At 67.7% G+C, this 112,084-nt stretch carries 100 protein-coding genes, 11 tRNA genes, 1 other RNA gene and 2 riboswitches (2 of these 114 only partly in view); of the genes, 64 read left to right on the top strand and 48 right to left on the bottom strand.

Annotated features, from left to right (window positions below; all coding sequences use genetic code 11):
- The 4 genes from N792_RS04020 to N792_RS04005 form a co-directional block, all read left to right on the top strand.
- Positions 1–403, top strand: partial view of a hypothetical protein gene (locus N792_RS04020; protein ID WP_156969286.1) — the 3' portion only. The gene continues 242 nt to the left of window position 1, outside the view; the window shows 403 of its 645 coding nt (coding positions 243–645); its start codon lies beyond the left edge, outside the window; it ends in the stop codon at positions 401–403.
- A 108-nt stretch (positions 404–511) separates the two neighbouring features.
- Positions 512–3,976 carry a DEAD/DEAH box helicase family protein gene (locus N792_RS04015; protein ID WP_036192737.1) on the top strand — a complete coding sequence of 1,155 codons (3,465 nt, stop codon included), beginning with the start codon at positions 512–514 and terminating at the stop codon, positions 3,974–3,976.
- Between the two features lie 20 nt (positions 3,977–3,996).
- Positions 3,997–5,793, top strand: a complete 1,797-nt coding sequence (locus tag N792_RS04010; protein ID WP_036192736.1) for a GmrSD restriction endonuclease domain-containing protein — start codon at positions 3,997–3,999, stop codon at positions 5,791–5,793.
- Between the two features lie 258 nt (positions 5,794–6,051).
- Positions 6,052–6,468: a VOC family protein gene (locus N792_RS04005; RefSeq protein WP_036192735.1), complete on the top strand. Its 417-nt coding sequence runs from the start codon at positions 6,052–6,054 to the stop codon at positions 6,466–6,468.
- A 33-nt stretch (positions 6,469–6,501) separates the two neighbouring features.
- On the opposite strand, the gene N792_RS04000 is transcribed toward N792_RS04005, so the two are convergent.
- The 3 genes from N792_RS04000 to N792_RS03990 form a co-directional block, all read right to left on the bottom strand.
- Positions 6,502–7,998, bottom strand: coding sequence for an ArnT family glycosyltransferase (locus N792_RS04000; protein ID WP_224743914.1), 1,497 nt, complete (start codon positions 7,996–7,998; stop codon positions 6,502–6,504).
- Between the two features lie 376 nt (positions 7,999–8,374).
- Entirely contained in the window at positions 8,375–11,284 is a 2,910-nt protein-coding gene (gene gcvP / locus N792_RS03995; protein ID WP_036192734.1) for an aminomethyl-transferring glycine dehydrogenase, read from the bottom strand.
- Between the two features lie 119 nt (positions 11,285–11,403).
- Positions 11,404–11,498: riboswitch (glycine riboswitch) on the bottom strand.
- Positions 11,499–11,598: riboswitch (glycine riboswitch) on the bottom strand.
- Between the two features lie 745 nt (positions 11,599–12,343).
- Positions 12,344–12,814, bottom strand: coding sequence for a YehS family protein (locus tag N792_RS03990; RefSeq protein ID WP_036192733.1), 471 nt, complete (start codon positions 12,812–12,814; stop codon positions 12,344–12,346).
- Between the two features lie 325 nt (positions 12,815–13,139).
- On the opposite strand from N792_RS03990, the gene N792_RS03985 reads away from it, so the two are divergent.
- Complete coding sequence (locus N792_RS03985) at positions 13,140–14,402, top strand: multidrug effflux MFS transporter (protein WP_052103420.1); 1,263 nt, start codon at positions 13,140–13,142, stop codon at positions 14,400–14,402.
- Positions 14,403–14,589: 187 nt separating this feature from the next.
- Here the strand turns inward: N792_RS03985 and N792_RS03980 are convergent, their stop codons facing one another.
- The 6 genes from N792_RS03980 to N792_RS03955 form a co-directional block, all read right to left on the bottom strand.
- Positions 14,590–16,623 carry a M2 family metallopeptidase gene (locus N792_RS03980; RefSeq protein WP_036192732.1) on the bottom strand — a complete coding sequence of 678 codons (2,034 nt, stop codon included), beginning with the start codon at positions 16,621–16,623 and terminating at the stop codon, positions 14,590–14,592.
- Positions 16,624–16,857: 234 nt separating this feature from the next.
- Positions 16,858–17,349, bottom strand: a complete 492-nt coding sequence (locus N792_RS03975) for a hypothetical protein (RefSeq protein ID WP_052103469.1) — start codon at positions 17,347–17,349, stop codon at positions 16,858–16,860.
- 133 nt (positions 17,350–17,482) lie between these two features.
- Complete coding sequence (gene minE / locus N792_RS03970) at positions 17,483–17,749, bottom strand: cell division topological specificity factor MinE (RefSeq protein WP_036192731.1); 267 nt, start codon at positions 17,747–17,749, stop codon at positions 17,483–17,485.
- Positions 17,750–17,751: 2 nt separating this feature from the next.
- Positions 17,752–18,561: a septum site-determining protein MinD gene (minD, locus tag N792_RS03965; RefSeq protein ID WP_036192995.1), complete on the bottom strand. Its 810-nt coding sequence runs from the start codon at positions 18,559–18,561 to the stop codon at positions 17,752–17,754.
- A gap of 156 nt (positions 18,562–18,717) precedes the next feature.
- Entirely contained in the window at positions 18,718–19,491 is a 774-nt protein-coding gene (gene minC / locus N792_RS03960) for a septum site-determining protein MinC (protein ID WP_036192730.1), read from the bottom strand.
- Between the two features lie 11 nt (positions 19,492–19,502).
- Entirely contained in the window at positions 19,503–20,108 is a 606-nt protein-coding gene (locus N792_RS03955; protein WP_036192729.1) for a GNAT family N-acetyltransferase, read from the bottom strand.
- A gap of 170 nt (positions 20,109–20,278) precedes the next feature.
- On the opposite strand from N792_RS03955, the gene N792_RS03950 reads away from it, so the two are divergent.
- The 5 genes from N792_RS03950 to N792_RS03930 all read left to right on the top strand — a co-directional run bounded on the left by N792_RS03950 (position 20,279) and on the right by N792_RS03930 (position 24,848).
- Positions 20,279–21,487, top strand: a complete 1,209-nt coding sequence (locus N792_RS03950; RefSeq protein ID WP_036192728.1) for a sensor histidine kinase — start codon at positions 20,279–20,281, stop codon at positions 21,485–21,487.
- A gap of 47 nt (positions 21,488–21,534) precedes the next feature.
- On the top strand, positions 21,535–22,173 hold the full coding sequence (locus N792_RS03945; RefSeq protein WP_036192993.1) for a response regulator: 639 nt from the start codon (positions 21,535–21,537) through the stop codon (positions 22,171–22,173).
- A gap of 271 nt (positions 22,174–22,444) precedes the next feature.
- Positions 22,445–23,605 (top strand): polyketide cyclase, encoded by a 1,161-nt coding sequence (locus N792_RS03940; RefSeq protein WP_036192727.1) that lies wholly within the window; start codon positions 22,445–22,447, stop codon positions 23,603–23,605.
- Between the two features lie 168 nt (positions 23,606–23,773).
- Positions 23,774–24,163, top strand: coding sequence for a DUF423 domain-containing protein (locus N792_RS03935; RefSeq protein WP_036192991.1), 390 nt, complete (start codon positions 23,774–23,776; stop codon positions 24,161–24,163).
- A 10-nt stretch (positions 24,164–24,173) separates the two neighbouring features.
- Positions 24,174–24,848: a DNA-3-methyladenine glycosylase family protein gene (locus tag N792_RS03930; protein ID WP_036192726.1), complete on the top strand. Its 675-nt coding sequence runs from the start codon at positions 24,174–24,176 to the stop codon at positions 24,846–24,848.
- Positions 24,849–25,059: 211 nt separating this feature from the next.
- Here the strand turns inward: N792_RS03930 and N792_RS03925 are convergent, their stop codons facing one another.
- From N792_RS03925 to N792_RS03895, 7 genes are all read right to left on the bottom strand, one after another.
- Positions 25,060–25,905, bottom strand: coding sequence for a M15 family metallopeptidase (locus N792_RS03925; RefSeq protein WP_036192725.1), 846 nt, complete (start codon positions 25,903–25,905; stop codon positions 25,060–25,062).
- Positions 25,906–25,914: 9 nt separating this feature from the next.
- Entirely contained in the window at positions 25,915–26,502 is a 588-nt protein-coding gene (locus N792_RS13385; RefSeq protein ID WP_052103418.1) for a PH domain-containing protein, read from the bottom strand.
- On the bottom strand, positions 26,487–27,830 hold the full coding sequence (locus tag N792_RS03915) for an alpha/beta hydrolase (protein WP_084105372.1): 1,344 nt from the start codon (positions 27,828–27,830) through the stop codon (positions 26,487–26,489). The genes N792_RS13385 and N792_RS03915 overlap by 16 nt, the downstream gene beginning before the upstream one ends.
- Position 27,831: 1 nt before the next feature.
- Positions 27,832–28,011 (bottom strand): DUF4177 domain-containing protein, encoded by a 180-nt coding sequence (locus N792_RS03910; RefSeq protein WP_036192724.1) that lies wholly within the window; start codon positions 28,009–28,011, stop codon positions 27,832–27,834.
- Positions 28,008–28,190, bottom strand: a complete 183-nt coding sequence (locus tag N792_RS03905) for a type II toxin-antitoxin system antitoxin (RefSeq protein WP_036192723.1) — start codon at positions 28,188–28,190, stop codon at positions 28,008–28,010. Before N792_RS03905 ends, N792_RS03910 begins: the two co-directional genes overlap by 4 nt.
- Before the next feature lie 7 nt (positions 28,191–28,197).
- A complete protein-coding gene (locus N792_RS03900; RefSeq protein WP_036192722.1) occupies positions 28,198–29,061 on the bottom strand; it encodes an SPFH domain-containing protein in 864 nt (287 codons plus the stop codon).
- Between the two features lie 350 nt (positions 29,062–29,411).
- A complete protein-coding gene (locus N792_RS03895; RefSeq protein WP_036192721.1) occupies positions 29,412–30,341 on the bottom strand; it encodes a hypothetical protein in 930 nt (309 codons plus the stop codon).
- 105 nt (positions 30,342–30,446) lie between these two features.
- Here N792_RS03895 and purT point away from each other — a divergent pair, with 105 nt between their 5' ends.
- A complete protein-coding gene (purT, locus tag N792_RS03890) occupies positions 30,447–31,676 on the top strand; it encodes a formate-dependent phosphoribosylglycinamide formyltransferase (RefSeq protein ID WP_052103416.1) in 1,230 nt (409 codons plus the stop codon).
- 57 nt (positions 31,677–31,733) lie between these two features.
- Positions 31,734–32,096: a hypothetical protein gene (locus N792_RS03885; protein ID WP_036192720.1), complete on the top strand. Its 363-nt coding sequence runs from the start codon at positions 31,734–31,736 to the stop codon at positions 32,094–32,096.
- Positions 32,097–32,103: 7 nt separating this feature from the next.
- Here the strand turns inward: N792_RS03885 and N792_RS03880 are convergent, their stop codons facing one another.
- Together N792_RS03880 and N792_RS03875 are read right to left on the bottom strand one after the other, a co-directional pair.
- On the bottom strand, positions 32,104–33,297 hold the full coding sequence (locus tag N792_RS03880; RefSeq protein ID WP_084105398.1) for an endonuclease/exonuclease/phosphatase family protein: 1,194 nt from the start codon (positions 33,295–33,297) through the stop codon (positions 32,104–32,106).
- 125 nt (positions 33,298–33,422) lie between these two features.
- On the bottom strand, positions 33,423–34,175 hold the full coding sequence (locus N792_RS03875; RefSeq protein WP_036192719.1) for an arginyltransferase: 753 nt from the start codon (positions 34,173–34,175) through the stop codon (positions 33,423–33,425).
- 175 nt (positions 34,176–34,350) lie between these two features.
- On the opposite strand from N792_RS03875, the gene N792_RS03870 reads away from it, so the two are divergent.
- Complete coding sequence (locus tag N792_RS03870; protein ID WP_224743916.1) at positions 34,351–35,076, top strand: EF-hand domain-containing protein; 726 nt, start codon at positions 34,351–34,353, stop codon at positions 35,074–35,076.
- Between the two features lie 93 nt (positions 35,077–35,169).
- Here the strand turns inward: N792_RS03870 and N792_RS13955 are convergent, their stop codons facing one another.
- The 3 genes from N792_RS13955 to N792_RS03855 form a co-directional block, all read right to left on the bottom strand.
- Entirely contained in the window at positions 35,170–36,030 is an 861-nt protein-coding gene (locus tag N792_RS13955) for a hypothetical protein (protein WP_052103413.1), read from the bottom strand.
- 10 nt (positions 36,031–36,040) lie between these two features.
- Positions 36,041–36,937 carry an acyl-CoA thioesterase II gene (tesB, locus tag N792_RS03860; protein ID WP_036192718.1) on the bottom strand — a complete coding sequence of 299 codons (897 nt, stop codon included), beginning with the start codon at positions 36,935–36,937 and terminating at the stop codon, positions 36,041–36,043.
- Positions 36,938–37,011: 74 nt separating this feature from the next.
- Positions 37,012–37,623, bottom strand: coding sequence for an N-acetylmuramoyl-L-alanine amidase (locus N792_RS03855; RefSeq protein WP_084105370.1), 612 nt, complete (start codon positions 37,621–37,623; stop codon positions 37,012–37,014).
- A 107-nt stretch (positions 37,624–37,730) separates the two neighbouring features.
- Here N792_RS03855 and N792_RS03850 point away from each other — a divergent pair, with 107 nt between their 5' ends.
- The 3 genes from N792_RS03850 (at position 37,731) to N792_RS03840 (ending at position 41,834) form a co-directional block, all read left to right on the top strand.
- Positions 37,731–38,288, top strand: a complete 558-nt coding sequence (locus tag N792_RS03850) for an alpha/beta hydrolase (RefSeq protein WP_052103411.1) — start codon at positions 37,731–37,733, stop codon at positions 38,286–38,288.
- Complete coding sequence (gene rlmKL, locus N792_RS03845) at positions 38,285–40,546, top strand: bifunctional 23S rRNA (guanine(2069)-N(7))-methyltransferase RlmK/23S rRNA (guanine(2445)-N(2))-methyltransferase RlmL (RefSeq protein ID WP_036192716.1); 2,262 nt, start codon at positions 38,285–38,287, stop codon at positions 40,544–40,546. Before N792_RS03850 ends, rlmKL begins: the two co-directional genes overlap by 4 nt.
- 436 nt (positions 40,547–40,982) lie before the next feature.
- Entirely contained in the window at positions 40,983–41,834 is an 852-nt protein-coding gene (locus N792_RS03840; protein ID WP_036192715.1) for a pirin family protein, read from the top strand.
- A gap of 89 nt (positions 41,835–41,923) precedes the next feature.
- Here the strand turns inward: N792_RS03840 and N792_RS03835 are convergent, their stop codons facing one another.
- The 6 genes from N792_RS03835 to N792_RS03810 all read right to left on the bottom strand — a co-directional run bounded on the left by N792_RS03835 (position 41,924) and on the right by N792_RS03810 (position 48,670).
- A complete protein-coding gene (locus N792_RS03835; protein ID WP_156969285.1) occupies positions 41,924–42,379 on the bottom strand; it encodes a hypothetical protein in 456 nt (151 codons plus the stop codon).
- A gap of 178 nt (positions 42,380–42,557) precedes the next feature.
- Positions 42,558–43,418 carry a pirin family protein gene (locus N792_RS03830; RefSeq protein WP_036192713.1) on the bottom strand — a complete coding sequence of 287 codons (861 nt, stop codon included), beginning with the start codon at positions 43,416–43,418 and terminating at the stop codon, positions 42,558–42,560.
- Positions 43,415–43,810 carry a hypothetical protein gene (locus N792_RS03825; RefSeq protein ID WP_036192712.1) on the bottom strand — a complete coding sequence of 132 codons (396 nt, stop codon included), beginning with the start codon at positions 43,808–43,810 and terminating at the stop codon, positions 43,415–43,417. Before N792_RS03825 ends, N792_RS03830 begins: the two co-directional genes overlap by 4 nt.
- An 84-nt stretch (positions 43,811–43,894) precedes the next feature.
- On the bottom strand, positions 43,895–44,440 hold the full coding sequence (locus N792_RS03820) for a histidine phosphatase family protein (protein ID WP_052103410.1): 546 nt from the start codon (positions 44,438–44,440) through the stop codon (positions 43,895–43,897).
- Positions 44,441–44,453: 13 nt separating this feature from the next.
- A complete protein-coding gene (gene mfd / locus N792_RS03815; RefSeq protein WP_036192711.1) occupies positions 44,454–48,005 on the bottom strand; it encodes a transcription-repair coupling factor in 3,552 nt (1,183 codons plus the stop codon).
- Between the two features lie 113 nt (positions 48,006–48,118).
- Positions 48,119–48,670 (bottom strand): GNAT family N-acetyltransferase, encoded by a 552-nt coding sequence (locus tag N792_RS03810; RefSeq protein ID WP_036192710.1) that lies wholly within the window; start codon positions 48,668–48,670, stop codon positions 48,119–48,121.
- A 152-nt stretch (positions 48,671–48,822) separates the two neighbouring features.
- On the opposite strand from N792_RS03810, the gene N792_RS03805 reads away from it, so the two are divergent.
- Positions 48,823–49,743, top strand: a complete 921-nt coding sequence (locus tag N792_RS03805) for a cation diffusion facilitator family transporter (protein ID WP_036192709.1) — start codon at positions 48,823–48,825, stop codon at positions 49,741–49,743.
- A 149-nt stretch (positions 49,744–49,892) separates the two neighbouring features.
- Here the strand turns inward: N792_RS03805 and N792_RS03800 are convergent, their stop codons facing one another.
- Positions 49,893–50,750 carry a 23S rRNA (adenine(2030)-N(6))-methyltransferase RlmJ gene (locus tag N792_RS03800; protein WP_036192708.1) on the bottom strand — a complete coding sequence of 286 codons (858 nt, stop codon included), beginning with the start codon at positions 50,748–50,750 and terminating at the stop codon, positions 49,893–49,895.
- A 102-nt stretch (positions 50,751–50,852) separates the two neighbouring features.
- On the opposite strand from N792_RS03800, the gene creB reads away from it, so the two are divergent.
- The 5 genes from creB (at position 50,853) to mdoH (ending at position 58,273) form a co-directional block, all read left to right on the top strand.
- Complete coding sequence (gene creB, locus N792_RS03795) at positions 50,853–51,527, top strand: two-component system response regulator CreB (protein ID WP_036192707.1); 675 nt, start codon at positions 50,853–50,855, stop codon at positions 51,525–51,527.
- 79 nt (positions 51,528–51,606) lie between these two features.
- Positions 51,607–53,034: a two-component system sensor histidine kinase CreC gene (gene creC / locus N792_RS03790; protein WP_036192706.1), complete on the top strand. Its 1,428-nt coding sequence runs from the start codon at positions 51,607–51,609 to the stop codon at positions 53,032–53,034.
- An 86-nt stretch (positions 53,035–53,120) separates the two neighbouring features.
- Positions 53,121–54,500: a cell envelope integrity protein CreD gene (gene creD, locus N792_RS03785; RefSeq protein WP_036192705.1), complete on the top strand. Its 1,380-nt coding sequence runs from the start codon at positions 53,121–53,123 to the stop codon at positions 54,498–54,500.
- A gap of 312 nt (positions 54,501–54,812) precedes the next feature.
- Positions 54,813–56,294 (top strand): OpgD/OpgG family glucan biosynthesis protein, encoded by a 1,482-nt coding sequence (locus tag N792_RS03780; protein ID WP_052103466.1) that lies wholly within the window; start codon positions 54,813–54,815, stop codon positions 56,292–56,294.
- Entirely contained in the window at positions 56,291–58,273 is a 1,983-nt protein-coding gene (gene mdoH, locus N792_RS03775; RefSeq protein WP_191150503.1) for a glucans biosynthesis glucosyltransferase MdoH, read from the top strand. The genes N792_RS03780 and mdoH overlap by 4 nt, the downstream gene beginning before the upstream one ends.
- Positions 58,274–58,315: 42 nt before the next feature.
- Here mdoH and ppx read toward each other — a convergent pair whose 3' ends face one another.
- From ppx to N792_RS03750, 5 genes are all read right to left on the bottom strand, one after another.
- The gene (gene ppx / locus N792_RS03770; protein ID WP_036192970.1) at positions 58,316–59,845 is read right to left on the bottom strand and encodes an exopolyphosphatase; all 1,530 of its coding nucleotides are present in this window, start codon (positions 59,843–59,845) and stop codon (positions 58,316–58,318) included.
- Between the two features lie 14 nt (positions 59,846–59,859).
- Positions 59,860–62,031, bottom strand: coding sequence for a polyphosphate kinase 1 (gene ppk1 / locus N792_RS03765; RefSeq protein ID WP_084105364.1), 2,172 nt, complete (start codon positions 62,029–62,031; stop codon positions 59,860–59,862).
- On the bottom strand, positions 62,028–63,407 hold the full coding sequence (phoR, locus tag N792_RS03760; protein WP_036192704.1) for a phosphate regulon sensor histidine kinase PhoR: 1,380 nt from the start codon (positions 63,405–63,407) through the stop codon (positions 62,028–62,030). The genes ppk1 and phoR overlap by 4 nt, the downstream gene beginning before the upstream one ends.
- Positions 63,408–63,441: 34 nt before the next feature.
- Positions 63,442–64,161, bottom strand: a complete 720-nt coding sequence (gene phoB / locus N792_RS03755; protein ID WP_036192703.1) for a phosphate regulon transcriptional regulator PhoB — start codon at positions 64,159–64,161, stop codon at positions 63,442–63,444.
- A 216-nt stretch (positions 64,162–64,377) separates the two neighbouring features.
- On the bottom strand, positions 64,378–65,952 hold the full coding sequence (locus N792_RS03750) for a M48 family metalloprotease (protein ID WP_036192966.1): 1,575 nt from the start codon (positions 65,950–65,952) through the stop codon (positions 64,378–64,380).
- 340 nt (positions 65,953–66,292) lie between these two features.
- On the opposite strand from N792_RS03750, the gene grxC reads away from it, so the two are divergent.
- From grxC to N792_RS03730, 4 genes are all read left to right on the top strand, one after another.
- Positions 66,293–66,538 (top strand): glutaredoxin 3, encoded by a 246-nt coding sequence (grxC, locus tag N792_RS03745; protein ID WP_052103464.1) that lies wholly within the window; start codon positions 66,293–66,295, stop codon positions 66,536–66,538.
- Complete coding sequence (locus N792_RS03740; RefSeq protein WP_036192701.1) at positions 66,535–66,933, top strand: carboxymuconolactone decarboxylase family protein; 399 nt, start codon at positions 66,535–66,537, stop codon at positions 66,931–66,933. Before grxC ends, N792_RS03740 begins: the two co-directional genes overlap by 4 nt.
- A gap of 190 nt (positions 66,934–67,123) precedes the next feature.
- Positions 67,124–68,131, top strand: coding sequence for an isocitrate dehydrogenase (locus tag N792_RS03735; protein WP_036192700.1), 1,008 nt, complete (start codon positions 67,124–67,126; stop codon positions 68,129–68,131).
- 286 nt (positions 68,132–68,417) lie between these two features.
- The gene (locus N792_RS03730) at positions 68,418–69,803 is read left to right on the top strand and encodes a Na+/H+ antiporter NhaC family protein (protein WP_052103406.1); all 1,386 of its coding nucleotides are present in this window, start codon (positions 68,418–68,420) and stop codon (positions 69,801–69,803) included.
- Between the two features lie 47 nt (positions 69,804–69,850).
- Here the strand turns inward: N792_RS03730 and N792_RS03725 are convergent, their stop codons facing one another.
- Complete coding sequence (locus N792_RS03725; protein ID WP_191150504.1) at positions 69,851–70,606, bottom strand: Bax inhibitor-1/YccA family protein; 756 nt, start codon at positions 70,604–70,606, stop codon at positions 69,851–69,853.
- Positions 70,607–70,747: 141 nt separating this feature from the next.
- Between N792_RS03725 and N792_RS03720 the strand changes: the two genes are divergently transcribed.
- From N792_RS03720 to N792_RS03650, 15 genes are all read left to right on the top strand, one after another.
- Positions 70,748–70,824: transfer RNA gene (locus N792_RS03720), tRNA-Pro, on the top strand.
- A gap of 32 nt (positions 70,825–70,856) precedes the next feature.
- Positions 70,857–70,933 (top strand) — tRNA-Arg (locus tag N792_RS03715).
- A gap of 45 nt (positions 70,934–70,978) precedes the next feature.
- Positions 70,979–71,055 (top strand) — tRNA-His (locus N792_RS03710).
- A 39-nt stretch (positions 71,056–71,094) separates the two neighbouring features.
- Positions 71,095–71,170, top strand: a tRNA-Lys gene (locus N792_RS03705).
- Between the two features lie 109 nt (positions 71,171–71,279).
- Positions 71,280–71,364, top strand: a tRNA-Leu gene (locus tag N792_RS03700).
- A gap of 165 nt (positions 71,365–71,529) precedes the next feature.
- Positions 71,530–72,828 (top strand): trigger factor, encoded by a 1,299-nt coding sequence (tig, locus tag N792_RS03695; RefSeq protein WP_036192699.1) that lies wholly within the window; start codon positions 71,530–71,532, stop codon positions 72,826–72,828.
- 132 nt (positions 72,829–72,960) lie between these two features.
- Positions 72,961–73,587, top strand: coding sequence for an ATP-dependent Clp endopeptidase proteolytic subunit ClpP (clpP, locus tag N792_RS03690; protein ID WP_036192698.1), 627 nt, complete (start codon positions 72,961–72,963; stop codon positions 73,585–73,587).
- A 187-nt stretch (positions 73,588–73,774) separates the two neighbouring features.
- The gene (clpX, locus tag N792_RS03685; RefSeq protein ID WP_036192697.1) at positions 73,775–75,067 is read left to right on the top strand and encodes an ATP-dependent Clp protease ATP-binding subunit ClpX; all 1,293 of its coding nucleotides are present in this window, start codon (positions 73,775–73,777) and stop codon (positions 75,065–75,067) included.
- Between the two features lie 217 nt (positions 75,068–75,284).
- Positions 75,285–77,741, top strand: coding sequence for an endopeptidase La (lon, locus tag N792_RS03680; protein WP_036192696.1), 2,457 nt, complete (start codon positions 75,285–75,287; stop codon positions 77,739–77,741).
- Positions 77,742–77,965: 224 nt separating this feature from the next.
- Complete coding sequence (locus N792_RS03675) at positions 77,966–78,238, top strand: HU family DNA-binding protein (protein ID WP_036192695.1); 273 nt, start codon at positions 77,966–77,968, stop codon at positions 78,236–78,238.
- Between the two features lie 47 nt (positions 78,239–78,285).
- Positions 78,286–78,360: transfer RNA gene (locus N792_RS03670), tRNA-Val, on the top strand.
- A 27-nt stretch (positions 78,361–78,387) separates the two neighbouring features.
- A tRNA-Asp gene (locus tag N792_RS03665) sits at positions 78,388–78,464 on the top strand.
- Positions 78,465–78,570: 106 nt separating this feature from the next.
- Positions 78,571–78,647 (top strand) — tRNA-Asp (locus N792_RS03660).
- Between the two features lie 106 nt (positions 78,648–78,753).
- Positions 78,754–78,830: transfer RNA gene (locus N792_RS03655), tRNA-Asp, on the top strand.
- A gap of 195 nt (positions 78,831–79,025) precedes the next feature.
- Entirely contained in the window at positions 79,026–81,011 is a 1,986-nt protein-coding gene (locus N792_RS03650) for a SurA N-terminal domain-containing protein (protein ID WP_036192694.1), read from the top strand.
- 111 nt (positions 81,012–81,122) lie between these two features.
- Here the strand turns inward: N792_RS03650 and N792_RS03645 are convergent, their stop codons facing one another.
- The 3 genes from N792_RS03645 to gloB all read right to left on the bottom strand — a co-directional run bounded on the left by N792_RS03645 (position 81,123) and on the right by gloB (position 83,767).
- Complete coding sequence (locus N792_RS03645; protein WP_036192693.1) at positions 81,123–81,917, bottom strand: enoyl-ACP reductase FabI; 795 nt, start codon at positions 81,915–81,917, stop codon at positions 81,123–81,125.
- 72 nt (positions 81,918–81,989) lie between these two features.
- Positions 81,990–82,994: a lytic transglycosylase domain-containing protein gene (locus N792_RS03640; protein ID WP_084105358.1), complete on the bottom strand. Its 1,005-nt coding sequence runs from the start codon at positions 82,992–82,994 to the stop codon at positions 81,990–81,992.
- A complete protein-coding gene (gloB, locus tag N792_RS03635) occupies positions 82,991–83,767 on the bottom strand; it encodes a hydroxyacylglutathione hydrolase (RefSeq protein WP_036192692.1) in 777 nt (258 codons plus the stop codon). The genes N792_RS03640 and gloB overlap by 4 nt, the downstream gene beginning before the upstream one ends.
- Positions 83,768–83,898: 131 nt before the next feature.
- On the opposite strand from gloB, the gene N792_RS03630 reads away from it, so the two are divergent.
- Genes N792_RS03630 through dnaQ form a run of 3 tightly spaced genes read left to right on the top strand, consistent with a single transcriptional unit; the run spans position 83,899 to position 85,829 of the window.
- Complete coding sequence (locus tag N792_RS03630) at positions 83,899–84,615, top strand: class I SAM-dependent methyltransferase (protein WP_052103403.1); 717 nt, start codon at positions 83,899–83,901, stop codon at positions 84,613–84,615.
- Between the two features lie 7 nt (positions 84,616–84,622).
- On the top strand, positions 84,623–85,111 hold the full coding sequence (rnhA, locus tag N792_RS03625; protein ID WP_036192691.1) for a ribonuclease HI: 489 nt from the start codon (positions 84,623–84,625) through the stop codon (positions 85,109–85,111).
- 7 nt (positions 85,112–85,118) lie between these two features.
- A complete protein-coding gene (dnaQ, locus tag N792_RS03620) occupies positions 85,119–85,829 on the top strand; it encodes a DNA polymerase III subunit epsilon (RefSeq protein WP_036192957.1) in 711 nt (236 codons plus the stop codon).
- A gap of 54 nt (positions 85,830–85,883) precedes the next feature.
- Here the strand turns inward: dnaQ and N792_RS03615 are convergent, their stop codons facing one another.
- Together N792_RS03615 and N792_RS03610 are read right to left on the bottom strand one after the other, a co-directional pair.
- Positions 85,884–86,588 (bottom strand): PP2C family protein-serine/threonine phosphatase, encoded by a 705-nt coding sequence (locus tag N792_RS03615; RefSeq protein ID WP_036192690.1) that lies wholly within the window; start codon positions 86,586–86,588, stop codon positions 85,884–85,886.
- Between the two features lie 211 nt (positions 86,589–86,799).
- Positions 86,800–86,890 (bottom strand) — tRNA-Ser (locus tag N792_RS03610).
- Between the two features lie 143 nt (positions 86,891–87,033).
- Here N792_RS03610 and N792_RS03605 point away from each other — a divergent pair.
- Entirely contained in the window at positions 87,034–87,441 is a 408-nt protein-coding gene (locus N792_RS03605; RefSeq protein ID WP_036192689.1) for a DUF6165 family protein, read from the top strand.
- Positions 87,442–87,486: 45 nt separating this feature from the next.
- Here the strand turns inward: N792_RS03605 and N792_RS03600 are convergent, their stop codons facing one another.
- Positions 87,487–88,548, bottom strand: a complete 1,062-nt coding sequence (locus N792_RS03600) for a glycosyltransferase family 9 protein (protein WP_036192688.1) — start codon at positions 88,546–88,548, stop codon at positions 87,487–87,489.
- A gap of 22 nt (positions 88,549–88,570) precedes the next feature.
- Here N792_RS03600 and N792_RS03595 point away from each other — a divergent pair, with 22 nt between their 5' ends.
- Both N792_RS03595 and N792_RS03590 read left to right on the top strand, forming a co-directional pair.
- Positions 88,571–89,320 (top strand): 3-deoxy-D-manno-octulosonic acid kinase, encoded by a 750-nt coding sequence (locus tag N792_RS03595; protein WP_036192687.1) that lies wholly within the window; start codon positions 88,571–88,573, stop codon positions 89,318–89,320.
- A 3-nt stretch (positions 89,321–89,323) separates the two neighbouring features.
- Positions 89,324–90,085 carry an MBL fold metallo-hydrolase gene (locus tag N792_RS03590; protein WP_036192686.1) on the top strand — a complete coding sequence of 254 codons (762 nt, stop codon included), beginning with the start codon at positions 89,324–89,326 and terminating at the stop codon, positions 90,083–90,085.
- 84 nt (positions 90,086–90,169) lie between these two features.
- On the opposite strand, the gene ffs is transcribed toward N792_RS03590, so the two are convergent.
- An RNA gene (gene ffs, locus N792_RS13685) (signal recognition particle sRNA small type) lies at positions 90,170–90,266 on the bottom strand.
- Positions 90,267–90,324: 58 nt separating this feature from the next.
- A tRNA-Ser gene (locus N792_RS03585) sits at positions 90,325–90,417 on the bottom strand.
- A 224-nt stretch (positions 90,418–90,641) separates the two neighbouring features.
- Here N792_RS03585 and dnaX point away from each other — a divergent pair.
- The 4 genes from dnaX (at position 90,642) to N792_RS03565 (ending at position 94,112) form a co-directional block, all read left to right on the top strand.
- Positions 90,642–92,663, top strand: coding sequence for a DNA polymerase III subunit gamma/tau (gene dnaX, locus N792_RS03580; RefSeq protein WP_036192685.1), 2,022 nt, complete (start codon positions 90,642–90,644; stop codon positions 92,661–92,663).
- Between the two features lie 100 nt (positions 92,664–92,763).
- Entirely contained in the window at positions 92,764–93,084 is a 321-nt protein-coding gene (locus N792_RS03575) for a YbaB/EbfC family nucleoid-associated protein (protein WP_036192684.1), read from the top strand.
- Positions 93,085–93,093: 9 nt separating this feature from the next.
- Positions 93,094–93,690: a recombination mediator RecR gene (gene recR / locus N792_RS03570; protein ID WP_036192683.1), complete on the top strand. Its 597-nt coding sequence runs from the start codon at positions 93,094–93,096 to the stop codon at positions 93,688–93,690.
- A gap of 68 nt (positions 93,691–93,758) precedes the next feature.
- Entirely contained in the window at positions 93,759–94,112 is a 354-nt protein-coding gene (locus tag N792_RS03565; protein ID WP_036192682.1) for a histidine triad nucleotide-binding protein, read from the top strand.
- A gap of 77 nt (positions 94,113–94,189) precedes the next feature.
- On the opposite strand, the gene N792_RS03560 is transcribed toward N792_RS03565, so the two are convergent.
- The 4 genes from N792_RS03560 to N792_RS03545 are packed head-to-tail and all read right to left on the bottom strand — an operon-like array spanning position 94,190 to position 98,616.
- Positions 94,190–94,675 carry a Slp family lipoprotein gene (locus N792_RS03560; protein WP_052103402.1) on the bottom strand — a complete coding sequence of 162 codons (486 nt, stop codon included), beginning with the start codon at positions 94,673–94,675 and terminating at the stop codon, positions 94,190–94,192.
- 49 nt (positions 94,676–94,724) lie between these two features.
- Complete coding sequence (locus tag N792_RS03555) at positions 94,725–96,725, bottom strand: transglutaminase TgpA family protein (protein WP_052103399.1); 2,001 nt, start codon at positions 96,723–96,725, stop codon at positions 94,725–94,727.
- Positions 96,718–97,683, bottom strand: a complete 966-nt coding sequence (locus N792_RS03550) for a DUF58 domain-containing protein (protein WP_036192681.1) — start codon at positions 97,681–97,683, stop codon at positions 96,718–96,720. Before N792_RS03550 ends, N792_RS03555 begins: the two co-directional genes overlap by 8 nt.
- Before the next feature lie 6 nt (positions 97,684–97,689).
- Positions 97,690–98,616: an AAA family ATPase gene (locus N792_RS03545; RefSeq protein WP_036192950.1), complete on the bottom strand. Its 927-nt coding sequence runs from the start codon at positions 98,614–98,616 to the stop codon at positions 97,690–97,692.
- Positions 98,617–98,794: 178 nt separating this feature from the next.
- On the opposite strand from N792_RS03545, the gene N792_RS03540 reads away from it, so the two are divergent.
- Positions 98,795–100,735: a glycosyltransferase family 39 protein gene (locus tag N792_RS03540; protein ID WP_084105354.1), complete on the top strand. Its 1,941-nt coding sequence runs from the start codon at positions 98,795–98,797 to the stop codon at positions 100,733–100,735.
- Between the two features lie 36 nt (positions 100,736–100,771).
- Here N792_RS03540 and N792_RS03535 read toward each other — a convergent pair whose 3' ends face one another.
- Positions 100,772–101,347, bottom strand: coding sequence for a Maf family protein (locus N792_RS03535; RefSeq protein ID WP_036192680.1), 576 nt, complete (start codon positions 101,345–101,347; stop codon positions 100,772–100,774).
- Positions 101,348–101,350: 3 nt separating this feature from the next.
- Positions 101,351–101,716 (bottom strand): hypothetical protein, encoded by a 366-nt coding sequence (locus N792_RS03530; RefSeq protein ID WP_036192679.1) that lies wholly within the window; start codon positions 101,714–101,716, stop codon positions 101,351–101,353.
- 201 nt (positions 101,717–101,917) lie between these two features.
- On the opposite strand from N792_RS03530, the gene N792_RS03525 reads away from it, so the two are divergent.
- From N792_RS03525 to N792_RS03470, 12 genes are all read left to right on the top strand, one after another.
- A complete protein-coding gene (locus N792_RS03525; protein ID WP_425478843.1) occupies positions 101,918–102,433 on the top strand; it encodes a YceD family protein in 516 nt (171 codons plus the stop codon).
- 88 nt (positions 102,434–102,521) lie between these two features.
- A complete protein-coding gene (gene rpmF, locus N792_RS03520) occupies positions 102,522–102,716 on the top strand; it encodes a 50S ribosomal protein L32 (protein ID WP_036192677.1) in 195 nt (64 codons plus the stop codon).
- A gap of 271 nt (positions 102,717–102,987) precedes the next feature.
- Positions 102,988–103,968 carry a beta-ketoacyl-ACP synthase III gene (locus N792_RS03515; protein WP_036192676.1) on the top strand — a complete coding sequence of 327 codons (981 nt, stop codon included), beginning with the start codon at positions 102,988–102,990 and terminating at the stop codon, positions 103,966–103,968.
- A 167-nt stretch (positions 103,969–104,135) separates the two neighbouring features.
- Positions 104,136–105,107: an ACP S-malonyltransferase gene (gene fabD, locus N792_RS03510; RefSeq protein WP_224743917.1), complete on the top strand. Its 972-nt coding sequence runs from the start codon at positions 104,136–104,138 to the stop codon at positions 105,105–105,107.
- A gap of 49 nt (positions 105,108–105,156) precedes the next feature.
- Positions 105,157–105,903, top strand: a complete 747-nt coding sequence (fabG, locus tag N792_RS03505; protein ID WP_036192675.1) for a 3-oxoacyl-ACP reductase FabG — start codon at positions 105,157–105,159, stop codon at positions 105,901–105,903.
- 135 nt (positions 105,904–106,038) lie between these two features.
- A complete protein-coding gene (acpP, locus tag N792_RS03500; RefSeq protein WP_036192674.1) occupies positions 106,039–106,278 on the top strand; it encodes an acyl carrier protein in 240 nt (79 codons plus the stop codon).
- 159 nt (positions 106,279–106,437) lie between these two features.
- Positions 106,438–107,691, top strand: coding sequence for a beta-ketoacyl-ACP synthase II (gene fabF / locus N792_RS03495; protein ID WP_036192944.1), 1,254 nt, complete (start codon positions 106,438–106,440; stop codon positions 107,689–107,691).
- A gap of 180 nt (positions 107,692–107,871) precedes the next feature.
- Complete coding sequence (locus tag N792_RS03490; protein ID WP_036192673.1) at positions 107,872–109,269, top strand: aminodeoxychorismate synthase component I; 1,398 nt, start codon at positions 107,872–107,874, stop codon at positions 109,267–109,269.
- Positions 109,270–109,291: 22 nt separating this feature from the next.
- Complete coding sequence (pabC, locus tag N792_RS03485; RefSeq protein ID WP_052103396.1) at positions 109,292–110,161, top strand: aminodeoxychorismate lyase; 870 nt, start codon at positions 109,292–109,294, stop codon at positions 110,159–110,161.
- A complete protein-coding gene (mltG, locus tag N792_RS03480) occupies positions 110,158–111,258 on the top strand; it encodes an endolytic transglycosylase MltG (protein WP_036192672.1) in 1,101 nt (366 codons plus the stop codon). Before pabC ends, mltG begins: the two co-directional genes overlap by 4 nt.
- Complete coding sequence (gene tmk, locus N792_RS03475) at positions 111,255–111,893, top strand: dTMP kinase (RefSeq protein WP_036192671.1); 639 nt, start codon at positions 111,255–111,257, stop codon at positions 111,891–111,893. The genes mltG and tmk overlap by 4 nt, the downstream gene beginning before the upstream one ends.
- Positions 111,890–112,084, top strand: partial view of a DNA polymerase III subunit delta' gene (locus N792_RS03470; RefSeq protein WP_036192670.1) — the start only. The gene runs 846 nt beyond the window's last position; the window shows 195 of its 1,041 coding nt (coding positions 1–195); the start codon lies at positions 111,890–111,892; its stop codon lies off the right edge, out of view. The genes tmk and N792_RS03470 overlap by 4 nt, the downstream gene beginning before the upstream one ends.

Below are 112,084 nucleotides of genomic sequence, written 5' to 3'. Positions count from 1 at the left end.
GGGCCAACTCGCGCTGGCGAAGATCTCCCCCGGTATCTCGCGTGCCGAGGCCGAAAATCTGCTGGCCCAGGTTGTCGAGAAGGCAAGCGAGATCAATGCTCGTTCGGACAGCTATGACCATCGTGTTACGTGTTTAGTGGTGTTCGGTTCATACCTGACGGACAAGCCTCACCTTGGTGACCTGGACATTGGTGCCGCTTTGGATGAATTGCCAGGTCGCGGTGACCGCCGCGAGGGCGAGGCTATCGACGCATGGCTGAGGCGTTGCGAGGCCGCGCGCAGTAGGGCTGCGCGTGCGCTGCGCCTTCGCCAGCCAAAGAAGATCAGCGTGCATGAGTGGGATGAGGTGATGCGACTACAGACGCCCTACGAACTGGTCTTCGGTGCACTGCCAGATCGGTAAGCCGCAGGGACAAGCCGCGCCCCTCTAGCAGCTTCGTCTTGTTCCACGGGACTCTGTTGCGGCCTACGGGACGTTCGTCGGTAATATGCCAGAGGATCCGGGGGTCCAATGTCCAACTTCAACTTCCTGCGAGCCGAGTTCAAGCCGATCTATGAGCCGGCGCGTGGGGCCGAGCAACTGGTGCATTCCGATCCGCGCGCCTGCTGCATGCGCACCCGCCATGCGCTCGAGCAGGCGGTGCATTGGCTGTACGCGCATGACCTTACGTTGCGGATGCCATACGACAACAGCCTCGGGGTGCTGCTGACCCAGCCGGCATTCGAGCAACTGCTGCCGCCGCACATCCACCAGAAGGCGCGGCTGATCCAGAAGCTCGGCAACCAAGCCGTGCACGGCAGCGGACGCATCGGCAGTGGCGATGCGATGCGGCTGGTGCGCGAGCTGTTCCACGTGCTGTTCTGGCTGGCGCGCACCTACACCCGCGCCAGCGATCCGAAGAGCATCGAGGCCAGTTTCGACGACAAGCAGGTGCCGCATCTGGTGCGCGCCGACGAGGCGGTCAGCTTCACCCGCGACGAGCTGGCGAAACAGGAAGCGCAGTTCCGCCAGCAGATCGAGACCAAGCACGCCGAGGTCGAAGCACGCGAGGCCCGCATTGCCGAGACCGCCGCGACCCTCGCCGAGCGCGAAGCCGCACTGGCGGAGGTCAACGCCCGGCTGGCGCAGGCGCGGGCTGAGCTGGCCCAGGCCAAGACCGCCAACATCGCGGTGCCGGATGGGCACGACTACCACGAGGCCGATACCCGCAAGTTCTTCATCGATGTGCTGTTGCGCGAGGCCGGCTGGATCGACGGCGACAACCTGTCGTTCGAGGTGCCGGTCACCGGCATGCCCAACCAGAAGGGCGAAGGTTTCGTCGATTACGTGCTGTGGGGCCGCGACGGCAAGCCGCTGGCGGTAGTGGAGGCCAAGCGCACGTTCACCGACCCGGATGTCGGCCGGCAGCAGGCCAAGCTGTACGCCGATTGCCTGGAGCGGATGAAGGGGCAGCGGCCGCTGATCTTCTACACCAACGGCCACAAGACCTGGCTGTGGGACGACCGCCGTGCGCCGCCGCGCGAAGTGCAGGGCTTCTACACCCGCGAGGAGCTGGAGTTGGCGATCCAGCGGCGCAGCCTGCAGCAGGATCTGCGCGGGCTGAAGGTCGACCGGGAGATCGCCGGCCGCGAGTACCAGCTCCGCGCGATCCGGGCGATGGCCGAATCACTTGCGTCCGGCCGCCGCGCCGGCCTGCTGACGATGGCGACGGGCACCGGCAAGACCCGCATGTCGATCGCGCTGGTCGAGCTGCTGATGCGCGCCAACTGGGTCAAGCGGGTGCTGTTCCTCGCCGACCGCGTGGCGCTGGTGAACCAGGCAGCCAAGGCGTTCAAGGAGCACCTGCCGCATTCCAGCCCGGTGAACCTGGTGACCGAGAAGGACGGGCAGGGGCGCGTCTACCTGTCCACCTACCCGACGATGATGGGCCTGATCGAACAGATGCAGGGTGACCGCCGGAAGTACGGCGTCGGCCACTTCGACCTGATCATCATCGACGAGGCGCACCGCAGCGTGTACCAGAAGTACGGCGCGATCTTCCGTTACTTCGACAGCTACCTGGTCGGCCTGACCGCGACACCGCGCGACGAGGTGGACCGCGACACCTACCACCTGTTCGGGCTGGAAACCGGCGTGCCGACCGATACCTACGGACTGGATGAGGCCGTCGCCGACGGCTATCTGGTACCGCCGAAGGCGCACTCGGTGCCGATCCGGTTCGTGCGCGAGGGCATCCGCTACGACGAACTGAGCGACGAGGAAAAGGAGCACTGGGAGTCGCTGGACTGGGGCGAGCACGACGAGTTGCCCGACGAGGTCCATGCCTCGCAGGTCAACAAGCAGCTGTTCAACGAAAGCACCGTCGACCTGATGCTCCAGCACCTGATGGAGCACGGGCTGAAAGTTGACGGCGGCGACACGCTCGGCAAGACCATCATCTTCGCGGTCAACCAGCGGCACGCCGAGTTCATCGCCCAGCGTTTCGACCACCATTACCCGCATTACAAGGGGGCGTTCGCGCGGGTGGTCACCCACTCGGTCACCTACGCGCAGAGCCTCATCGACGATTTCAGCCGGGTTGCCAGGCTGCCGCAGATCGCCATCTCGGTGGACATGCTGGACACCGGTATCGACGTGCCCGAGATCGTCAACCTGGTGTTCTTCAAGGCGGTGCGCTCGAAGGTGAAGTTCCTGCAGATGATCGGGCGGGGGACCCGGCTGTGCCCGGCGCTGTTCGGACCGGGGCAGGACAAGACCGAATTCCACATCTTCGATTTCTGCCAGAACTTCGAGTACTTCAACGAGCATCCGGCCGGTGCGGTGGCGCCGGTGAGTGAGCCCTTGGGCAAGCGCCTGTTCAAGCGCAGGCTCGAGCTGGTGGCCCTGCTGCCGACCGACCCGGACGAGAAGCCCAAGTGGGCAGCCGACGGCGTGCCCGATTATGGAAGCCTGCCCTTGCTGCGGCATGCCTTGGTCGATCAGTTGCACGGCGAGGTTGCGGCGATGAACCTCGACAACTTCATCGTGCGCACCGAACTGGAGCACGTCACCCGGTTTGCCGAACGCGGACAGTGGGACGCGCTCGACGACACCGCAATAGTGGAGCTGCGCGAACACGTGGCCGGCCTGCCCAGCGAGCAGGAGGCGGAACACATCACGGCGAAGCTGTTCGATCTGGTCTGCGTGAACCTGCAGGTGGCATTGATCAAGGCCACCGGGGATTTCATCACCTGGCGTGACAAGGTGATCGGGATTGCGAGCGATCTGGAAACCAAGGACACGATCCCGGCGGTGAAGGCGCAGCTCGCGTTGATCCAGGAGCTGCAGACCGAGGCGTTCTGGCAGGGCATCACGCTGCCGCTGATCGAGACGGTACGGCGGAAGATCCGGGAGCTGGTCAAGTTTGTCGACCAAAAGACGAGCACGCCGGTGTACACGGTGCTGACCGACGAGATCGGCGAGGCCAGCGAAGTCGGCCTGGACAGCTTCAGCACCGGCATCAACCTGGCCCAGTACAAGCGCAAGGTGGAGGCATACATCCGCGCCAACGACAGCCATATCGCCATCGCCAAGCTGCGCCACAACAAGCCGCTGACGCCCACCGACCTGGAGGAGCTGGAGCGGTTCGTGTACGGCGCAGAAGTCGTCGGTGGCCGCGCCGCGTTCGAGAAGCACTACGGCAGCGAGCGACCGCTGACGTTGTTCATCCGCTCGCTGGTCGGCCTGGACCGCAACGCCGCCAAGGAGGCGTTTGCCCACTTCCTCGACGAGAACCGCTACACCGTCCAGCAGATCCGTTTCGTGGAGATGGTCATCGACCGCCTGACCCACAGCGGCGTCATGGACCCGGGGCAACTGTACGAACCGCCGTTCACGGCCATCCACTACGAAGGCGTGGAAGGCGCGTTCGGGGATGCGGACGCGGATGCGATCTTCCAGATCGTGTCGGAGATCAATCAACGGGCAGCAGCCTGACGAAGTGCAAAGGGGAGCACATGCAAAAGCAGAAATACTCAGTCAACCAGTATCTGGTTGAGTCGCTGCTCAACTGGGTCAAGAGCGGTGAGATCGCTATCCCGGAAATCCAGCGCCCCTTCGTTTGGACTGCATCGCGCGTCCGCGACTTCATGGATTCGCTCTACAAGGGATATCCGGTCGGTTACGTCATTGCGTGGCGCAACCCAGATGTGCGCACGAAAGACGGAAAAACCGCCAGCGGCAAGAAGATTCTGATCGACGGCCAGCAACGGATTACCGCTTTGCGCGCCGCCATCCTCGGTGAGCCGGTGCTCAACAAGCACTACGAGAAAGGGCGAATCACCATTGCGTTCCACCCGTTACACGACAAGTTCGAGGTTTCGAACCCCGCCATTCGCGGTGACGCCCAGTGGATTCCGGATATCGCCCAGTTGGTCAGTGGGCACGAAGGGCTATTGCAGGCCCACCCACGCTATATGCAGCTCAATCCTTCCGCCGACCCGGACAAGGTCGGTGCGGCAATGACGAACCTCACCAACATCGCCAAGCGCCAGGTGGGAATGATCGAGCTGGAGCACGACCTCGACATCGAGGAGGTGACCGAGATCTTCATCCGTATCAACTCGAAGGGAGTGGTGCTGAGCCAGGCGGATTTCGCGATGTCCAAGATTGCCGCGGAAACCCGCTATGACGGTCCCAACCTGCGAAAGGCCATCGACTATTTCTGCCACATGGCGGTCTCTCCCGAGATCCACGACGTGGTGGTCAGCAATGATGCGGAGTTCGCCAACACCAACTACTACAACGCGATCCGCTGGATGAGGGAGGAGAATGACGACCTCTATGACCCGAGCTACGTGGACGTCATGCGGGTGGCGTTCACCTCGGAATTCAATCGTGGCCGCCTTGCAGATCTGGTGAGCCTGCTTTCGGGGCGTAATTTCGAGGCGCGGACCTACGAGGAGGAGATCGCCGCCGACTCGTTCAAGCGTCTCGGCAGCAGCTTCATGCGGTTGGCGAACGAAACCAACTTCAAACGGTTCCTGATGATCATCAGGTCCGCAGGTTTCATCCGCCCGCACATGATCCGCTCGCGCAACGCGATCAACTTCGCCTACATCGTTTTCCTGAAGCTGCGCGCGCTGGGCCACCGACCCGAGGACATTGAGCGTTTCGTCCGGCGCTGGTTCGTCATGGGTGTGCTGACAGAGCGCTCGTCAGGCGCTTTCGAGACCCGCTTCGAATCCGACATCAAGGCGATAGCCACCCGCGATTTCGCCGAGGTGCTGGCAACCGTGGAAGCGGGCAGCCTGTCCGATGCGTTCTGGGAAGTCTCTCTCGTGGAGAGTCTCAGCAAAAGCTCGACCAACAGCCCGATCTTCTGGGCATTTATCGCGTCACAGGTCAAGGCCGGAGATATGGGGTTCCTTTCTCGCGACATCCGCGTGTCTGATCTGGTCGAGCTGCGCGGGGATATCCATCACATCTTCCCGAAGGATTACCTGAAGAAGAATGGTTTCAAACGCGGGGACTACAACCAGCTCAGCAACTTTGTCTACATGCAGACCGAGATCAATATCGGGGTTGGCAACAAAGCGCCACGGCAATACTTCGGAGAGATTGTGGATCAGGCCAGCGGCGGCAAGCGTCGCTACGGAAACATCGCGTCTCGCGATGAGCTGACGGGCAACCTGGCGATGCACGCGATTCCAGAGTCGGTCGTGGAAATGGATATCTCCGACTATGCCGATTTCCTGTCGAAACGGCGGCGCATGATGTCAGCCAAGATGCGGGCCTACTACGAGAGTCTATGACGCTCCACACGGCGGGCATTTAGCGCCTAGTACAGAACGTCCATGGATTTTCCGCATTCGCGGGGCCGACGAAAAAAGCCGTTATGGGTCGCTGGCGCAATCTCGACGCTGCCTTTCCAACGTCGGCATTAGCCTCCGTTGACCACTTGCACGCGCAACACAGACGAGAGCCTGATGCGGGCGACTTGGGCGAAGAAACTCTAGGATCAGGTGAGTTGCCACCCACGCCGTCCGCCTCTCCTGTCGCTGGAGCTCCCCATGCCCATCCCCTTCACCCTCCAACGCCTCGACCACATCGTCCTGCGCGTGCGCGACATGGCGGCGATGCAGGCGTTCTATTGCGACGTGCTGGGCTGCACGGTGGAGAAACGCCAGTGCGACATCGGCCTGCTGCAGTTGCGCGCCGGGGATTCGTTGATCGACCTGGTGGATGTGGCGGGCGAGCTGGGACGCATGGGCGGGGCGGCGCCGGGGGCGGAGGGCCACAACATGGACCATCTGTGCGTGCAGGTGCTGCCGTTCGATCGCGACGCCATCGTTGCCCATCTGCAGGCGCATGGCGTGCGCGTGGGCGAGTTCGGTTCGCGCTACGGGGCGCTGGGGCAGGGGCCGTCGCAGTACCTGTTCGATCCGGAAGGCAACCGGGTCGAGCTCAAGGGGCCGCCGGCGGAGTGAGGGCGCGGGCGTTTGCGCCCGCAGTACCGGCGGTCACGGAGTCGCGGCGGGACGGGTGCGGAAGATCACCCGGCCGCGGTAGGGCGTCCCCAGTTTCTCGGCACGGTGTCCGTGATCGGCCACCCGCGCCTGCACCTGCGGCCACAACGCCTGTTTGCAGATCCAGATCGCGCCGGGATCGTCGGCGGCCTCGGCCAGTTCGGTCGCCAGGTCCTCGTCGTTGACCGGGTTGAAGCGTGTCTGCGTGCCGGGCGGGATCGGGTCCAGGCTGACCTTCTCGATCTCGGCATCCAGGTGCAGGCGCAGGCCGTAGCGGGCCATGTCGTCGACGAAGATCACCTCGTGCACCGGGTCCGGGGTGCGGGCCTGGATCTCGCGGGCCCAGGCGGACGCGTCCTTGTGGGTCGGCCAGATCGCGGTGCCGAACTGGAGGGCGATCAGCACCAGCGCCCAGGCCAGCATCTGCGGCCACGGCGGCAGCGGTCGTCCTTCCGTGTGGCGCTGGACGGCGACCAGCAGGGCCAGGGGCACGAACAGCGGCAGCAGGTACAGCGGCATCCGCGAGCGCGACAGGCAGAACACCAGCAGCGGCAGCAGCACCCAGGCGGTCAGGAACACGAGCGCCGCGTCGTCGTGGCGGGCGGCGGGATCGCGCCAGCGCCGCAGGCGGGCGGGCAGTCCCTTCGTCCAGCGCCACAGCGTGGGGGTCCACGGCAACGTGCCCAACACCAGGGTCGGCAGGTAGATCGTCGCCCAGCCGTACCACTGGCCGTGGCGCCCGAACTCGTTGGTGGTGACGCGGTTCACCACCTCGTCGCCGATGAGGTATTCAAACAGGCCGGGGTTGTCGAGCATCACCGCCACGTACCAGGGCAGTGCCAGCAAGGCGAACAGCGCGATGCCGGTCAGCTGGAAGGCGCGCCGGCGGCCCGGCATCAGGCCGTCGAACAGCAGCACCACCAGCAGCGGCAGCAATCCGGGCGGGCCCTTGGTCAGGAAGGCGAGGGCGAAGCCGGCCCACATCAGCGCGATCCACGGCTCCGGCCGGCCCGGACCGCGTCGGCCCTCGATGAAGGCCCAGACCGCGAGCGTCTCGCAGGCGACCAGGATGAAGTCGGTGGTGACCAGCTGCGCGGCGCCGAACGGCAGCAGCATGGTCGCGAACGCCATCGCCGCAGTGGCCTGGGTGCCGGGAGCCAGCCGCCGGGCGAGGCGCCAGGCCAGCCACACGCACAGCAGGTAGGACAGCGCCACCGGCAGTCGCGCCGCCCACGGGTTCAGCCCGAACGCGCCGATGCTGGCGGCCACGGCCCAGTAGGTCAGCGGCGGCTTGGTCCAGTGGCCGATATCCACGTTGCGGTGCGGGTTCAGCCAGTCGCCGCTTTCGAGCATGTTGACGGCGACGTTGGTGTAGCGGCCTTCGTCCGGGTCCCAGATGCCACGGCTGCCCAGGAACGCGAACGCCAGCACCAGCGCCAGCGCGGCGATCCACAGGCCGTTCCGGTTCCAGCGTGCGGTGTCGTGGCTCAAGGCCGGCTCCGGCGTGCGCGGTGCACGCGTTCATGGATGGGCACGTCGGAAGGAAGGGAAGCAGGCCATTGATGGCGCCCGGGTGAAACCGTGCGCGGCCGGTGGAGCCTGGTTGCGACGGCTGCGGTGCGGTGATTTTCAGCCTCGATCGCGGCCGTGGGAAGTGCCAGGCGCCGATCCGATGTCCGCGACGGGTCGCGCCGGATCGGAGAGGTCGCCGGCCACGAGAACGACAAAGCCCCGCACTGCGCGGGGCTTCGTCGTTCCAGTGTGACGCGTGGTTGCCGGCTTGCGGCAGCGCGGCGGTGATATCGCGGCTTAGGACATCACCGCTTACGACATCACCGCTTACGGCATCGCGGTCACGACATCGCGGTCACGACACCATCGGCTCGCTGAAGGCTTCGATCTCGCCTTCGTACTCGTTGATCGGCACGCAGCTGCAGAACACGTTCTTGTCGCCGTAGACGTTGTCCACGCGGGCGACCGGCGGCCAGTACTTCTGCTGCTTCAGCACCGCCAGCGGGAACGCGGCCAGCTCGCGCGGGTAGGCGTGGGTCCACTCGCTGGCGCTCACTTGCGCGGCGGTATGCGGGGCGTGCTTGAGCGGGTTGTCCTCGCGGTCCAGTTTGCCATCGGCGATCGCGCGGATCTCCTCGCGGATCTGGATCATCGCGTTGATGAAGCGGTCCAGCTCGTGCAGCGATTCGCTCTCGGTCGGCTCCACCATCAAGGTGCCGGCGACCGGGAAGCTCAGGGTCGGGGCGTGGAAGCCGAAGTCGACCAGTCGCTTGGCCACGTCCTCGGCGCTGACGCCGGTGTCCTTCTCCAGCGGGCGCAGGTCGAGGATGCACTCGTGCGCGACCAGCCCGTTGCGGCCGGTGTACAGGGTCGGGTAGTGCGGCTCCAGCCGCTTGGCGATGTAGTTCGCGTTGAGCATCGCGATCTGGGTCGCCTTGCGCAGGCCCTCGCGGCCCATCAGGGTGATGTACATCCAGCTGATCGGCAGGATCGAGGCGCTGCCGAAGCTGGCCGCCGACACCATCGCGCCGTCGCCGGTGCCCTGCGTGCGCATGCCGTCGCCGAACGCCTTGGGCAGGTACGGCGCCAGGTGCGACTTGACCGCGCACGGGCCGACGCCCGGGCCGCCGCCGCCGTGCGGGATGCAGAAGGTCTTGTGCAGGTTGAGGTGGGACACGTCCGAGCCCCACTTGCCGGGCTTGGCCAGCCCGACCAGGGCGTTCATGTTGGCGCCGTCGGTGTACACCTGGCCGCCGTGGGCGTGGACGATCTCGCAGATCTCGACCACGTCCTCCTCGAACACGCCGTGGGTGGACGGGTAGGTCATCATGATCGCGGCCAGGCGGTCGGAGTACTGCTCGGCCTTGGCGCGGATGTCCTCGACATCGACGTTGCCGTTGGCGTCGCAGCGGGTCACCACCACCTTCATCCCGCACAGCTGCGAGGACGCCGGGTTGGTGCCGTGGGCGGACTCGGGGATCAGGCAGATGTCGCGCTGGTGCTGGCCGTTGGCGTGGTGCCAGGCGCGGATCGCCAGCAGGCCGGCGTACTCGCCCTGCGCGCCGGAGTTGGGCTGCAGGCTGACCGCGTCGTAGCCGGTGATCTCCACCAGCATCGCTTCCAGCCCGTCGATCAGCTCCTTGTAGCCGGTGGCCTGCTCGGCCGGCGCCAGCGGATGGATGTTGGCGAACTCGGGCCAGGTGACCGGGATCATCTCGGCGGTCGCGTTGAGCTTCATCGTGCAGCTGCCCAGCGGGATCATGGTGCGATCCAGCGCCAGGTCCTTGTCGGACAGGCCGCGCATGTAGCGCAGCAGCTCGTGCTCGCTGTGGTGGGTGTTGAACACCGGGTGGGTCAGGAACTTCGACTCGCGCAGCAGGGCGGCCGGCAAGGCGTCCGCGGTGGCCGCGTCGAGGGCGTCGATGTCGTCGATCTCGATGCCGAACAGGCCGGCGACGGCGATCACGTCCGCGCGGGTGGTGGTCTCGTCGAAGCTGATGCCGATGCTGTCGGCGTCGATCGCGCGCAGGTTGATGCGGGCGTGATGGGCGCGCTGGTGCAGGGTGGCGGCGTCCACGCCGGTGACATGCAGGGTGTCGAAGAAGCCGTCGCTGACGGTGATGCCGGCCTTGCGCAGCTCGGCGGCCAGGATCGCGGTCAGGCGGTGGGTGCGGCGGGCGATGCGGATCAGGCCCTCGGGACCGTGGTAGACGGCGTACATCGACGCCATCACCGCCAGCAGCACCTGCGCGGTGCAGATGTTGCTGGTCGCCTTCTCGCGGCGGATGTGCTGCTCGCGGGTCTGCAGGGTCAGGCGGTAGGCGGGGTTGCCCTCGGCATCGACCGACACGCCGATCAGGCGGCCCGGCATCGAGCGCTTGTAGGCGTCGCGGCAGGCCATGAACGCGGCGTGCGGGCCGCCGAAGCCGAACGGCACGCCGAAACGCTGGGTGTTGCCGACCACGATGTCCGCGCCCCAGTCGCCCGGCGAGGCCAGCAGGGTCAGCGCCAGCAGGTCGACCGCCACGGTGACGATGCCGCCGCGCGCGTGCACGGTCTCGGCCAGCGCGGCGTAGTCGTTGGCGCGACCGAAGGTGTCGGGGTATTGCAGCAGCACGCCGAACGCATCGGTGTCGGCGGCCTGGGCGTCGTCGCCGATCACCAGCTCGATCTCGAGCGGCTCGGCGCGCGTGCGCAGCACTTCCAGGGTCTGCGGGTGCACGCCGCTGGAGACGAAGAACACGTTGCTCTTGGCGCGGCTGGAGCGGCGCGCCAGGGTCATCGCCTCGGCTGCCGCGGTGGCCTCGTCGAGCAGCGAGGCGTTGGCGATCTCCATGCCGGTCAGCTCGGCACACATGGTCTGGAAGTTGATCAGCGCTTCCATCCGGCCCTGCGAGATCTCGGCCTGGTAGGGCGTGTAGGCGGTGTACCAGCCCGGGTTCTCGAGGATGTTGCGCAGGATCACGTTGGGCGTGTGGGTGCCGTAATAGCCCTGGCCGATGAAGCTGCGGAAGACCTGGTTGCGGTCGGCGATCTCGCGGATCTGCGCCAGCGCATCGACCTCGGTGACCGCTTCGGGCAGTGTCAGCGGGTCATGGGTGCGGATCGACTCGGGCACGATCGCATCGGTGAAGGCTTCCAGCGACTCGTGGCCGACCACGCGCAGCATCTGCGCGACCTCGGCATCGTTGGGGCCGATATGGCGCTCGACGAACGCATCGTGGTGCTCAAGCGCGCGCAGGGAGGGGGAAGTGTGGTGGCTCATGGCAGGGGCGTCCGAAAGGCTGCGTGCGGTGCGTGACCGCGGAAAGGGCATTCCCGCCCGGCGGCCTCACGGCCGACGGGCGCTTGCGGGCTCGTGGCTTGCGCCACTGGAAATCCCCGCTCGCCCCTCTGTCCTTTTGCCTGAGAGTTTGAAGCGCGATGACTCGCGCTCCGTGCACCTTCGGCGCCGGTTTGAACCGGTCTCTCCAGAGTTGTCACATCCGGCGGTACGGGGGCCTGAGCGATTACGGGCGTTGCGCCTTCGGCAGCGGCCAGGCCTGTGGAGGCTTGGGCCGCTTCTCCCACCGGATGAATACAGCCGCGATTATAAGCGTTTGCGGGGTGGTGGCCCAATGGCCCCGCAGTCCCATCCGCCCGGCAGGGCCTCCATCGGCCTCCGTAGGAGCGGCGTCAGCCGCGAACGGACTATCGGGGCCAGCGTGGGGAAGCTGTGACCGCTGGCGCAGCAACAGCGGAATCGATCGTCATCGCAGTGTCATTTTCAACGCGTTCGCGGCTGACGCCGCTCCTACAGGAGCTCTTGGTAACGCCAATCCGCGTCCGTGGGAGCGGCGTCAGCCGCGAACGGACTATCGGGGCCAGCGTGGGGAAGCTGTGACCGCTGGCGCAGCAACAGCGGAATCGATCGTCATCGCAGTGTCATTTTCAACGCGTTCGCGGCTGACGCCGCTCCTACAGGAGCTCTTGGTAACGCCAATCCGCGTCCGTGGGAGCGGCGTCAGCCGCGAACGGACTATCGGGGCCAGCGTGGGGAAGCTGTGACCGCTGCCGCATCAACAGCGGAATCGATCGTCATCGCAGCGTCATTTCCAACGCGTTCGCGGCTGACGCCGCTCCTACAGGAGCTGTTCGTAATGCCAATCCGCCCGTAGGAGCGGCTTCAGCCGCGACCCGTCGAGTCCGGCCACGTTTACCGCGGGGTGGCAATTGACGTCTACCCAACGACGGATTTCATATTGCCGGCTGCCGGCTGCCGGCTGCCGGTTGCCGGTTGCCGTGGGAGTGGTCTGGCCCGGGGTGCGCCGGGGCCGGGCCATGCTCAGTCGCCGCGCAGGCGCAGGGTCAGGCCTTTCAGGAAGTTGCGCAGCAGCTGGTCGCCGCACAGCCGGAAATGCTTGTGGCCGGGCTGGCGGAACAGGGCGGTCAGTTCCGGTTTTGAGATCGGGAAGCCGGCCTCGGCGAACACCTGGTGCATGTCCACGTCCTTGAGCTGGAACGCGACGCGCAGCTTTTTGAGCACCACGTTGTTGGTGACGCGCTTTTCCACCGGCCGCGGCGGCAGGCTGTCGTCGCGGCCGCGGAAGTGGAGCACCAGCCCGTCCAGGAAACGCGCGAGTACGCGGTCGTTGCAAGCCACGAAGCCGGCTTCGTCCTCTTTCTTCAGGAAGGCGTCCATGTCGGCCTTCTCGATCGGGAAATCCGGATCGGCCAGTTGGACCAGTTCGATCATCTTGCCGTCGCTGAGGTCGAGCATGTAACGGATGCTGCGCAGTACATCGTTGTTGATCATGGGGGTCCAGTGCGGGGGTCAGTGCAGGTGGCAGTGCAGGTGGCAGTGCAGGGCTTCAGTGGGTGGGCCGAAAGCGGTCCCGTCCCGGTGTGGCCGGATCGGGCCGGTCAGTATCGGCGCGACGGGTGGTGGTCGGCTCGCGCGCATCTTGGCATTTTTGGCCGGCCGACCGAAAACGGCGGTCGGGTCGAGGCAGGAGATGGCCACGCGCCGATGCCGGGGCGTGCGGGGCGGAAACCGGACGTGCGTCGATGTCGATTTCCGGCGGTTGTTATCCTGTCCGCCGCGGTTCCCCGCTCCCGGAACCCGCCAGGGTTCCCGACCGATGTCCGCACGCACTGCCTCCGCCGCTTCGCCCTTGTCGTTTCGCCGCCTGGCCCTGTTGCTGGGCGGGCTGGCGATGTTCGGGCCGTTCGCGATCGACACGATGTTCCCGGCGTTCCCGGCGATGGGCGCGCAGCTGGGCGCGGACAAGCTGGCGATGCAGCAGACCATCAGCGTGTATCTGGCGGCGTATGCCCTGGCCAGCCTGCTGCACGGGCCGTTGTCGGATGCGCTGGGACGGCGCCGGATCATCCTCGGCGGGCTGACGGTGTTCACGCTGGCGTCGGTGGGCTGTGCGCTGTCGACCGACCTGACCACGCTGCTGGCATTCCGCGCGGTGCAGGGCCTGTCGTCGGGCGTGGGGCTGATCGTCGGACGCGCGGTGATCCGTGACGTGCTGCACGGCGACGATGCGCAGCGGCTGATGAGCCAGGTGTCGATGATCTTCGGCATCGCGCCGGCGATCGCGCCGATCATCGGCGGCTGGATCCTGGGCTGGGGCCGATGGCCGGGCATCTTCTGGTTCCTGGTGGGGTTTTCGCTGCTGCTGATGCTGGCGGTCTGGCGGGCGCTGCCGGAAACGCATCCGGTGGAGGCGCGCCTGACGCTGTCGCCGCGGCGGCTGGTACGCAATTACGTGGCGATCATGCGCAACCCGCGGTTCCAGCGGCTGGCGGCGTCGGCGACGTTCAACTTTGGCGCGCTGTTCCTGTACATCGCTTCAGCGCCCGCGTTCGTGCTGGACATGCTGCATCTGAATGAACGCCAGTTCGGCTGGTTCTTCGTGCCGACCATCAGCGGGATGGTGCTCGGGGCATGGGTGTCGGGGCGGTCCGCGGGCCGGATCCGCGGGGCCACGCTGGTGGCGATCGGGTTCGGGGTGTCGATGCTGGCGGCGGTCGTCAACGTGTCCTACAACCTGTGGACCGACGAGCTGCAACTGCCGTGGGCGGTGATCCCGATGAGCATGATGGCATTCGGCATCGCGCTGGTGTTTCCGATCCTGACCCTGGCGATCCTGGACATGTATCCGCGTCAGCGCGGCGGGGCGTCGTCGATGCAGGCGTTCACCACGCTGGTGAGCAACGCGCTGATCGCCGGCGTGGTCTCGCCCTGGCTGAGCGGCAGCGGGCTGTCGCTGGCGATCGCGGCCGGCTGCATGACCGTGCTGGGCTGGCTGTTCTGGCGCTGGGAGGCGCTGGCATCGCGGCCCTTGGCGGGCGCTGCTGGCGAGGTGGGGGTCGGTCCGGGCGAGTCACTCTAGACCGTCGCGGCGGTACCGCGCCAAGCCGCGCGTCGATACCGGCGACGAACGCCGCGAACGGCGGCGCGTAGGCCTCGGCCCGGCCGCGCCGGAAACCCGGGCCGCCGGAAAGGAAAAAGCCGGCTTGCGCCGGCTTTTCCGTGTGTGCTTCCCGCCCATGGTGCGAGGGCGGGCAGGTGGCCGTGGCTCAGGCGCCGGCGGCGGGTACTTCCGGTTTGGCCGGGGTGACGGTCGGGGCCGCGGCCGGGGTGGCCGCCGGCGTGGCCGCGCTCGCCTGCCAGCCGCAGGTCTGGCCTTCGTTCTGCTGCGTCAGCCATGTCTGCAACGACGCGAAGTATTCCAGCACCGCGCTGGCGTCCATCGTCTCGCCGCCGGTCAGCTCTTTCAGCGTCTGCTGCCAGGGCTGGCTGGCGCCCTTGCTCAGCATCGCCTGCAGTTTCTCGCCGGCCGCCTTGTTGCCGTAGAAGCTGCACTCGTTCAGCGGGCCGGTGTAACCGGCGGCATCGCACAGCGACTTGTAGAACTGGAACTGCAATACGTGCGACAGGAAGTAGCGGGTGTACGGGGTGTTGCCCGGCACGTGGTACTTCGCGCCCGGATCGAAGAACTCCTCGCCGCGCGTCTGCACCGGGGCCACGCCCTGGTACCTCGCCTTCAGCTCCCACCACGCCTTGTTGTACTCGTCGGGCTTGATCGAGCCGTCGAACACGCCCCAGCGCCAGCGGTCGATCATCAGCCCGAACGGCAGGAACGCGACCTTCGCCAACGCCATCCGCATCTGCGCGTTGATCAGCGCTTCCTCGTTTTGCTCCTGCGCGGCGACCAGGCCGATCGACTCCAGGTATCTGGGCGTCATCGCCAGCACGATGGTGTCGCCGATCGCTTCGTGGAAGCCGTCGTGCGCGCCGGTCTGGAACAGCGGCGGCAGGTCGTTGTAGGCCAGGTAGTAATACACGTGGCCGAGCTCGTGGTAGACCGTGGTGAAGTCTTCCTCGTTGGGCTTGATGCACATCTTGGTGCGCACGTCGCCTTCCATGTTCATGTCCCACGCGCTGGCGTGGCAGACCACGTCGCGGTCGCGCGGCTTGATGAACTGGGTCTTCTGCCAGTAGCTGTCCGGCAGCTTGGCCATGCCGAGCGAGACATAGAAGTCCTCGGCGCGCTTGGTCATCTGGCGTGCGGAGGCGTCCTTGGCGTCCTCTTCGAGCTGGGCCAGTGCCGCAGGGCTCCGGTCACCGGTGGACTGGGCCAGCTTCTGGGCGTGGATCTGCCGGTAGCGCGAGTCCAGCGTGGCGCTGATGTCCAGGCTGCCGGCATTCCGGTACGGCGCCAGGAGATCCCACAGGTTGCTCCAGTCCTGCTGCCACATGTTGCCCATCAGGTGGGCGGGCAGCATGCCGCCGGCGACCTCGCCCTTGTCCTTGCCGTACTTGGCGTCCAGGCGGGTGCGGGTGTAGCAGTGCAGCTGCTCGTAGAGCGGCTTGACCTGGCCCCACAGGCGGTCGGTTTCGGCAGCCAGTTCGACCGGGCTCATGTCGTAGCCCGAACGCCACATCTCGCCGGCATCGGCGAAGCCCATCTCGTCGGCGCCCTCGTTCACCAGTTCGACGAAACGGACGTAATCCTTGCGCATCGGCTGCGAGATCGTGTGCCAGCCGCGCCACGCATCCAGTTGCGCGTCGTAGTCGCGGCTGCTGCGCAGCACGTCCTCGAGCGCGCCCAGCTGGCGGCAGCTCTTGGCATCGCCTTCGCCCTTGCAGTACTCGCCGGCGCCATAGGCGCCTTCCATCTTGCTGGCGATCCGGGCCAGCTCGGCCAGCTTGGCCGGATCGGTCGGGGCGGGCATCGCGGTCGACAGCTTCAGCAGGTGGATCGCGCGCGCGGTGGCGGGCGTCATCGACTGGCCTTCAAAGCGCTTGGCCTGCTCGATCCACTGGTTGAGCTGGGACAGGTAGCGCTCGTTGGCCTTGGCGGCGAGGAATTCGGTGTCGTCGTTGATGTACGTCGATGACAGCCATTGCGGCTTGGTCAGCTCCGGGTACATCGCCTTCAGCTCGCTGTTGACCCGGGCGATGAACTGGTCGGCGGTCTCGTCGGCGGCAGCCGCCTGGGTGGCCGCGGGCGTGGCGGTGGGCGACGGACTGGGTGCCTTGTCGCAGGCGGCCAGGCCAAGTACGGCGGCGGCAACGCCCAACGCAAGCAATGCTCGGATCGGCTTCATGGGTGGACCCCTTCTGGAAATGGACAGGCGCGGTTGCGGCGCCAAGCCTCGAAGGCTAGAGGCCGCCCGGGTGCGGTGCAAGCGGCAGCGAAGCCCGCGTCCGTTGCAGGGAAGGGAGATGCCCGCACTGTCCGCACGGGGTGGGAGATGCGGCGCCCGCCATGTCGGGCCGGGCGGAGACGCCGGACCAAGGTACCGGGGCGGGCAATGGGCGAGCGCTGTCGACGGTCGTCGTCAGGCCGGTGCGGTGACTGGCGGCAGCAGGCAGCGCCGATCCGGGTCCACCAGCCCGCGGTCCGCCAGCCACTGCCAGGCGCTGCCCGCATCGTGGTCGAAGTAGGCCTGCGCGGAGCCGAGCCGGAAGGTGTAGCCCCAGGCATCCATGTCCGCCAGGATGCGCGCGCGGCCGACGCCGGGCAGGGCATCGCCCAGCAGGGCCTGCAGCACGCAGACCGCGTCTTCTTCCTCGATCGAGTCGGTGGCGTCGGTGTGCACGTCGGCGCGGTGTTCCGGCGGCAAAACGATCAGGTGGCCGGCTTCGTGCAACAACGAATGCACCGGCGTGTCGGCACGTGCGTAGACGGTTTCGCCGATCAGTCCGGCCTCGCATTCGCCCCAGTAGCTGCCGGGAATGGGCTCGCCATCGGCCACCCGGACCAGTTGCAGGCCGTAGCCGGCCAGCAGGCGCGTGGGCGATTCAAAGCCGATGTCGGACAGGGTCAGCATGCGGTCGTGCAGTGGCAGAAGCGGTGCGGGGTGCGCCGCTGGATGGGGGTCGGCGCTGACCTGCGTGACGGGTGGAAAGGATGGGCCGGCAATGCGGCCCATCCGGGATGCAGCGGGACGGACGACGGCCGGATCAGCCGTTGGCGACGACGCCGTTTTCCGGCAGCGAGACCGAGATGTCCAGCACCTTGTCGTCGCCGTCGTTGAGCAGGTCGACCTTGACCGCATCGACATCCACGTTGACGTATTTGCGGATCACCTCGAGCAGTTCACGCTGCAGCATCGGCAGGTAGTCCGGCCCTCCGCGGGTGGCGCGCTCGTGGGCGACGATGATCCGCAACCGGTCCTTGGCGACCGAGGCGGTCTGCTTCTTGACCAGCAGGAAATCGAACAGACCCATGGCTAACCTCCGAACATCTTGCTGAAGAAACCCTTTTTCTCAGGGGTCGTGAAGCGCATCGGGCGGGTGTCGCCCAACAGGCGGGCGACCGCGTCGTCGTAGGCCTGGGCGGCGTCGGACTCGGTATCGAGGATCACCGGCTCGCCCTTGTTGGAGGCGTTCAGCACGTCGGTCGATTCGGGGATGACGCCGATCGTCTTCAGGCCGAGGATCTCCTCCACGTCGCCGATGCTGAGCATCTCGCCGGTCTCGACCCGCTTCGGGCTGTAGCGGGTCAGCAGCAGGTGTTCCTTGACCCGTTCGCCGTTCTCGGCGCGGCGGGTCTTGGAGGCCAGCAGGCCCAGGATGCGGTCGGAATCGCGCACCGAGGAGACTTCCGGGTTGACCACCACCAGCGCCTGGTCGGCGAAATACATGGACAGGTAGGCGCCCTTCTCGATGCCGGCCGGGGAGTCGCAGATGATGTAGTCGAAGCCGTCGGCGGACAGCTCGTTGAGCACCTTCTCCACGCCTTCCAGGGTCAGCGCATCCTTGTCGCGGGTCTGCGAGGCGGCCAGCACGAACAGGTTCTCGAAGCGCTTGTCCTTGATCAGCGACTGCTTGAGGCTGGATTCGCCGTTGACCACGTTGACGAAGTCGTACACGACGCGACGCTCGCAGCCCATGATCAGATCGAGGTTGCGCAGGCCGACGTCGAAATCGATGATCGCGACCTTGTGGCCACGGCGCGCGAGGCCGCAGGCGAGGCTGGCGCTGGTGGTGGTCTTGCCGACGCCTCCCTTGCCCGAAGTGACAACGATGATTTCGGCCAAGTTCAAATCCTCCAATTCATGGGTGGTGCACAGGGGGAACGCCAGCGGCGCGGGAGCGGACCGGCGCAGCAGTCGCGGGGGCGATGCGGCACGGATCGCGACCGATGGAGCCGGCGCGCGGTGAGGCGGGACGGGACAGCATGCCCGGTTTTTCGCTCATGGGGCATCCAGCGCGGCAAGGTGCAGCTGCCCGTCCTGCAACCACACCTGCACGGCCTTGCCGCGAAGCTCCGCGGGGATGTCCTCAAGCACCTTGTAGTGGCCTGCGATGGCGACCAGTTCGGCATGGAACTCGCGGCAGAAGATGCGTGCCTGTTCGTTGCCCTGGGCGCCGGCCAGCGCGCGGCCGCGCAACGGGCCGTAGATATGCACCGAGCCGTCGGCGATCACTTCCGCGCCGGCACCGACGCCGGTCAGAACGGTCAGGTCGCGCTGGTCGGCGTAGATCTGCTGGCCCGAACGTACCAGGGCCGCGTGGATCATTCCGGGGCTGGCGCTGGCGGATGTCACGGCGGGCGCCGCCGCCGCGGGTGCTTTCTCCTTGCGCGCAGGAGCCGGCTCGGCCTGGGCGGGGGCCGGGGTCGGCGCTGCCGTATCGGTGCGTTCGTACTGCGCGCGGAACTTGGCCAGCAGGGGCAGGCCCAACGCCTCGGCCAGGCGCTGGGTATCGCTGGAGCCGTAGGCCAGTGCCACCGGCAGCGCACCGGCCTCGCGCAGGCCGTCGATCAGGGCGCGGGCGGTGGCCACGTCGGGTACCTGGGCGAGGCCGCCGAAGTCGATCACCACCGCGCCCCGATGGAACAGGTTCGGCGCACGCTGCACCCGGCTGCGCATCTCTTCGGCGAGTTTGGCGACATCGAGGGTGCGCACGCGCAGGTTGGCGATGCCGACCTGGCCGATCTTGAGCTCGCCGGCCGGTTCGTAGTCCATCGCGACCGCGCTCAAAGGGCGGTACCGGTCGGACGCGCGGCGAGCTGGTCGCCGGGCAGCTGGCGCGCGGCGGTCCACGGCACGTTGGGCAGGTTCTTGCCGTAGGTCTGGTTGACCCACGGGTAGCTGCACAGCTCCTTCATCAGCATTGCCGCCCGCATGCCGGTGTCGGCCATGACGTGCTGGCCGACCTCGCGGAAGCCGAAGCTGCCGTGGAACAGCAGCACCGGGTCGTTGCTGCCGTCAAGGAAGACCTCGCAGGCCATCTGCGGGTAACGCAGCTCGGCGTAGCTCTGCGCATCGGCATAGAACGCGCGCCCGACACCGCCGCCACGACGGCGGCTGGCCACCACGATGCGGTCGATATAGAAGAAAGCCGGGTGCCGCTCGCGGAACCAGCGGAAGTTGCTGCTGTCATGGTCGGCATGGCCGCCCACACCGATCAGGAACCCGGCCAGGGTGCCGTCACGTTCGGCAACGCGGAAGTATTCCGCGGTCTCGTAAAAATGCCGCAGTCGCGCGGCATCCAGCGGCAGGATTGCCGGGCCGGCAGCGTTGTTGAGGGCTAGGACGGAATCCAGCTCGTGCTCAAGCACGTCGCGGACAACGATCGACATTCCGGGCTCCAGGGGTTTTGTCACGTCGCGCGATGCCGCGCAGCCCTGCAATTATCGCACGGGGGCAGGGGCCGGGCGACATCGGCACGTCCGTCGGCCCGGTCGCAAAGGCGCATTCAGCATGACTTTCGACGTCCCCTGCGGCATCGCGATGCCGGTAGCATGCGGTGATGCTGACTCGCCTTAACCACAGCCGAATGTTGCGTTACGCCGGCCTTTTCACCTGGGGGATGGTCGGTTTCTGGCTGTTCTCGATCTTCCTTGAGCCCGCCACGATCCAGGGTGGCGCTCCGGGCGAGGAAGAGGCCTTCAACCTGTTGGTCGGTCGCTGGCTGGCGGTCTACCTGAGCTTCGGCGGCGTGTACTGGTGGATCACCCGCTCGCTGGGGCAGCATCGCCGCACCTGGTTCGATCACGTGTTGCTGCTGGTGCTGACCGGCTGCGCGATCGGGGTCAGCTATTTTTCCGGCAGCGGTCTGGGCAGCGTGCTGTTGATGGTCATGGCCGGCCTGCTGCCCTGGTTGCTGCCGCTGCGGATCGGGGTGGCCTGGCTGGTGTTCAGCAACCTGGCGGTCATCCCGGTGTTCGTCAGCCCGCCGTGGGGCATGCCGGTGCTGATTGCGGCGATGCAGTCGCTGTTGTATGCGGGTTTTTCCAGTTTCGTGTTCGTCACTGCGCTGGTGGCGATGCAGCAGGCGCAGGCGCGTGAGGAGCAGCGGCGGCTCAATGCCGAGTTGCAGGCCACCCGGCTGCTGCTGGCCGAGAGCGCCCGGGTCAACGAGCGCACCCGCATTTCGCGTGAACTGCACGACCTGCTCGGGCACCACCTGACCGCGTTGAGCCTGAATCTCGAAGTGGCGGGTCACCTGACCGAAGGCCGGGCGCTGGAGCACGTCAACCAGGCCCACACCCTGGCGCGGCTGCTGCTGACCGATGTGCGCGAGGCGGTCAGCCAGTTGCGCGCGGGCGGGGCGATCGACGTGGCGTCGGCACTGAGGCCGCTGGCCGAGAACGTCCCCGGCCTGGATATCCAGATGGCGATCGACGAGCCGTTGCTGCTGGACGATCCCGAGCGCGCGCAGGTGCTGCTGCGCTGCACCCAGGAGATCATCACCAATGTGGTGCGCCATGCGGGTGCCCGGCACCTGTGGATCCGTTTGCGTCGCGAGCGGGGGCGTATCCTGATGAACGCCCACGACGACGGTCGCGGTGCCAGCCAGGTGGTCATCGGCAACGGCTTGCGCGGCATGCGCGAGCGCCTGGTCGAATACGGCGGCGAGTTGAGCATAGACACCCGGCCGCAGGCAGGCTTCAAGCTGCATCTTGCGTTGCCGGTTTCGGCGGCTGCGGCCGCTGCCAGTGAAGGAGTTGACGCGTGATTGCCAATGCGACCGATCCGGGCAAGGCCGGGAAATCCGGCAAATCGATAACGGTGTTGCTCGTCGATGACCAGACCCTGGTCCGCCAGGGCGTGCGCTCGCTGCTCTCGCTGGCCGACGGCATCGAGGTGGTAGCCGAGGCCAGCGACGGCAAGCAGGCGATCGAGATGATTCCGCAGGTCCGCCCCGACGTGGTGCTGATGGACATGCGGATGCCGGTGATGTCGGGACTGGAGGCCCTGCAGGCGCTGGCCGCCAGCGGCGAGTTGCCGCCGACCATCATCCTGACCACCTTCGACGACGACCAGATGGTGCTGGCCGGGATCAAGGCCGGCGCGAAAGGCTACATGCTCAAGGACGTCTCGCTGGAGCAACTGGTGGGGGCGATCCAGACCGTCGCCAACGGCGGGTCGCTGGTGCAGCCGGCGATGAGCCAGCGCCTGTTGTCCGGCCTGGAGCACATGCGCAACGAGTTCGTCAGCCTCGACCGGCCCGACCCGCTGACCGACCGCGAGACCGAAATCCTGCGACTGATGGCGGGCGGATTTTCCAACAAGGAGATCGCCAACTCGCTGGGCGTGGCCGAAGGCACGATCAAGAACCACGTGTCCAACATCCTGTCCAAGCTCGGCGTGCGCGACCGTACCCGGGCCGTATTGAAAGCCTTTGAGTTGCAGCTGGTCTGATGGGCAGGATGCCCGACCCGGCGCAGCGCGCCGGGCGTTCACGACCGCGCGCGCCAGTGGCGCGCAGTCCGCGCTCGCTCACCCTATCCAGGCTCGGCGTGCGCGACCGTACGCCGGCTGTGTGGAAGGCCATTGAGCCGCAACTGGTGCAAGTGGGCGCAAATGCCCGAATTGCGCATGCCGCAGAGGCTGCGGCGAACCCCGTTTCCTTGTTAGGATTGCCGGTCTGCGCCCTCGTCCCGTTCCGGGTCCGGCCCTGGAGAGAACTTGTATGACCCGTCTTTATGAACTCCTGATCTCGCTGGCGATCGTCGCCGCACTGTTCGTCATCGTCGGCTTCCTGCTGCCCTCGCACCGGCATATCGAGCAGTCGGTGGAGACCAACCGCAAGATGACGATTGTTTACGACACCCTTGACAGCTTTGCGCGCTTCACCCACTGGAACGTGCTGCCGCTGCACGATCCGGCCATGGACATCAAGGTGAGCGGCCCGAAGTCGGGCGTCGGTGCGCAGCTGGATTACAGCTCCAAGGAACGGTCCGTCGGCAGCGGCAGCTGGAAGCTGGTTGACGCCAAGCCCGGGCAGAGCGTGACCTTCGAGATCACCAACAAGGAGCCGGGCAAGAACAAGGTCACCACCTTCAAGCTCGAGCCGACCGGTCGCAACAAGCGCAACGTCAAGATCACCCAGACCTATGACGTGGACTACGGCATGAACCTGTTCGGCCGTTATGCCGGCATGTACGTCAGCAGCGGCATGGGCGACAGCATGAAGATGAGCCTGGGCCGGCTGAGCAACATGCTGGCCGCGGTGCCGAACTACGACTACACCGAGTTGAGCAAGGACGATCCGTCCAAGGCGCCGAAGTTCATGGAGCGTCCGGCCGAGAACCTGCTGGTGGTCAGCGCGGCGGTGGAGCGCAACAACGACGTCGTCGAGCGGACGATGAAGAACAACATGCAGTGGATCGAGAAGGTCATGAAGGCCAACAACCTCGAAGCTGCCGGTCCGGTCCGCATCATCACCAACGAGTTCGGTGCGGAAACCTACGCGTTCGACGTCGCCATGCCGGTCCGCAAGGCAGGCAACAGCCCGCGTGCGAGCGAGACCACGACCGACACTGCCGCGGAAGGCAACGCGGCCGAAGCGGCCGAGATTGCGGCCGCCGATGCCGCCCCTGCGCCTGCCGGCAAACTCAACATCAAGCTGGAAGGTCCGGTGGAGCATGTGTACGAGGAGCCGGCGAAGGTCGCGATGACGCCGTTCACCGGCCACATGGCGAACCTGCCGAAGGTGCGTGACGCCTTGCGCGCCTGGGTCATGACCCAGGGCTTGGAGACCGCTGGCCGCCCGTACGAGGCATGGACCGGCGGGATCGAGAAGGCCTTCACCGAGAATGGCGAGTTCGAGGTGTACTGGACGCTGCGCTGATCGCGCATTGATCCACTTCACCAGCACTTTGTAAGTCATCTGGCGCGCCGCGGATCTCCGCGGCGCGCTTTTTTGTGCGTGCCGGCTGGAGAACCGGTCATTGAAGACCGGTTGTCGTCGAGGGCTGTTATCGTTTCGCCTCTGCCCTTGCCGCCGGTGCCGATCACCATGGATCCCTCCGCCGCTGGATATACCTCCCGGAATCACCGCTCCGGGAGCCAACGCGGACTGGTCGCCGCGGGTGCCGTGCTAGCGGCCGGGTCGGTGGCGCTGGCGGCCTATGCCGCCCATGTCGTGGAGCCGGACGCGCAGGCGCGGCTGCAATCGGCGGCGTGGTTTGCGTTCGGTCACGGTATCGCGCTGGCGGCCTTGGCGCCGCACGCGGCGCGACGGTTCGGGAAGTTTGCGCTGGCCGGCCTGCTGCTGGGCACGTTGTTGTTCTCCGGCAGCCTGGTGGGTGCATACCTGTTTGGTGCGCCGACCGCGCTGGCTCCCTTTGGCGGCGGCCTGATGATCCTGTCGTGGCTGCTGTGGGCGGCCGACTCGGTCAGGTCCTGAGGCGTAGCGCATGGCCCGTCATCAGCGCGGTTTCGACACCGGGGCGGCGTTCGCCCACCTGGCGCAGGTCGATCGCCGGCTGGCCGTCTGGATGCGCCGGCTGGGCGTGATCGAGGCCGATCCGCGTTGGCGCGCGGGTTTCGATCCGGTCGATGCATTGGCGCGGTCGATCCTCTACCAGCAACTCAGCGGCAAGGCGGCGGCGACGATCGTCGGCCGCGTCGAGGCCGCCATCGGCAGCGATCGCCTGCATGCCGACACCCTCGGGCGTTGCGACGATGCCACCCTGCGTGCCTGCGGCGTGTCCGGCAACAAGTTGCTCGCGCTGCGCGACCTGGCCCTGCATGAATCACGTGGGGATATCCCGAGCCTGCGGCGTATGGCGACGATGGACGATGCCGCCATCATCGCGGCACTGGTGCCGGTGCGCGGCATCGGGCGCTGGACGGTGGAGATGATGCTGATGTTCCGTCTCGGCCGCCCTGACGTGCTGCCCGCCGAGGACCTGGGTGTCCGCCAGGGCGCGTTGATGGTCGAAGGGCTGGAGGCCCGGCCGACGCCGAAGCAGTTGGCCGCCCTGGGCGAGCGCTGGGCCCCGTACCGCAGCTACGCCAGTTTCTACCTGTGGCGGATCGCCGATTCGGCGGCGGTGGCCAAGGTGTCGACCAAGCGCTCGCAGGATTGAGCAGCATTGCTCACATGTCCGGGGAACCGGGCGCGAAGCACAGGTCGCGGCTGAAGCCGCTCCTGCACGGGCGGGGCGGCGAGTTGCGGGGTGTGCGAAAGCCGTGTTTCCGCAGGAGCGAGGGGGTTGATACGGTGGTCAGGCGCGACTCACGTCGCTCCTACCGGAGGGGCCTGGCGCAATGGGAGCTTCTCCAACTCCAGGAGAAACTTCAGTCGCGGCTGTCTTCGTTGTTCGCCGGATTCCAGCACCAGTGCCAGGGCTCGTAGACGATGCCGTGCGGATTGTCGCGTGGATAGCTCATGCGGAAGCCGTGGCCGATCGCGTTGTCGGTCAGCCATGCAAACGCGCGGGTGCGCTCGAACGACGTTTCGGCAGGGGACTCGTCCGGGGTGCCGATGTCGAGCGCGCGGCCGGAGTGGTGCTCGCTGTAGCCGGGTGCGGCGTTGGCGGCGAGGATGTCGGCGACGCTTTGACCGCGCGCGAGTTTGCGTTTGAAGATGCCCAACTGGTAATCGTGGCTGCGGTAGCCGGAGATCGCGTCCAATATCACCTCGTCGCGCCGGGCCGCATCGCGCAGGTTTTGCCACGCGCGGGCGGCACCCGCTTGCAGCCAGAGCGGGCGGCGGTAGCGGTCGAAGCCGGCAAAGGAAAGCCAGCCCGGCTCGGCGACCAGCGGCAGGCCGGTGCGCTGGCCGTAACTGTCGTCCAGACCCAGTGCGTCCAGACGTTCCTGCAGGCCATCCAGCGGCAACTCGGCGGTTCGCACGGCGCCGGCCAGGAGGCCGCCAGGGCCACGCAGGCGGCGCCGGTCCAGCGCGTCCAATGCGGCCTGGATGCCCGGCTCAAGCATCCAGCCGTGGAGCAGCGGCAGCAGGCCTTCGGGCAGGTCGGCGGCGAGGTAGCGGCCGTCGCGTTTGCGCCGCAACACGTGGCGCGCGCGCGACAGGGCGCGCGCGTCGTGGTTGCTGCGTGCAGATAACAGGCCGGCCGGCCAGAGTTCGATCCGGGGCGTGTTGATCAGCACATCGATCAGGGGTTGGGCTTGGCCGCGCATCCGCTCAGGTTATCCGCGCGGCCGCGCCGCAGCCAGTTCCTGCAACCGCTCCAGCAATGCCTGCGGCCGTCGGGGCTGCAACAGCAGATCGAAGCCACGGGTGGTCGGCAGGTGCAGCACGCGCTTGCCGCCAACGGTGGCGACCAGCGCCTTGCGCATGTTGCCCAACCGGAACCATCCGCTGTGGAAGCCGGGCAGGCTGGTGCCGTTGGTCTTCACCATCGGCTTGAGTTCGGTGCGCTCGTCGAGATCGATCACCCGCGCCTGGTCGATCTGCAGTTCGGCCAAAGCGAGCCGGCGTCGATAGAACGACGTGGCGACCTCCAGCCCGTCGGCATCGAAAGTAATCCGGTGCCGACGCATGCCCCAGTCGATGGCCAGTGCGATCGCGCCGACGAGGGCTGCCAGGCAGGCGAGGGTAAGCGTGGCGCTGTCGCCGATCAGCTTTTGTTGGCTGCGATCCAGCAGCGCCATGGCGGTGGCAGCAATCAGCAACGGGAGTGCCACGACGAGGACCGCCATCAGCATGCGGGTGCGCGCCGTGACCGGCTGCAGTTGCAGCGCGGGCGGCACCGGGCCGGTTATCGCCCGATCCATTCGGCGATGTCCTGGATCAGCGCGGGGTCCACGTGCCCGGGTGTCTGGTATTCGTCCAACGTGCCGGGGCCTTCGCCGGCGATACCGAGGTGGTTCAGCGCAGGGTAGTGCTTGAGGGTTGCGTTGGGCCGGTCGGCCAGCGCCTTGCGCCAGAGCTGCCAGTCGGTGTCGATCACCTGGAAGTCGCGGCCGCCTTGCAGCAACAGCATCGGCAGGCGGGTTGCCAGTGCGTCGGCGACCGGATCGATGCGGTCGAAGTGGCGCCAGTAACCCGCCGGCACGCCCAGTGGCGCGTCCGCCGCCGGCATCGGCTCGTTGCCGCGAACGCGGGCGATCTTGGCATCGAGATCGTCCAGGAACGCCTGCTCGGCCGGGCCGATGGCGCCGTCGGCGTTGAGCAGGTAGCGGTTCTGTTCCGGCAGCAGGTCCAGCAGCGGGCGCGCGGGGGCGGCCAGCATGATCAGGCCGGCGACCTGATCGGAGCGGGCGGCGATGCGTGGCGCCAGCATCGCGCCCTGGCTGTGGCCGAGGACGTGGATGCGATCCGGGTCGATGCCCTTGGTGGTGCCCAGTGCGGCGACGGCGACGACGGCATCGTTGGTGGTTTCGTCGTCGACGTCGTAATCGCCGGCGGCGAAATCCTGCGGGCGCGCCTTGCTGCGCTTGTCGTAGCGCAGCACCGCGATGCCCTGCGCGGCCAGGCCGCGCGCAATGTCGAGGAACGGCCGGTTGGCGCCGACGGTTTCGTCACGATCCTGCGGGCCGGAGCCGTGGACCAGCACCACGGCGGGGAAACCGGCGGTGGGAGCTTGTCCCTTCGGCAGGGCAAGGGTGCCCGGCAGGGCGCGGTCACCGCTGCCGACGGAAAATGCCTGCTCGGTGAAAGCCGCGTCGCTGGCGGGCGCGGCGGCCGGCGGTGGCGGCGCGGGCTGCACGAGGAAGCCCGCGATCCGGCCATCGGCGTCGATCGCGATCTGGGCCAGCAGTTCGGCTTTCTCATGGTGCAGCGGGATGACCACCACGTGCATGCCGTCGTGTTCGGCGAGGCGCGCCTCACCGCGGCCCTTGGCCGGACCCGTTTGCTGCGGCAGGGATTCCCACACCGCCTTGAGTTTTGCCGCCGGCACGGCGCTGGCCATCTGCGCAGTGAAACGCGCTTCGGCGGCGGCAAAATCGCCGGCGTCGAGCTGGTCGAGGAAGGCGTTTGCGATGACGAGCGGGTCGGCAGCCGTGACATCCGCCACAGGAGTTGCCGCATCGGCCGGAAAGGACGGTACCGCGGTCAGCGCCAGTGCCGCCAGGACGAGGGAATACGCGGAAGCACGCATCTCAGGCCTCCTTCTTCAGCACCAGGCGGACGTGGTCGAACGGGGTGATCTGGGTCATCGAGACGAGTTCCCAGCCCTGTTCGCCGAGGCGGTTGAGCTCATCGCTCAATTGCTCGCTCATCGACGGGCCGAGCATGCTCGGGGTCAATTCCAGCACCTGGTAGCTCCAGCGATTGCTCATGGCTTGTCATCCTTTCTGGATTTGGCAGCGTCCGGCAGCCGCCCGGCCTTGCGCAGTGCGTCGCGCAGAACGTATTCGATTTGTGCGTTCAGGCTGCGCAGCTCGTCGTCCGCCCAGCGTTGCGCCGCGGCGAGGACCTCGGCGTTGATGCGCAGCGCGTAGCCTTTCTTCTGGGTCACCGGGAACCTAGTACAACGAGCCGGCGTTGACGACCGGCTGGGTGCCGCGCTCGCTGCACAGCACCACCAGCAGGTTGCTGACCATGTTGGCCTTGCGCTCCTCGTCCAGATCGACGACGCCGTTCTTCTGCAGTTCCATCAGTGCCATCTCGACCATGCCGACCGCGCCGGCGACGATGCGGGTGCGGGCGGCGATCACCGCGTTGGCCTGCTGGCGCTGCAGCATCGCCTGGGCGATCTCCGGCGCGTAGGCCAGGTGGCTGATGCGCGCCTCGATCACGTCCACGCCGGCCGCACTGAGCCGCTCGGTGAGTTGTTCCTGCAGGTGGTGGGAGATCTCCACCGGATGACTGCGCAGCGAGGTCAGGCCGGCATCGTCGCTGTCGTAGGGATAGCTGGTCGCCATCGCGCGCAGTGCCGCCTCGGACTGGATGTGCACGAAGCTCTCGTAGTCGTCGACGTTGAACACCGCCTCGGCCGAGTCGACCACCTTCCACACGATCACCGCGGCGATCTCGATCGGGCTGCCTTCCAGCTCGTTGACCTTGAGCTTGCCGCTTTCGAAGTTGCGCACCCGCAGCGAGACCTTGCGCTTGGAATAGAAGGGGTTGTTCCAGCGCAGGCCGTTGTCCGGCGCGGTGCCGACGTACTTGCCGAACAGGCTCAGCACCGCCGACTGGTTGGGTTCGACCATGTACAAGCCGACCACCGCAAACAGTCCCAGCACCGCGATGACGGCCGCGGCAACGATCAGGCGCAGATCGGTGGCGGCGATGCCGGTCTTGAACAGGTAGCCCGCGACGAGGAAGCCGACGATGCAGGCCAGCAGGACCGGGATGCCTGGCAGGGAGCGGATGGGGTTTTCTTTCATCACGGTGCCTCGTTGTCTTGGTTGGGTTATTTGATATCAGATTGATATCAGATTGCAAATCTGAATCGCTGTGTGTGGATGCAATCCGATCGCCGTGCTGCTGCAGGAGTGGCGGAGGCATCCACCGGTGAGTCGCGAAGCACGAATGCTGGAGACGATGGTCAGGTCGCGGCTGAAGACGCTCCTACGAGCGAAGGAAGGCCAGTCGGACAAAAAACGGTCGACGGCACGGCCTTGGCTTTGTGTAGGAGCGGCTTCAGCCGCGAACAAAAGCAGAGCCGTCGTCGCATGGAAACCAACCAGTGACGGGGAATGCTGCGCGCATCCGCACGGCGAGTGCCGAACTGGAGTCAGGGCGTGATCCGGTACAGCGGGGCGGGGACAAATTCGCCCGTTGCGTACAGGCTGCGTCCATCGGCCGACCAGCCCAGCGCTTCGGCCTGCGGCAGCCACGGCAACACACTGACCCGGGGCGATGCGGCCACTGCGGCGGCCCAGTCCTGGTGCGGTGCGCGCGGGTACAGCAGCAGGTAGCGGTAGGTCATCACCGCCAGCGTCGTGCGGTCGGGCGAGACCGACGCGGCGGTGACCAGGGCGTCCTGTCGTGCACGTCTGGGATGGCGGCGCAGGATTTCCGGGTCGGGCGCGGGAATGCCGGCGAGCAGGCCGATACGTTTGGCCGTCAGCAATTCCCGCGCCGGTGGCTGCAATGGCAGCACGAACAGTTCGGGCGGCTCGCGCTTCTTGGAGATCAGCAGGATCTCGCCGCGCTCGGCATCCACTGCCACCGCTTCGCAATCGCGCGCGCCATCCGGCCAGCGGAACGCGATCGACCAGACCGGCTTCAGGCGTGCGTTGGCGAGCGTGGTGGGCTCTTCGACCACATGCAGCTGCAAGCTGCGGCGCAGACCGCCGTTGTCGCCCGTGTCGGCGATCAGCAGGTAGCGCTTGCCCTTGAACTCGAACGCATCCAGATCCTCCCAGTCGGTCTTGGTCACGCCCTCGATGCCGAAGGTCGCCAGCCGCCGGCCCGAGGTGCTGACTGCGAACAGGCGTGCCGGATTGCCGCCATCGTCGAGCATCCACAGCGTGTCCCGGTGCTGCGACGAAGCCGCCAGGCCGCTGATCTCGTTGAGGCGCATGTCCAGCAAGGCACCGGCCAGCCGGGCCTCGGGGGCGTGGTTGGCGGCATCGTCGGAGCGTGCACATCCGGACAGCAGGGACACGCCCAGGACGATACCGGCCAGGCGACGCGACAGCGGGGGCAGCTCCAGGCGCATCGGGAAAGGATCGCACGCGCCTGCCGTCGCCGGAACCATGCCGTTGCCGTGGCGAGCCGGAAGCTAGACTACGCAGGTCTTCCGTCTTGCCCGGTGTCGCCTTCCATGACCGAAACCCTCCCACCGTCCCCGGACACTGTCCGACTGGGTACGCCGTTGTCCCCGCATGCGTTCCGCGTCCTGCTGCTCGGTTCGGGCGAACTGGGCAAGGAAGTGGCGATCGAGCTGCAACGTTTCGGGGTGGAGGTCATCGCCGCCGACCGTTATGCCGATGCGCCGGCGATGCAGGTCGCCCACCGCAGCCACGTGATCGACATGCTCGATGGCTCCGCGATCCGTGCGCTGGTGGCGGCCGAGCAGCCCGATCTGGTCGTGCCGGAGATCGAGGCGATCCACACCGCGACCCTGGTCGAGCTGGAGCGTGAGTTCGCCGATGCCGGCCGCAGGGCGCGGGTGATCCCGACCGCGCGCGCCGCCCAGTTGACGATGGATCGCGAAGGCATCCGTCGCCTCGCCGCGGAAACCCTGGGCGTGCCGACCTCGCCGTACCGTTTCGTCGATACCTTGGCGGACTATCGCGCCGCGGTCGCCGACATCGGCATCCCCTGCGTGGTCAAGCCGGTGATGTCGTCCTCGGGCAAGGGCCAGTCGCTGGTGCGCGGTGCGGCCGACATCGACCCGGCCTGGGATTACGCCCAGACCGGCGGCCGCACCGGCGCGGGACGGGTGATCGTCGAGGGTTTCGTCGACTTCGATTACGAGATCACCCTGCTGACCGTGCGTCATGCCGGCGGCACCACGTTCTGCGCGCCGATCGGGCACACCCAGCGCGACGGCGATTACCGTGAAAGCTGGCAGCCGCAGCCGATGTCCGCGATTGCGCTGGAGCGCGCGCAGGCGATGGCGAAGGCGGTCAGCGACGACCTCGGCGGCTGGGGCGTGTTCGGCATGGAGTTCTTCGTCAAGGGCGATGAAGTCTGGTTCAGCGAAGTCTCGCCGCGGCCGCACGACACCGGCCTGGTCACCCTGATCGGCCAGGACCTGAGCGAGTTTGCCCTGCATGCGCGCGCGATCCTCGGCCTGCCGATCCCGGTCATCCGTACCCAGCGCGCCTCGGCCTCGTGCGCGGTACTGGCCGAAGGGCACGGCGTGCCGGTGTTTTCCGGGGTCGACGCCGCATTGGCCGCGCCCGACACCCAGTTGCGCCTGTTCGGCAAACCGCGGGTGGAAGGCCAGCGCCGGGTCGCGGTGACGCTCGCGCTGGGCGACGACATCGGGCAGGCCCGCGAGAAGGCCCGCAACGCCGCGGCGCAATTGCACGTCGAATTGCGTTGAGCCGCTGTCCCGCCCACTCCAGACAACGCACCGCCAATCCACCACAGGGGTATACCGATGGACGATAAAAGCGGCTACGCCGTGTTTTTCTTTCCGCAGGCGCTGGAAGCGCTGGGCGAGGCCATCAAGCCCTATCTCCAGCAGGGCCCGGCTGGCGAGCACATGGTGTGCCGCAACATCGACACCGGCGGGGCGATGTTCAAGATGGACCTCGACGGCCGGACCGCGACGGGCGAAGCGATCTCGCTGGAGCTGATGGTGCCCGGCAGCATGGTGCGGATGGTCGTGTCGGCCCGCATCGAGGAGTCCTTCGGGTTCGGTCCGCGCATCGCGGTGTCGTCACTGGTGCCTGCGGTGGCGGGGAAAACGCGTGCACCGGTGCCGGCGGCCACGCCAGAGGCGGGGAAGGGCGCCGGTTGACCGCGGGCTACCGGCGCGGCGTCAGATCCAGCCACACCAAGTGGTGGTCGCTGGCCTCGGCGATATCACTGTCAGGCTCGCCGGAAGCGGGCCAGAACACACCGCCGTCACTGACATCCAGGTCGTTTGACGGCAATACGTAATCCAGGCGCAGAGTGCCGCCCTTGGGGCCGAAATCGCCGGTGTGGCTGGCGACATCGCCGGCGCGTGGGATGCCGCGCCCGGTGGCGCGCTCGGCGGCACCCCGGCTGCGTGGCACGAAGCCGGCATTGACCCGCGGGTTGTCCAGCAACTGCGCGATCGCGCCGGGTTCGCCGTCGCCATCGTCCGGGTCGGCGTTGTAGTCGCCGACGATCACGAACCGCGCGTCGCCCGCGAGGCCGCCACAGCGGCCGCGGTCGTCGCACAGCCAAGGCGTGCTGCCGGGGCTGATGTATTCCGCCCACAGGCGGATCTCGTCGGCGTTGCGCAGGCCGTTGCGGTTTTCGGCACCGTCGAATACCGGTGGCGTCGGGTGCGCGGCCAGCAGGTGCACGATGCCCAGCGGCGTATCGATCGGCACGTCCCAGTGCGATTTGGACGACAGGCGCAACTGCGACCAGATCGCCGGCGGATACCACGCCGCGCCGGTCTGCGGATCGCGTGGCGCGCGCGCGCCCGGCATCGCGTTCCACTTCAGTTGCTGGAACGTGCGCACCTGTGCGGCGTCGATCGGGTATTGCGACAGCACCAGCATGCCGTACTGGCCGGGATGCAGGCCGTAGCCCCAGGCGTCGTTGCCGCGGTCGCGGCCTTCGCCCCCGGCCTGGCCGTTGCGGTCCAGGTCCAGCCCGCTCTGCACGCCGGTGTTGACCGGCGCGAGGTAGCGATACGGGTAATGCAGGGCCTCGCCGCCGCCGGGCTGGGCGACGTCCAGATAGTTCTGCTGGAACAGCGTCGCGGCCCGTCCGGCCGGGTCGTAGTCGAATTCGTTCAACAGCACGATGTCGGGGCGCACGCGTTGCAGCACCGCGGCGATCTTTCGCGCGTGGCTCTCGTCGGCCTCCAGCTGCCGGACCAGGCCGCCGGCGGCATCGGTGTACAGCGAGGCGTTGTAGGTCGCCACCCGCAGCGTCGGGGAATTGCTCATTGGTTCGGGACGGTGGGCTCGTGCGTGCGGATCGCCGTGGACGGTGACCTGCACGCAGCCGGCCAGCGCCATGCCCAGCAACAGTGCGGCAATGCCGCGGGTGCGTTGTCGCCAGCGGGCGGTTTTCGTGGGCGGCGGGGTGGCAGTCGGGCAGGGAGTGGTGGCATGGAAGCAGGGTGCGTTGCGGTGCGACAGGGTCATGCGGAGTCTCCGATATCCAGATCGCGCCAGCTGCGACCGTCAAAACCTTCCAGCGGGCGGAACCGGCGTTTGTAGTCCATCTTGCGATGGCCGTCGATCCAGTAGCCCAGATACAGGTGGCTGTGGCCCTGGGTGCGCGCCCACTGCAGCTGCTTGAGCACGGCCAGGGTGCCCAGGCCGCGTTTGTCCTCGTCGGGATCGAAGAACGTGTAGACGGCTGACAGCGCGGTGTCGACCACATCCGTCACCGCGACCACGAGCAGCCGTCCGGGGCCGTGCGCAGCGGGCTCGCGCAGCTCGATGAAGCGGCCGTCGTTCCATTGCCCGGCCAGGAACTGGTCGAACTCGCTGGCGCCGTGGTCGTCCATGCCGCCGCCGCGGTGGCGGGCGGTGAGGTAGCGCCGGTACAGCGAGAGCTGCTCGTCGGTGCGCTCGGCCGGCAGCACCCGCATCGTCACGTGCGCGTTGCGCCGCAGGCAACGTCGCTGGCTGCGGTCGGGCTGGAACCGGTCGACCGGGATGCGCACCGCGACGCAGGCACGGCAACCCTGGCAATGCGGCCGGTAGACGATGTTGCCGGAACGGCGAAACCCCCACTGCAGTGCTTGCGGGTACCACTGCGCCAGACGCGGATCGCGCGGGTCCAGCACCAGGTCGCGCGCGACCCGCTGCGGCCAGTAGCCGCAGGGGTGCTCGGCGGTGTGGAACAGCCGCAGATCATCGATGTTCCGGTGCGGATCGTCGCGCATGCGGTCAGCATAACGCCGCCGGATGCAGGGCAGATGTCACGCTTGGGCGCCGCAGGGACGCCCGCGGTGCTGGGCGTCGTTCACCTGCCGTTGAGGCAAAGTGTCAACGGCGCGCGTGCGGGGACGTTGATCCCTTCCAACGGTGCCGTCGTGGTGCCGGTGCAGGAGATCCCGCATGAAGTCTTCCGTTATCCGTACCTCCACCCTCCGCATGTCCTTCCTTGCCGCCGCGATGCTGCTGGCCGGCACCGCCCTCGCCTCGCCCCAGGCGGCTACCGGCAAGGCTGCTACCGGCAAGACCGCCACCGACATGGCGGGTGCCGAGCGACACCGCGAGCGCCCGATGCTCATGCTCGATGCCAATGGCGACGGCATGATCGACCGCGCTGAAGCCGCCGCGCACCCGCGCCTGGCGGAGAAGTTCGACCAGCTCGATCGCAATGGCGACGGCAAGCTGGAGCGCGGTGAATTCCGCCACGGCCACGGCCATGCCCTGCGCGTTGGGCGCCATCACAAGGGGCACCAGCGCCACGGGCAGCACGGCGGGTTCGCCCGCTTCATCGCGCTGGATACCGACAGCGATGGCCGCATCAGCAAGCTCGAAGCGGCGTCCTCGCCACTGGCGGCCCGGTTCGCCCGGATCGACCGCAACCGTGACGGTTATCTGGTGCGCAGCGAACTGCTGGCCGAGCGGGAGCAGCGCCGCGCGGAGTTCGCGGCCAAGCGCGCGGAGCGGTTCGAGCAGCAGTTCCAGCAGGCCGACAGCAACCAGGACGGCCGCTTGAGCCGGGCCGAGTTCGAAGCCGGCTGGCCGCAGAAGGCGAAGCTGTTCGCGTTCCTGGATGAGGACCGCGACGGGTATCTGGTCCGCGCCGACCTGGCCCCGCAGCACCCGCGGTGAACCGGAATCTGACTGACACGCGGTAACACGTGCGACAAGACGCAAAGTAGAACCATCCGACCCGCGCCGTCCTCCCGACGGCGCGGGTTTTTTCTAGAACCCCATCAATCCGCGGCTCTCGACGTGCTTGAGCACCTGCACGACCTGCCATTGGCCGTCGCGGCGGGCGACCTCCAGGGTCTTGTAGCTGGCCCAGCCGCGGTGGTGGTAGGCGTTGATCTCGACCGTCGCGTGGTCCGGTGCGGACGGCCGGAATACCCGCACGTCGACGATCATTGCCGGCTGGCCGGACGCGCGCTCGTAACTGCCGCGATCCTCGTCGGCGATCTCGACGCAGGCGGATGCGGGCACCAGCTTCAAGCCGGGCACGCGCTCCGACAGCGCGGCGATCATGGCGGGCGGTGCATCGCCGCCATCGATGCCCAGGCAGGCGAAGGGGGTGTCGACCTGGCCCAGTTCGCTGGCGAACGCGGCGCGGGCGACCGCCGGCAGGGTCGCGGCGACCGAGCCGTCGAATGGCGGCGCGGCCAATTCCGCCTCGGCCGGCTCCGTGGGGACGGGCGGCGGCTGGTTCAGGGTGTGCACGGCGCCGGCGACGACGACCGCGCCGATCACGCCAAGCAGCCCCAGCTTGATCCGCAGCATCCGTTTGCGGGCCGGCGATTTGGCTTCGGCCAGTTCGGTGGTGCTGCGGAAGGTGTAGCTGCCGCCGGGGCGGGTGGTGTCGATCAGCCCGGCCTCGCGCAGCAGTTCGCGCGCCTGGCGTTGCTGGTCAGAGCGCACCACCCAGACCTCGGACATCGGTGCGGCGGGATCGGAGTAGCTGAAGGTGCCGCGACGGTTTCCCTTGTAGGAACGGCCGTTGATGATGCGCACCTCGATCCCGGCCTCGCGCAGCAATGTCGCCACGCCTTCGGTGTTTTCCAGCCGGCGGCTGCTGAAGACCTTGCGCATCAGGCTGCCATCACGCCTTGGCCGGCACGTGGGCGACGGCTTCGGGGTCGGGGACGACCCGGATCAGGCCTTCCTGGGCGGTGCTGGCCACCAGCCGGCCGTTGCGATCGAAGATCTGGCCGCGGGCCAGGCCGCGCGAGTTCTGCGCGCTGGGGCTGTCGATGGAATACAGCAGCCACTCGTCGGCGCGGAACGGGCGATGGAACCACAGCGCGTGGTCGAGCGAGGCCATCTGCACGTTGGGCTGGTAGTAGCTGATGCCGTGCGGAAAGGTCGCCGTGCCCAGCAGCTGGAAGTCGGACGCGTAGGCGAGCAGGGCCTGGTGCAGCTCGGGTGCGTCGCCGACGCGTTCGGTGAGGCGGAACCAGACCTGCTGCTGGGGCGGACGCTTGGGCGGGTTGAGCTCGTCGCGCGGGTAGACATGACGGAACTCGAACGGCCCCTCGCGCGACAGCCAGCGCTGGATCTTGTCGGGCAGCGTCGCCAGCACCTTTTCCGGCACCGCGGGCGAGGGCTCGATGTCTTCCGGCATCGGCACCACCGGCATCGTGACCTGGTGCTCCGCGCCCGGTTCCGCGTCCTGGAACGAGGCGGCCATGAAGAAGATCACCTGCCCGTGCTGGATCGCGGTGACCCGGCGCACCGAGAAACTGCCGCCATCGCGGGTGCGGTCGATCTGGTAGACGATCGGCGCGTTGATGTCGCCCGCGCGCAGGAAGTAGGCATGCAGCGAATGCGCGCCGCGCTGGTTCTTGAGGGTCGCCCGCGCCGCCGACAGCGCCTGGCCGAGCACCTGGCCGCCGAACACGTACTTGGTGCCGATGTCGCGGCTCTGGCCGCGGAACAGGTTGTCTTCGAGGCGCTCCAGCGAGAGCAGGTCGATCAGCTCGGAAACGGGAGGCGTCATGCAGGCGGGCCGGTGCGGGGAACCGGCGATTATAGCCGGCGACGGTGACCGGACCGGTCGCCGCGCCGTGACGTTCAGGGATGCAGGCGTCGCAGCGGTATCGCGTCCATGACCCGGCCCCAGGGAAACATCGGCCCCGGGTCGCGCTTGCGGGCGACCTGCACATCGGGGTCGTTGCTGGAGGCGACCCACGTGGTGTCGAGATCCTCGTGGCCGGCGATCCATCGCAACGACGGATGCCGGTCGGCGAGTTGGCACAGCAGGTCGATCAGCGTGTCGATCTGCGCGGCGGGGTAGGCCTCCACCATCGCCTGGTGGCCGGAGTCCAGCCAGTGCGGGTAGCGGCCGGTATTGACCAGCTCGATCCCGATCGAGCGCGGGTTGTAGCCGCGGGTGTGGTTGGCGACGCGGCCGGTGTCGACGTACCGGTGCACGCTGCCGTCGCGGTCGATGTAGAAATGGCCGCTGTTGCCGGTGCCCGAGCCGGGGTACAGCACCTGCTCGCCGTACTCGCGCGCCATCGCCAGATCGGGCAGTTCGGTGCAGTGGATCACCACCAGGTCGATCTGGCCGTCAGGGCGCGCGTCCAGCCGGCCCTCGTAGGGCAGCGGTTCGAGCTGGATCCGGAGCTGCACGGGGGATGGCCCGGATGGCGGAATGGACGGCGGCACGGACTCGGTCGGCATGGCGCGGATGCTAGCATCGCGGGCCCCAGTCTCAGCTACAGCCGCCGCTGTGCGCGTCGTGTGCCACACGTCGCCCGCCGCCGCGCGCCTCCCACCCGGACACCCCCATGCGCGGACACTGCATTCTTTCCCACGGCTTCGAAAGCGGCCCCGACGCGACCAAGGTCACCGCACTGGTCGAGGTCGCCGAGCGGCTCGGCTGGTCCTGTGAGCGCCCCGATTACACCGACCTGGACGCCCGGCGCGATATCAGCGACCTGGGCGACGTGCCGCAGCGGCTGCAGCGCCTGATCGAGCTGGCCCGGCCGGCGGCCGCACGCGGCCCGCTGGTTCTGGCCGGCTCCAGTCTCGGGGCCTACATCTCCGGGCTGGCGTCGCTGCAGGTGCCGGTCGCCGGCCTGTTCCTGATGGCCCCGCCGGTCCGCATGGACCAGGCGCATCCGATCGACGCCGCCGACGTGCCGACCAGCATCATCCACGGCTGGGACGACGAACTGATTCCCGCCGCGCAGGTGGTGGCGTGGGCCGGCGCACGCCGCGCGCGTTTGCTGCTGGTCGATGACAGCCACCGCCTGTCGGACCATGTCGAGGCCAGCGCGGAAGCGTTCGGAGCGCTGCTGGCGGCCGTCGCCCGGTCCCGGATGTCGGAAGGGGCGGGTCGATGAAATTCTTCGCAAGCTGCGGCAAGGGGCTGGAGTACCTGCTCGCCGACGAGCTGCTGGCGCTGGGTTGCAGCCGCGCCACCGCGACGATGGCCGGCGTCAATGTCGAGGGCAGTCCGCTCGACGCCCAGCGCGCGGTGCTGTGGTCGCGCCTGGCCAGCCGGGTGCTGTGGCCGATTGCCGAGTTCGAATGCGCCGACGAGCAGGCGCTGTACGCAGGCGTTGCCGCGTTGCCGTGGCCGGAGCATCTGGCGGACGGCGACACCATCGCGGTCGATGCGCACGTGTCGGGCACCGGCCTGACCCACGCCCGCTTCGCTGCCCAGCGGGTCAAGGACGCGGTGGTCGACGTGATGCGCGACGCCACCGGCGTGCGCCCCAGCGTCGATGTCGACACCCCGGACCTGCGCGTGAACCTGGTGGTGCGCAAGGGCCGCGCGATCGTCTCGATCGACCTGGGCGGCGGTCCGCTGCACCGGCGCGGTTGGCGCCAGCAGCAAGGCGAGGCGCCGCTGAAGGAGAATCTGGCCGCGGCCGTGCTGCTGCGCGGGCAGTGGCCGCAGGTGTACGCCGACGGCGGCGGTCTGCTCGACCCGATGTGCGGCAGCGGCACGTTGCTGATCGAAGGCGCGCTGATGGCCGCCGACGTCGCGCCGGGGCTGCTGCGCCACGGCGGTTTTGTCCCGACGCGCTGGAAGGGTTTCGACGAGGCCGCCTGGGAGGCGTTGCGCGACGACGCCCGCCAGCGCGAGACCGACGGCCGTGCCGCGCTGCGTCCGGTGTTCTTCGGCCGCGACAACGACCCGCAGGCGATCCGCGCCGCGCAGGACAACGAGGTGCTGGCGGGACTGGCCGGGGCGATCCGCTGGGAAGCCGCGGCCGTCGAAGGGCTGCGGTTGGGTTCGATTCCGCTGGTGCGGCGGATCCTCGATGACGAGGCTCCGGAGGTTCCCGGACGGCCGGACGAGCTGTCGGAGCCGGATGAAGCAGGTACTGGGTCGCGGGCGAGGCATAAGCCGCGTCCACCGGGTGGTCTGGTCGTATGCAACCCGCCCTACGACCTGCGCCTGGCCGCGGATCCCGCGCTGTACCGCGCGCTGGGCGACGCGCTCAAACGGGCGGTGCCGGACTGGCGTGCCAGCCTGCTGTGCGGCGATGCCGAGCTGGCCCATGCCACCGGCCTGCGGGCGCTGAAGAAATACCAGCTGTTCAATGGCGCGATCGAATGCACCCTGATCACCGTGGACCCGATCGCCCCGCCGCAGCGCGGGAAAAAACCGGGCGAACCGGCGCCGGCGCTGAGTGACGGCGCGCAGATGGTCGCCAACCGGCTGCGCAAGAACCTGCGCAAGCTCAAGGCCTGGCGCCAGCGCGACGGCGTGACCTGCTTCCGTGCCTACGATGCCGACCTGCCCGAGTATTCCGCTGCGATCGACGTGTATGAAACCGACGAGGCCACGCCGCGCACCTTTCTGCACGTGCAGGAATACGCCGCGCCGGACGACATCCCCGAGCCGGTGCAGCGCCGCCGCCTGAACGAGCTGCTGGCCGCCGCCCGCGAAGTGTTCGCGGTGCCGCACGAGCAGGTCGCCCTGAAGACGCGCGCCCGTGGCAAGGGCGGTTCCAAGTACGGCCGCTTCGACCAGCGCGGCGAGTTCATCACCGTGCGCGAGGGCGATGCGCGGCTGCGGGTGAACCTGTTCGACTATCTGGATACCGGCCTGTTCCTCGACCACCGCCCGATGCGTCTGAAGATCGCGGCGGAAGCCGAGGACACGCGTTTCCTCAACCTGTTCGGCTACACGGGGGCGGCGACCGTGCAGGCAGCGGTGGGGCGCGCGCGGCAGACGACCACGGTCGATCTGTCGCCGACCTACCTGCAGTGGTGCGCGGACAACCTTGCCGAGAACGGTTTCGGCGGCACCCGCCACAGGCTGGTGCAGGCCGACGCGGTGGCGTGGCTCGAAAACGACACCGCGGAGTACGACCTGATCTTCTGCGATCCGCCGACGTTCTCGAACTCCAAGCGTGCGGACGATTTCGATATCCAGGCCAGCCACGTGCGGCTGTTGCGTGCGGCGGTTGCACGGCTGTCGCGCGACGGGGTGCTGTATTTCTCCAACAACTTCCGCCGCTTCAAGCTGGGCGAGGCGGCGGTCGCGGAGTTCGCGCGGTGCGAGGAGATCAGTGCGCAGACGATCCCGCCGGATTTCGCGCGCCATGCGCGGATCCATCGCTGCTGGCGGTTGTCGCGTGGGTGACGGGTTTCAACAGCGGAGAGTGATAGAGGGTGCCTGCCGGGCATCCCGGTCAGTCGCTCCACGAAATTCGCTTGGTGACCGGGACACCCGGCAGGCACTTCCGGGAGATTGGGGCGCTTGTGGCAAAGGCATCAGACGACCGCGGAAGGTCGCTTGCATGCGATTGCCCAGGGCTTTTCTTCCACGCCCGGTGGGACTGTCGGGGCTGGCGGGCAGGGGCATCGCAACCAGGCGAATATCGTGGAGCGACTTGCGATGCCCCTGCCCGCCAGCATCTCGTGCTGTGTCCTTCAGCAGGAGCCGGAACCGGCGCTGACGAAGCGCAAACCCCGGATTGGCGACAATTCTGGAACGAAGGGTGGCTGTCGCCGTGCTGGTTTCCCACGCGGGCAATCGCCATCTCCGGTTGCATCTCCACAACCTTCGGGAGCGTCCCATGACGACTCAACGCTATGCCCATATCGGCCAGACCGTCCGCGGGATGCCCACTTCCGATGGCGCGGGTGTGCGCCTGACCCGGGTGATCGGTGCCCCGGCATTGCCTGACCTCGATCCGTTCCTGCTGCTCGACGAGTTCGGCACCGACCGGCCCGAGGACTACCTCGCCGGCTTTCCGGACCACCCGCATCGCGGCTTCGAGACGGTGACCTACATGCTCGACGGGCGCATGCGGCACAAGGACAACCACGGCAACGAGGGCGTGCTGGTGCCCGGCAGCGTGCAATGGATGACGGCCGGACGTGGGCTCGTGCACTCGGAAATGCCGGAGCAGGAGGCGGGCCGGATGCGTGGCTTCCAGCTCTGGGTGAACCTGCCGGCGCGCGACAAGATGATCGATCCGCGTTACCAGGAGTTCGCACCGGACCGGATTCCGCAGGTGCAGCCGGTCGCGGGCGTCGAGGTGAAGGTCATCGCGGGCCGGGTGGGTGAGACCACCGGGCCGATCGTGCAGCCGGCGACCGATCCGGTGTACCTCGACATCGCTTTGGCACCGGGTGCGCAGTGGGAATATCCGCTGCCCGAAGGCCACAACGCATTTGCCTACGCCTTCGAGGGCGCGGCCACGGTCGGCGAGGGTGCGGATGCTCGTCCACTGGGGGCGCAGCAACTGGGCGTGCTGGCGGGTGGCGAGGTGTTCAGGGCCGTTGCCGGCAGCGGGGGCGCCCGGATGATCCTGGTGGCCGGGCGTCCGTTGCGCGAGCCGGTTGCGCGTCACGGGCCGTTCGTCATGAACACCCGGCAGGAGCTGATGCAGGCGTTCGTGGATCTGCAGGAGGGCAGGTTCTAGCCCGCGAGGTATCGGCTGACGGATACAAAAAGGCCGCATTCCCGGATGCGGCCTTTTCGTCTATGGCGGATGAGGGTCGCCTCGCTTGCCTACTGCCCGGCGGCAATCGTGGCATTCGTCCGCGGTGGCGAGAAATCCAGGCCGCGGGTCATCTGGAAGGCGTTCTGGAGTTGCTCGCCGGAAGCGGCCTGCAGCCAGACGTGGGCGGTGCGGCCGTCGTCGAGCTTGATCAGGGTCTCGCGTGCCTCGATGCCGGGCTGGCCGGCCAGTTCGGCGCGGTACCACTGGACCTCCTGGCCGTCGATCGTGTCCACCTCTTCGCGGTTGCCGCGCTTGGGCGTGAAGGCCGGTTCCTTGCTGATGTACATCCCGAACGCCTCGGAACCGTCTTCGCGCAATGCGCGACAGAAGTCCGATCCGTTGCCGCCGCGGTACTCCCAGCTCAGGCCCGCACTCGTCAGTTGCGGGCACGCATCCGCCTCCTGAGCCGCGGCGCCGGTAACGAACAACAACAGAAATGGCAGGCAAAGTGCCGACTTTTTCATGGATAACCCCCCTGGTTTGCGGCCATCTACGGCCATGATTCGTGGCCATGTACCGCGTCTGAAACGGCAGCCGTTCCCGATGGGCTGCGCTTCCGACCTTAAAGCACTGTCGGGGTGTTGACAATTGTTCCGGTCTGGTGTGGTCGATTCGCTGGGGTGGGTCGGCCGGGCGAGCGGATCAGCGATCCGGCAGCGGGATGGATTCATGCTCCTCGGCGATCGTGCCGAAGCGGCCTTCGGTCCAGTCCTGCTTGGCCTGTTCGATGCGCTCTTTGGAGGAGGACACGAAGTTCCACCACAGGTGACGCCGTCCATCCAGCGGTTCGCCGCCCAACAGCATGGCCTTCACCGCCGTTTTCGCGCGCAGCCGCGGCCGGGTGCCGGGGTCGAGCACGATCAGGTGTTTCGCCGGCAGGTCCGTGCCGTCCAGCTGTGCCTCGCCCTCCAGCAGGTACAGCGCGCGTTCGGGGTGGCTGTCGTCGAGCAGGAGCTCGGCGTCGGGATCCAGGTCGATCGCGACGTTCAGGGTGTCGCTGAACACCCGCACCGGGGATTCCTCGCCGAACGCGCGGCCGGCGATCACCCGCAGCCAGGCGCCGGCGTGGCGTCGATGGGGGATCGCCGGTGCGGCGTGGTGGTGGAATTCGGGCGCGGTTTCCTCGTGCGCCATCGGCAATGCGACCCAGGTCTGCATGCCGTACAGCGGGTTTTCGCCGGCGCGCAATTCCGGCGGGGTGCGTTCGGAGTGGGCGATGCCGCGCCCGGCGGTCATCCAGTTGACGTCACCGGGCGTGATGTCCTGCACGCTGCCCAGGGTGTCGCGGTGCCGCAGCACGCCGTCCCACAGGAACGTCACCGTGGCCAGGCCGATATGCGGGTGCGGGCGTACGTCCAGCCCGCTCCCCGGCTCGAATACCGCCGGGCCGATGTGATCGACGAAAACGAACGGTCCAACGCTGCGCGCCTGCAGGGTGGGGACGGCGCGACGGACCTGGAGGCCGCCGACGTCGTGCAGGCGGGGCGCGATGATGATGGTCATGGGGTGCTCCGGTGGTGGATGCGGATGGTCGCCGGAGGCGCGGCACCGAAGCCGAGCGAGACCAGCTGCAGTTGCCAGTTGCCGATCGGTGCGAGGGGCTGCTTCGCGATGTGCAGGACGACCTCGACCGGATGTCTGTCACCGGGAGGCGTGAATTCGAAAGCCACTTCGGCCTCGCCCGCCCACACGCATTGCACGGCGGGCGGGCAGCGCGAATCGGTGCGGACTCCGGCATAGCGCAAGGTTGCGCCGTCCGGCAGGGTGACGTGCTCGCCGGGCGCGAGGGCAAGCATCCGGCCGGGTTCGAGCAGGCGGACGCCTGGCAAGCGCTCGCCTGCGGTCGTGCAGCCGGCCAGCGCGATGACTGCCATGCAGGCGCCCAGCACGCCCATGACCAGGAGATGGCGGGTGGTACGGCACCGTTGCATGCGGCCTCGGTCATCACGGACGGGTGTCCGAGCGTACCCGTTGCGGCTTCAGGGTGCCGTCGTGCCCAGCAGGGTGATGCCGCCGTGGCGGCCAACGTGGACGGTCATCAGGCGGGTGTATTCCTCCTCGTCCATGGCCGGGACATCGCATCCGCACAGGGCCGCGGCAATGTCGGGAGCGGTGTTGCTGTGGCCCACCACGAGCACGGTGCCGGACCGGTGTGCGCGCCGCAGGCGGGCCGCGAAGGCGGCGGCCGGCTCGTTGGCGTCATAGGTCGTGACGGCGACACCGTGTCCGAGTGCGGTGGGCGCGGCCGTGTCCCGGGTGCGGCGGAAGCCGGTGGCATACACCCCGACCACCGGCGTGTCGGCGAGTCGTCGCGCCAACGCCATCGCGCGGTCGTGGCCCGCGGCAGTAAGCGCCGGGTCGCGGCTGCCATCGGCGACTTTCTCGGCATGGCGTACGACCACGAACCGGACCGCATCGTCGCCTCCCGGCCGACTGGCGCAGGCGGCGAGCAATAGCGGCAGGACGATCGCGGCCAGTGCGATCCGGCAGAACGGCCGGCGGCTTTTGAGTCCAGCAGCGTTCATGGCCCGGGCCCGCTCACGGCCGCAGCGCGATCAACAAGGCGCGCGCAGCGGCGATCCGGGCGGCGGCGTCGGGCAGGTCCAGGCTCAGCCGCAGCTTGTCCGGCCCATCCATGCGATACAGCTGCGGCTGACCCTGGATCATCTTGATGACCGCCATCGGATCGACGTGCGGTTTCTCGATGAATTGCAGCCTGCCCCCGGTGGCGCCGATGTCGAGCTTGCTGATGCCCAGTTCGGTGGCCTGCAGCTTCAGGTCGGCGATCGCGAACAGGTGTTTGGCCGGATCGGGCAGCAGGCCGAAGCGGTCGGTCATCTCGACCTGCAACTCGCGCAGTTCCTCGGCATTGCGGGCGCCGGAGATGCGCTTGTACAGGGTCAGACGGGTGTGCACGTCGGGCAGGTAGTCGTCCGGGATCAGGGCCGGCACGTGCAGCTCCACCTCCGCGCCACGGTCGTGGGTGCCGTCGACATCGGGCAGCTTGCCCTGGCGGATGCTGCGGACCGCGCGCTCCAGCAGCTCGGTGTAGAGACTGAAGCCGACCTCGGCCATCTGCCCGCTCTGGTCCTCGCCCAGCAGTTCGCCGGCGCCGCGGATCTCCAGGTCGTGGGTGGCCAGGGTGAAGCCGGCGCCGAGCTCGTCCATCGCCGTGATCGCATCCAGCCGCTTCTTCGCGTCGGCGCTGATCGAGCGCTGGTCCGGCACCACCAGATAGGCGTACGCGCGGTGGTGCGAACGGCCGACCCGGCCGCGCAACTGGTGCAATTGGGCCAGGCCGAACTTGTCGGCGCGGTTGATGATGATGGTGTTGGCGTTGGGGATGTCGATGCCGGACTCGATGATGGTCGAGCACAGCAGCACGTTGAAGCGCTGCTTCTGGAAGTCGAGCATCACCCGCTCCAGCTCGCGCTCAGGCATCTGGCCGTGGGCGATGCCGATCCGCGCCTCGGGCACCAGCGCTTCCAGCTCGCGCTGCATGCGGCCGATGCTTTCCACGTCGTTGTGCAGGAAGTAGACCTGCCCGCCGCGCGCGATCTCGCGCTGGAAGGCCTCGCGCAGCTGGCTGTCGTCCCACGGCACCACGAAGGTCTGCACCGCCATCCGGTGCGCCGGCGCGGTGGCGATGATCGACAGGTCGCGCAGGCCGGCCATCGCCATGTTGAGCGTGCGCGGGATCGGGGTGGCGGTCAGGGTCAGCAGGTGCACGTTGGCGCGCAATGCCTTCAGCGCCTCCTTCTGGCGCACGCCGAAGCGCTGCTCCTCGTCGACGATCACCAGTCCGAGGTCCTTGAAGCGCACATCCTTCTGCAGCAGCCGGTGGGTGCCGACGATGACGTCGATCGTGCCCTCCGCGGCCTTCTCCAGCTCGGCCTTGATCTCCTTGGCGGTCTTGAAGCGCGACAGCACCTCGACCTTCAACGGCCAGTCGGCGAAGCGGTCGCTGAAGTTGCGGTAGTGCTGCTCGGCCAGCAGGGTGGTCGGTACCAGCACCGCGACCTGCTTGCCGGCGGCGGCCATCGCGAACGCGGCGCGCACCGCGACTTCGGTCTTGCCGAAGCCGACGTCGCCGCAGACCACCCGGTCCATCGGCTGGCTGGATTGCAGGTCGCGCAGCACCGCCTCGATCGCGGCGTGCTGGTCGGGGGTTTCCTCGAACGGGAACGCGGCCGCGAACGGCTCGTACATCGCGCGGTCCAGGTCGATCGCCAATCCGGCGCGCGCCTGCCGCCTGGCCTGGATTTCCAGCAGCTCGGCGGCGACGTCGCGGACTTTTTCCTGCGCCTTCTTCTTCGCCTTGCTCCACTGCTCGCCGCCGAGCGAATGCAGCGGCGCCGTCTCCACCGACGCACCGGAGTAGCGGTTGATCAGGTGCAGCTGGCCGACCGGCACGTACAGGCGGTCGCCCTTGGCGTACTCGATCTCCAGGTATTCGTTCTTCTCGCCGCCGGCTTCCAGCGTGACCAGACCGCGATAGCGACCGACACCGTGGTCCTCGTGGACGATCGGCGCGCCTTCGGACAGCTCGCCCAGGTCGCGGACGATCGCTTCGGGTTCGCGCCCGGCGCGCCGACGCCGGCGTGGCTGGCTCGCCCGCTCGGGAAACAGCTGGCGCTCGGTGAGGATCGCCAGCGCGGGCTCGGTCAGGGCGAAGCCGTCGTCGAACGGCGCAACGGCGATCGCGAAGCGCGACAGGCTTCCTTCCTCCGCCTGTGGGAGAAGGTTGGGGTGCGCAAAGCTCGGCCAGTCCGGCAGCACGTCCGGCTGCAGTCCGGCGGCCTGCAGGATCTCCAGCAGCGCCTCGCGCCGGCCGGGGGAATCGGCCGCGACCAGCACCCGCCCCGGGTAGCTGCCCAGAAACGATTTCAGCTCGCCGGCCGGAATCTGGTCGCGCGCGGCAATCGGCAGCGCGGGTGCCGGCTGGCTGGCCAGCGCCTGGGCGCGTTCGCGTTGCGGATGGCCTTCGCCGCAGACCTCGATGCGCACGCCCTGGTTGAGCCGTTCGCGCAGTGCTTCCGGCGACAGGTACAGCGCATCGGGCGGCAGCAGCGGTCGTTCCAGATCGTGCCGGCGCTGCTCGTAGCGCTCGCCGGTGTGGCGCCAGAACGTGTCGGCGGCCTCGGCGGCGCCTTCGCCAAGCAGCGGCAGGGTGTTGTCGGCGAGGTAGTCGAACAGGGTCGAGGTCTGCTCGAAGTCACCGCCTTCAAAAAACAGCGGCAGGTAGTACTCGATGCCGGCCGGCGCGATCCCGGCCTTGAGGTCCTGGTACAGCGCACTGCGCCGGGTGTCGAGGTCGAAACGCTCGCGCAACGCATCCAGCGCGTGTTTCAGCGAGGCCTCGTCCAGCGGCAGTTCGCGGCCGGGCAGCAGGTGCACCGCGTCGATCTTGTCGAACGAGCGCTGGGTCTCGGGATCGAAACCGCGGATGGTGTCGATCTCGTCGTCGAGCAGTTCGATCCGGAACGGCTGCCCGGCGCCCATCGGGTAGACGTCGAGCAGGCCGCCGCGCACGGCGAAATCACCCGGATCCAGCACCTGCGGCACGTGGCGGTAGCCGGCCGATTCCAGCCGGCTCTGCTCGGCCCCCAGATCCAGCCGCTGGCCGACCTGGACATCGAAGCTGCCGCCGACCACGTGGCGCAGCGGCGCGAGACGTTGCAGCAAGGTCTGCACCGGCACCACCACGATCCCGCGCTGCAGGGTGGGCAGCCGGTTCAGCGTCGCCAGGCGCTGGCTGACGATCTCCGGATGCGGGCTGAAATGGTCGTAAGGCAGGGTTTCCCAATCGGGGAAGTGCAGGACGGGCAGCCAAGGCGACCCGGGCAGGACAGGCAGCACCCCGGCCGTGCCGGTCGCCGTGCCAGCCGGGCCAAGCAGGGTCCGCAGGTCGGATTCCAGTTGCTGCGCGGTCTGGTTGTCGCGCGCGATCACCAGCAACGGGCCGTCGTGGGCCGCAGCCGCACCGGCAATGTGGAAGGCAAGGGCCGAAGGCGACGCCGGCGCACGCCACCAGGCGCGCTGCTGGCCGGCCCTGGGCAGCGGCGGAGTGGGGAAGGTGGGATTGGACATCAGCCGGCGATTTTAGCCGATCCGGCGTGGCGGCCCATCGCGGCGGATGTGCGGCAGTGCTGTCCGGCGACAGGGTTCACCGGCGGTCCGGGCAGTGGCGCCCGGGATGGCGGTCAGCCTTGGGGTTCGGGCAGCAGTTGCAGGCTGACCCGCACCAGGCCGTCCTGCTGCGATTCGCGGACGAAGCCCAACGACTTCGCCAGCGACAACATCGGCAGGTTGCTCTCCATCACATCGCCGTAGATGCGCTCCAGTTGCTTGCCGCGCGACCACTTCACCAGCCGGGTCATCAGATAGCGCCCCAGTCCCATGCCGGCGATGTAATGGCTGACCAGGATCGCGAACTCGGCGTTGCGCCCGTCGGGGTCGATCGAGATCCGTGCCACCGCGCCGACCAGTGCCTCGCCCGGCGGCAACGGCTCGGCCGCGACCAGGGCGAACTCGGTCTTGGGATTGATGCGGGTGAAGCGTTCCACCGATTCGGCGGAAATCTCGCGCAGCGAATGCAGGAACCGCTGCCGTACCTCGTCGGGCTGCAGCAGTGAAAACCCGGCGCGCAACGGTTCCGCGTCTTCCGGGCGGATGGGACGGATCAGCAGTTCACGCCCATTGGGCAAGCGTTGACGCTCGTGCCAGGGCGGAAGTCGTTCACGGGAGGAGGCCATCCGCGAATATTGGCACATTCGCCGTAAATGATGCCTTCATCACACAATCACGCGGTTGCCGGGCGCGCGGTCGCCGGCGAATCGCCGGGAATCCACCCGGAAGCGGGCGGGACCGGTGCTAGGATTGTCGGGTTTTCACGGGGGTATCCAGCATGGCCGGCAATGGTGATTCGACCAAGGCGATCCTGTTTGCGCTGGGCGCCAATTTCGCGATCGCAGCGGCGAAAGGCACGGCGGCATTTTTTACCGGTTCCAGCGCGATGCTGGCGGAAACCGTCCACTCATTGGCGGACTGTGGCAACCAGGGGCTGTTGTTGCTGGGATTGAAGCAAGCCAAGCAGGCGCCGTCGGCCGACCATCCATTGGGCTACGGGCGGGCGATCTATTTCTGGTCGTTCCTGGTCGCGGTGATGCTGTTCACCGTCGGCGGCATGTTTTCCCTCTACGAGGGCATCCACAAGCTGCAGGCGCCCGCGACCGAAGGCGGCAGCAGCCTGTGGTGGGCGGTGGCCGTGCTGAGTTTCGCGATCATCGCCGAAGGCATCTCGATGCGGGTCTGCCTGCAGGAGGTCAACAAGTCGCGCGGCCACCGCGGTGTCTGGCGCTGGTTCCGCGAGAGCCGGCAGGCGGAGCTGGTGGTGATCTTCGGTGAGGATCTGGCGGCGCTGCTGGGGCTGGTGTTCGCGCTGGTCGCGGTGGTCGCGACGATGGTCACCGGCAACCCGCTGTGGGACGCGATCGGCACGATCGGCATCGGCGCGTTGCTGATCATCGTGGCGGTGTTCGTCGCGATCGAGATCAAGGCGATGCTGATCGGCCAAAGTGTGGACCCCGAGCGGCAGCGGCAGATCCGCCAGTTCCTCGACGGTCGCCCCGAGATCATCCGGGTGATCAGCGTGATCACCATGCAGCTGGGCAACGAGGCGATGGTGTCGGTGCAGGCGCAGATGCGCGAGGAGCGCGATGTCCGCGCGCTGGTGGCGCAGATCAACACGATCGAGCGGGCGATGAAGCAGGCCTTCCCCGAAGTGCGCTGGAGCTTCTTCGAGCCGGATGTGCGTCCCGGCATCTGATGCCCCGTCGGGCATCAATGGACCGGGAGTCGGCCGGTCGACCGGAGCGCGCGGCGTCCAGTCGGCTGAGCCGGACTATTTCACCCCGCCTGTTTCACCCCGTCTGCTCAACCGGGCGGCTTCAACCGGGCGGCTTCAACCGGGCGGCTTCAGTCGGCCGGCTTGAGCCACTCGATGCGCGATGACGCGCCGGTTTCCCCCAGTACCTTCTGCAACAGCGGCAACGCCGCGCGCAGGGTCTGGTCGAGCTGCCAGGGCGGGTTGAGCAGCAGCATGCCGCTGCCGTTCATGCGCAGGGGCGAGTCATCGGGGTGCACCATCAACTCGGCCAGCAGCGACGATTTGACCGGCAACGTCGCGGCACGCCGGAAGAACTGGTTCAACGAACGGCGCAGCTTGATCGGGTACCAGACCGCATAGCTGGCCTGCGGCCAGCGCACCAGCGCCTCGCGCACTGCGCCGATGATGTGGTCGAATTCCTGCAGCTGGGCCTCGTAGGGCGGGTCGATCAGCACGAGTCCGCGATTGAAGCGGACGTCACCGAACTTCGGCGGCAGCAGGGCTTTCATGGCCTCGTAACCGTCGCGCGCATGCACCGCGACGCGGGTATCGGCGGCGAAGTTGGCCTTCAATTGCGCGGCCTCCTCGGGCAGCAGTTCGCAGGCCGCGATCCGGTCGCCCTCGCGCAGCGCGTGCGCCAGCAGCCACGGCGAACCGGGATAGCTGGCATTGCCGTGTTGCGCGCGGCAGGCCTTCACGGCGGCCAGGTAGCGCGTGATGGCCGGGTGCTTCGGCGCTTCGGCGATCAGCCGGCCGATGCCGCCCTCGGCCTCGCCGGTGCGCTGGGCGGAGTTGCTGTCGAGCGCGTACAGGCCGCGCCCGGCGTGGGTGTCGAGCGCAAACAGCGGCGCCGGCTTGGAGGTCAGCGCGTCGCAGAGCGCCAGGACGGTGACGTGCTTGAGGACATCGGCATGGTTGCCGGCATGGAAGGCGTGGCGATAGTTCATCGCGACAGGGTATCCCGGCGACGGGGCGGGTGGCTGGCTTATCCTGTCGCGGCCGGCCATTGCCGTCCTTCCCGGCCCCGCCATTTCCGGTTCGATTTGCCCATGCCCCGCATCCTCCTGGTCGAAGACGAGATCGCGATCGCGCAGACGCTGCAATACGCCCTGCGCGCCGAAGGCTTCGAGCCGGTGCACTGCCTGACCGGTGGCGAGGCGCTGCGGCTGGCGGCCGGGCAGGCGTTCGATCTGGCCGTTCTCGACGTCGGCCTGCCCGACATCGGCGGGTTCGCGTTGTGCCGTGAGCTGCGCCGTGGCAGCGGGATGCCGGTGATCTTCCTGACCGCGCAGGGTGCCGAAGCCGACCGCATCCTCGGGCTGGAGATCGGCGCCGACGATTACGTGACCAAGCCGTTCTCGCCGCGCGAGCTGGTGGCGCGGGTGCGGGCGGTGCTGCGGCGTGGCCAGGCATCGATGCCGGTGGAACCGGTGGCCGAGGCTTTCCACCACGATGCGGAGGGGAAGTGCATCCGCTTCCGCGGACGCCGGCTGGACTTGACCCGTTACGAGTACGGCCTGCTGGCCGCATTGCTGCAGCGGCCCGGGGCGATCCTGTCGCGGGCGCAGTTGATGGACCGGGTCTGGGGCGATGCGCTGGAAAGCGGCGACCGGACCGTCGATACGCACGTCAAGACCCTGCGGGCGAAATTGCGCGAGGTGGATCCGTCGACCGACCCGGTCCGCACCCATCGCGGACTGGGTTACTCGCTGGAGGTTGCGTGACCCTGCCACGTGAGCGCGTCGCGGCGACCCCGACCCGCTCCATCCCAACAGGCCATCGCGGCGCGATGAGGCGGGCGTCTTGAACATCGGACTGCGGATCTTCCTCGGCTACTTCCTGATCGTCGCCCTGGCCGGGCTGCTGGTGGTGCAGGTGTTCGTCGCGCAGGTCAAGCCGGGCGTGCGCCAGGCGATGGAGGACACCCTGGTGGATACCGCCAATGTCCTGGCCGAGCTGGCGACCGACGACCTGCAGGCCGGGCATATCGCCGATGGGGCGTTCGCGCGGCGCGTGCGTGCGGTGGCCGGGCGCGACTTCGGCGCCAGCATCTGGGGTTTCGACAAGCACCACGGCAGTTACCGGGTGTACGTCACCGACGCGCGTGGGGTCGTCGTGTTCGACAGCGGCGGAGCGGCGCTGGGAGCGGATTATTCGCGCTGGAATGATGTGCGGCGGACCCTGGACGGGCAATACGGAGCCCGCTCCAGCCGGAGCGATCCGGCTGACGAGAACTCCACCGTGATGCATGTCGCCGCGCCGATCCGCGACGCGGCCGGCAGCCTGATCGGTGTCCTGACGGTGGCCAAACCCAACAGCACGTTGACGCCTTTCATCGAGCGCGGCCAGGCGGTGGTGCTGGGCTGGGGCGCGGTGCTGTTGGGCGCGGCCCTGCTGATCGGCCTGACGGCCGCCGGGTGGCTGTCGCGCCAGCTCGCCGGGTTACGGCGCTACGCCCATGCGGTTACCGCGGGCGAACGCGCGGTCCCGCCGCGCGCGGCGGGGGAGTTCGGCGAGCTGGGCGAGGCGCTGGAAACCATGCGTGTCCGGCTCGAGGGCAAGCAGTACGTCGAGCACTACGTGCACAGCCTGACCCACGAGATGAAGGGGCCGCTGGCGGCGATCCTGGGCAGCGCGGAACTGCTGGAGGCGCCGATGCCCGAGGCCGACCGCGCGCGCTTTGCCGCCAGCATCCGGACCCAGGCCGACCGCCTGGCGCAGATGATCGACAAGCTGCTTGCCCTGGCCGCGGTGGAGCATCGGCAGCGGATCGAACAGCCTGAACCGGTCGAGCTGGCGCGGCTGGCCGGCGAGGTTGCCGGGCTCTGCGCGTCGCGCCTGCTCGGCGCGGATGTCGAACTGCGGCTGGAGACGGTCCCGGCGACGGTCAGCGGCGATGCGTTCCTGCTTCGCCAGGCGCTGGTCAACCTGGTCGACAACGCGGTGGATTTCGCCCCGGCCGGCAGCGTGGTCGAGCTGCATCTGAAGGTCCAGGACATTGAGGCCGTCATCGAGATCGCCGACCGCGGCCCGGGTGTTCCCGACTATGCGGCCGAGCGGGTGTTCGAGCGGTTCTATTCGTTGCCGCGCCCGGGCGGCGGCAGTCGCAGCAGCGGACTGGGCCTGTGCTTCGTGGCGGAAGTCGCGGCCCTGCACGGCGGACGGGCCACCCTCGGCAATCGCGAAGGTGGCGGTGCCGTGGCAAGGCTCGTACTGCCGATGACCGCGTAACGCTTCACCCCCGCTTCACCGTGGCCCCATCGTCCGCACATGCGCGACGTCGATGCTGCCGGCAGTTGCCACGACGGGAGTGCGAAATGCGACTTTGGCTGAAACTGGTGCTGGTGCTGGGGATGACCCTGGCGATCCTGGTGCCGCTGACGATGGTGCGCGGAGTGATCCACGAGCGGCAGGAATACCGCCAGCAGGCGGTGACCGACATCGCCCGCAGTTACGCCGGCCAGCAGTGGTTTGCCGGGCCGGTGCTGGTGGTGCCGTATCGGCAGTTGATCGAGGTGGAAGAACCCGACGCGACCGGCGTGGTGCGCAGGACGCGCCGCGTGCAGGACAGCCAGTGGACGTTCTTCCCCACCGCATTGACCGTCGACGGCGACCTCAGGCCCGGCATCCGCCAGCGCGGGCTGCACGAGGTCCGGGTGTACGAGTGGCACGCGCGCGCGAAGGCGTCCTTCGATCTGGTGATCCCGGCCGACCCCGGCCCGGAGCAGGCGCGCCGGATCGGCCAGCCCTACCTCAGCTACGGGATCGGCGACGTACGCGGGCTGGTGGGAACCCCGGAGCTGAAGGTCGATGGCCGCCGCCTGGCGCTCGAACAGGGCCAGGGCGTCCGTCGCGGCGAGGGTCTGCATGTGCGGCTGGACGTGCCGGCCGCAGGCGGGACACGTACCGTGCGTACCCGCCTGGACTTCGTGCTGGCCGGCACCGAACGTCTGGCACTGGTGCCGCTGGGCCACCAGAACCGGTTTTCGCTGGTGTCGAGCTGGCCGCATCCGAGTTTCGAAGGCAGCTCGCCGCGTACCCGGACGATCGACGCCAGCGGCTTCCGGGCCGAGTGGGACATTCCCGGCCTGGCCAGCAACGCGCAGCGCAACTTCCTGGAAGGCGTCGCGGCCGACCGGACGCGGGCAGGCGCCGGCGACGGGAGTGGACTGGCCGTGGAAAGCGTCGGCGTGTCGCTGGTCGACCCGGTCGATGTGTACGCCAAGACCGACCGCGCGACCAAGTACGGCCTGCTATTCGTGCTGCTGACCTTCATCGGGTTCTTCATTTTCGAGCTGACCCGGCAGTTGCCGATCCACCCGATCCAGTACGGCCTGGTCGGGCTCGCGCTGGCGATGTTCTTCCTGCTGCTGCTCAGCCTGAGCGAGCACTTCAGGTTCGGCTGGTCCTACCTCGGCGCCGGGGTCGCCTGCATCGGCCTGATCACGTTCTATCTCAGCGCGGTCCTGCGCAGCGTGTCGCGGGCGCTGGGTTTCGCCGCGATGCTGGCCACCCTGTATGCCGCGCTGTATGGATTGCTGGTGTCGGAAGACAACGCGCTGGTGCTGGGTTCGGGCCTGCTGTTCGTGGTGCTGGCCGCACTGATGACGATCACCCGCCATGTGGACTGGTACCAGTTGGCCGGGCGTCCATCGCCGCGCCCGCGGCGGTCCGGGCCGGGTTTGGGCGAGGGTTGATCCTCGCGTCCGCCGGCGCGTCCCACGGGAGGCGCCGGCGGTTCCAGGAGCGTGGGCGCGGCGGCTTCTCCGCGTTGGATTGCTGTTCACACGCCCGTATGCCGCCAGCCAGGCCCCGCGAAGTGAACCGGCGAGGGCGACAATATGACGATGGCGTGACGGCAACGGGCAACGCATCGACAAGGTTTGCCGAACATTAATAGGGGCTTCGATAGGCTGTGCCGTTCCCTGTTTCCGGTAATCCCCTTGCGCCGTCGCGAACTCCTGATCGCGGGTCTCACGCTGCCCCTCGCCGCCCTGCCAGGCGTCGGGATGCCGTGGCCGCTACGCAGCCTTGTCGGCGAAGGTCCGTTGCAGGACCAGCTGGCCCAGCCATTCACCCCCGACACCGTGCCCCGGCTGGCCCGCGCGCTGGCCGCGCAGCCCTTCCGGCCCGCTGCCGGGACATTGCCGGACTCGCTGCGCAGGATCGGTTACGACCAGTACCGCGACATCCGTTTCGATCCCAAACAGGCGTTATGGCGCGGACAGGGGCGGCCGTTCCAGGCGGAATTCTTCCATCGCGCCTTCCTGTTCGGCCAGCGGGTGGACATCCACCAGGTGGCTGATGGCCTGGCCATTCCGGTCGTCTATCAGCCGGGGATGTTCACCTTCGGCTCGGCGCCGGCACCGACCGAGACTGATCTCGGTTTTGCCGGGTTCCGCCTGCACGCGCCCATCAACACCCCCGACTATTTCGACGAGGTCTGCGCCTTCCTGGGCGCGAGCTATTTCCGTGCGGTCGCCAAGGGGCAGCTGTACGGATTGTCCGCACGCGGGCTGGCCTTGCGCACCGGGGACCCGGCCGGTGAGGAGTTCCCGTTCTTCAAGGCGTTCTGGATCGAGCGGCCCGAGCCGGGCGCGGCACAGATCGTGGTGCACGCGCTGATGGACAGCCCCAGCGCCGCGGCGTCGTTCCGGTTCGCGATCCGGCCGGGCGGGGAGACCGTGTTCGATGTCTCCATGCGCCTGTACCCCCGCGTGGCGCTGTCCCGGGCCGGGATCGCGCCGTTGACGAGCATGTTCCAGTTCGACTCCAGCGACCGGGTCGGCGTCGATGACTACCGCGCCGCCGTGCACGATTCCGACGGGCTCGCGTTGCTCAACGGTGCCGGCGAGCAACTCTGGCGACCGCTCCGCAATCCCGCGACCGTGCAGGAAAGCGTGTTCGAGGATCGCGGCCCGCGCGGCTTCGGGCTGATGCAGCGCAAGCGCGATTTCGCCGACTACGGCGACAGCGAGGCCCGCTACGACCGCCGCCCGGGTGCCTGGGTGGAGCCGCTCGGCGACTGGGGCGAAGGTGGGGTGCATCTGTTCGAGATGCCGACCGCCGATGAGTACCACGACAATATCGTTGCTTTCTGGCGTCCGCGCGGACCGCTGGCGGCCGGCCGCGAGCACCGTTTCGACTATCGCCTGCACTGGTGCGACCGGCACCCGTGGAACCCGGCGCTGGCGCGGGTGGAGCGCACCCGTATCGGCGCGGCGGGCGCCGGCACGCGGCGCATCGTGATCGACCTGGCCGGCGGCGCGCTGGCGGACCTCGCGGTTGCCGCAGCACCGCGCGCCGAGGTCGGCTCGAGCCACGGACGCGTGGCCAATGTCGTCGCCCACGCCGGTACCACCGCCGGCCGCTGGCGCATCGCCTTCGAGCTGGACCCGCCGGACGCCGCCGTCGTCGAACTGCGCGCCCGCCTGCTGGCCGAAAACGGCTCCTCCCTTTCCGAAACCTGGCTGTACCGATGGACCCCATGACCCCTGCCGATGTCGACCCGGCATCGACTGCCACCCCTCTGCTGCCGCCCGAGGCGCCGCTGGCGATGCCGCTGCAATCGTTCGACGAGGCCGCGCCGGCATCGCCCCGGTTGCCCGGCACGCCGGCCGACATTGTCTGGCGACGCGCCTGGGTCCTCGGCGGCACCGCGGGGCTGACCCTGCTGGCGACCTATCAGCTGTGGTGGGCCCTGCGCGGCGGCGGCCACGGCCCGTCCGAGTGGCTGGGCCTGGGGCTGTTCGCCTGCCTGTTCGTGTGGGTGGCGCAAAGCTTCACGAGTGCGCTGGCCGGCTTCGCCTTGATCGTCCATGGCTACCGCCGTCGCGGCCGGCTGGGCCTGGTCGATGCCGGGCCGCTGCCGCCGTTGACGACCCGCACCGCGCTGCTGATGCCGACCTACAACGAGGACCCCGAGCGGCTGATGGCGGGCCTGCAGGCGATCGTCGAGTCGGTACTGGCCACCGGGCGGGAAGCGTCGTTCGATTTCTTCGTGCTCAGCGACACCACCCGTGCTGAGTTGCGCGAGCGCGAGCTGGTGGCCTTCCAGGCCTTGCGCGACGCCATCGGCGGGCGGGCGAGGCTGTTCTACCGGCACCGCCCGAACAACCTGGAGCGCAAGTCCGGCAACATCGCCGAATGGGTGCAGCGTTTCGGCGCCGCCTACCCGCACATGCTGATCCTGGATGCCGACAGCCTGATGACGGGCAAGGCGATCGTCCGGTTGGCCATGGCGATGGAACGCCACCCGCAGGTTGGCCTGATCCAGACCCTGCCGGTGGTGGTCAATGGCGCCACCGTGTTCGCCCGCATGCAGCAGTTCGCCGGGCGCGTGTACGGACCGGTGCTGGCCTACGGCAACGCCTGGTGGCATGGCACCGAAGGCAATTACTGGGGGCACAACGCGATCATCCGCACCGCCGCATTCGCCGCCGAAGCCGGGTTGCCGAAACTGACCGGGCCGCGGCCGTTCGGCGGCAGCATCCTCAGCCACGATTTCATCGAGGCGGCATTGATGCGCCGTGGCGGCTGGGCGGTGCACCTGGTGCCGGGCCTGGGCGGCAGCTACGAGGAAGGTCCGCCGTCGCTGACCGACATGCTGGTGCGCGACCGCCGCTGGTGCCAGGGCAACCTGCAGCACGGCGGCGTGCTGCCCGCGAAGGGCCTGCACTGGGTCAGCCGCTGGCACCTGCTGACCGGCATCGGCCACTACATCACCGCGCCGCTGTGGGGGATGCTGATGCTGATCGGCCTGGTGACCACGATGGCGAACTCGGGCCTGCATCTGAGCGATCTGGCGCTGCCGGGCCTGGCGTCCCCGGCCGACTGGACCGGACCGGAGGGCATCGAGCGCTTCCTGTGGGTGTTCGTGCTGACCATGACGCTGCTGCTGGGGCCGAAACTGCTGGGCTTCCTGCTCACCCTGGCCGACCCCTGGGCCCGCCGCAGTTGCGGCGGCGCGGCGCGGCTGACGCTCGGCGTGCTGGTGGAAACCCTGCTGACGACGCTGATGGCGCCGGTGACGATGTACGTGCAGTCGCGCGGCGTGGCCGAGGTGCTGGCCGGACGCGATTCGGGCTGGGAGAGCCAGCGGCGCGACGACGGCACGCTGTCGCGGTCCGAGCTGCTGCGCCGCTACGGGGCGGTGACCGCGTGCGGCCTGGTGGGCGCGGTCTGGAGCTACGCGGTGTCGCCTTCGCTGATGTTGTGGATGTCGCCGGTCCTGCTCGGGCTGGTGTTGTCGATGCCGCTGGTGGTGCTCACTTCGGCGCCCGGACCAGGGCGGTGGTTGCGGCAGCTGGGCGTGTTCCTGACCCCCGAGGAGGTGGCGCCGCCGCCGGTGCTCGCGCGGGCGCAGGGGTTGCGTGGTTCCCTGGTCGCGGCGAAGCCGGGGGCATTGTCCGCATCCGGAGGGCGGTCGTCGGCAGAGACGCTCGCCGATCTGGAGCCGAATCCGGTCTGATCTGATCTGGTCTGGTCTGGTCTGGCCGGCCGGCGCTGCAGCCTACTCGGTATCGATGCGCAACCTGATGCCGAGCGGAGCGATGCTGTCGGGTTCGCTTTCCAGGTCGGCCTTCAGCAGCGGCCGTGCATCGAACCAGCGGTGGGCGAGGGTCAGGGTCAGCTGATCGCCGTCGGCACGGGCGTCGAGTTGCGGGATCGGGTCGATCTCGTGCGCGCGGTGGATCAACACCGCCAGCCGCAGCAGCGCCGAGGTGTGGCGCACGGCCGGCAGCAGGCGGTCGGGCAGGGCGTCGAACACGTGTTTGGGGATCTTGCGTCGCTGGGTGCGCACCAGGGCCGCGAGGAACTGCTGTTGCTGACGCGAGAAGCCGGCGATGTCGCTGTGCTCGATCACGTAGGCGCCATGCACGTGGTAGTGGCTGTGGGCGATGGCCAGGCCGAGCTCGTGCAGGCTGGCCGCGCGGCTCAGCATCAGGCGGTCGTCGGCGTCGAGATGCCAGGTTCCGGCCAGCTGGTCGAACAACCGCAGCGCGGTGCCCTTGACGCGTTCGGCCTGGGCGGTGTCGGTGCCGTAGCGCTTCATCAGCGCGGTGACCGACGCATCGCGGGGGTCGTCGTCGCCGCCGCGTTCGAGCATGTCGTGGAGCACGCCTTCGCGCAGCGCCGCCTTGCTGACGGCCATGCGCTGCAGGCCCAACGCGTCGAACGCCGCCTCCAGCACCAGCAGCCCGCCGGCGATCACCGGGCGGCGCTCGGCGGACAGGCCCGGCAGGTCGATCGCCTCGATCCGCGAGGCCTGCAACAGCCGGTCGCGCACCTGCGGTATCGCGTCGGCCAGGACCGAACCCTTGGTCAGCTTCATCGCCGCGCAGATGTCGCCGATCGCCTTGTTGGTGCCGGACGTGCCGATCGCGTCGTCCCAGCCCAGCTCGCGGTAGCGGGCGGCGAACTGCTGGAACTCGGCGGTGACCTCGGTCCGCGCGTCGCGCCAGCGCCTGGGGGTGATCCTGCCGTCGCCGAAGAACCGGCGGGTGGTGGCGATGCAGCCCAGTTGCAGGCTCTCGCGCTCGATCGCCTCGAAGCCGCTGCCGATGATGCATTCGGTGGAGCCGCCGCCGATGTCGAGCACCAGCCGCAGCCGGTCGCGCTTGGACGGTTGCGCATGGGCGACGCCGAGATAGATCAGGCGCGCCTCCTCGCGGCCGGCGACAACTTCGATCGCGTGGCCCAGCGCGCTCTCCGCCGGCATCAGGAACGCCTGCGGCGCGGCCAGCCGGCGCACGGTGTTGGTCGCGATGGCGCGCACGCGCTGCGGTGGAATGCCGCGGATGCGCTGGCCGAACCGCGCCAGGCACTCGTAGGCGCGCTGGCGGGCTTCCGCCGACAGTCCGCCGCGGGCATCCAGGCCTTCGGCCAGGCGGATGGTCTCGCGCAGGCGGTCGATCACCCGCAGCTGGCCGAGCAGGTATTGGGCGACGACCATGTGGAAGCTGTTGGATCCCAGGTCGATCGCGGCCAGCAGGTCGCCGTCCTGCAACGGCAGGACGGTGGTCGGAGAGGGGTCCGTCATCGCGGCATGATCGATCATCCGCAGAGTTTGGCCAACAGGCAGGCCTGTGCCGAATGCGGCGTGGCGCCCTCGGCACGCGGCACGCGGGTGTAACCGCCGTCCTCGCCCAGCGACCAGGCGTTGAGGTTGTCGTCCAGGTAGTTGCCCAGTGCTTCGTCGAACACGCGTGCGGCCAGTTCGGGATCGAGTACCGGGAAGCAGGTTTCCACCCGCCGCAGCAGGTTGCGCTCCAGCCAGTCGGCGCTGGCGCAGAACAGTTCCGGCGCGCCGTCGTTGGCGAACCAGTACACCCGGCTGTGCTCGAGGAAGCGGCCGACGATCGAGCGCACCCGGATGTTGTCGCTGATGCCGGCCACGCCCGGGCGCAGGGTGCAGGCGCCGCGCACGATCAGGTCGATCTGCACGCCCGCCTGCGAGGCCAGGTAGAGCGCGCGGATCACCCGCGGCTCGTTGAGGGCGTTCATGCGGGCGATGATGCGCCCGGTCCTGCCGGCGCGCGCATTGTCGGTTTCCCGCTCGATCCGCTGCAGCACCCCGGCATGCAGGGTGAACGGCGATTGCATGAGCCGCTTCAGCGTCATCGACGGGGCCAGCCCGGAGAGCTGCTGGAAGATCAGGTGGACGTCATTGCCGATTTCCGGATGGCTGGTGATCAGGCCAATGTCGGTGTACAGCCGCGCGGTGCCGGCGTGGTAGTTGCCGGTGCCCAGGTGGACGTAGCGGCGCAGCTTGCGGCCCTCGCGGCGCACCACCAGCATCATCTTGGCGTGGGTCTTGTAGCCGACCACGCCGTACACCACCTGCACGCCCGCCTCCTGCAGGCGATCGGCGAAGCCCAGGTTGGCTTCCTCGTCGAAACGCGCGCGCAGCTCGACCACCGCGGTCACGTCCTTGCCGTTGCGCGCGGCCTGGATCAACGCCTCCACGATCGAGGAGTTCTTGCCCGACCGGTACAGGGTCTGCTTGATCGCCAGCACGGCCGGGTCCTCGGCCGCCTGGCGCAGCAGCTCCAGCACCGGGGTGAACGCGTCGTAGGGGTGGTGCAGCAGCACGTCGCCCTTGGCCACGGTCTCGAAGATCTGCTCGCTGCCCGGCAATGCGCGCGGCTGGAAGGGCGGGAATTTCAGTTCGCTGCGATCGACCAGCCCATAGACCTGGATCACCCGGTTGAGGTTGACCGGCCCCTTGATCCGGTAGACCGCGTTCGGCGGCAGGTCGAACTTGTCCAGCAGGCTGCGCACGATCGGCTCCGGACAGTTCTGGGCGATCTCCAGCCTGACCGCGCGCAGGTAGCCGCGGCCGACCAGTTCGTCGCGCAGGGCCAGGGCGATGTTGTCGACTTCCTCCTCGTCGACCAGCAGCTCGGAGTTGCGGGTGACCCGGAACTGGTAGGCACCCTCGACCTCCATCCCCGGAAACAGCTCATCGACGAACGTGGACAGCACCGCCGACAGGAACACGAAGTCGTGCGGGCCGCCGCTGACCTTCGGCGGCAGCTGGATGATGCGCGGCAGCGAGCGCGGCGCGCGCACGATCGCCAGCCCGCCCTTGCGGCCGAAGGCGTCGCGACCGTTGAGCACCACCACGATGTTCAGCGACTTGTTGAGGATCTTCGGGAACGGGTGGGCCGGGTCGAGCCCCAGCGGCGACAGCACCGGCATCACCTCGTCGCGGAAGTACGCCCGCAGCCAGCGGGTCTGCCGTGCATTCCAGTTGCCGCGGGCGAGCACGCGCACGCCGCTGGCGTCCAGCTCGGGCCGCAGCACCCGGTTCCAGCAGTCGTACTGCGCCTCGACCAGCTCGGCGGCGCGGTCGTGGATGCGCGCCAGCACGGTGGCGGGCGACAGGCCATCGGGGCCAGGCACCAGCCCCAGGTCCTGCGCGTGCTGCAGGGTGCCGGCGCGGATCTCGAAGAATTCGTCCAGGTTGGTGCAGCTGATGCACAGGTATTTCAGCCGTTCCAGCAATGGCACCTGCGGATCCTGCGCCTGGGCCAGCACGCGGAAGTTGAAGTCGAGCTGCGACAGTTCGCGGTTGAAATACAGCGAGGCATCGCGCAGCGGGTCGTTGTCGGCGATGTCGCTGTACAGGCCGACGTCGAGCGGGGCGTGCTCGGGAGCGATCTGCTCCAGTTCGACGTGCGTCGGCGGCAGTGGCTTGCGTGCCGGGTCGGCGGGAGCGTTCATGCGGGGGCCTCGCTGGAAGTGGGGGCGGTGCCCCCAGAGGTGTCGGATCTGCGTGCGCGCAACCGCTCGGCGCCGAAATGGCAGGAAAACGTGCTGCCGCGGCCGACCTGGCTGCGGATCTCCAGCCGCGCCTGGTGCCGCTGCAGGATGTGCTTGACGATCGCCAGTCCCAGACCGGTGCCGCCGCTGTCGCGCGAGCGGCTGGTGGATACGCGGTAGAAGCGCTCGGTCAGCCGCGACAGGTGCTCGGCGGCGATGCCCTGGCCGCTGTCGATCACTTCCAGCACCGCGCCGCGGGGGCGTCCGGCGACCCTTCCGTCAACCGCATCTTCGGTGCGGAAGCGGATGACGATGTCGCCGCCGTCGGGCGTGTAGCGCACCGCGTTGCCGACCAGATTGGAAAACGCGCTGTGCAGCTCCCGGCTCGAGCCCCACAGGTCCAGATCAGCGCTGTCCTCGACCTTCACACGGTGCCGGTCCTGGCTCAGGGCCATCGCCTCGCGTCGCAGGGTATCGAGCATCCAGCCCATCGGGACGGTTTCTTCCGCCGTGAGGGCGTCCTGCGACTCCAGCCGCGACAGCGCCAGCAGGTCCTCCACCAGCTGCGCCATGCGCTGCGACTGGCGCTGCATCTCGCCGAGCATCGGGGCGAGTTCCGCGTGCTCCCCGGGGTCGATCATGTCCAGATACCCGTGGATCACGGTCAGCGGCGTGCGCAGTTCGTGCGAGACATTGGCGACGAAATCGCGCCGCATCTGCTCCAGGTGCAGCAACCGGCTGACGTCGCGGGCCACCAGCAGCCACAGGTTTTCCGAGTACGGGATCAGCCGCAGGTTCAAGCGGATGGCGGGATTTCCCGGGGCGCCCACTTCCAGCGTTTCGGCATGGCGGCCGGAGGCCAGCCAGTGGGCGAGCGGCAACGGTTGCAGGCGCTGCACCAGCGGCGCGCCGATTTCGTCGGGGTAGCGCAGGCCCAGCAGCGAGGTGCCGGGCTGGTTGAACCACAGAATCCGCTGGCTGTTGCGGTCCACCACCACGATCGCATCCGGCAGCGCGGCAGCGGCGGCCCGGTAGGCACGCAGCATCTCGATCAGGCGGCGCTTGCGGCTGCGCATCTCGGCCTGGCCGCGGTACAGCAGGCGGTCGAGCTCGTGCCAGGCGCCGGGCGCGTCCGATGGTGCCGGGCGATGACGCAGCATCAGCCGCTGCGTCAGCCGCTCCAGTTTCCAGCTGTGCCAGCCGAGCATCGCCATCGCGGCCAGTGCCACGGCCTGCCACGGGTAACCGGAGGCCAGGCCCAGCGCAGCCGCCAACCCCAGGCCCAGCGCGAACAGGCCGAGCGTACGGAGCCAGACGGGGCGGACAGGCGGGGTCATGGCCCAAGTATCCAACAGTTGTCCGCCGCGGGTTTCAGGCGTCGATGGTGACCGAAAAACGGTAGCCGGTACCACGGACGGTCTGGATCATCCGGTCCAGGCCGCTGGCCTCCAGGGTCTTGCGCAGGCGCCGGATATGCACATCCACGGTGCGTTCCTCCACATACACGCTGCCGCCCCAGACGTGGTCCAGCAGTTGGGCGCGGGAGTACACGCGCTCGGCGTGGGTCATGAAGAAATGCAGCAGCCGGTATTCCGCCGGGCCGATCGGGATCGCCTGCTCTTCGCCCGTGCCGTCGCCATCGGCCTCGGCAAACACCCGATGCGCTGCGCCATCGATACGCAGCCCGCCAAGGCGGATGCTGCCGTCCTCGTCGTCCTCGCGGGAGCGCCGCAGGACCGCGCGGATGCGGGCCAACAGTTCCCGCGCGGAGAACGGTTTGACCACGTAATCGTCCACGCCGGCCTCCAGCCCGCCGACGCGGTCGTCCTCCTCGCCGCGCGCGGTGAGCATGATGATCGGGATCTCGCGGGTCAGGCTGTCCTTGCGCCAGCGACGGGCCAGCTCCAGCCCGCTGGTGCCCGGCAGCATCCAGTCCAGCAGGATCAGGTCGGGAATGCGCTCGGCAATCGCGGCCTGTGCCTCCAGCGCGTTGCCGGCGTGGATCGGCTCGTACTCGGCCTTCTTCAGCGCGAACGCGACCATGTCGCGGATGGCGGGTTCGTCTTCGACAATCAGGATGCGTTTGTGCACGGGTCACCGCTGACAGGGAGGGGGCGCGAGGGGCCGACGGCGGCCGGCCGCGGATGGCGGTCGATGGCCTGGGTCGATGGCCTTGGCGTCGTCGCAGTACATCACCATGTTGTGACACTGCGATGACAGCCGCGTTTCTGGCGCATGGCCAGGGTGCATGTCCTGACAGCGTGCCCTGACTGCAACGTGTCCGCAGTTGCCGGTTTACGGCGAGCGTTACTTGCGTTCCAGCACCTGGTCGTGGATGCCCTGGCGGTGCAGCTCCAGCACGGTCGGGGTGATCCGGGCGATGCGGGCCTCGATCCGTGCACGCGCGTAGTAGTCCACTTCCGGGCGCTTTTTCAGGCTGTTCAACTGCACCAGTGCCTGCTCGGCGCGACCGCTCAGGAAGGCCGCCTCGGCGTAGGCCTCGCCGGCGCGGATCGGCTCGCCGGCAATCTCGCTGGCACGGCCGAAGGCGCGCTGGAATTCGGGGTCGGCCGCCGAGCGCCCCGCCAGCGGCCGCAATACCGCCTGGGCGCGTTTCCCCGCCTCCACCGTGTTGCGCTCCAGCAAGGTGCCGGCATAGGTCAGGGCGACGGCGCGGTTGTTGGGCAGGCGCCGCGAAAGGGCCTCGAAACGGGCGTCGGCCGCGGCGTGGCGACCGCTGCGCGACTCCGCCTCGGCCAGGCCCAGACTCACCCAGAGGTCGTCAGGGCGCTCTTTCAGCAGGCCCGCCAGCAGATCCACGGCCGCCGCCGGCTCGCTGGCGCGCAGCCGGGCGATGGCCAGGCCATAGCGCTGGGCCGGATCGAGTTTCCCGCGCTGTGCCATCTGCTCGTACTCGCGCACCGCCGCCCGCGGTGTGTCGGCACTGAGCACGCGCAGGCGTTCGCGGGCGAGGTCGAAATATCCGGTACCGCCGCTGCTGGTGACGGTGTCGATCGTCAGCCCGCTGGGCAGCAGGGGGTTGTCGGTGGCGATCGGGCCGGCGCGGAAGCTGGCCGATGCGCCGGCGATCCGGTCGGCGCGCTCCTTCGCCTCGCTGATGCGGGTGGTGGTGACCGGGTGGGTCATCAGGTAATCGGGGATGTCGTAGGCCCCGGCGGCATTCACCCGCGAACGGGCCTGCATGATGGTGAAGAATTCGGCCATCGCCTGCGGGTCGTAACCGGCGCGGGCAAGGGTCTGGATGCCGATCCGGTCGGCCTCGTGCTCGTTGGAACGGGTGTAGTTGATCTGGCGCTGCTGGGCCAGGCCCATTGCCGACATGATCGCGGCCTGGGTGGCTTCGCCGGAGGAATTGCCGCCTGCCGCCTGCGCCGCCACGATCGCACCGAGCATCGCCAGCAGGATCGGCAACTGGTCGCGCTGCGCCCGCTCCACGCCGCGCAGGACGTGCTGCTGGGTGACGTGTGAAATCTCGTGCGCCAGCACCCCCGCCACTTCGTCTTCGCGATCGGCCGCCAGCACCAGTCCGGCATTGACCCCGATGTAGCCGCCCAGGGTGGCAAAGGCGTTGATTTGGCGCTCGCGCAGCATGAAGAAGGTGAACGGCTGGCGCGGCCGGTCGCTATTCGCTCCCAGACGGGTGCCCAGGCTGTCCAGCCAGCTGTCGATCAGCGGGTCTTCGAGGATGTAGTCGTAGTGGCGCAACTGCGCCAGCATCATCGCGCCGTACTCCTCCTGCTGGTGCGGCGTGAGCAGCTCGCCGGCGGAAGAGCCGATATCGGGCAGCGAGTCCTGCGCCGGGGCGCAGAGGCTGGCCAGGCCAAGGGTGAGGGCGGCGGTCAGCAGGACGATGCGGCGCAAGCGGGACTCCTGGGGTCGGGGCAGGCAGGCCTGGGTGAGCGAGCTGGAGTGGAAGCAGGTCAACGGTTGCGAGGATGCGGCTTGCTGGAGCAGGGTGGGTGAATTGCCGGTTAATCATTGCCGGCCAATCCGGGTATGTTGTCGGACACCGATCCGGCTGGTGGTCAGGCGTCACGGCGGGCCGGCACGCCTGGCTGGAAAAACCCGTTGCCCGCTCCCATGTAGGGGCATGATCTTTCCAATGGTGCATGGTCAGACCATACGACCATCCACCCGTCCCCAAGTTCATTGCAGGAGAAGCCAGTTGAACAATGTTGCCACCGCCAAGCCCGAAATCGTCATGTACACCAGCGCGACGTGCACCTACTGCGTCGCCGCCAAGAACTTCCTGAAGAGCAAGGACCAGGAATGGACCGAGGTGCGGATCGATCTGGATGCCGCCGCGCGCGAGAAGATGATGACCCTGGCCAAGCGCACCAGCGTGCCGCAGATCTTCGTCGGCGACACCCATGTGGGCGGCTTCGACGACATGATGGCGCTGCACCGTGCCGGCAAGCTGGAGCCGTTGCTGGCGGGTGGTGCATGAGCGATCCGTCTGCACCGGAAGATCGGGCTGTCGAGGGCTTTGCCGAGTTCCGGCAACGCATGAACGACCGCATCCTGGCCGAGCCCAACCAGGTCGTGCGCCGGTTTTTCGCGCTCGATACCCAGACCTACAAGGCCGGTGCCCTGGACGTGAAGACCAAGGAGCTGCTGGGTCTGGTGGCTTCGCTGGTGCTGCGTTGCGACGACTGCATCAGCTACCACGTCGCCCAGTGCCATGAAGCCGGTGCCACGCGCGAGGAGATGTTCGAGACGTTCTCGGTCGGGCTGGTGGTCGGTGGTTCGATCGTGATCCCGCACCTGCGCCGCGCGGTCGATTTCCTCGACCGGCTGGAACAGGGTGGAGCGGCCGCCCCGCCCGCGCATGGGCACGACTGAAGCCGGAAACGGACCTGTATGTGCCGGGATGGCTTGATGCCTCCCGGCGGGATCAGCGCTGCAATTGCGGCTTTCCGGTCGCCCGGGCCTGCAGGAAATCCCTGATTCCGGCACAATTACGGGGCTGACCCCTACCCCGGCGCCGCATGGTTGATGCGGTAGCGCCCATCCAGTTGGAAGAAGATCCCCTATGACGCAGACGATTACGGTTATCCGTGGCGATGGCATCGGCCCGGAAATCATGGACGCCACCCTCTATGTGCTCGACGCGATGAAGCTCGGCCTGGAGTACGAGTTCGCCGACGCCGGCCTGGTGGCGCTGGAGAAGACCGGCGAGCTGCTGCCGGCGGTCACCATGGACTCGATCCGCAAGAACCGCATCGCGCTGAAGAGCCCGCTGAGCACGCCGGTAGGCGGCGGCTTCTCGTCGGTCAACGTCGAGCTGCGCAAGCGCTTCGACCTGTACGCCAACGTGCGTCCGGCCAAGTCGTTCCCGAACACCAAGTCGCGCTTCCCTAGCGGTGTCGACATCATCACGGTGCGCGAGAACACCGAAGGTGCCTACAGCGCCGAAGGCCAGGAAACCGCGGCCGACGGGCAGAGCGCGACCTCGATCACCCGCACCACCCGCAAGGGCTCGGAGCGCATCGTGCGCTACGCCTTCGACCTGGCGGTGAAGACCGGCCGGAAGAAGGTCACCGTGGTGCACAAGGCCAACATCCTCAAGTCGACCTCCGGCCTGTTCCTGAAGACCGCGCGTGAAGTCGCCGCGCTCTACCCGCAGATCCAGTGCGAGGAAATGATCGTCGACAACGCCTGCATGCAGCTGGTGATGCGTCCCGAGCAGTTCGACGTCATCGTCACCACGAATCTGTTCGGCGACATCATCTCCGACCTGTGCGCGGGCCTGATCGGCGGTCTCGGCCTCATTCCGGGGGCCAACATCGGCAACGACGCGGCGATCTTCGAAGCCGTCCATGGCACCGCGCCGGATATTGCCGGCCAGGGCAAGGCCAATCCGTGCGCGCTGTTGCTCGGCGCCTCGCAGATGCTCGATCACCTGGGCATGACGGACAAGGCGCTCAGGGTGCGCGAGGCGATCGTGGCGACGCTCGAAGCCCGCGACAGCCTGACGGCCGACCTTGGCGGCACCGGCAGCACGATGGACTTCGGCAAGGCAATCGCCAGCCGGGTTTGATCTGGCTGGTTTGATCATCAGGCTGGCTTGACCAGGCACAATTTGACCGGGCCTGGTTTGGCCAGGGCGGCCCGGGCCTGAGGGTATGGGCCCGCATGGGGCCGGCCTGCCATCCACCAGCTCCACAGCTTTACGTCCACAGCTTCAATTCGGACCGAACGGGGTGCCTTGAGGGCGCCCCGTTTTTTTGTGCGCGCGGCGATATCCAGCATCCCATTCCTGCGCTCGACAGCGGCCCGCCCAGTCGGCACACTGCGCGGCTTGCTCCTTGTATCCGAATAAAGCGATGAATGATTTTTCCCGCCCGGATCTTTCGGTGCGTCCCAGTGCCGTAGCGCTGCTGCCGCTGCTGCTGTTCCTGGCGCTGTTCTTCGGTGCCGGGCTGTATTTCACGGCGCAGGGCGAAGCGATGGGTTTCTACCAGCTGCGGGCCCCGGTCGCGATCCTGCCGGCGCTGGCGCTGGGCGCCTGGATCGCCTGGCGCCGCAACATCAAACCGGTGGACACCCTGTTGGCCGGCATGGGACACAGCAACGTGATGCTGATGGTGCTGGTTTTCCTGATGGCCGGTGCGTTCGCCACCGTGTCCAAGGCGATCGGTGCGGTGGATGCGGTCGTCGCGCTGGGTCTGGGAACCCTGCCGCCGCAGCTGATCCTGCCGGGGCTGTTCGTCGTCGCCAGCTTCGTGTCGTTGTCGATCGGCACCTCGATGGGCACGATCGCCGCGGTGGTTCCCATCGCGACGGGCCTGGCGGACGCGGCCGGGATGGACAAGGCGTTGGTGCTGGGCGCTGTGGTCGGCGGCGCCATGTTCGGCGACAACCTGTCGATCATCTCCGATACCACCATCGCCGCTACCCGCAGCCAGGGTTGTGCGATGCGCGACAAGTTCCGCGAGAACTTCAGGATCGCGCTGCCGGCGGCGGTGGCCACGATCGTGCTGCTCGCGTTCCTCGGCGACGCCGCGCCGGTGGCGACGACCCACCAGGCCGCTTCGGCGTGGCTCGTGCTGCCGTACCTGGCGGTGCTGGCGCTGGCGCTGCTCGGGCTCGACGTCGTGCTGGTGCTGGCCATCGGGCTGTTGCTGGCAGGCGTGTTCGGCTTTTTCATGGCCGACGGTTACGACGTGGTCAGTTACGCCAGCGACATCTACACCGGCTTCGAGGGAATGGTCGAAATCACGCTGCTGTCGATCCTGATCGGCGGCCTGGCCGCACTGATCAAGGCCAGCGGTGGCCTGGCCTGGCTGGCCGCGACGATCGCCCGGTTCGCCCGCGGCAGCCAGGGGCGCCGTGCCGGCGAGCTCAGCATCGCCGCGCTGGCGGTCGGCGGGGATGTACTGACCGCCAACAACACCGTGGCGATCCTGGTCGGTGGCAGCCTGGCGAAAGACATCGCCCAGCGGCACGGCGTGCCGCCGCGCCGCGCGGCCAGCATCCTGGACATCTATTCATGTGTCGCGCAGGGCGTCCTGCCGTATGGCGCGCAGATCCTGCTGGCCGGGTCGCTCGCCGGCCTGTCGCCGCTGCTGATCGCCGGCAAGGTCTGGTACTGCTGGTTGCTGGCCGTGGTGGCGATCGGCTTCATGCTGTGGCCCTCGCGGGTTGAGCTGCCGGCAGGCAGGGAGGGCGCGCTTGCGGCGGGTTCTGCCAAGGCCCGGGAACCGGAATGAAAAAAGGGCGCCTTGAGCGCCCTTTTTCTGTGTCGCGACGGCGGTCGTCAGCGCGACTGCAGCTTGGACAGCAACCGCAGGAACTCGATGTACAGCCACACCAGCGTGACCATCAGGCCGAACGCGCCGTACCACTCCATGTACTTCGGTGCCCCCTGCTCGACACCGGTTTCGATGAAGTCGAAGTCCAGCACCAGGTTCAACGCCGCGATCACGACCACCACCAGGCTGAAGCCGATACCGAGCAGCCCGGACTCGTGGATCATCGGGATGTTGATGCCGAAAAAGCCGAGCACCATGCTTGCCATGTAGACCAGGAACACGCCGCCGGTGGCGGCGACCACGCCGAGTTTGAAGTTCTCGGTCGCCTTGACCAGCCCGGAGCGGTAGGCGAACAACAGCGCAAACAGGGTGCCGAAGGTGAGCAGTACCGCCTGCATCACGATGCCTTCGTACATGTGGTTGAACATCGCCGAGATCGCGCCGAGGAAGAAGCCTTCCACCAGCGCATACAGAGGCGCAGTGACCGGTGCCCATTCCTTCTTGAAGATCGTGACCATCGCCAGCACCAGCCCGCCGATCAGGCCACCCCACATGTAGGGCTGGGCACCCACGATTCCGGCTGGCGTGCTCACCTGGCTCCACGCAAACGAGGCGGTCAGCACGCACAGCAACAACAGCATGCCGGTCTTGTTGACCGTGCCGTTCAGGCTCATCACGTCGCTGCGGCCGCGGACGATCGTCCCACTGTGCAGGTCGAGGAAGCTGGCGCCCTTCAACGCCGGATTGCTGCTGCGGATCATGCATGCCCCCTGGGCGGTCATAGTGCGATTGCGCAAGCATACATCGGGCGCCATCACGGGTATCCGGGCATTGACACCGGGCCGGACTGGGCACAGAATGGCCGGCCTTTCGCGGCATCGGCGTGCTACGAAAGCCCGGATCGGGGCATAGCGCAGTCTGGTAGCGCATCTGGTTTGGGACCAGAGGGTCGGGGGTTCGAATCCCTCTGCCCCGACCACTTGTTCAACGGCGTCGGTAGGATTCACGCAGGCGCCCGTAGCTCAACCGGATAGAGCATCTGCCTTCTAAGCCGATGGTTGCAGGTTCGAGTCCTGCCGGGCGCGCCAACCGTGCAATAATTGCGTCACGTTGTCTGCAGTCGTTTTCCTGTGGTGGATGTAGCTCAGTTGGTTAGAGCATCGGATTGTGATTCCGAGGGTCGCGGGTTCGAATCCCGTCTTCCACCCCATCGTTTTTTTGGTTGTTGCTGTACAATTTTGCGAGTTGCGGGCCGTTAGCTCAGTTGGTAGAGCAGTTGACTCTTAATCAATAGGTCGAAGGTTCGAATCCTTCACGGCCCACCAAAATTGAAGCACCTGGTTCGCGCCAGGTGTTTTTTTTTGCCCGTCAGCGGCATAGGGTTGTCATCGCCGGTTCGGCCGCGGTGGTCCCGGCCGTCGCGGCAGGCAACAGGCGAAAGTGGCGGAATTGGTAGACGCCCTGGTTTTAGGTACCAGTGCCGCAAGGCGTGGGGGTTCGAGTCCCCCCTTTCGCACCATCCAGGCAGGCCGGAACGTCGTCGCGGGTGGCAAACCACTGGAAGCGACGGCCGGAATCCGCCAAACTAGCGCGTTCGGCCGCCGGCAGAGTTCCGGCTTTCCGCGGCCAGCCAGACCCAACAACTATCGTGCCGTCGGCATCCGCCACGGTTGCAGGAGTGGATATGCAAGTTTCGGTCGAATCGCTCGGTGCCCTTGAACGCCGCATGACCTTCAACCTCCCGGCCGACCGGTTCGAGAGCGAGGTGGGTGGCCGCCTGCGCGAGATTTCGCGCGGGGCCAAGATCAAGGGGTTCCGTCCCGGAAAGATTCCGGCCAAGGTCATCGAACAGCGCTTCGGTCCTCAGGTCCGCGCTGAAGTCCTCGACAACCTCGTCCGCGAAACCTTCGGCAGCGCGGTGCGCGAGCAGTCTCTGCAGATCGCGGGCAACCCGTTCATCGAACCTGCGGGTGATGCGGCTGCCGAGCTCGCCTACGTGGCGACCTTCGAGGTGGTGCCGGACTTCGGCGAGATCGACGTAAGCAAGCTCAATGTCGTGCGCCACACCTCCGAGGTGAAGGATGAGGACATCGACACGATGGTCGAGAACCTGCGCCTGCAGCGCCGCACGTGGAACGTGGTCGAGCGGGCCGCGCAGGAAGGCGACGCGGTCGAGCTGGAGACGTTCTCCACCGTTGATGGAGAGCGTCTGCCAGCCGAGGGTGCCGAGCGTGGCACCACCGTCATCGGCTCCGGTGCGATGTTGCCGGCGATCGAGTCGGCGCTGGTCGGCATGAAGGCGGGCGAGTCCAAAGACACCGAGATCGAATTCCCCTCCGAGTGGCGCGTGCCGCAGTTCGCCGGCAAGAAGGTCCTGGTCAGCCTGACGGTCGGCAAGGTGTCCGAGCCGGTCCTGCCGGACGTGGATGAAGCGTTCATCAAGAGCTTCGGCATCAAGAGCGGCGATGCGGAGCAGTTCCGTGCCGATATCCGCAGCAACCTGGAGCGCGAGCTCAAGGGCGCGCTGATGAGCCGCCTGCGTCGTGAGGTCGGCGAGCAGCTGATCGCTGCCTACTCGGAGCTGGAAATGCCGCCGAAGCTGGTCGAGAACGAAGCCCGCGACATGGCCAACCAGGCGGCCGAGCAGGCGCGCCGCCAGGGCCGCAACGTCGAGCTCCCGGCCGATGCACACCTGCAGTTCCTCGAGCCGGCGCGCAAGCGCGTGCTGGTCGGCCTGCTGGTCGGCGAGGTCGCGCGCGCCAACGCGCTCAAGCTCGATCCCAAGCGCGTCAACGAGACGCTCAACCTGATCGCCTCCACCTACGAGGAGCCGCAGCAGGTCATCGAGCTGTACCGCAATGACCGCCAGCTGATGACCAACCTGCAGGGGCGGGTGATGGAGGAGCAGGTGATCGACTGGATTGCCGAGCGCGCCCAGCACACCGAGCAGCCGCTCGCTTTCGCCGAGGCGATCCGCCAGTAAACCGGTTGCCTGAACCGCAATCCCAACGGTGCCTGCCTTCAGGGCGGGCGCCGGGCGCCTCTTGCGCTATGGTCCGCTCGACCCCACGTTGATCGGGTCCGCCCATATAACGTCAGCCAAGGTGCCGTCTTGATGGAAAACCAAACCAAAGCCCTCAACCTCGTGCCGATGGTGGTCGAACAGACCAGCCGTGGCGAGCGCGCGTACGACATCTATTCGCGTCTGCTGAAGGAGCGGGTGATCTTCCTGGTCGGTCCGATCGACGACCACGTCGCCAACGTCATCGTTGCCCAGATGCTGTTCCTCGAGGCGGAAAACCCCGAGAAGGACATCAGCCTGTACATCAACTCGCCCGGTGGCGTGGTCACCGCCGGCATGGCGATCTACGACACCATGCAGTACATCCGTCCCGACGTGAGCACGATCTGCGTCGGCCAGGCGGCCTCGATGGGGGCGTTGTTGCTGGCATCGGGCGCGAAGGGCAAGCGTTACGCGCTGCCCAATTCGCGGGTGATGATCCACCAGCCGCTGGGCGGCTTCCAGGGCCAGGCCACGGATATCGAGATCCACGCACGCGAGATCCTGGCGCTGAAGCAGAAGCTCAACGAGGTGCTGTCCAAGCACACCGGGCAGCCGCTGGAAACGATCGCGCGCGATACCGAGCGTGACAACTTCAAGGGCGCCGAGGCCGCGCGCGACTACGGCTTGATTGATGAAGTGCTGGAGCGCCGTCCGGAAGAGTCCATTCAGGCAAGCTGATTTTTCGTGCGGACGGAACAGTGGACGCACGTCCAACCTGTTGATTACAAAGAAAATTATCGGCGCCCCTCCGTCATTCGGGCGGGTTGGGGCGCTGTGCTATTCTCAGGCCCGAAACACGCATGAACACGTTCGTCTGGCGGCAGTCGCCGATGAGCGTTCTGCACATGATCATTCAGGCAAGCGCATGACCGATGACAGACAAGGCCGTGGTACCGGCGACAGCAACAAGATTCTCTATTGCTCGTTCTGCGGCAAGAGCCAGCACGAGGTGCGCAAGCTGATTGCGGGCCCCAGCGTATTCATCTGCGATGAATGCGTCGAGCTGTGCAACGACATCATCCGCGAAGAGCTTGAGGAAAAGGCCCAGTCGGCACGCAGCCACCTGCCCAAGCCGAAGGAAATCCTCGAGATCCTCGACCAGTACGTGATTGGCCAGGCGCGGGCCAAGCGCACGCTCGCCGTGGCGGTCTACAACCACTACAAGCGCATCGAGAGCCGGCAGAAGAACGACGACGTCGAACTGGCGAAGTCCAACATCCTGCTGGTCGGACCGACCGGTTCGGGCAAGACGTTGCTGGCCGAAACGCTGGCGCGGATGCTCAACGTGCCGTTCACGATGGCCGACGCGACGACCCTGACCGAGGCCGGCTATGTCGGCGAGGACGTCGAGAACATCATCCAGAAGCTGCTGCAGAAGTGCGACTACGACGTCGACAAGGCGCAGCAGGGCATTGTCTACATCGACGAGATCGACAAGATCTCGCGCAAGTCTGACAACCCGTCGATCACCCGCGACGTGTCGGGCGAGGGCGTGCAGCAGGCGCTGTTGAAGCTCATCGAAGGCACCGTCGCCAGCGTGCCGCCACAGGGCGGGCGCAAGCATCCGCAGCAGGAGTTCCTGCAGGTCGATACCCGCAACATCCTGTTCATCGTGGGCGGTGCGTTTGCCGGACTGGACAAGATCATCCAGCGGCGCAGCACCGAAGCCGGCGGCATCGGTTTCGGCGCGAAGGTGAAGAGCAGCGAGCGCAAGATCGAGATCGGCAAGGTGCTGGCGGAGGTGGAGCCGGAGGACCTGGTCAAGTTCGGACTGATTCCCGAGTTCGTCGGCCGCCTGCCGGTGGTGGCGACGCTGGAGGAGCTGGATGAGGAGGCGCTGGTCACCATCCTCACCGAGCCCAGGAACGCGATCACCAAGCAGTTCAAGAAGCTGTTCGAGATGGAAGAGGTGGAGCTGGAGTTCCGCCCCGACGCGCTGGTCGCGATCGCGCGCAAGGCGCTCAAGCGCAAGACCGGCGCGCGCGGCCTGCGAACGATCGTCGAGTCGGTCCTGCTGGACACGATGTACGAGCTGCCATCGCTGGAGAACGTCAGCAAGGTCGTGGTCGACGAGTCGGTCATCGAGCACAAGGCCGAACCGTACCTGGTCTACGAGACCCCATCGGCGGCACCGCAGAAGGCCGCCTCCGGCGACTGAGCCGGCCGTTGCCCCCGGTTTTGCCTGTCAGCCGCTTGTTTCCGCAAGCGGCTGATTTTGTTGGGAAATCCGCACGGATCCCGCGGCCGCAACGGCTTTTGCTTGCAACCTTCCCGGTCGACCCCCATAACCGGGTGCATGGCCGGCGATGTCGGCGCATCCTCATCTTTCGTGGTCGGGCATCGAGTCCCGGCTGCATGAACGACCGGAGTTTTCCATGACCGAATCCACTGAACGCGAGTCCGCCCAGGACGAGCTGCTCAATCTGCCGGTGCTGCCATTGCGCGACGTCGTCGTGTTCCCGCATATGGTGATTCCGCTGTTTGTCGGCCGCGACAAATCGATCCGTGCCCTCGAAATCGCGATGGAAGCCGACAAGCAGATCCTGCTGGTCGCGCAGAAGGCGGCCGAGACCGACGACCCGGGCGCTGCGGACCTGTTCGAGATCGGCACTTTGGCGCATGTGCTGCAGCTGCTGAAATTGCCCGACGGCACCATCAAGGTGCTGGTGGAGGGCGTCTCACGGGTGCAGGTCGACCACGTGGTGGAGACCGACGGAGCGCTGAGCGGGCAGGCCCGCGAAATCGCGCCGGTGGTCGATCGCGAAGAGCGCGAGATCGAGGCGATCATGCGGTCGCTGATGACCCTGTTCGAGCAGTACATCAAGACCAACCGCAAGCTGCCGCCGGAGTTGATGCAGACCCTGGCGGGGATCGATGAACCCGGGCGCCTGGCCGATACCGTCGCCGCCCACCTGGGCGTGCGCATCAGCGACAAACAGAAGCTGCTGGAAACCCACGGCATCGGTGCGCGGCTGGAACAGCTGGTGGGCCTGGTGGACGGCGAGATCGATGTCCAGCAGCTGGAGAAGCGCATCCGTGGCCGGGTCAAGGGCCAGATGGAGAAGAGCCAGCGCGAGTACTACCTCAACGAGCAGATGAAGGCGATCCAGAAGGAATTGGGTGAGATCGACGATGCGCCCAACGATATCGAGGACCTCACGCGCAAGATCGCCGAGGCGGGCATGCCCAAGCCGGTGGAGGCCAAGGCCAAGAGCGAGCTCAACAAGCTCAAGCAGATGTCGCCCATGTCGGCCGAGGCAGCGGTGGTTCGCAATTACCTGGAGTGGCTGCTCGGGGTGCCGTGGAAGAAGCGCAGCAAGGTGCGCAAGGACCTGAAGGCGGCCCAGGAAGTGCTGGATGCGGATCACTTCGGCCTGGAAAAGGTCAAGGAGCGCATCCTCGAATACCTGGCCGTGCAGACCCGGGTGAAGCAGATGAAGGGCGCGATCCTGTGCCTGGTCGGGCCGCCCGGCGTGGGCAAGACCTCGCTCGGGCAGTCGATCGCCAAGGCGACCAACCGCAAGTTCGTGCGCATGTCGCTCGGCGGCGTGCGCGACGAGGCGGAAATCCGCGGCCACCGGCGCACCTATGTCGGTTCGATGCCGGGCCGGGTGGTGCAGAACCTGACCAAGGTCGGCACCCGCAATCCGCTGTTCATGCTCGACGAGATCGACAAGATGTCGATGGACTTCCGCGGCGACCCGTCATCGGCCTTGCTGGAAGTGCTCGACCCCGAGCAGAACCACGCATTCAACGACCATTACCTGGAGGTCGACCTGGACCTGAGCGAGGTGATGTTCGTCGCCACCTCCAACTCGCTGAACATTCCCGGTCCGCTGCTGGACCGCATGGAAGTGATCCGGATCCCCGGCTACACCGAGGAGGAGAAGGTCAACATCGCGATGCGTTACCTGCTGCCCAAGCAGATCAAGGCCAACGGCCTGAAGCCCGAGGAGCTGAAGGTCGCCGAGTCGGCGGTGCACGACATCGTGCGCTACTACACACGCGAAGCCGGCGTGCGAAATCTGGAGCGCGAGATCGCCAAGATCTGCCGCAAGGTGGTCAAGGAGATTGCCCTGGCAGGCCCGAAGCCGGCGAAGGCCCGCAAGTCGATCCTGACCGTCACCGCCAAGAACCTGGACAAGTATCTCGGCGTGCGCCGGTTCGACTTCGGACGTGCCGAGGAGCAGAACGAAATCGGCCTGGTCACCGGGCTGGCGTGGACCGAGGTCGGTGGCGAGTTGCTGCAGGTCGAAACCACGCTGGTGCCCGGCAAGGGCCAGTTGCTGCTGACCGGCCAGCTCGGCGATGTGATGAAGGAATCGGCATCGGCAGCCTTGTCGGTTGTGCGTGCGCGGACCGAGCGCCTCGGCATCGACCTGGATTTCCTGCAGAAGCACGATGTCCACGTGCATGTCCCCGAAGGCGCGACGCCGAAGGATGGCCCGAGCGCGGGCATCGCGATGGCCACTGCGCTGGTGTCCACGTTGACCAGGAATCCGGTCAGGGCGGAAGTGGCGATGACCGGCGAGATCACCCTGCGCGGCCGGGTGCTTCCGATCGGTGGACTCAAGGAAAAGCTGCTCGCGGCACTGCGCGGCGGGATCACCACCGTGATCATTCCGGAGGAAAACAAGAAGGATCTCGTCGATCTGCCCAAGAGCATCAGCGAAGGTCTCAAGATCGTGACCGCCCGCTGGATCGACGAGGTGCTGGATGTCGCGCTGGAGCGCCCGCTGACGCCGCTGACGCCGCTGCCGCCGGCCGGACAGGAGGGCTTGCCCGCGCCGCGCAAGAGCGAGCGTGTGACGCGTGCCGGGGTCAAGCATTGATTGCGCCTGTTGACGCGAAATTCGCAGAATCGGCTGAAACCCGCGTCATTGCTGGGTTTCCGCCTTGCGCGTCCAAAATCCCGCTGGTATAACGACGGGCAACCGTGTCGCACAAACCCCGCCGGGGACTGCGATGCGGCAAGGTCGATCGGAGGGCCGCTGCTGGCGGTGACATTCCGATTTCAAGAACATCGCGGTCAAATCCGCTCAGGGAGTCCAAACGAATGAACAAGGGTGATTTTGTTGCTGCTGTCGCCGAGGCTGCAGAGCTGTCCAAGACCGATGCCGCCAGTGCCGTGGATGCCGTGATCAGCGTCATCACCAAGACGTTGAAGAAGGGCGAAACGATCACGCTGGTCGGCTTCGGCACCTTCGAGGTTCGCAAGCGTGCTGCCCGTCAGGGCCGCAATCCGAAGACCGGCGAGGCCATCAAGATCAAGGCATCGAAAAATCCGGCGTTCAAGGCTGGCAAAGCCCTGAAGGACGCTGTAAACTAAGTGGCTGGCCCGCCGGTGCCTGCTGTTGGCATCGGGTCTGTAGTACAGGGTGCTTAGCTCAGTGGTAGAGCGTCTCCTTTACACGGAGAGGGTCGGGGGTTCGAAACCCTCAGCACCCACCAAGCACCGGGTAGAAAGCGTTCAAGTGCGGAGTGGTAGTTCAGTTGGTTAGAATGCTGGCCTGTCACGCCGGAGGTCGCGGGTTCGAGTCCCGTCCACTCCGCCAGTTGCACCCAAGCCCCCCGAGTGATCGAGGGGTTTGCTTTGAGTGAGGCGGTTGCTTCCCGGATGCACCGGAGCCATCCGTCCCGCTGGAAAGATGTTCAAGACGCGGAGTGGTAGTTCAGTTGGTTAGAATGCTGGCCTGTCACGCCGGAGGTCGCGGGTTCGAGTCCCGTCCACTCCGCCAGTTGCACCCAAGCCCCCCGAGTGATCGAGGGGTTTGCTTTGAGTGAGGCGGTTGCTTCCCGGATGCACCGGAGCCATCCGTCCCGCTGGAAAGATGTTCAAGACGCGGAGTGGTAGTTCAGTTGGTTAGAATGCTGGCCTGTCACGCCGGAGGTCGCGGGTTCGAGTCCCGTCCACTCCGCCAGTTGCACCCGAAGGGCACCGGAAACGGTGCCCTTTTTTGTTGATGGCCTGCGCGCTTCGCCACCGCATTGATCCGGCTGCCGGATGCAGTTCCCACCTGTCGCCGGGTGTGGGGCGCGCATGCCCCTGGACGTGCCGAACCCCTGAGGCCCATCCACGGTAAACTGTCCGGCTTCCGACCTGACACGACTGGATCATGCTGCAGAAACTCCGAGACAAGACCACCGGCTGGATCGCCATGACGATCCTCGGCATTCTGATCGTTCCCTTTGCGTTGTTCGGACTCGAGCAGTACATGGTCCAGGGCAGCAGCAGCACCGTTGCGACCATCAAGGCGCCGCCGACCTGGTGGTCTTCCGCACCCTCGTTCTGGCCGGCGTCCGTGTTCTGGCGGCATGAGGAAATCGGCACCGAGGAGTTCCGCAACCGCTTCGAGCAGGTGCGCCAGCAGCAGCGCGCCGAGCAGGGCGATGCGTTCGACGCGCGCGCATTCGAGGATGTCGCCAACAAGCGCGCGGTGCTTGAGGGGCTGATCGACCAGCGGGTGCAGTCGATGGCCGCCGAAGCGGCGGGCGTGGCGGTCAGCGATGCCATGGTGCGCGATGAGATCCAGCGGATCCCGGCGTTCCATGTCGATGGCCGGTTCGATCCCCAGCGCTATCAGCTGGCACTGGCATCCCAGGTGCCTCCGCAGACGCCGTCCCAGTTCGACCGAGCGGTGCGCGAGAGTCTGGAGCAAGGGTTGGTGATGAATGCGATCGCCAGCAGCAACTTCATCACCGCGCCGGAAATGGACCGATTGATCAAGCTGATGGGCGAGCAGCGTGATGTCACCTTGATGATCCTGCCGTCCCTGGCGGACGCCGGGACAGGCGCGCCGGTTGCCCAGGCTGATATCCAGGCCTGGTATGACGCCCATCTGGACGACTACCGCGCCCCCGAGAGCGTCAGCATCGAGTACATCTCGCTGGATGCGAACACCATGCCGGCCCCGCCGCCGGCGGACGAGGAAACCCTGCGTCAGCGTTACGACCAGGAGCGCGAGAAATTCGCCGATCAGGAGCAGCGTCTGGCATCGCACATCCTGGTGGAAGTGGACGAAAACGCGGACGCAGCGACCCGCGAAGCGGCCGAAGCGAAGGCGCGTGGGCTGGCCGTCAAGGCGCGTGCCGAAGGGGCGGATTTCGCGGCCCTGGCAGAGGCCGAAAGCGATGACACCGGCTCGAAGGCCGCTGGTGGCGATCTGGGTTGGGTCGGCAAGGACACGATGCCTGCGCCGCTGGAAAGCGTGCTGTTCGCCATGCAGCCGGGCCAGGTCAGCGATCCGGTGAAAACCGAGTTTGGCTGGCACGTGCTCAAGTTGCGCGAGATCAAGGCCGGCGAGCAGGAATCGTTCGAGCAGGTCCGCGATGCGTTGGTGCGGGAGCAGGCCGAGGCTGATCGCGAGCGGGTGTTCAACGACCTGTCCAGCCGCGTGGTCGATGCGGTGCTGCAGAACCCCGGCTCGCTGGCACCGGCGGCGGCCGCGGCGAACCTGACCGTGCAGAAGCTCGGTCCGTTCAACGCGCAATCGAATGAAGGCATCGCCGCCAGCCCCGCGCTGAAGCGTGCGGCGTTTTCCGAGGTGCTGATCCAGGACGCGACAGTCAGCGACCCGATCGAGATCTCGCCAGGTCACAACGTCTGGATCCGGGTGGTCGACCACACGCCGGAACAGGCGCAGCCGTTGAGTCAGGTCAGCGATCAGGTGGTTGCCGCGATCCGTGCCCAACGCCTGCAGAAGGCCGCCAGCGAGCGCGCGGCGGTGTTGCTGGCGCGCGTGAAGGGCGGTGAAACCCTGGCCGCATTGGCGGAGAAGGAATCGCTGCCGGCGCCGGAGACGTTGCCGGGCGTGCCGCGCGGCGCGCCGTTGATCGCGCCGGGCGTATCGGACGCGATCTTCGCCGCGCACATGTCGGCTGACGGCAAGCCGGTCGCGGGTGACCGCGTGCTGGACGATGGCCGGATCGTGCTGTTCACCGTCGACAAGGTGGTGCCGGGCGACATCGACCGCTTCCCGCCCGAACAGCGCCAGATGCTGCAGCAGCAATTGGCCCAGGCGGCCGGGATCGATGATGTGCAGGCGTTGCTGGCCACGCTGCGCAAGACCATGAAGATCAAGGTCATCGAGCAGAACCTGTAACTCGATCGTTGGTATCGGATCCGTGCGGATCCGGTGCCGGCGGAAATGAAAAAGCCCGGCGCGAAGCCGGGCTTTTTCGTGGGTCAGGGACTGTCTGCGTCAGTGCCCGTGTCAGTCCTTGTCGCCGATGCCGGTCATGCCCAGGATGTTGTAGCCCGAATCGACGTACACCACGTCGCCGGTGATGCCCAGTGCCAGGTCCGAACACAGGAACGCGGCGGTGTTGCCGACATCCTCGATCGTGACCGTGCGCCGCAACGGCGCATTCTGCTCGAACTGGCCCAGCATCTTGCGGAAGTTGGAGATGCCCGCGGCGGACAGGGTCTTGATCGGGCCGGCGGAAATCGCGTTGACGCGCGTGCCTTCGGGGCCGAGGTTCAGTGCGAGGTAGCGGACCGTCGCCTCCAGGCTGGCCTTGGCGACTCCCATCACGTTGTAGTTCTGCAGCGCACGCACCGCGCCCAGGTAGCTCAGGGTCAGGATCGAACCGTTGCGCCCCGCCATCAGCGGCCTGGCCGCCTTGGCGATGGCGGCCAGGGAATAGGCCGAGATGTCGTGGGCGATGGCCCAGTTCTCGCGGGTCAGGCCGTCGAGGAACTCGCCCTCGATCGCCTCACGCGGCGCATAGGCGATCGCGTGGACGAGGATGTCGAAACCGTCCCAGCGTTGGCCGAGCTGGTCGAAGCAGGCCGTGATCTGCTCGTCGCTGGAGACATCCAGCGGCAGCACGATGTCGCTGCCCAGGGCTGCCGCGGCTTTTTCCACGCGCGGCCGCAGTTTGTCATTGAGGTAGGTGAAAGCCAGCTCCGCACCCTCGCGGTGCATCGCCTCGGCGATGCCGCTGGCGATCGAACGCTCGCTGGCGATGCCCGTGATCAGCGCACGCTTGCCTTGCAGGAAACCCATGGTTGCTCCTAAGTGATCAGGGCCACGACCGGCACGGTCGGGCAATCACTCATTGTAGCGGGCGCGCGCGAACTAATTGACGCCGCTGATTGTCATCGATGGCGGGGCCAGCAGGTGCACCGGCGCGTCATCGCTGCTGGCGATCCGACCGCCACTGAAGCCCGGGTTGAGACGGCCAAGACGGGCTGCATCCTGGCCGTTGCGGTCAGCCCAGTCGGCCAGCCGATTGATGCCATCGCCGATCGTCACCGCCTGCAGGCGCGGAGCGGGTCGGTCCATGGCCTTGACCCATGACTCGCGATCCTCCGCCTCACCCAGCACGCAAGCCAGCGCGTGTAGCTTGCGCACGTAGGCGTGGGTGGTGGCCGGCACGTTGGGAAGGGCTTCGGGCTTGGCGTTCCGGGCGACCTGGCCGCCGCTTTTCAGCGCGGAAAGGATCCGGTATTCGCCGGCGTTGTAGGCCATCGCGGCCAGACGCCAGTCGCCGGCGAACATCCCGTGCAGGGTCTTCAGGTAACGCACCGCGGCGCGGGTAGAGTCGACCGGCGAGAGGCGCCCGTCGTACCCCTTGCGGATCGGGACTTTGTGGTTGCGCGCGGTACGTTCGATCATCTGCCACATGCCGACAGGGCCCGCCGGGCTGCGTGCTTCCGGTCGATAGCCGCTTTCCACGAACGGGATCAGCGCGTACTCGCTGGGCAGATGGGCTTCGCGCACGGCGTCCAGTACGTAACCGAACAACAGCAGCGTGTCTTCATTCTGCGATGCGAGCCGCTTGGGCGCGGCGGCGTAATGCTTGCTCCAGCGCGCGCTTACCTCCGTGCCGCAGCTCGGGTCGGCCAGGCCTTGCTGGAACTGCTGGTAGATTTCCAGTCCGCTGCGGGAGGGGGCTGTGCCCGCGGCGGGTGCCGAAGCAGGTGAGGTGGTGGTGACGATGGCCGGCGGGGCGGCGTCGGAGGTTCTGGTGGCGGGCGTTGCGGCGGCGGCGGGAGCGACCAGCGCCACTGCGAGCAGTATCCCGACCGCCTGGGCGAGGGCTGCCTTTGCGGGGCGCGGTTTAAACGTGAGGCGCTTCATCCGCTGAATCCGTCTTTCCAGTGCCGCAATTCGGCGAAGACCTCGACCGCATCCGTCGGGACGCGACCGAGGCGGCGTTGTACGGCGGCGATCACGGCCGGCTGGTCGCAACGCAGGAACGGGTTGCTTGCCAGTTCGCTGGCCAGCGTGCTGGGCAGGGTGGGTCGGGAGGCATCACGCATGTCTTGGGCTTCCTGGGTGCGGCGCAACAGCGGCGCATTTTCGGGCTCGACCACGCGCGCGAAGGCGGCGTTGGACAGGGTGTATTCGTGGCCGCAATACAGGCTGGTGGAACCCGGCAAACGGGCCAGGCGCGACAACGATTGGTGCATCTGCAACGGGCTACCTTCGAAAAGTCGTCCGCAACCCAGGCTGAACAAGGTATCCCCGCTGAACAGCACGCCGTCGCCGATCCCGGCTCCGTAATAGGCCACGTGGCTGCTGGTATGGCCTGGAACGGCGATCACTTCGAACTCGAAACCCGTGGCCCGGAGCCGGTCGCCATCTCCCACTGGCGTCGCAGGCACGGCAATGCGCGGGTCGTCGGGTGCAAATACCGGCAGGCCTGGCCAGCGCTCCAGCAGTGCCGGCACGCCGCCGATGTGGTCATGGTGGTGATGGGTCAGCAACACTGCGCCGATCCACAGACCGGCATCGGCGGCGGCGAAGACCGGGCCGGCTTCGCCCGGGTCCACCACCACAGCGGTGTTTTCGTCATTGGGCAACAACCAGATGTAGTTGTCGGCGAACGCAGACAGGGCTTGCAGCTGCACGATGCATGCTCCTCGAGATCGGTGATGGATGTCGGCAGGGTGGTGCCCGTCGACGGACTTGTCGCAGGGACTTGCCGCTGGATTTGCCGCAAAATCGGGAGCCTGCAGCACCAAGGCGAGAATTCGCGACCATGCCCGCGTTTGCGCACGACCGTCAACCCGATGCCTCCGGCCTGGCCTGGTTCGCCAGTCCGGCAGGGCAAGGCGTGCTCGCGACCGAGGCCGCCGCGGTTGCCCGGGTGCTGTCAGGCTGCCCCGCGCTGCCCTGGGCATGGTTGGGCGTGTCGCCCGCGTTGCCACCTCCGGGAGGTCGCCGCAGTGTGTTGTTGCGGTACGAGGGACGTGAACTGGCCGGCTCGGTGCGCTGCCGGTTGCCGCTGCCGCTGGCGAGTGAAACCTTCGGTGCGGTTTTGCTCCAGCACGTACTGGACGAAGGCCGTGACCAGACCGCGCTGCTCGAGGAATGCGCCCGCGTGCTCACGCCGGGCGGCACGTTGTGGCTGGCGACGTTGAATCCATGGAGCCCCTACCGCGCGCGCTGGGCCGGTCGTGGCCTGCATGCGCGCGGTCCCGGTCGCTGGCAGCGCATGCTGCGCCGCGCCGGGTTTGCCGGCAGCTCGATCCGCCTGCAGTGGCTGGGCCCGCATTGGCACGCCAGTCCGGGCGAGGCCGGCGTCGCCGTGATGGATCGCTTTCGCGCCAGTATCGCGATCACGGTCAGCAAGCGTGCGCCGGCGATGGTCCCGCCTACACCCTTGCGCCAGTTGCGTTGGCAAGCCGGGCGCTGGCCGGTGGACGAGGTCCGGCGCGCCTGCGGAGGCGACCTTCAGCAGCGCACTCGGCGATAATGCCGCGATGACTGAAAGCATTCGCGGCACCGACGCAAAGAAGATCGTTGACATCCACACCGATGGCGCCTGCCTCGGCAATCCCGGGCCGGGCGGCTGGGCCGCACTGCTGCGCTGCAAGGGGCGCGAGCGCGAACTGGTGGGCGGCGAGGCCGACACCACCAACAACCGCATGGAGCTGATGGCGGCGATCTGCGCGCTGGAAGCCCTCAGCGAGAGCTGCGTGGTGACGCTGCATACCGACTCCCAGTACGTCCGCCAGGGCATCACCCAGTGGATGGCCAACTGGATGCGTCGTGGCTGGAAGACCGCCGCCGGCGCCCCGGTGAAGAACCGCGATCTCTGGGAGCGGCTGAACCTGGCCGTGCAAAGCCACCAGATCGACTGGCGTTGGGTCAAGGGGCATTCGGGCGATCCCGACAACGAGCGTGTGGACGACCTGGCGCGTGACGAGGCGACCCGTTTCAAGCAACGCTCGCGCGGTCAGGTGGGCTGAGGTGTCCGTGCGCCAGGTCATCCTCGATACCGAAACCACCGGCCTGAGCTGGGAGCGCGGCAACCGCGTGGTCGAGATCGGCTGCGTCGAGTTCGTCGAACGGCGGCCGACCGGCCGTACCTTCCACCGCTATCTCAAGCCGGACTGCGTGTTCGAGCCGGGCGCGCAGGAAGTGACCGGCCTGACGCTCGAGTTCCTCGCCGACAAGCCGGTGTTTGCCGAGGTGGTCGACGAGTTCCTGGCCTTCATCGACGGCGCCGAGCTGGTGATCCACAACGCCGCGTTCGACGTGGGCTTCCTGGACAACGAGTTGCGCCTCGCGGGCGCGCACCACGGCAGCCTCGCGGACCGCTGCACGATCGAGGACTCGCTGTTGCTCGCCCGTCGTCGCTACCCCGGCCAGCGCAATTCGCTGGATGCCCTGTGCCGGCGGCTGGGGGTGGACAATGCGCACCGCCAGTTGCATGGCGCGCTGTTGGACGCCCAGTTGCTGGCCGAGGTCTACATCGGATTGACATCCGGGCAGGAAGAGATCGGTTTCGATGCCGCCGAGCCGGGACCGGCAGACGCCGGTGCTATTGTGTTCCAGCTCGATGCCCACCGTCCACGGCCACGGGTGGAGGTGGCGCCCGACGAGTTCGCTGCGCACGAGGCGCGGCTGGCGACCTTGCGCAAGCGGGCCGGCCAGGCAGTGTGGGATGACGTGACGGACGAATGACCCGTTGCGATTCGGGCCATACGCGGTGCGTGTCCCTCCGGAACGGAGTCGCGGCTAGTGACTGCGGATGAGTACGGCGGTGATGTTGTCCGAGCCGCCGCCGTCGAGCGCCGCGGCCACCAGCGTGTCCACGCACTCCTGGGCGCTGCAATCCTGCTGGCCGAGCACCCGCGCGATCTCGCTGTCGTCGACTTCCTCGGTCAGGCCGTCGCTGCACAACAGCAACTGCATGCCGGGAAACACCTCGCCGGACAGGGTGGCGACATTCAGGTTGCGCGGATCGGTCACGCCCAACGCCTGGGTGACCACGTTGCGATGCGGATGGCTGCGCGCCTGCTCCTGGGTGATCGTGCCGCTGGCGATCAGCTCCTGGACATAGCTGTGGTCCTTTGACAGCTGGACCAGTTGGCCGTTGCGCCACAGGTAGACCCGGCTGTCGCCGACCCAGGCGACTTCAAACCGGTTGCCGGTGATCCTGGTGGCGACCACCGTCGTGCCCATTGGCAACGCATCACGCCGCTGCCGCGATGTACGGATGATCTCCTCGTCGGCAATCCGGATGGCCTGGGTGAGCGGGGTGCCGTCGCGGATCTCGCGCACGATGGTTTCCCTTGCCAGCGCGCTGGCGACCTCACCGTATTCGTGTCCTCCCATGCCGTCGGCGACCAGCCACAGGCCCAGTTCGCTGTCGCCGTAATAGCTGTCTTCATTGAGCTCGCGACGTAGGCCGACGTGCGTCAGGTGTCCGAATTCGATCATGGGTTGATCATGCAAGTCAGGACCAGGCGTTCAGATTATCGGGATAACCTTCACGTACGTTAACGCAGTGAAGCCAACTCGACGGCCACGCGCCGCAGGGCCATCGAACCCGTCGGTGGGCGTGATGGCGTGGCCGGTGGTTTGTATCCGGCGCCGGCAACAAAAAAGGCTGCCGGCGGGGCAGCCCTGTTGTTTGTGATGCCTTGTGTAATGGCGGAGAGGGGGGGATTCGAACCCCCGGTACGCTATAAACGTACGCCTGATTTCGAATCAGGTACATTCAACCACTCTGCCACCTCTCCGGTGTACCGCCGGCAGCAAGTCCGGGGTCGTGGGGGCGCAATCATACGGTGCGCGCGGCAAGCAGACAAGCCACCAGTCCGGAAGAGTGCGGCGCTAGACTGTCGGTCTCGTTCTTACTTGCGCGCCAGGTTGAATCCGTCCCATGTCCGAAATCCTTGTTCCCGTTTCCTTTGGCGAGTTGCTCGACAAGATCTCGATCCTGGCGATCAAATCCGAGCGCATGACCGATCCGGCCAAGCTGGCCAATATCCACAACGAACTGGGCGCGCTGCAGAAGACCTGGCTGGAACACCCGGCCGCCGGCAAGGAAGTGGTCGCCCTGCGCGCGGCGCTCAAGGCGGTCAATGAACGCCTGTGGGAGATCGAGGACGACATCCGCCTCAAGGAGCGCGCGCAGGAGTTCGACGCGGACTTCATCCAGCTCGCCCGCAGCGTCTATATCCAGAACGATGAGCGCGCCCGGCTCAAGCGCGAGATCAACCACGCGCTGGGTTCGACCTATGTCGAGGAAAAGTCCTACCAGGACTACCGGAAGCCGGATGCGTCGTGATGAGGCAGATCGGCCCCTTCCAGGCAACCGTTGCTTCGCAGCTAACTAGCCCGACGCGTCGGTGACGAAGCGTTCGAAGGCCTCCGTCGCGTCTTCCACCGTGACCAGATCCATGACGCCCTCGTGCTCGATCTTGCTGCCCCAGCGCAGTTCGGCTGCCGGTTTGCCACGGAACCTGCGCGCGGCATCGTCATAGCGGTCCACGCAGTAGCGGCGGTCGCTGTAGGGCCCGCTGCGGGCCGGGTTGCTGGCCGCATGCAGGCCCAGCACCTTGGTGCCCATCGCGTTGGCGATGTGCATCGGCCCCGAATCCGGGGTCAGCAACAGGTCGGCGCGTTCCAGCAGCGCGGGCAATTGTTTCAGGGTGTCCTTGCCGACCAGGTCGAGCGCCTCGCCACGCATCGCATGGAGGATCGCGTCGGTGGTCTGCCGCTCCAGTCCGCTGCGTCCACCGCACAGCACCACCCGCCAGCCGCGCGCGATCGCGTGGTCGGCGACGGCGGCATAGCGATCGGTCCGCCAGTTGCGCAGCACGTGGCTGGAGCACGGCGAGATCATCAGGGTCCGGGTGCCGTCGTCCGGCCATTGCGCGCGTGCCCATTCGCGCGCTTCCGCGGGCACCGGCAGGTCCCAGCGCACGTCGGTCTGCTGCAGGCCCAGCGGTTCGCAGAAACTGCCGATGGCGTCGAGGACGTGGATGCCGGGGCGGTCGGGAATCCGACGGTTGACGAACAGGCCGTGCCCGTCCCTGGAGCGCGCCCTGTCGTACCCCACCCGCACCCTGGCGGGCACGACCGCGGACAGCAGGTTCGCCCGCGCGGCCACCTGCATCTGCAGCAAGACATCGAATGCGCGGGTGTCGACGGGACGGGCGTGCAAGCGGCGGTACAGCGCGATCATTCCGCCCAGCCCGGATTTCTTGTCGTACTCGATGAACTCCACCCCCGGCAGACCTTCCAGCAGGCGCTGTTCGGTCTTGCCGATGATCCAGCTCAGCGGCGTGTCCGGCCATGCAGCCTGCAGGGTGCGCACCAGCGGCACGACATGGGTGACGTCGCCCAGCGCGGACAGGCGCAGCAGGCAGATCGAAGCGGGTGCAGGGGGCATGCTAATTGCTAGACTCCGGGTGATGACGGGGTATGACGCTGCCGAGGGACTGACGCCATTCCGCGAAGACGGCGGTTACGGGGCGATTCTGTTCGACACCACACGGATGCGGCAAGCGCAGCCGGAATGGTTCGTTCCCGCGTTCTGGGAGGAAAAAGCGCGCCCGGTTGAAAGCGGCGGACGCGGCGGGGCGTGGTTTGTCGACGCGCCGTTCGGCCCGGCGGTGTTGCGACGCTACCTGCGTGGCGGCATGGTGGCCAGGCTCAGCCGTGACCGTTACCTGTGGCGCAGTGCCGACGCGACGCGCAGTTTTGCGGAGTATCGGCTGTCGCGCGCGATGATCGAAAAAGGCGTGCCGGTGCCGCGGCCGATCGCCGCGAGCTATCGCCGCGAAGGCCTGTTCTACCGGTGCGCGATCCTGATCGAGCGCCTGCCCGACGTGCGCACCCTGGCCGACCGGGCGATGGTGGCCGGCGACGGTGCGCCATGGGAAGAGGCCGGTCGGCTGGTCGCGCGCGCGCACCGGGCGGGCCTCGATCACGCCGACCTGAACGCCCACAACCTGATGTTCGACACCTGCGGCAACGGCTGGGTGATCGACCTGGATCGCGGCCGGATCGCGATTCCCGCCACTGGCTGGCGGGAGCGCAATCTCGCCCGCCTCAAGCGCTCGTTGCTGAAGCTGCGCGGCGAGCGCGAAGTCACCGCGGTGGAGCGCGATTTCGCCCGTTTGCGCGGCGCCTATGACCGCGCATGGGCGCGGGGCTACTGACCGATGGCCTGGACCCTGCGCCTGCACGGAGTGGGCAATGCCTCGGCGGTCGAGCTGGGCTCGGCGATGGCGACCCTGGAGCGCGACGGCCAGCCGTGGCTGACCATCGACTGCGGCGGCGAAGGCTTGTCGGCCTATCTGGCGCATTACGGCGCCGCCCCGCAGGCGTTGTTCATCACCCACACCCACCTCGACCACATCGCCGGCTTCGAGCGGTTGTTCGTGCAGAGCTATTTCGACCCCGGCCGTCGCGGCCGGGTACGCCTGTATGTGCCGGCGAAGCTGGTGCCGCTGCTGCATCAGCGCGTGGGCGATTACCCCAATCCGCTGGCGGAGGGCGGGGCGAACTTCTGGGATGCGTTCCAGGTGATCCCGGTCGGCGACGCGTTCTGGCACGACGGCGTGCGGCTGGAAGTGTTTCCCGTGCGCCATCACTGGCCCGACACCGCGTTCGGCTTGCGGTTGCACGGCAGCGTGGTCTGGACCGGCGATACCCGGCCGATTCCCGAAGTGCTGGCCAAGGTCGCCGATGCCGGGGAGCTGATCGCCCACGATTGCGCGTTGCATGGCAACCCCTCGCACAGCGGCATCGAGGACCTGGAGCGCGAATACCCGCGCGAGGTGCTGGCCCGTTGCCTGCTGTACCACTACGGCAGCGTGCAGGAGGGAGAAATACTCGCCGCGCGGGGCTATCGGATCGGCCGGCCGGGCGAAGTGGTCGCGTTGGCGGACAGCACTGCGTTGCAGGTCGAAGTGCCGCGATAGTTCAAGGCGGGGGCGACGGCAAGGTCCGCTCGGAAGAAGCTTGGCGTTCGCACTAAGTCGCGGGCAATTCCCGGAAAGGCGATGGCCCCGCCGGCTGACCTCGGCACCCGCATCAGTCAATACCGTTGCTGCCTTCCGGCCCTGGCGGAGTTTTCGACCTGGCGTCGCGAGGGGCCGACGGGGCCACCATGGACAGTTACAAGATGCACAGTCACAAGCAAGCGGGATACTGCAAAATCTGGCGGAGAGAGGGGGATTCGAACCCCCGAAGCGCGGTTTAGACGCTTACACACTTTCCAGGCGTGCTCCTTCAACCACTCGGACACCTCTCCGCATCGTCCCGCATCTGAAGCCGCTCAGACCCCCGCAACGACACCAGGTCGCCAGCGGGTCGCAAAGTCTAGCGGTGCCGGGGCTTGCGGACAAGTCGCCTGTTGGCGGTCGTCGGCGCGGGGGATGCGGCGTGGCACAATGGCACCGGCCCGCCATGGCCGGCCGACCGCGGCACGGCGCACGGGCCAGCAGCCATTCCCTCCGGACTTGTCCAAGGTTATCGATGTCCTACCTCGTCCTCGCCCGCAAGTGGCGGCCCAAGCGCTTCGCCGAACTGGTCGGGCAGGAACACGTGGTCCGGGCGCTGACCAATGCGCTCGATACCGGCCGGGTCCATCACGCGTTCCTGTTCTCCGGCACCCGCGGGGTCGGCAAGACCACGATTGCGCGGATCTTCGCCAAGTCGCTCAACTGCGAGCGCGGCACGTCGGCCGATCCGTGCGGGGAGTGCAACTCCTGCCGGGACATCGATGCGGGCCGTTTCATCGACCTGCTGGAGATCGACGCGGCCTCCAATACCGGTGTCGACGACGTCCGCGACCTGATCGACAACGCGCAGTACATGCCGTCGCGCGGACGGGTCAAGGTCTACCTGATCGACGAAGTCCACATGCTGTCCAAGTCGGCGTTCAATGCGCTGCTGAAGACGCTGGAAGAGCCGCCGGGGCACGTGAAGTTTTTGCTGGCGACCACCGACCCGCAGAAGCTGCCGGTGACGGTGCTGTCGCGCTGCCTGCAGTTCAACCTCAAGCGCCTCGACGAGGGCCAGATCGGCGGGCAGGTCGAGAAGATCCTGCAGGCCGAGGGCATCGCGGTCGAGCCCGGCGCGGTACGCCAGATCAGCAAGGCCGCCGACGGCAGCCTGCGCGACGGGCTGTCGCTGCTGGACCAGGCGATCGCCTACACCGGCGGCCAGCTGACCGATGCGGCGGTGGCGACGATGCTCGGCACCGTCGACCAGACCCGCGTGGGCGCGCTGCTGGATGCGCTGGGTAATGGCGATGGCGGGACGCTGCTGCACGAGGTGGCGACGCTGGCCGAGTTCTCGCCTGACTGGGGCAGCGTGCTGGAAGCACTGACCGAAGCCCTGCACCGGATCCAGGTGCGGCAACTCGTGCCAGGCGTGGCGGTCCAGACCGATGGCGTCGATGTCGATGCATTGGCCGCCAAGGTGCCGGCCGAAGTGGTGCAGCTGTGGTACCAGATGGCGATCAACGGCCGCCGCGACCTGCCGCTGGCGCCGAGCCCGCGGGCCGGATTCGAGATGAGCGTGCTGCGGATGCTGGCGTTCCGTCCGGCGGGCCCGGGCGCGGGGCGCCCGACACCGGCGGCTTCGGAGCGCGATGATGCGGCCGCGGCTGGACCGGCAACGCCGGCACCGGCCGCCGCGAGCGCGACCGGCATGCTGCCCGCGCCGGAAAAAAAAGCCGAAGCACAACGGCCGGACGTGCCGGCGATTGATATCTCGCAATCGGCTGCCTCGGTGAGGTTAGTCGCCGATCCGGGAGTCCCGGCGTTGCCAGCGGTGCCGGATGCGGATCCCGGCGCGCAGCCGCCAATCACGGCGCCGCCGATGCCGGTAACGGCGGAAACGCAGTCCGCGTATGAGCCGGCCGTTGAGCCCGTAATGGCGACATCGTCGCTGCAGGCTGCCGGAAAGCCGGCGCCGGTCCGGGTCGCGGATGCCGGGGCACTCGAACACCAGGGACATCGCGAGCTTGAGGACGAGGCCGCCGCGATGCCGGCAGCACCCGCCGCACCTTCGATGGATCCAGCTCCCGCTGTTTTGGCCGATGCATTGGCAGCGCCGCGGCCGGAGCGGCCGCCTGACACCGGATTCGAAAGCGCTGTCATCGACAATGCCGACGCCTGGCATGCCTGGGTGATGGCGAGCGAACTGAAAGGTCCCGCACGTGTGCTGGCCGAGCATGTGGGCTTCATTGCCTGTCACGACACTGTGTTGACACTCGGCCTGGCCCCGGACGATGAGCTGCTGAACAAGCCGGCCCTGGTGCGGCAGATCGCCGATGCCCTGGCGCCGTTGTTCGGCGGCGTGCCGGATATCCGCTTCGAGGCCGCGACCGGCAAGATCACTTCGCTGCGCGAGCGCAACGAACGGGCCCGGGACGAGCGCCAGGCGATGGCGGAACGAGCGTTCATGAACGATGCGCAGGTGCAGCAGCTGGTGGGCCAGTACGGCGCGAAGATCGTGGCCGATTCGATCCGCCCGTTCGACGGCGCCTGAACCGGAAGGCCGTTCGCGGCCTTGTGGATGGCGTGCGCCGCCTTCATCTCGACAGACATCCCGTAATCCTTCATTTCACCGACCGGAACGAGTAGACGACATGCGTGGAAACATCGCCCAACTCATGCAGCAAGCGCAGAAGATGCAGGAAAACATGCAGCGTGCGCAGGAAGAACTGGCCAACATCGAGGTCACCGGCAACGCCGGCGGCGGCATGGTCAACGTGACCCTGACCGGGCGCATGGAGTGCCGCAAGGTGCGCATCGATCCCAGCGTGCTGTCCGACCCGGAAATGGCCGAAGACCTGATCGCCGCGGCGATCAACGACGCGGTCAACAAGGTCAACGCGGCCTCGCAGGAGAAGATGGGTTCGGCGACCGCCGGCATGCAGCTGCCGCCGGGAATGAAGTTGCCGTTCTGACGCTCCGCGATGAGCTCACCCCTGCTTGAGCAGTTGATCGACGCGTTGCGCGTGCTGCCCGGCGTCGGCCAGAAGTCGGCCCAGCGCATGGCCTACCACGTGCTCGAACGGGAGCGCGCGGGTGGCCAGCGGCTGGCCGATGCGCTCGCGGTCGCGGTGGAGAAGATCGGCCATTGCGCGCGTTGCCGGGATTTCAGCGAGGACGAGGTCTGCCCGACCTGCGCCAGCGCCTCGCGCGATGTCCATCAGTTGTGCGTGGTGGAAACCCCGGCCGACCGCCTCGCGATCGAGCAGGCGACCGGCTACCGCGGGCTGTACTACGTGTTGCAGGGGCGGCTCAGCCCGCTCGACGGCATCGGCCCGGCCGAGCTGGGGCTGGATCGCCTGCATGCGCGGCTGGCCGAAGGCGAGGTGTCGGAGTTGATCGTCGCCACCAACCCGACGGTGGAAGGCGAGGCGACCGCCCATTACGTCGGCCAGATCGCACGCCAGCACAACGTCCGGCCCAGCCGGCTGACCCATGGCGTGCCGCTGGGCGGCGAACTGGAATACGTCGATCGCGGCACCCTGTCGCACGCGTTCGGCAGCCGCAGCGAGATGCCCTAGAGAAATATCCCGGGCCGGCCACCGCCCGCACCGGGCGACAATGCCGCCATCCTCACCGGAGTTCCGCCATGACCGACGACACCATTTTCGGCAAGATCATCCGCCGCGAACTGCCCGCCGACATCGTCTACGAGGACGACCGCCTGATCGCGTTCCGCGACATCGCCCCGCAGGCGCCGGTGCATGTGCTGTTCGTGCCCAAGACCCCGATCGCGACACTCAACGACCTGACCGATGGGCAGGCCGCGGTCGTGGGTGGCCTCGTGCACGCGGCCGCGGAGTATGCCAAGCGCGAGGGCCTGGCTGAAGACGGCTACCGGGTGGTGATGAACTGCAACGAGCATGCCGGCCAGACCGTGTTCCAGATCCACCTGCACCTGCTGGCCGGTGCCCCGCTGGGCCGGTTCGGCACGCAGAAGTAGTCATCCCGCAGGATGCGAAAACGCCCCGGTTTACGGGGCGTTTTCATGTGTGTCGGCGGCTTCCCGGACGCTGGCTGCTACCAGTAACCCCACCACGGCCACGGCGAGGGGCGGGTGATCACGTCGACCCGTTCGCGCACCGGCCACAGGTACACCACGTCGGCGGCGACGCGCGGGAAACGGTAGTCGTACCCGCCGATGCGGCGGTTCTCATAACCATCGATGCGGCCGGTGAAGGTCACCTCGCGGTTGGTCTGGAACAGCGCCGGGTCGTAGAAGCCGTCGCGGCAGGCGATGAAGCGGCCGCCGACGTCGTCGGTCGCCCAGTACGGTCGGCCGTAGACGTTGAGCCGGGTCGAGATCATCTCGAAGCAGGTGCGGTTCGGGTGCGGCTCGACCTGCACGATCCGACCCCCCCAGCGCACGAGGGCACCGGTACGGTCGATGCTGCCGGCGTCGTGGGGGCTGATCTGGGCGAACTCGCCCTGCAGCGGCTTGGGCTGGCTGGCGCAGGCGGCCAGCAGTACGGTGGCGAGCGCGAGGATGGCAAGACGGATGCTCATGGGTGTTCTCCGTGTCGGGGGTGGGTCGCGGTCATTGGCCTGCCCTGCATCAGTCTGCGCCATCCCTGCCGGCATGCGGCCGGTGGCGGCGCAGGGCACGTATGAGTTCACGTGATTCGCGTTCGCGTGACCCGCGCGATGTCTTGTCCGGACCCGTCGTAGCGTAGCGCCAATCGCTGAAACGGTGGCTGAGGCGATCCAGGCCGGCATCGCCGCCGGGCTGCCCGGCGGCCACGCGTTGCGCCCACTGGATCGCGGGTTCATCGGGTGCGCGCCCCAGTCCACGTCGCCGGTAGCGGCGCTCCAGTGCATGCCAGGCGCGCAGGACCGGATCGGGCTGGCGCTCGGCGCGACGGCTCAGCCAGATCATCCACAGCAGCCCGAGCAGCGCCATCAGTGCGAACAGCAGCCCCAGCTTGACGCCGTCCAGCCGGTCGATGCCCAGCGGGCGCAGCAGCCGGGTCTGGCGTTCGGCATTGAACCCGAGCACCAGATCGTTCCAGCCGCGCCGCAACCAGTCGGTCATGTTGAACAGCCCGCTGGCATCGCCCAGCACGCGGCCGAACAGGCTGCCCGATCCGGGTATGCGGTCGTCGAGGGTGTCGTAGATGCGTTCCGGCGCGACTGCGGCGGTCGGGTCGGCGCGGACCCAGCCGCGGCCTTCCAGCCACACCTCCGCCCAGGCATGGGCGTCGGAGCGCCGCACCAGCCAGTAGTCGCCCAACGGGTTGCGGTAGCCGCCGACATAGCCGGTGACCACGCGCGCGGGGATGCCGGCCCCGCGCATCAGCACCACGAAGGCCGAGCTGAAGTGTTCGCAGAAGCCCTCCTGCTGGTCGAACAGGAACTCGTCGGCCGAGTGGTGCCCGGCCAGCGGCGTGCTCAGGGTGTAGGCGAAATCGCGCTGTATCCAGTCCATGGCGCGCCGCACGATCGCGGCATCGTCGCGGCCGGCGTCGGCGCGCCATTGGCGGGCGAGGGCGAGCGTGCGCGGGTTGTAACCGTCCGGGAGCGCCAGCGCGGCCTGTCGCAGCCCGGCGCGCAGTTGCGGCTCGAACGCGGCCGGCGGGGCCGACTGCATCCGCCAGCGGGTCAGCGCGCTCAACGGCCGGTCGGCGAACAGCTCGTGATCGTGCCCGAGCCGGGTGCCTTCGGGCGCCTCCAGCGGCAGTTCGAGGGCGACCATCTGGCGCCGGTCGGTGGGTTCGATCTCGATCTCGTAGTCCCACTGCGTCGCGGCGCGCTGCACCGGTGCGGCCGGCAAGGTGCCCATCCAGCGGGCGCGGGTCCAGCTGCGGCCGTCGAAGTCCGACAGCACCGGGCCGCGCCAGTACATCTGCGAGGTCGGCGGGACGGCACCGGAAAAACGCACGCGCAGTGCCGGCGTGTCGTCGGCCATCAGGTCGATCCACTGTCCCGGCGTCATCTGGTCCGACAGTCCGGTACGCGCCAACGCGCGTTCGGGAACGCCCCACAGCGGCGAGCCCAGGCGCGGGAACAGCCAGAACGCGGCCAGCGCCAGCGGCAGGCCGATCGCCAGCAGGCGGCCGATGCCGGCGAAACGGCGGCTGGCCCGCACCGCAACGAGATCGCCCGACTCCAGATCGGCCAGACGCTGCAAGGCGCACAGTGCCAGCACCGCGCCGACCAGACCCAGCAACAGGCTCAACGGTCCCTGGTCGAGCAGGAAGGTGCCGAACGGAGCGAACAGGGCAAACCCGAGCAGGCTGCGTGCCTCCCGCAGGCTGAAGGTCTCCGCCGGCTTGATGGCCAGCATCGCGGCCAATACGGCGCAGCCGGTATCGCGGCCGAAACGGTGGCCGGACATTGCGAACACCGCGGCCAGCAGCGCGAACATGATCAGCAGGCGCAGCAGGCCGTGCACCGGTGTGCGCCAGGACAATGCGACCACCGCCGCGCCGGCCGCGCCGATCAGCAGCGCCAGCGGCGACGGCAATTGCAGCAGCAGCGGAAACAGGCAGGCACCCGCCGCGGCCAGCGTCCAGCGACGGCTGCCCGGGTCCAGCGCAACGGCGGCGGACTTACTCATGGGGCAACAGCGCCAGCGCGCGCAGGCAGTCGTGGCGGTGGATCGGGCCCTGTGCCGGACCGAGCGCGGGTTGGCCGGGCAACACCAGCCGGTACCGTCGGCCGTCGCGTTCGGCCTCGTCGACCCAGCGCGCCAGCCGGCCGATCCGCTCCTCACCCGGCATGCGCGTCAGGCCGTGCCAGTCGAGCACAACGTCGGCGCCCAGTGGCTGTTCGTATTCGCGCACCAGCAAGGTGTCGCGGCGTGCCGACGCCTTCCAGGCGATCGCCCGGCGGGAGTCGCCACGGCGGTAGTTGCGCAGGTGATGGACGTCATCGCCGGTGGGATGCAGGCGGCTCTGCGCCCGGTCGCCGGCACCGGTCGGCAGCGGCGGGCCGTCGGTCTCGGGGCGTGGATACACCAGCAGCGGCGATTGCGGCCAGACGTAGGCCCATGCGCGTGCCAGCCCGAGCGGGTGCGTGGTGGAAACCTGCAGGCGGGCCAGGTCGAGCCAGCCGCGCCGGGTCGTGGGAACCAGCAGTTGCGCCTCGCCGCGGCCCTGCTCCAGACCCAGCAGGGAAGGGCGGGAGCTGTCGGTGTCGAGGCTGACCTGCAGGCCGCGCCGCCGCCGTCCGTCGTCGGCCTGGGCGTACACGAGCAGCAACAGGTCGCTGCCGGCCGGCACGGGCTCGGCTTCGATGGCGCTGATGGCCAGACCCGTCAGTTGAAGCTGGCCCGCAATCAGACTGGCGAGCCCGGTGCTGCCAAGCAGCAGGCCGAGCAGCAATGCGGGATTGTTGTTGTAGTTCAGCGCGCCCAACAGCATGGTCAGCAGCAGCACCAGGTAGAACAGGCCGAACCGGGTCGGCAGCACGTACACGCGACGACGGTCGAAGCGTGCGGGCAGGGCTTCGGGCTCCCGCGGGCGCGTCCACACCAGCGCCCAACGATGCAGCTGCCGGAACCACCGTCCAGGCATCGCGGGTCAGTCCACCGCAACCGCGTGCAGGATCGACTTGGCCAGTGCGGCATCGCTGCCGGCTTCGGCTTCGCCGACCAGGCGGTGGGCCGCGACCGCCGCGAACAGCGCCTGCACGTCCTCCGGTCGCACGTGGTTACGCCCCAGCAGCAATGCATACGCCTTCGATGCACGCAACAACGCGAGTCCGGCGCGCGGCGACAGACCGACCCGCACGCCGGGATGCCTGCGGCTGCGCGCCATCAGCGCCTGCACGTAGGCGATCAACGCTTCACTGGCGTGCACGGCGCTGACCGCCTGGCGGATGGCCACGACATCATCGCGATCCAGCCGGGGGCGGGTGGCGGCGATCAGGGCGCGACGGTCGTGGCCGGCCAGCAGTTCGCGCTCGGCGTCCTCGCCGGGATAGCCCAGCGCCAGCCGCAGCAGGAACCGGTCGAGCTGCGAGTCCGGCAGGGGGTAGGTTCCCGACAGGTCGACCGGGTTCTGGGTGGCGATCACGAAGAACGGATCGGGCAGCGCGTGGGTCGCGCCATCGACGGTGACCTGGTGCTCGGCCATCGCCTCTAGCAGGGCGCTCTGGGTACGTGGCGGCGCGCGGTTGATCTCGTCGGCCAGCAGCACCTGGGTGAAGATCGGCCCCGGGTGGAACTCGAAGCGGCGGACCTGCGGGTCGAATACCGATACCCCGACGATGTCGGCCGGCAACAGGTCGGAAGTGAACTGCACGCGCTGGAATTCCAGCCCGAGCGTGGCGGCCAGTGCATGCGCCAGGGTGGTCTTGCCCAGCCCCGGCAGGTCCTCGATCAGCAGGTGGCCGTCGGACAGCAGGGCCACGAACGCCAGCCGGACTTCATGCGGCTTGCCCAGTACCAGCGAATTGACCTGCGCCTGGGCGTCGTCAAGGGCTTTTTTCAGCCGCTCCGGTAGCATGCCGGTTTTCACCGCGCCGATGCCGGCGTCGGACGCGGGAAAGGATGCCGCCATGGTGTTCTCCAGAAGTCGTTCAGCGCCGCCCATGCGAATTTTCTGCCACTCCACGGGATCGTCCCGGAGAGGCGCAGCTTCGCGGCCGGCCACAATCATCCGAGTGTAACGAGGTCATCTGCCGATGCGCGAAATCCCGGCTCCCCCACAGTCCGGTTTGCGGTCCGATCCGGACGCCACCGCTGCCTACCGGCAACCGCAGGCCGGCGCCGAGTCGGCCCGGCGCTGGTTCTGGGGGTTGTTCGTCGCGCTGCTGGTGCTGAAGCTGCTGGTCGCCGCGCGCCTGCCGCTGTTTGTCGATGAAACCTTCTACTGGCTTGAAGGCCAGCACCTCGCCCCGGCGTATTCCGACCTGCCCGGACTGACCGCCTGGCTGGGCCGGTTGGGCGTCAGCCTGGGCGGAAACACGGAGCTGGGCCTGCGGTTGCCGTTCCTGGTCATCGCGGCGCTGGTGCCGTGGCTGGTGATGCGCATCACCGCGCGCGAATACGGCGATGTCCACGGCTGGCAGGCGGGCTGTTTCGCGTTGCTGCTGCCGCTGTCGGGCACCCTGGGGCTGCTTGCGCTGCCGGATGCGGCGATGGCGCTGGCGACCTTGCTGTGCTTGGACGGCGGCGCGCGGTTGCTGCGCCGGGTCGATGCCGGTGCCGCGCTGGAGCTGGCGCTGGGCTTGTCGATCGGCGCGCTCAGTCATTACCGCTTCATCGCGGTGATCGGCGTCGGCCTGCTCGCCCTGTTGCTGCTGGCCGATGGACGCAAGCTGCTGCGTGATGCGCGCGTGTGGATGGCGATTGCGATCGGCGCGGCGGCCTGGGCGCCACTGGTGGCATGGAACCTGGACAACGCCGATGCCGGTTTGCGCTTCCAATTGGTCGATCGGCACCCGTGGGCGTTCCATGCCGACGGCATCCTGTTCATCGCCGTCCAGGCGTTGATGGTGACGCCGCTGCTGTTCGCCGCCCTGGCGTTTGCGTGCTGGCGCGGCCATCGCAGTGCGTTGCCGGTGTCGCGTTACTTCGCGCTGCTGGGCGGGCTGCTGGTCATGGGGTTCTTTGCGCTGGGCTTTTTCGCCGACACCGAGCGGGTCAGTTTCCACTGGCCGCTGCCGGGCTATCTGGCGTTGTTGCCCTTGCTGCCGGCTGCGTTCGCAATCTGGCCGCGCTGGCTGCGTGTGGCCACCTGGGCCACCGCGGGGCTCGGGCTGGTGCTGACGCTGGGCTATTACACCGTGGTGTCGATCCCGGATGTGCGCGCCCGTACCGCGGCGGAAAAGTGGTATCCGTCCAACTTCGCCGGCTGGGATGAACTGGCCGAGGCCGTCCGCTTCAACCGCGCGCAGATGCCGGCGGGGACGAAGCTGGTGGCCGGCAGCTTCAAGGTCGGAGCCGAGCTGGGTTTCGCCCTGGGTGATGCGGGGATTCCGGTGCTCGACCATCCCCTCAACCACAAGCACGGCCGCGCGCCGCAGTTGCGGTTGTGGAACCTGCAGGCACCCGGCCGCGCGGATTGGGGCAGGCAGTTCGGTCCGTCATGGAACGACGCGCCGGTATTGCTGGTGACTGCCTCCAGCGACGTCTCCTACAAGGATCTGCTGCAGCGTTACCACGACCTGTGCCGCATGGTCGGGCCGCTGCCGGCACCGCAGGTGCTCAATGTCGATCACGGCCGCCAGCGCTTCGTGCTGTTCCGGCTCGATCCGTCGATGCCGACGGCCGGTGCCTGCACGGCCCCGGCGATGGCCTGGATCGACAGTCCGGCCAGCGGTGCGACGGTGGGCCGCAGTTTCGATATCGCCGGCTGGGCGTTCAAGGACGGTGTCGGACTGGAGCGGGTCGAAGTGCTGCTGGATGGCCAGCCCGTGGCGGATGTGAAATACGGCCTCGACAGTCCGGGCGTTGCGACCTACTGGAAGATCAGCAATGACCCGAACCAGCCGCGGGTGGGGTTCGGCGGGCGGGTGGATCTGGGCGATATCGCGCCAGGCCGCCACTGGCTGGGTCTGCGCCTGCATGGGGCGGACGGCAGCGTGGAAACCTGGTCGGAGCAGCCAATCAATATCCGGTGACGGCCGGGTCTGCGATGTCGGTGTCGCTGTGGCGGCTCAGGGCACCGGGAAGCCCGCTTCGCGCAGCAGGCGTGCGGTGGCGATCAGCGGCAGGCCCACCAGCGCGGTCGGGTCGCGGGACTGGATGGTCTTGAACAGGCTGATGCCCAGGCCTTCGCACTTGAAGCTTCCGGCGCAGTCGAACGGCTGCTCGGCATCGATGTAACGCGCGATCTCGTCGTTCCCCAGCGTGCGGAAGCGGACCGTGGTGGTGTCCAGCGCCCGCAGGCGGCGACCGTCCCCATGCTGCAGGCAGAGGCTGGTGTGGAAATGCACCGTACGGCCGGACATCGCCGCCAGCTGGTCGATCGCCCGCCCGCGATCGCCGGGCTTTCCGAGCACCCGGCCCTCGATGTCGGCGACCTGGTCGGAGCCGATCACCCAGGCATCGTGCTCCCGGCAGGCAATGGCGTCGGCCTTGGCTGCCGCCAGACGGCGACTGAGGGTGGCGGGAAATTCACCCGGCAGTGGCGTTTCATCGACTTCGGGGCCGGCAATGTCGAAAGTCAGCCGCAGCCGGCCGAGCAATTCGGCGCGATAGCGCGACGTGGAGGCCAGGATCAGCCGCGGCATGGCTCAGTTCACCGGTGCACGGGCGCGCTGGATCTGCCGCAATTGCTGCTCGATGCGGTCGCTGGCATCGACGATCGAGCGGCGCACCTGCTGCAATTCCTCCACCGACGCGTGCTGGCCCTGTTCACGCAGCCACAGACGTTGCCGCAGCATCTCGCGCATGGCGTCGTGGACCGGGTCTTCGGCGAGGTCGCCTGCGACCGCCTCGATCTCCGAGCGCGCCGTGCGCAGGCGGGTTTCCAGGGCGTCGGCGGCATCCAGCAACTGGTGCATCGCACGCTGGCGCCGGCCGGTGAGGCGGCGCGCAAACACCAGGGCGAGCAACACGGTCGCGGCGAGCACGACGATCAGAAGCAGGGATGGGTTCACGGTGCGGACAGGCTGGAATGAGCACCCAGTCTGCCGTGGCCGAAAGGGCCGGGCAAACCCTCCCGCGGCCCCGTCGCCGGGAATGGGCGATGTGCCGTCGCGGATCGTCCACGGGACGGCCCGGCCGGCATGCTGGGTGGTTTGACATGCCGGGGGGCGATCCTTACCATTCTCCGGCTTATGTCCGCTGACGTGCCCAAAATGCCGGTGCCCGAAGTCCTGGATGCCTGGCGCATGGTGGCAACGCGGCGTGGCATCGAGGGCCGTGTGCCGTTGACTTCGTTGCTGCGCTTGCGCGGCAGCCTGGTCGATGCAGACGGTGAGGTGGAGTACTCGCTCGATTTCGGCACCGATGAACTGCAGATTCCGTACGCCGACTTGCGCGCCCAGACGGCCTTGCCGCTGCTGTGCCAGCGCAGTCTGGAGCGGTTCCTGTTTCCGGTGACGATCGAGCAGCGACTCGGCCTGATCCGCGACGAGGCCGACGAGGCGGCGCTGCCGGAGGGCTACGAGCCCTTGCTGATGCCTGCGGACGGCATATTGTCGCCGACCGACCTGGTCGAGGACGAGCTGATCCTCGCCATCCCGGTGGTGCCGGTGAAGCCCGGTACCGAGGCGATGGAAGCCGATTGGCCGGTCCCGGAAGCCGACCTGGAGCGCATCAACCCGTTCGCGGCGTTGTCTGCATTGAAGAACAAACCGGACAACTCGAATTAGAATCACGGGTTGTCCCTTGAACCGGTCCGGCATCCAGCCGGATTCACCACGACCGATATTTTTTTACGGTTTTCCCTGGAGTAAGACCATGGCTGTCCAGAAGTCCCGCGTTTCCCCGTCCAAGCGTGGCATGCGCCGCTCCCACGACTCGTTGTCCAGCAAGCTGCTGTCCACCGACCCGACCACCGGCGAGACCCACGTCCGCCACCACGTCACCGCTGACGGCTACTACCGCGGCAAGAAGGTGATCGACACCCGCTCCAACGTTGCCGACGAAGAGTAAGCTTCGTTACCTCGCCGCGCCGCACAAACAGGCGTGCGCGGCCGCCGTCTCCGGCGGTCGTTTGAACCGGCCATGGTTGGGATTGGCGCGTTGAGCCGGTCCGTGCCGGAATGCAGGCGTGTGGTAGCAACGTTCCGGGCCGAATCCGAGACACTGCTGACAACTGCTGCCGGCCGTCGTCCGGTGCCCGGTGGCGATGGGTTTCCCTTGCCGGTGTGCGGCGGCTCGCGTAACAGTGGTCCGTGTACCGGCGTTTGGCTGCGGAGTGGTGATGACTGATCGAATCTATTCCCGCATTGCGGGCACCGGCAGCTACTTGCCGGAAAAAGTGCTGACCAACGACGATCTTTCGAAGATCGTCGAGACCAGTGACGAGTGGATCGCCACGCGCACCGGCATCCGCCAGCGCCATGTCGCTGCGGAAGGTGAGACCACGGGCGACCTGGCCTATCACGCCGCCGTGCGTGCGCTCGAGGCCGCCGGTGTCGAAGCCTCCGAGCTGGATCTGATCGTGCTGGGCACGACCACGCCCGACATCATTTTTCCGTCGACTGCCTGCCTCGTGCAGCACCGCCTGGGGGCCAACGGCTGCCCGGCGTTCGATGTCAATGCCGCGTGTTCGGGCTTCGTCTACGCGTTGTCGGTGGCGGACAAGTTCATCCAGTCCGGCACGGTGAAGACGGCGCTGGTGATCGGTGCGGAAACCCTCACCCGGATGCTGGACTGGACCGACCGCTCGACCTGCGTGCTGTTTGGCGACGGGGCCGGCGCGGTGGTGCTCAAGGCCGACAGCGAGGCCGGTATCCTCAGCACCCATCTGCACGCCGATGGCGGCAAGAAGGAGCTGCTGTACAACCCGGTGGGCGTCTCGGTCGGGTTCAAGCCCGAGGAGCACAACGCCGGCGTTAAGGTGATGATGACCGGCAACGACGTGTTCAAGCACGCGGTCAAGGCGCTGGACGCGGTCGTCGAGGAAACCCTGGAAGCCAATGGGCTGGACCGCAGCGAGATCGACTGGCTGATTCCGCACCAGGCCAACCTGCGCATCATCGAGCTGACCGCACGCCGGCTGGAGATGCCGATGGAGCGCGTGATCGTCACCGTCGACAAGCACGGCAACACCTCGTCGGGCTCCGTGCCGCTCGCGCTGGACGAGGCGGTGCGCTCGGGCCGGGTGCAACGCGGGCAACTGGTGCTGCTGGAGGCCTTTGGCGGCGGCTTCACCTGGGGCTCGGCGCTGCTGCGCTACTGAGTCCTGCTCCTTGCGCCATCCCGGACGCCCTCGACCTTGTCGGGGGCGTTTTCGTTCCAGCCGGCGGAAGTGGTCTTCCCACACCGCCCGGTAACAGTACGCCCAGGTACAGACGGGTCGGCGCAATCGCTCGTATGATGGCGCGTTTCATTTGCAAGGGACGCCGTGTGAGCGATTCTCAGAGCGTCGAACATCCCATCGGGGGTCACCAGCTGGCTTTCGTGTTTCCGGGCCAGGGCTCGCAGTCGCTGGGCATGCTGGGCGAGCTCGCCCGGCAGTCCCCGATCATCGCGGACGCCTTCGCGGAGGCCAGCGACGGCGCCGGCGCGGACTTGTGGGCGCTGAGCCAGCAAGGGCCGGAAGCCCGGCTCAACCAGACCGAGTTCACCCAGCCGGCGCTGCTGGCCGCCGGTGTGGCGGTGTGGCGCCTGTGGCAGGCGCGCGGCGGCGTGCAGCCGGCGCAATTGGCAGGACACAGCCTTGGCGAATACAGCGCGCTGGTCGCCGCCGGCGTGCTCGGCCTGGCCGAGGCGGCGAAGCTCGTGCGCCTGCGCGGCCAGTTGATGCAGGACGCCGCACCGGCCGGTACCGGCGCCATGGCGGCGATCCTGGGGGCCGACGACGTGCTGGTCGAGCAGGCCTGCGGATCGGCCTCGGGCCGGGACGTGGTGGTGCCGGCCAACTACAACTCGCCCGGCCAGATCGTGATCGGCGGTCATGTGGCAGCGGTCGACAAGGCCCTGACCCTGCTCGCCGAGCGCGGTGTGCGCAAGGCGGTCAAGCTGGCCGTCAGCGTGCCCTCGCACACGCCGCTGATGCGTGATGCGGCGGACCGACTGGCCGTGGCGATGAGCGATATCCAGTGGCATGCGCCGTCCCTGCCGGTGGTGCAGAACGTCGATGGCCGGGTTCACGAGACCGCCGAGGCGATCCGCGACGCCCTGGTCCGCCAGCTGTATCTGCCGGTGCAATGGACCACCTGCGTGCGGACGCTGGCCGAACACGGTGCGACCCGCGTTGCCGAATGCGGTCCGGGCAAGGTGCTGACGGGGCTGGTCAAGCGCATCGACAAATCGCTCGATGCACGTACGATCGGCACGCCCGCCGAGCTTGACGCCGCACTGGCCGACTGGAAATAACCCAACGAGCAGGATCCGCGAACGCGGTTCGTGCAAGAGCAGGAGAGACATGAGCAACCAACCCCTTCATGGCGAGATCGCCCTCGTCACCGGTGCCAGCCGCGGCATCGGCGCCGCGATTGCCGATGAACTGGCCGCCCAGGGCGCGACCGTGATCGGCACCGCCACCTCCGAAGCCGGTGCGGCCGCGATCGCTGCGCGCCTGTCCGCCCACGGTGGCCATGGCCGCGTGGTCGATGTGGCCGATGCCGAAGCCACCGCCGCGCTGATCGACGGCATCGGCAAGGACATCGGCACGATCTCGATCCTGGTCAACAACGCCGGCATCACCCGCGACAACCTGCTGCTACGCATGAAGGACGAGGACTGGCAGGCGGTGATCGACACCAACCTGAGCAGCGTCTACCGCACGTCCAAGGCGGTCATGCGCTCGATGATGAAGGCCCGTCGCGGCCGCATCGTCAATATCGCCTCGGTCATCGGCGTCACCGGCAACGCCGGACAGGCCAACTACGCGGCGGCGAAGGCGGGCATCATCGCGTTCAGCAAGTCGCTGGCGAAGGAAATCGGCAGCCGTGGCGTCACCGTCAACGTGGTCGCGCCCGGATTCATCGATACCGACATGACCCGCGCATTGCCCGAGGACGCCAAGGGGGCGATGCTGGGCCAGATCGCCCTGGGCCGCTTCGGCGAGCCGGCCGACATCGCCCGCGCGGTGGCCTTCCTGGCCGGTCCATCGGCGGCCTACATCACCGGGGAAACCCTGCACGTCAACGGCGGGATGTACATGCCGTAGCGCTGGATGCGCACCAACTACGCACCAGGTACACAGCAAGTAACTGGGGCGAAAGGGCTTTTGCGGATAGTCGCGAAGGCCTCGATTCCACTACACTATTCCATCGAATATCCCGTACGGGAGGAGTGAATACCAATGAGCAGCATCGAAGAGCGCGTCAAGAAGATCGTGGTCGAACAGCTTGGCGTCAAGGAAGAAGAAGTCACCAACAACGCTTCGTTCGTCGACGACCTCGGCGCCGACTCCCTCGATACCGTCGAACTCGTGATGGCACTGGAAGAAGAGTTCGAGTGCGAGATCCCGGACGAGGAAGCCGAAAAGATCACCTCGGTGCAGCAGGCGATCGACTACGTCACGACGCACGTCAAGGCGTAATCCGCGGATGGGTGGAGGCGCGACCGGTCAAGGATCGGCGTGCCACGCCCGGCGCTACAGACCGGGGCCGCATCGTGCGGCCTTGTGTCTTTCCACGGCATACACATTCCAGGCGCGCTGTCGGGCACGGTGCCGGCGCGTCCGCAAGCGGAGTTCTCCATGTCCAATCGACCGGCCTTCGGCAGGCGCGTAGTTGTCACCGGCCTCGGCCTCGTCTCGCCCCTGGGCAACGACCTGGCCAGCAGTTGGGACGGCATCGTCAATGGCCGTTCGGGCATCGGCCCGATCACCCACTTCGACACCACCGGTTTCACCACGACCATCGCCGGGCAGATCCGCGATTTCGACGTCACCCGTTGGGTGCCGGCGAAGGACGCGAAGAAGATGGACAGCTTCATCCATTACGGCGTCGGCGCGTCGCTGATGGCGCTGGAGGATTCCGGGCTGGAAATCACCGAGGCCAATGCCGAACGCGTCGGCGCGCTGATCGGTTCCGGCATCGGCGGCATCCTCGGCATCGAGGAGCAGACCGCCAAATACCTTGCCGGCGGCGCGCGCAAGATCTCGCCGTTCTACGTGCCCAGCACGATCATCAACATGCTGCCGGGGCAGGTGTCGCTGCTGACCGGCATCAAGGGCCCCAATTTTTCCGCGGTGTCCGCCTGCGCGACGTCGAACCATTCCATCGGCATGGCGATGCGGATGATCCAGTATGGCGACGCGGACGTGATGCTCGCCGGCGGCGGCGAGCGCGGCTCCTCGCCGACTTCGGTGGGCGGTTTCTGCTCGATGAAGGCGATGTCCACCCGCAACGACGACCCGACCCGCGCGTCGCGGCCGTGGGACAAGGACCGCGACGGTTTCGTGCTCGGCGATGGTGCCGGCATCCTGGTGCTGGAGGAGTACGAGTACGCCAAAGCCCGCGGTGCGCGCATCTATTGCGAGCTGGTGGGCTTCGGCGCGAGCTCCGATGCGTTCCACATGACCGCGCCCAGCGAGGACGGCGAAGGCCCGGCGCGCTGCATGGTCGCCGCGATGAAGGATGCCGGCGTCAATCCGGAACAGGTGGGCTACCTCAACGCGCATGGCACCTCGACCCCGCTGGGCGACGTCGCCGAGACGCTGGCGATCAAGCGTGCGCTCGGCGATCACGCCTACAGGACGATGGTCAGCTCGACCAAATCGATGACCGGTCACCTGCTCGGCGCGGCCGGCGGTGCGGAGGCGATTTTCTCGGTCATGGCGCTGCACACCGGCATCATCCCGCCGACGATCAACCTGGATGCGCCGGGGGAGGGTTGCGACCTTGATTACGTGCCCAACACCGCCCGCGAGGCGACGGTCGATGTCGTGGTCTCCAACGGCTTCGGCTTCGGCGGTACCAACGGCACGCTGGTATTCAAGCGGATCTGACTTGCCGGAAGCCCGCCGAAGTGCGCTTGACGGGTTTCAGGGAGGTATTCCCGGAGGCGACCGAAGCGCTCTTCGCTCGGGGCGTTTTGCTGCACGGCATCCATGCCGGGGTCGGCGATCGGCGGCGTCGGGCACGATCGTACCGGGCGGCAATCACGGCAATCCCCGCATGAGTTTCCGATGCTGCTGACCCGCCAGTTGTCGCCGACGATCGATCTGCTGGATCTGCACCGGCGTGCGCCGGCGCGCTATCCGTTGCTGCTGGAATCCAGCGCGGCGGGCACCGCGCAGGGGCGCTGGGACCTGTTGCTGGCCGGCAATGGCGAGTCGCTGCAGCTTGATGCCGATGGCAAGGTCCGCGATCAGCGCGGCGTCGTGATCGGCGATGACTTCCTGCAGGCGCTGGACGCCGCATGGCTTGCGCAGCGGGTCGATCACGACGAGCCCCGCTGGCCGTTCCGGGGCGGCTGGGCGCTGCTGCTGGGTTATGAATTGGCGGCCCAGATTGAACCGGTCCTGCATCTGCCTGCGGCCGCGGGCGGGTTGCCGGTCGCGCTGGCCGTGCGTTGTCCAGCCGCGGTCGTGCGCGACCATGCCCGTGGCGAGTGCATCGCACTGGCGGAGCCGGGGCTCGAGGCACTTCTGGAGGGCATCACGCAGGATCTGGCCGATCTTGATCGGGCCCCGGCACCGTTGCCGGCCTGGCGACCGCCGGTCGTCGTCGATGAGGACGAGCCCGGGCGGTATGTGGATGGCGTCGCGCGGGTGCTCGATTACCTGGCGGCGGGCGATGTGTTCCAGGCGAATCTGTCGCGCGGATGGCGCGCGCGCTTCGAGGGGCCGGTGGATGCGGCGGGGTTGTTCCAGCGCCTGCGCGAGAACAACCCGGCGCCGTTCGCGGGGCTGTTCCAACGGCATGATCAACAACAGGCTCAACAACCTGTCCGGCAGCCGGCCTGGTCGGTCGTCAGCGCGTCGCCGGAGCGGTTGATCTCGGTGCGTGGCGACGTGGTGGAAACCCGGCCGATCGCCGGCACCCGCGCCCGTGTCGCCGGCGACGATGACGGCGACACGATCGACGAGCTGGTCGGCCATCCCAAGGAGCGCGCCGAGCACGTCATGTTGATCGATCTGGAGCGCAACGACCTCGGCCGGGTGTGCACGCCCGGCAGCGTGGAGGTCAATGAGTTGATGACGGTGGAAAGCTACGCCCACGTGCACCACATCGTCAGCAACGTGCGTGGCCGCCTGCGTGCGGACGTGACGCCGGGCGAGGTGATCCGGGCGACGTTCCCCGGCGGCACCATCACCGGCGCACCGAAAGTGCACTGCATGCAGATCATTGCCGAGCTGGAAGCCGAGGGGCGCGGTAGCTATACCGGCGCGATGGGCTGGCTCAACCGCGATGGCGACCTCGACCTCAACATCCTGATCCGCAGCGCCGAGATCGAAGGCGATCTGCTGCGGTTCCGCACCGGCGCCGGCATCGTGATCGACTCCGATCCGCGCGCTGAGTTGGAAGAGACGCGCGCCAAGGCGCGTGGCATGTTGCGTGCGCTGGGTGTTGCCGATGGATAGTACGGCTGACCAATCGTTGGCGATGCCGCAGTCCGCCCACGCCAACGTGCGCATTTTCATCGGCACCGAGCCGGTGTCGGTGGTGCCACCGGATGACCGCGCGCTCGCCTACGGCGATGGCCTGTTCGAGACCATGCGCGCGCACCGCGGCACTGTGCCGTGGTGGGACCGGCACTGGGCGCGTTTGCAGCGTGGCGCGCAGCGACTTCGACTGGCGTTGCCATCGCAGGCGCAGGTGCGTGACGAGGCCGCACGCCTGCTCGCCGGAACCGATGGCGTGCTGAAGTTGTTTGTGAGCCGTGGCTGCGGTGGTCGCGGTTACGCGCTTCCGGCCGATCCGGTACCGACCTGGCTGTTGTCGCTGCACCCGGTGCCGCGGCCGGTGAGCGGCCTGACGCTGCGCTGGTGCGACACCCGGCTGGCGATCCAGCCGGTGTTGGCAGGCATCAAACATGGCAACCGGCTGGAGCAGGTGCTGGCGCGCGCGGAATGGGATGACGGAGTCGCCGCCGACGAGGGCCTGATGCGCAGCACCGTGGGTGATGTGGTCTGCGCCACCGCGGCCAACCTGTTCCTGCTGCAGGATGGCCAATGGCGCACGCCGCCGGTGGACCGTTGCGGCGTGGCCGGGGTGTGCCGCCAGTGGATGCTGGACACTTTCGACGTCGAGCCAGTGCGGTTGTCGGTGGCCGATGTCGAAACCGCCGATGCCGTCGTCCTGACCAATGCGGTGCGCGGTATCCTGCCGGTCGCCCGCTTGCTGGACACCGCGCCGGGCGAGCGGGCGTGGCAGCCGCACCCGCAGGTGGTCGAATGGCAGCGTCGTCTCGCCGCCGACCATCCCGCATTCACCGCACCCGCTGACGGTGCCCACATCATGGAGGTGCCGTGAGTCGTCCCCGCAAGCATGGTTCCGTTGCGCGTGGTTCCGTCGTGCGTGTGTTGTCGGCGCTGCTGCTGCTCTCACTGCTCGCTGTGGCGGCGGCCGGGTTCTGGGCGTGGCAACGCTACGAGGTCTTTGCCGATACCCCGCTGGCCGGACTGCAGGCCGGCGACAGCGTGGTGATCGAGCGCGGCGACTCCCTGCCCACGGTGCTGTCCAGGCTGCGCCAGGCCGGCGTGCGCGAAGGCAGCGAATACGAATGGCGCCTGCTGGCGCGGCAACTGGGCGCCGCCTCGCGGCTGCATGTCGGCGAGTACGCGCTGATGCCGGGAATTTCGCCGCGCGAGCTGCTGGTCGCGATGCGCCAGGGCGACATCATCCAGTACCGTTTCACCCTCGTGGAGGGCTGGAACATCCGCGAGCTGCGCGCCGCACTGGGCAAGGTCGACACCCTCAAACACGAAACGTCCGGACTGGACGCGGCGGCCCTGATGAGCGCGCTCGGCCGTGCCGGCGAACACCCGGAAGGCCGCTTCCTGCCGGAGACCTACCTGTACAGCCGCGGCGACAGCGACCTGGACCTGCTGCGCCGCGCCTACGCGGCGATGGAAAAGGCGCTCGCCGCCGCATGGGAGCAGCGCGACCCCGATACCGGGCTGAAGACGCCGTACGAGATGCTGATCATGGCGTCGATCGTCGAGAAGGAGACCGGCATCGCCTCCGAGCGCCCGCAGATCGCCGGACTGTTCGAGCGTCGGTTGAAGATCGGAATGCGGCTGCAGACCGATCCCACCGTCATCTACGGCATCGGCAAGGACTACGACGGCAACATCCGCCGCAGTCATCTGACCACCGACACCCCGTACAACACCTACACCCGCCGCGGCCTGCCGCCGACCCCGATCGCGATGCCGGGCGTGGGCGCGCTCGACGCCGTGGCGCATCCGGCGCCGGGCAGCGCGTTGTACTTCGTCGCGGTTGGCGACGGCAGCGGCCGCCACCTGTTCGGCGACTCGCTGGCCGAGCACAACGCCAACGTGCGCAAGTACCTGCAGAACTACCGCCAGCGCATGCGCGATACGCAGCCCGCGAAAGACGCGCCATGAGCCTTTCCGTGCAACCCCGGCTGGTGACCCTGGAAGGCGGCGAAGGTGCGGGCAAGTCGACCGTGCTGGCCGTGTTGCGCGAGGCGTTGCTGGCCGCAGGCCAGGAAGTCGTCTGCACCCGCGAACCCGGCGGCACGCCGCTGGCCGAGCAGATCCGCAACCTGCTGCTCGACACGCGGCACGAACCGCCGGCGCCGGAAACGGAACTGCTGCTGATGTTCGCCGGCCGCGCCCAGCATGTGCGCGAGCTCATCCTGCCGGCGCTCCGGCGCGGGGCGTGGGTGATCAGCGACCGTTTCACCGATGCCAGCTACGCCTACCAGGGAGCCGCACGCGGCGGTGACGCCGGTTTCATCGCCGGGCTGGAGCAGCGCGTGGTCGGCATCGTTCCCGGACTGACCCTGTTGCTGGACGTGCCGGTCGGGATCGGCCTGCAGCGCGCGCGCGGACGCGGCGGTGTCGACCGCATCGAAGCGGAGTCCGACGACTTCTTCGAGCGCGTGCGTGCCGCCTACCTGGCCCGGGCCGCCGCCGAGCCATCGCGCTTCCGCGTGGTCGACGCCCGTCAACCGGCCGAGGTGGTCGCGGCCGAAGCGGTCGCCCACCTGCGTGCCCATCAGGAGACAGTGCGATGAGCGTGTTCGCGCCCTGGCAGCAGCGCGTGTACGAACATGCCGCCAGCGCGCTGGATGCCGGCCGTCTCGGCCACGGCCTGCTGTTCTGCGGCCCGGCCCGGCTGGGCAAGCGGGCGGTGGCCGAACGGCTGGCCAACCGCTTGCTCTGCACCAGCCGCACGCCGGACGGAGAGCCCTGCGGAAGCTGCCGC

The sequence above is a fragment of the Lysobacter concretionis Ko07 = DSM 16239 genome (assembly GCF_000768345.1).
Classification (GTDB): Bacteria; Pseudomonadota; Gammaproteobacteria; order Xanthomonadales; family Xanthomonadaceae; genus Novilysobacter; species Novilysobacter concretionis.
The sequence above is the reverse complement of the archived record's forward strand: the minus strand, read 5'-3'. Positions and strand labels throughout refer to the sequence as shown.

What these genes read in the sequence shown, in the direction of transcription:
- ppx (WP_036192970.1), bottom strand. Translation starts at nt 59,845, where the DNA reads ATGACGGACCCCTCTCCGACCACCGTCCTGCCGTTGCAGGACGGCGAC.
- N792_RS03840 (WP_036192715.1), top strand. Translation starts at nt 40,983, where the DNA reads ATGACGACTCAACGCTATGCCCATATCGGCCAGACCGTCCGCGGGATG.
- N792_RS03930 (WP_036192726.1), top strand. Translation starts at nt 24,174, where the DNA reads ATGGCCCGTCATCAGCGCGGTTTCGACACCGGGGCGGCGTTCGCCCAC.
- N792_RS03600 (WP_036192688.1), bottom strand. Translation starts at nt 88,548, where the DNA reads ATGCCCCCTGCACCCGCTTCGATCTGCCTGCTGCGCCTGTCCGCGCTG.
- N792_RS03675 (WP_036192695.1), top strand. Translation starts at nt 77,966, where the DNA reads ATGAACAAGGGTGATTTTGTTGCTGCTGTCGCCGAGGCTGCAGAGCTG.
- minE (WP_036192731.1), bottom strand. Translation starts at nt 17,749, where the DNA reads ATGGGTCTGTTCGATTTCCTGCTGGTCAAGAAGCAGACCGCCTCGGTC.
- tmk (WP_036192671.1), top strand. Translation starts at nt 111,255, where the DNA reads ATGAGCCTTTCCGTGCAACCCCGGCTGGTGACCCTGGAAGGCGGCGAA.
- N792_RS03645 (WP_036192693.1), bottom strand. Translation starts at nt 81,917, where the DNA reads ATGGGTTTCCTGCAAGGCAAGCGTGCGCTGATCACGGGCATCGCCAGC.
- rlmKL (WP_036192716.1), top strand. Translation starts at nt 38,285, where the DNA reads ATGAAATTCTTCGCAAGCTGCGGCAAGGGGCTGGAGTACCTGCTCGCC.
- N792_RS03855 (WP_084105370.1), bottom strand. Translation starts at nt 37,623, where the DNA reads ATGCCGACCGAGTCCGTGCCGCCGTCCATTCCGCCATCCGGGCCATCC.
- N792_RS03900 (WP_036192722.1), bottom strand. Translation starts at nt 29,061, where the DNA reads ATGAAAGAAAACCCCATCCGCTCCCTGCCAGGCATCCCGGTCCTGCTG.
- N792_RS03895 (WP_036192721.1), bottom strand. Translation starts at nt 30,341, where the DNA reads ATGCGCCTGGAGCTGCCCCCGCTGTCGCGTCGCCTGGCCGGTATCGTC.
- rpmF (WP_036192677.1), top strand. Translation starts at nt 102,522, where the DNA reads ATGGCTGTCCAGAAGTCCCGCGTTTCCCCGTCCAAGCGTGGCATGCGC.
- N792_RS03740 (WP_036192701.1), top strand. Translation starts at nt 66,535, where the DNA reads ATGAGCGATCCGTCTGCACCGGAAGATCGGGCTGTCGAGGGCTTTGCC.
- N792_RS03870 (WP_224743916.1), top strand. Translation starts at nt 34,351, where the DNA reads ATGAAGTCTTCCGTTATCCGTACCTCCACCCTCCGCATGTCCTTCCTT.
- N792_RS03885 (WP_036192720.1), top strand. Translation starts at nt 31,734, where the DNA reads ATGGACGATAAAAGCGGCTACGCCGTGTTTTTCTTTCCGCAGGCGCTG.
- N792_RS03725 (WP_191150504.1), bottom strand. Translation starts at nt 70,606, where the DNA reads ATGATCCGCAGCAGCAATCCGGCGTTGAAGGGCGCCAGCTTCCTCGAC.
- N792_RS03540 (WP_084105354.1), top strand. Translation starts at nt 98,795, where the DNA reads ATGCGCGAAATCCCGGCTCCCCCACAGTCCGGTTTGCGGTCCGATCCG.
- grxC (WP_052103464.1), top strand. Translation starts at nt 66,293, where the DNA reads ATGTACACCAGCGCGACGTGCACCTACTGCGTCGCCGCCAAGAACTTC.
- N792_RS04005 (WP_036192735.1), top strand. Translation starts at nt 6,052, where the DNA reads ATGCCCATCCCCTTCACCCTCCAACGCCTCGACCACATCGTCCTGCGC.
- N792_RS04015 (WP_036192737.1), top strand. Translation starts at nt 512, where the DNA reads ATGTCCAACTTCAACTTCCTGCGAGCCGAGTTCAAGCCGATCTATGAG.
- N792_RS03575 (WP_036192684.1), top strand. Translation starts at nt 92,764, where the DNA reads ATGCGTGGAAACATCGCCCAACTCATGCAGCAAGCGCAGAAGATGCAG.
- N792_RS03850 (WP_052103411.1), top strand. Translation starts at nt 37,731, where the DNA reads ATGCGCGGACACTGCATTCTTTCCCACGGCTTCGAAAGCGGCCCCGAC.
- N792_RS04010 (WP_036192736.1), top strand. Translation starts at nt 3,997, where the DNA reads ATGCAAAAGCAGAAATACTCAGTCAACCAGTATCTGGTTGAGTCGCTG.
- N792_RS03985 (WP_052103420.1), top strand. Translation starts at nt 13,140, where the DNA reads ATGTCCGCACGCACTGCCTCCGCCGCTTCGCCCTTGTCGTTTCGCCGC.
- N792_RS03975 (WP_052103469.1), bottom strand. Translation starts at nt 17,349, where the DNA reads ATGCTGACCCTGTCCGACATCGGCTTTGAATCGCCCACGCGCCTGCTG.
- clpP (WP_036192698.1), top strand. Translation starts at nt 72,961, where the DNA reads ATGGAAAACCAAACCAAAGCCCTCAACCTCGTGCCGATGGTGGTCGAA.
- mdoH (WP_191150503.1), top strand. Translation starts at nt 56,291, where the DNA reads ATGACCCCTGCCGATGTCGACCCGGCATCGACTGCCACCCCTCTGCTG.
- dnaX (WP_036192685.1), top strand. Translation starts at nt 90,642, where the DNA reads ATGTCCTACCTCGTCCTCGCCCGCAAGTGGCGGCCCAAGCGCTTCGCC.
- N792_RS03550 (WP_036192681.1), bottom strand. Translation starts at nt 97,683, where the DNA reads ATGCCTGGACGGTGGTTCCGGCAGCTGCATCGTTGGGCGCTGGTGTGG.
- N792_RS03515 (WP_036192676.1), top strand. Translation starts at nt 102,988, where the DNA reads ATGACTGATCGAATCTATTCCCGCATTGCGGGCACCGGCAGCTACTTG.
- N792_RS13955 (WP_052103413.1), bottom strand. Translation starts at nt 36,030, where the DNA reads ATGCGCAAGGTCTTCAGCAGCCGCCGGCTGGAAAACACCGAAGGCGTG.
- purT (WP_052103416.1), top strand. Translation starts at nt 30,447, where the DNA reads ATGACCGAAACCCTCCCACCGTCCCCGGACACTGTCCGACTGGGTACG.
- N792_RS03590 (WP_036192686.1), top strand. Translation starts at nt 89,324, where the DNA reads ATGGCCTGGACCCTGCGCCTGCACGGAGTGGGCAATGCCTCGGCGGTC.
- lon (WP_036192696.1), top strand. Translation starts at nt 75,285, where the DNA reads ATGACCGAATCCACTGAACGCGAGTCCGCCCAGGACGAGCTGCTCAAT.
- N792_RS03615 (WP_036192690.1), bottom strand. Translation starts at nt 86,588, where the DNA reads ATGATCGAATTCGGACACCTGACGCACGTCGGCCTACGTCGCGAGCTC.
- tig (WP_036192699.1), top strand. Translation starts at nt 71,530, where the DNA reads ATGCAAGTTTCGGTCGAATCGCTCGGTGCCCTTGAACGCCGCATGACC.
- N792_RS03630 (WP_052103403.1), top strand. Translation starts at nt 83,899, where the DNA reads ATGCCCGCGTTTGCGCACGACCGTCAACCCGATGCCTCCGGCCTGGCC.
- N792_RS03560 (WP_052103402.1), bottom strand. Translation starts at nt 94,675, where the DNA reads ATGAGCATCCGTCTTGCCATCCTCGCGCTCGCCACCGTACTGCTGGCC.
- N792_RS03910 (WP_036192724.1), bottom strand. Translation starts at nt 28,011, where the DNA reads ATGAGCAATCGCTGGAGCTACCAGGTGCTGGAATTGACCCCGAGCATG.
- N792_RS03915 (WP_084105372.1), bottom strand. Translation starts at nt 27,830, where the DNA reads ATGCGTGCTTCCGCGTATTCCCTCGTCCTGGCGGCACTGGCGCTGACC.
- creB (WP_036192707.1), top strand. Translation starts at nt 50,853, where the DNA reads ATGCCCCGCATCCTCCTGGTCGAAGACGAGATCGCGATCGCGCAGACG.
- N792_RS03780 (WP_052103466.1), top strand. Translation starts at nt 54,813, where the DNA reads ATGCCGTGGCCGCTACGCAGCCTTGTCGGCGAAGGTCCGTTGCAGGAC.
- N792_RS13385 (WP_052103418.1), bottom strand. Translation starts at nt 26,502, where the DNA reads ATGGATCGGGCGATAACCGGCCCGGTGCCGCCCGCGCTGCAACTGCAG.
- N792_RS03880 (WP_084105398.1), bottom strand. Translation starts at nt 33,297, where the DNA reads ATGGCGCTGGCCGGCTGCGTGCAGGTCACCGTCCACGGCGATCCGCAC.
- N792_RS03730 (WP_052103406.1), top strand. Translation starts at nt 68,418, where the DNA reads ATGAATGATTTTTCCCGCCCGGATCTTTCGGTGCGTCCCAGTGCCGTA.
- ppk1 (WP_084105364.1), bottom strand. Translation starts at nt 62,031, where the DNA reads ATGAACGCTCCCGCCGACCCGGCACGCAAGCCACTGCCGCCGACGCAC.
- N792_RS03595 (WP_036192687.1), top strand. Translation starts at nt 88,571, where the DNA reads ATGACGGGGTATGACGCTGCCGAGGGACTGACGCCATTCCGCGAAGAC.
- N792_RS03980 (WP_036192732.1), bottom strand. Translation starts at nt 16,623, where the DNA reads ATGAAGCCGATCCGAGCATTGCTTGCGTTGGGCGTTGCCGCCGCCGTA.
- creD (WP_036192705.1), top strand. Translation starts at nt 53,121, where the DNA reads ATGCGACTTTGGCTGAAACTGGTGCTGGTGCTGGGGATGACCCTGGCG.
- N792_RS03545 (WP_036192950.1), bottom strand. Translation starts at nt 98,616, where the DNA reads ATGCTACCGGAGCGGCTGAAAAAAGCCCTTGACGACGCCCAGGCGCAG.
- rnhA (WP_036192691.1), top strand. Translation starts at nt 84,623, where the DNA reads ATGACTGAAAGCATTCGCGGCACCGACGCAAAGAAGATCGTTGACATC.
- N792_RS03525 (WP_425478843.1), top strand. Translation starts at nt 101,918, where the DNA reads ATGCCGGTGCCCGAAGTCCTGGATGCCTGGCGCATGGTGGCAACGCGG.
- clpX (WP_036192697.1), top strand. Translation starts at nt 73,775, where the DNA reads ATGACCGATGACAGACAAGGCCGTGGTACCGGCGACAGCAACAAGATT.
- N792_RS03565 (WP_036192682.1), top strand. Translation starts at nt 93,759, where the DNA reads ATGACCGACGACACCATTTTCGGCAAGATCATCCGCCGCGAACTGCCC.
- N792_RS03825 (WP_036192712.1), bottom strand. Translation starts at nt 43,810, where the DNA reads ATGGGCGTGCTGGGCGCCTGCATGGCAGTCATCGCGCTGGCCGGCTGC.
- phoR (WP_036192704.1), bottom strand. Translation starts at nt 63,407, where the DNA reads ATGACCCCGCCTGTCCGCCCCGTCTGGCTCCGTACGCTCGGCCTGTTC.
- N792_RS03940 (WP_036192727.1), top strand. Translation starts at nt 22,445, where the DNA reads ATGACCCGTCTTTATGAACTCCTGATCTCGCTGGCGATCGTCGCCGCA.
- recR (WP_036192683.1), top strand. Translation starts at nt 93,094, where the DNA reads ATGAGCTCACCCCTGCTTGAGCAGTTGATCGACGCGTTGCGCGTGCTG.
- N792_RS03640 (WP_084105358.1), bottom strand. Translation starts at nt 82,994, where the DNA reads ATGAAGCGCCTCACGTTTAAACCGCGCCCCGCAAAGGCAGCCCTCGCC.
- mfd (WP_036192711.1), bottom strand. Translation starts at nt 48,005, where the DNA reads ATGTCCAATCCCACCTTCCCCACTCCGCCGCTGCCCAGGGCCGGCCAG.
- N792_RS03935 (WP_036192991.1), top strand. Translation starts at nt 23,774, where the DNA reads ATGGATCCCTCCGCCGCTGGATATACCTCCCGGAATCACCGCTCCGGG.
- N792_RS03925 (WP_036192725.1), bottom strand. Translation starts at nt 25,905, where the DNA reads ATGCGCGGCCAAGCCCAACCCCTGATCGATGTGCTGATCAACACGCCC.
- N792_RS03555 (WP_052103399.1), bottom strand. Translation starts at nt 96,725, where the DNA reads ATGAGTAAGTCCGCCGCCGTTGCGCTGGACCCGGGCAGCCGTCGCTGG.
- N792_RS03875 (WP_036192719.1), bottom strand. Translation starts at nt 34,175, where the DNA reads ATGCGCGACGATCCGCACCGGAACATCGATGATCTGCGGCTGTTCCAC.
- tesB (WP_036192718.1), bottom strand. Translation starts at nt 36,937, where the DNA reads ATGACGCCTCCCGTTTCCGAGCTGATCGACCTGCTCTCGCTGGAGCGC.
- N792_RS03950 (WP_036192728.1), top strand. Translation starts at nt 20,279, where the DNA reads ATGCTGACTCGCCTTAACCACAGCCGAATGTTGCGTTACGCCGGCCTT.
- N792_RS03805 (WP_036192709.1), top strand. Translation starts at nt 48,823, where the DNA reads ATGGCCGGCAATGGTGATTCGACCAAGGCGATCCTGTTTGCGCTGGGC.
- N792_RS03800 (WP_036192708.1), bottom strand. Translation starts at nt 50,750, where the DNA reads ATGAACTATCGCCACGCCTTCCATGCCGGCAACCATGCCGATGTCCTC.
- N792_RS03650 (WP_036192694.1), top strand. Translation starts at nt 79,026, where the DNA reads ATGCTGCAGAAACTCCGAGACAAGACCACCGGCTGGATCGCCATGACG.
- N792_RS03830 (WP_036192713.1), bottom strand. Translation starts at nt 43,418, where the DNA reads ATGACCATCATCATCGCGCCCCGCCTGCACGACGTCGGCGGCCTCCAG.
- N792_RS03735 (WP_036192700.1), top strand. Translation starts at nt 67,124, where the DNA reads ATGACGCAGACGATTACGGTTATCCGTGGCGATGGCATCGGCCCGGAA.
- minC (WP_036192730.1), bottom strand. Translation starts at nt 19,491, where the DNA reads ATGGACTACGAACCGGCCGGCGAGCTCAAGATCGGCCAGGTCGGCATC.
- N792_RS03820 (WP_052103410.1), bottom strand. Translation starts at nt 44,440, where the DNA reads ATGAACGCTGCTGGACTCAAAAGCCGCCGGCCGTTCTGCCGGATCGCA.
- fabG (WP_036192675.1), top strand. Translation starts at nt 105,157, where the DNA reads ATGAGCAACCAACCCCTTCATGGCGAGATCGCCCTCGTCACCGGTGCC.
- N792_RS03810 (WP_036192710.1), bottom strand. Translation starts at nt 48,670, where the DNA reads ATGGCCTCCTCCCGTGAACGACTTCCGCCCTGGCACGAGCGTCAACGC.
- N792_RS03535 (WP_036192680.1), bottom strand. Translation starts at nt 101,347, where the DNA reads ATGCCGCGGCTGATCCTGGCCTCCACGTCGCGCTATCGCGCCGAATTG.
- N792_RS03990 (WP_036192733.1), bottom strand. Translation starts at nt 12,814, where the DNA reads ATGATCAACAACGATGTACTGCGCAGCATCCGTTACATGCTCGACCTC.
- N792_RS03490 (WP_036192673.1), top strand. Translation starts at nt 107,872, where the DNA reads ATGCTGCTGACCCGCCAGTTGTCGCCGACGATCGATCTGCTGGATCTG.
- fabF (WP_036192944.1), top strand. Translation starts at nt 106,438, where the DNA reads ATGTCCAATCGACCGGCCTTCGGCAGGCGCGTAGTTGTCACCGGCCTC.
- N792_RS03955 (WP_036192729.1), bottom strand. Translation starts at nt 20,108, where the DNA reads ATGTCGATCGTTGTCCGCGACGTGCTTGAGCACGAGCTGGATTCCGTC.
- pabC (WP_052103396.1), top strand. Translation starts at nt 109,292, where the DNA reads ATGCCGCAGTCCGCCCACGCCAACGTGCGCATTTTCATCGGCACCGAG.
- acpP (WP_036192674.1), top strand. Translation starts at nt 106,039, where the DNA reads ATGAGCAGCATCGAAGAGCGCGTCAAGAAGATCGTGGTCGAACAGCTT.
- N792_RS03835 (WP_156969285.1), bottom strand. Translation starts at nt 42,379, where the DNA reads ATGAAAAAGTCGGCACTTTGCCTGCCATTTCTGTTGTTGTTCGTTACC.
- N792_RS03605 (WP_036192689.1), top strand. Translation starts at nt 87,034, where the DNA reads ATGTCCGAAATCCTTGTTCCCGTTTCCTTTGGCGAGTTGCTCGACAAG.
- gcvP (WP_036192734.1), bottom strand. Translation starts at nt 11,284, where the DNA reads ATGAGCCACCACACTTCCCCCTCCCTGCGCGCGCTTGAGCACCACGAT.